Annotated in this window: 101 protein-coding genes and 1 other annotated feature (2 of these 102 only partly in view); of the genes, 76 read left to right on the top strand and 25 right to left on the bottom strand. The window is 42.2% G+C overall.

Translation table 11 applies throughout. The annotated features are described in order from the left end of the window. The 18 genes from tetA(46) to EL081_RS07245 form a co-directional block, all read left to right on the top strand. A protein-coding gene (gene tetA(46), locus EL081_RS07330) for a tetracycline efflux ABC transporter Tet(46) subunit A (RefSeq protein WP_126404643.1) crosses the window boundary here: on the top strand, positions 1 to 1,479 show its 3' portion. The gene continues 246 nt to the left of window position 1, outside the view; the window shows 1,479 of its 1,725 coding nt (coding positions 247-1,725); its start codon lies beyond the left edge, outside the window; the stop codon is at positions 1,477 to 1,479. Position 1,480: 1 nt separating this feature from the next. Further along, positions 1,481 to 3,217, top strand: coding sequence for a tetracycline efflux ABC transporter Tet(46) subunit B (tetB(46), locus tag EL081_RS07325; RefSeq protein WP_126404641.1), 1,737 nt, complete (start codon positions 1,481 to 1,483; stop codon positions 3,215 to 3,217). 91 nt (positions 3,218 to 3,308) lie between these two features. Further along, positions 3,309 to 3,806 (top strand): rRNA maturation RNase YbeY, encoded by a 498-nt coding sequence (gene ybeY, locus EL081_RS07320; protein ID WP_126404639.1) that lies wholly within the window; start codon positions 3,309 to 3,311, stop codon positions 3,804 to 3,806. Next, positions 3,787 to 4,185, top strand: coding sequence for a diacylglycerol kinase family protein (locus EL081_RS07315; protein WP_126404638.1), 399 nt, complete (start codon positions 3,787 to 3,789; stop codon positions 4,183 to 4,185). Before ybeY ends, EL081_RS07315 begins: the two co-directional genes overlap by 20 nt. Before the next feature lie 29 nt (positions 4,186 to 4,214). After that, complete coding sequence (era, locus tag EL081_RS07310) at positions 4,215 to 5,114, top strand: GTPase Era (protein WP_126404636.1); 900 nt, start codon at positions 4,215 to 4,217, stop codon at positions 5,112 to 5,114. Positions 5,115 to 5,159: 45 nt separating this feature from the next. Then, positions 5,160 to 5,984 (top strand): DNA-formamidopyrimidine glycosylase, encoded by an 825-nt coding sequence (mutM, locus tag EL081_RS07305; protein ID WP_126404634.1) that lies wholly within the window; start codon positions 5,160 to 5,162, stop codon positions 5,982 to 5,984. Next, positions 5,985 to 6,581 carry a dephospho-CoA kinase gene (gene coaE, locus EL081_RS07300; RefSeq protein ID WP_126404632.1) on the top strand — a complete coding sequence of 199 codons (597 nt, stop codon included), beginning with the start codon at positions 5,985 to 5,987 and terminating at the stop codon, positions 6,579 to 6,581. 16 nt (positions 6,582 to 6,597) lie between these two features. Further along, positions 6,598 to 7,791: a multidrug efflux MFS transporter gene (locus tag EL081_RS07295; RefSeq protein WP_277870575.1), complete on the top strand. Its 1,194-nt coding sequence runs from the start codon at positions 6,598 to 6,600 to the stop codon at positions 7,789 to 7,791. After that, positions 7,781 to 7,930: a 50S ribosomal protein L33 gene (rpmG, locus tag EL081_RS07290; RefSeq protein ID WP_081453577.1), complete on the top strand. Its 150-nt coding sequence runs from the start codon at positions 7,781 to 7,783 to the stop codon at positions 7,928 to 7,930. The genes EL081_RS07295 and rpmG overlap by 11 nt, the downstream gene beginning before the upstream one ends. Positions 7,931 to 7,973: 43 nt before the next feature. Continuing rightward, positions 7,974 to 8,207: a preprotein translocase subunit SecG gene (secG, locus tag EL081_RS07285; protein ID WP_006595869.1), complete on the top strand. Its 234-nt coding sequence runs from the start codon at positions 7,974 to 7,976 to the stop codon at positions 8,205 to 8,207. A gap of 126 nt (positions 8,208 to 8,333) precedes the next feature. Further along, a complete protein-coding gene (gene rnr, locus EL081_RS07280) occupies positions 8,334 to 10,691 on the top strand; it encodes a ribonuclease R (RefSeq protein WP_126404628.1) in 2,358 nt (785 codons plus the stop codon). Further along, positions 10,654 to 11,121: an SsrA-binding protein SmpB gene (gene smpB / locus EL081_RS07275; protein WP_006595871.1), complete on the top strand. Its 468-nt coding sequence runs from the start codon at positions 10,654 to 10,656 to the stop codon at positions 11,119 to 11,121. The genes rnr and smpB overlap by 38 nt, the downstream gene beginning before the upstream one ends. 184 nt (positions 11,122 to 11,305) lie before the next feature. Continuing rightward, positions 11,306 to 13,051 carry a C69 family dipeptidase gene (locus EL081_RS07270; protein WP_126404626.1) on the top strand — a complete coding sequence of 582 codons (1,746 nt, stop codon included), beginning with the start codon at positions 11,306 to 11,308 and terminating at the stop codon, positions 13,049 to 13,051. A 159-nt stretch (positions 13,052 to 13,210) separates the two neighbouring features. Beyond that, positions 13,211 to 14,071: an SAM-dependent methyltransferase TehB gene (gene tehB / locus EL081_RS07265; protein ID WP_126404624.1), complete on the top strand. Its 861-nt coding sequence runs from the start codon at positions 13,211 to 13,213 to the stop codon at positions 14,069 to 14,071. Positions 14,072 to 14,206: 135 nt separating this feature from the next. Continuing rightward, on the top strand, positions 14,207 to 14,578 hold the full coding sequence (locus EL081_RS07260) for a CidA/LrgA family protein (protein WP_126404622.1): 372 nt from the start codon (positions 14,207 to 14,209) through the stop codon (positions 14,576 to 14,578). After that, complete coding sequence (locus EL081_RS07255) at positions 14,578 to 15,273, top strand: LrgB family protein (RefSeq protein WP_126405062.1); 696 nt, start codon at positions 14,578 to 14,580, stop codon at positions 15,271 to 15,273. The genes EL081_RS07260 and EL081_RS07255 overlap by 1 nt, the downstream gene beginning before the upstream one ends. 214 nt (positions 15,274 to 15,487) lie before the next feature. Next, positions 15,488 to 17,149 carry a C69 family dipeptidase gene (locus EL081_RS07250; RefSeq protein WP_126404620.1) on the top strand — a complete coding sequence of 554 codons (1,662 nt, stop codon included), beginning with the start codon at positions 15,488 to 15,490 and terminating at the stop codon, positions 17,147 to 17,149. Continuing rightward, positions 17,142 to 17,972, top strand: a complete 831-nt coding sequence (locus EL081_RS07245) for a PrsW family glutamic-type intramembrane protease (protein WP_126404618.1) — start codon at positions 17,142 to 17,144, stop codon at positions 17,970 to 17,972. Before EL081_RS07250 ends, EL081_RS07245 begins: the two co-directional genes overlap by 8 nt. Before the next feature lie 360 nt (positions 17,973 to 18,332). On the opposite strand, the gene nt5e is transcribed toward EL081_RS07245, so the two are convergent. Both nt5e and EL081_RS07235 read right to left on the bottom strand, forming a co-directional pair. Beyond that, on the bottom strand, positions 18,333 to 20,531 hold the full coding sequence (gene nt5e, locus EL081_RS07240) for a cell surface ecto-5'-nucleotidase Nt5e (protein ID WP_126404616.1): 2,199 nt from the start codon (positions 20,529 to 20,531) through the stop codon (positions 18,333 to 18,335). 166 nt (positions 20,532 to 20,697) lie between these two features. After that, complete coding sequence (locus EL081_RS07235) at positions 20,698 to 21,258, bottom strand: TetR/AcrR family transcriptional regulator (RefSeq protein ID WP_126404614.1); 561 nt, start codon at positions 21,256 to 21,258, stop codon at positions 20,698 to 20,700. A gap of 545 nt (positions 21,259 to 21,803) precedes the next feature. Here EL081_RS07235 and EL081_RS07230 point away from each other — a divergent pair. From EL081_RS07230 to EL081_RS07215, 4 genes are all read left to right on the top strand, one after another. Beyond that, positions 21,804 to 22,505 (top strand): ABC transporter ATP-binding protein, encoded by a 702-nt coding sequence (locus tag EL081_RS07230; protein ID WP_126404612.1) that lies wholly within the window; start codon positions 21,804 to 21,806, stop codon positions 22,503 to 22,505. A gap of 11 nt (positions 22,506 to 22,516) precedes the next feature. Next, positions 22,517 to 25,234 carry an FtsX-like permease family protein gene (locus EL081_RS07225; protein WP_126404610.1) on the top strand — a complete coding sequence of 906 codons (2,718 nt, stop codon included), beginning with the start codon at positions 22,517 to 22,519 and terminating at the stop codon, positions 25,232 to 25,234. A 68-nt stretch (positions 25,235 to 25,302) separates the two neighbouring features. Beyond that, complete coding sequence (locus EL081_RS07220) at positions 25,303 to 26,145, top strand: metallophosphoesterase family protein (protein ID WP_126404608.1); 843 nt, start codon at positions 25,303 to 25,305, stop codon at positions 26,143 to 26,145. Between the two features lie 143 nt (positions 26,146 to 26,288). Beyond that, positions 26,289 to 26,738, top strand: coding sequence for an Rrf2 family transcriptional regulator (locus EL081_RS07215; RefSeq protein ID WP_126404606.1), 450 nt, complete (start codon positions 26,289 to 26,291; stop codon positions 26,736 to 26,738). Positions 26,739 to 26,834: 96 nt separating this feature from the next. Here EL081_RS07215 and EL081_RS07210 read toward each other — a convergent pair whose 3' ends face one another. Further along, positions 26,835 to 27,173, bottom strand: coding sequence for a hypothetical protein (locus EL081_RS07210; RefSeq protein WP_126404604.1), 339 nt, complete (start codon positions 27,171 to 27,173; stop codon positions 26,835 to 26,837). A gap of 23 nt (positions 27,174 to 27,196) precedes the next feature. Continuing rightward, positions 27,197 to 28,279, bottom strand: coding sequence for a M24 family metallopeptidase (locus EL081_RS07205; protein WP_126404603.1), 1,083 nt, complete (start codon positions 28,277 to 28,279; stop codon positions 27,197 to 27,199). A gap of 160 nt (positions 28,280 to 28,439) precedes the next feature. Between EL081_RS07205 and ccpA the strand changes: the two genes are divergently transcribed. The 4 genes from ccpA (at position 28,440) to thrS (ending at position 34,295) form a co-directional block, all read left to right on the top strand. Continuing rightward, positions 28,440 to 29,444: a catabolite control protein A gene (ccpA, locus tag EL081_RS07200; RefSeq protein ID WP_117744504.1), complete on the top strand. Its 1,005-nt coding sequence runs from the start codon at positions 28,440 to 28,442 to the stop codon at positions 29,442 to 29,444. A gap of 252 nt (positions 29,445 to 29,696) precedes the next feature. Continuing rightward, a complete protein-coding gene (locus EL081_RS07190; protein WP_126404601.1) occupies positions 29,697 to 30,695 on the top strand; it encodes a glycosyltransferase family 4 protein in 999 nt (332 codons plus the stop codon). A gap of 1 nt (position 30,696) precedes the next feature. Beyond that, positions 30,697 to 32,019: a glycosyltransferase family 4 protein gene (locus tag EL081_RS07185; RefSeq protein WP_126404599.1), complete on the top strand. Its 1,323-nt coding sequence runs from the start codon at positions 30,697 to 30,699 to the stop codon at positions 32,017 to 32,019. Between the two features lie 332 nt (positions 32,020 to 32,351). Beyond that, positions 32,352 to 34,295, top strand: coding sequence for a threonine--tRNA ligase (gene thrS, locus EL081_RS07180; protein WP_126404597.1), 1,944 nt, complete (start codon positions 32,352 to 32,354; stop codon positions 34,293 to 34,295). A gap of 360 nt (positions 34,296 to 34,655) precedes the next feature. Here the strand turns inward: thrS and EL081_RS07175 are convergent, their stop codons facing one another. Continuing rightward, positions 34,656 to 35,705: a DUF389 domain-containing protein gene (locus EL081_RS07175; RefSeq protein ID WP_126404595.1), complete on the bottom strand. Its 1,050-nt coding sequence runs from the start codon at positions 35,703 to 35,705 to the stop codon at positions 34,656 to 34,658. Between the two features lie 579 nt (positions 35,706 to 36,284). On the opposite strand from EL081_RS07175, the gene yycF reads away from it, so the two are divergent. The 9 genes from yycF (at position 36,285) to ftsY (ending at position 47,413) form a co-directional block, all read left to right on the top strand. Beyond that, positions 36,285 to 36,986, top strand: a complete 702-nt coding sequence (yycF, locus tag EL081_RS07170; protein ID WP_048717457.1) for a response regulator YycF — start codon at positions 36,285 to 36,287, stop codon at positions 36,984 to 36,986. Continuing rightward, the gene (gene vicK, locus EL081_RS07165) at positions 36,979 to 38,325 is read left to right on the top strand and encodes a cell wall metabolism sensor histidine kinase VicK (RefSeq protein ID WP_126404593.1); all 1,347 of its coding nucleotides are present in this window, start codon (positions 36,979 to 36,981) and stop codon (positions 38,323 to 38,325) included. Before yycF ends, vicK begins: the two co-directional genes overlap by 8 nt. A gap of 8 nt (positions 38,326 to 38,333) precedes the next feature. Further along, positions 38,334 to 39,143, top strand: coding sequence for an MBL fold metallo-hydrolase (locus EL081_RS07160; RefSeq protein ID WP_125374345.1), 810 nt, complete (start codon positions 38,334 to 38,336; stop codon positions 39,141 to 39,143). 212 nt (positions 39,144 to 39,355) lie between these two features. Continuing rightward, positions 39,356 to 39,745 (top strand): YbaN family protein, encoded by a 390-nt coding sequence (locus EL081_RS07155; RefSeq protein WP_414386485.1) that lies wholly within the window; start codon positions 39,356 to 39,358, stop codon positions 39,743 to 39,745. Positions 39,746 to 39,903: 158 nt separating this feature from the next. Further along, positions 39,904 to 40,605: a ribonuclease III gene (gene rnc / locus EL081_RS07150; RefSeq protein ID WP_126405060.1), complete on the top strand. Its 702-nt coding sequence runs from the start codon at positions 39,904 to 39,906 to the stop codon at positions 40,603 to 40,605. After that, complete coding sequence (gene smc, locus EL081_RS07145) at positions 40,596 to 44,141, top strand: chromosome segregation protein SMC (protein ID WP_126404591.1); 3,546 nt, start codon at positions 40,596 to 40,598, stop codon at positions 44,139 to 44,141. The genes rnc and smc overlap by 10 nt, the downstream gene beginning before the upstream one ends. Continuing rightward, positions 44,131 to 44,928: a Cof-type HAD-IIB family hydrolase gene (locus tag EL081_RS07140; protein ID WP_126404589.1), complete on the top strand. Its 798-nt coding sequence runs from the start codon at positions 44,131 to 44,133 to the stop codon at positions 44,926 to 44,928. Before smc ends, EL081_RS07140 begins: the two co-directional genes overlap by 11 nt. After that, positions 44,925 to 45,746: a Cof-type HAD-IIB family hydrolase gene (locus EL081_RS07135; RefSeq protein ID WP_126404587.1), complete on the top strand. Its 822-nt coding sequence runs from the start codon at positions 44,925 to 44,927 to the stop codon at positions 45,744 to 45,746. Before EL081_RS07140 ends, EL081_RS07135 begins: the two co-directional genes overlap by 4 nt. Beyond that, a complete protein-coding gene (gene ftsY / locus EL081_RS07130) occupies positions 45,746 to 47,413 on the top strand; it encodes a signal recognition particle-docking protein FtsY (protein WP_126404585.1) in 1,668 nt (555 codons plus the stop codon). The genes EL081_RS07135 and ftsY overlap by 1 nt, the downstream gene beginning before the upstream one ends. Positions 47,414 to 47,477: 64 nt before the next feature. Here ftsY and zwf read toward each other — a convergent pair whose 3' ends face one another. From zwf to EL081_RS10070, 4 genes are all read right to left on the bottom strand, one after another. Then, positions 47,478 to 48,944, bottom strand: a complete 1,467-nt coding sequence (gene zwf, locus EL081_RS07125; RefSeq protein WP_126404584.1) for a glucose-6-phosphate dehydrogenase — start codon at positions 48,942 to 48,944, stop codon at positions 47,478 to 47,480. 164 nt (positions 48,945 to 49,108) lie between these two features. Continuing rightward, positions 49,109 to 49,924 carry a TIGR03943 family putative permease subunit gene (locus tag EL081_RS07120; RefSeq protein WP_126404582.1) on the bottom strand — a complete coding sequence of 272 codons (816 nt, stop codon included), beginning with the start codon at positions 49,922 to 49,924 and terminating at the stop codon, positions 49,109 to 49,111. Beyond that, the gene (locus EL081_RS07115; protein WP_006595902.1) at positions 49,921 to 50,826 is read right to left on the bottom strand and encodes a permease; all 906 of its coding nucleotides are present in this window, start codon (positions 50,824 to 50,826) and stop codon (positions 49,921 to 49,923) included. Before EL081_RS07115 ends, EL081_RS07120 begins: the two co-directional genes overlap by 4 nt. Beyond that, complete coding sequence (locus tag EL081_RS10070) at positions 50,823 to 50,969, bottom strand: SPJ_0845 family protein (protein ID WP_164555439.1); 147 nt, start codon at positions 50,967 to 50,969, stop codon at positions 50,823 to 50,825. Before EL081_RS10070 ends, EL081_RS07115 begins: the two co-directional genes overlap by 4 nt. A 118-nt stretch (positions 50,970 to 51,087) precedes the next feature. Here EL081_RS10070 and EL081_RS07110 point away from each other — a divergent pair, with 118 nt between their 5' ends. From EL081_RS07110 to EL081_RS07075, 7 genes are all read left to right on the top strand, one after another. Next, positions 51,088 to 53,214, top strand: coding sequence for a Tex family protein (locus EL081_RS07110; RefSeq protein WP_126404580.1), 2,127 nt, complete (start codon positions 51,088 to 51,090; stop codon positions 53,212 to 53,214). Next, entirely contained in the window at positions 53,201 to 53,653 is a 453-nt protein-coding gene (locus EL081_RS07105) for a SprT family protein (RefSeq protein WP_126404579.1), read from the top strand. Before EL081_RS07110 ends, EL081_RS07105 begins: the two co-directional genes overlap by 14 nt. Before the next feature lie 60 nt (positions 53,654 to 53,713). Continuing rightward, positions 53,714 to 53,989: a PspC domain-containing protein gene (locus EL081_RS07100; protein WP_126404577.1), complete on the top strand. Its 276-nt coding sequence runs from the start codon at positions 53,714 to 53,716 to the stop codon at positions 53,987 to 53,989. Positions 53,990 to 54,383: 394 nt separating this feature from the next. Then, a complete protein-coding gene (gene hprK / locus EL081_RS07090) occupies positions 54,384 to 55,316 on the top strand; it encodes an HPr(Ser) kinase/phosphatase (protein WP_126404575.1) in 933 nt (310 codons plus the stop codon). After that, positions 55,313 to 56,095, top strand: coding sequence for a prolipoprotein diacylglyceryl transferase (gene lgt, locus EL081_RS07085; RefSeq protein WP_126404573.1), 783 nt, complete (start codon positions 55,313 to 55,315; stop codon positions 56,093 to 56,095). The genes hprK and lgt overlap by 4 nt, the downstream gene beginning before the upstream one ends. A gap of 11 nt (positions 56,096 to 56,106) precedes the next feature. After that, positions 56,107 to 56,490: a DUF948 domain-containing protein gene (locus EL081_RS07080; RefSeq protein WP_006595909.1), complete on the top strand. Its 384-nt coding sequence runs from the start codon at positions 56,107 to 56,109 to the stop codon at positions 56,488 to 56,490. Positions 56,491 to 56,505: 15 nt separating this feature from the next. After that, positions 56,506 to 56,973 (top strand): YtxH domain-containing protein, encoded by a 468-nt coding sequence (locus EL081_RS07075; RefSeq protein ID WP_126404571.1) that lies wholly within the window; start codon positions 56,506 to 56,508, stop codon positions 56,971 to 56,973. A 97-nt stretch (positions 56,974 to 57,070) separates the two neighbouring features. Here EL081_RS07075 and EL081_RS07070 read toward each other — a convergent pair whose 3' ends face one another. Then, the gene (locus tag EL081_RS07070) at positions 57,071 to 57,367 is read right to left on the bottom strand and encodes a DUF3270 family protein (RefSeq protein ID WP_006595911.1); all 297 of its coding nucleotides are present in this window, start codon (positions 57,365 to 57,367) and stop codon (positions 57,071 to 57,073) included. Between the two features lie 131 nt (positions 57,368 to 57,498). Here EL081_RS07070 and EL081_RS07065 point away from each other — a divergent pair, with 131 nt between their 5' ends. Together EL081_RS07065 and EL081_RS07060 are read left to right on the top strand one after the other, a co-directional pair. Next, on the top strand, positions 57,499 to 58,428 hold the full coding sequence (locus EL081_RS07065; RefSeq protein ID WP_126404570.1) for a peptidase U32 family protein: 930 nt from the start codon (positions 57,499 to 57,501) through the stop codon (positions 58,426 to 58,428). A gap of 162 nt (positions 58,429 to 58,590) precedes the next feature. Further along, positions 58,591 to 59,877 carry a peptidase U32 family protein gene (locus tag EL081_RS07060; protein WP_126404568.1) on the top strand — a complete coding sequence of 429 codons (1,287 nt, stop codon included), beginning with the start codon at positions 58,591 to 58,593 and terminating at the stop codon, positions 59,875 to 59,877. A gap of 39 nt (positions 59,878 to 59,916) precedes the next feature. On the opposite strand, the gene EL081_RS07055 is transcribed toward EL081_RS07060, so the two are convergent. Beyond that, positions 59,917 to 60,246 (bottom strand): hypothetical protein, encoded by a 330-nt coding sequence (locus tag EL081_RS07055; RefSeq protein ID WP_040803002.1) that lies wholly within the window; start codon positions 60,244 to 60,246, stop codon positions 59,917 to 59,919. A gap of 90 nt (positions 60,247 to 60,336) precedes the next feature. Between EL081_RS07055 and EL081_RS07050 the strand changes: the two genes are divergently transcribed. Continuing rightward, positions 60,337 to 60,549 (top strand): YdbC family protein, encoded by a 213-nt coding sequence (locus EL081_RS07050; RefSeq protein WP_126404567.1) that lies wholly within the window; start codon positions 60,337 to 60,339, stop codon positions 60,547 to 60,549. Positions 60,550 to 60,766: 217 nt separating this feature from the next. Continuing rightward, complete coding sequence (locus EL081_RS07045) at positions 60,767 to 61,498, top strand: cyclase family protein (RefSeq protein ID WP_126404565.1); 732 nt, start codon at positions 60,767 to 60,769, stop codon at positions 61,496 to 61,498. A 350-nt stretch (positions 61,499 to 61,848) separates the two neighbouring features. Here EL081_RS07045 and gorA read toward each other — a convergent pair whose 3' ends face one another. Continuing rightward, complete coding sequence (gorA, locus tag EL081_RS07035) at positions 61,849 to 63,198, bottom strand: glutathione-disulfide reductase (RefSeq protein ID WP_126404562.1); 1,350 nt, start codon at positions 63,196 to 63,198, stop codon at positions 61,849 to 61,851. A 200-nt stretch (positions 63,199 to 63,398) separates the two neighbouring features. Here gorA and EL081_RS07030 point away from each other — a divergent pair, with 200 nt between their 5' ends. From EL081_RS07030 to lysS, 4 genes are all read left to right on the top strand, one after another. Continuing rightward, positions 63,399 to 64,556, top strand: coding sequence for an efflux RND transporter periplasmic adaptor subunit (locus EL081_RS07030; protein ID WP_126404561.1), 1,158 nt, complete (start codon positions 63,399 to 63,401; stop codon positions 64,554 to 64,556). After that, positions 64,540 to 65,235 (top strand): ABC transporter ATP-binding protein, encoded by a 696-nt coding sequence (locus EL081_RS07025; RefSeq protein ID WP_126404559.1) that lies wholly within the window; start codon positions 64,540 to 64,542, stop codon positions 65,233 to 65,235. Before EL081_RS07030 ends, EL081_RS07025 begins: the two co-directional genes overlap by 17 nt. After that, positions 65,235 to 66,587 carry an ABC transporter permease gene (locus tag EL081_RS07020; RefSeq protein WP_126404557.1) on the top strand — a complete coding sequence of 451 codons (1,353 nt, stop codon included), beginning with the start codon at positions 65,235 to 65,237 and terminating at the stop codon, positions 66,585 to 66,587. The genes EL081_RS07025 and EL081_RS07020 overlap by 1 nt, the downstream gene beginning before the upstream one ends. Before the next feature lie 183 nt (positions 66,588 to 66,770). Then, entirely contained in the window at positions 66,771 to 68,261 is a 1,491-nt protein-coding gene (lysS, locus tag EL081_RS07015) for a lysine--tRNA ligase (protein WP_126404556.1), read from the top strand. A 311-nt stretch (positions 68,262 to 68,572) separates the two neighbouring features. Here the strand turns inward: lysS and EL081_RS07010 are convergent, their stop codons facing one another. The 3 genes from EL081_RS07010 to EL081_RS07000 form a co-directional block, all read right to left on the bottom strand. Further along, positions 68,573 to 69,196, bottom strand: coding sequence for a histidine phosphatase family protein (locus tag EL081_RS07010; RefSeq protein WP_126404554.1), 624 nt, complete (start codon positions 69,194 to 69,196; stop codon positions 68,573 to 68,575). Positions 69,197 to 69,210: 14 nt separating this feature from the next. After that, positions 69,211 to 69,684: an aminoacyl-tRNA deacylase gene (locus EL081_RS07005; RefSeq protein WP_111674403.1), complete on the bottom strand. Its 474-nt coding sequence runs from the start codon at positions 69,682 to 69,684 to the stop codon at positions 69,211 to 69,213. Between the two features lie 86 nt (positions 69,685 to 69,770). Then, positions 69,771 to 70,634, bottom strand: a complete 864-nt coding sequence (locus EL081_RS07000; RefSeq protein WP_006595924.1) for a GH25 family lysozyme — start codon at positions 70,632 to 70,634, stop codon at positions 69,771 to 69,773. 256 nt (positions 70,635 to 70,890) lie between these two features. On the opposite strand from EL081_RS07000, the gene ftsW reads away from it, so the two are divergent. From ftsW to tpiA, 4 genes are all read left to right on the top strand, one after another. After that, positions 70,891 to 72,129 (top strand): cell division peptidoglycan polymerase FtsW, encoded by a 1,239-nt coding sequence (gene ftsW, locus EL081_RS06995; protein ID WP_126404552.1) that lies wholly within the window; start codon positions 70,891 to 70,893, stop codon positions 72,127 to 72,129. Positions 72,130 to 72,157: 28 nt separating this feature from the next. Further along, a complete protein-coding gene (gene ppc, locus EL081_RS06990; protein ID WP_126404551.1) occupies positions 72,158 to 74,983 on the top strand; it encodes a phosphoenolpyruvate carboxylase in 2,826 nt (941 codons plus the stop codon). Positions 74,984 to 75,238: 255 nt separating this feature from the next. Further along, positions 75,239 to 76,435, top strand: a complete 1,197-nt coding sequence (gene tuf, locus EL081_RS06985; protein WP_061564186.1) for an elongation factor Tu — start codon at positions 75,239 to 75,241, stop codon at positions 76,433 to 76,435. Between the two features lie 164 nt (positions 76,436 to 76,599). Next, entirely contained in the window at positions 76,600 to 77,358 is a 759-nt protein-coding gene (tpiA, locus tag EL081_RS06980; RefSeq protein ID WP_023027078.1) for a triose-phosphate isomerase, read from the top strand. A 231-nt stretch (positions 77,359 to 77,589) separates the two neighbouring features. Here the strand turns inward: tpiA and EL081_RS06975 are convergent, their stop codons facing one another. From EL081_RS06975 to EL081_RS06960, 4 genes are read right to left on the bottom strand one after another with little or no spacing between them, the layout of a single operon-like run. Continuing rightward, on the bottom strand, positions 77,590 to 78,765 hold the full coding sequence (locus tag EL081_RS06975) for an aminoacyltransferase (protein ID WP_126404549.1): 1,176 nt from the start codon (positions 78,763 to 78,765) through the stop codon (positions 77,590 to 77,592). Positions 78,766 to 78,773: 8 nt separating this feature from the next. Then, positions 78,774 to 79,988, bottom strand: coding sequence for an aminoacyltransferase (locus EL081_RS06970; protein WP_126404548.1), 1,215 nt, complete (start codon positions 79,986 to 79,988; stop codon positions 78,774 to 78,776). After that, the gene (gene yidA, locus EL081_RS06965; protein ID WP_126404546.1) at positions 79,988 to 80,797 is read right to left on the bottom strand and encodes a sugar-phosphatase; all 810 of its coding nucleotides are present in this window, start codon (positions 80,795 to 80,797) and stop codon (positions 79,988 to 79,990) included. The genes EL081_RS06970 and yidA overlap by 1 nt, the downstream gene beginning before the upstream one ends. Continuing rightward, positions 80,787 to 82,097, bottom strand: a complete 1,311-nt coding sequence (locus tag EL081_RS06960) for an HD domain-containing protein (protein ID WP_126404545.1) — start codon at positions 82,095 to 82,097, stop codon at positions 80,787 to 80,789. The genes yidA and EL081_RS06960 overlap by 11 nt, the downstream gene beginning before the upstream one ends. 110 nt (positions 82,098 to 82,207) lie before the next feature. Here EL081_RS06960 and EL081_RS06955 point away from each other — a divergent pair, with 110 nt between their 5' ends. The 3 genes from EL081_RS06955 to EL081_RS06945 all read left to right on the top strand — a co-directional run bounded on the left by EL081_RS06955 (position 82,208) and on the right by EL081_RS06945 (position 86,259). Next, the gene (locus EL081_RS06955) at positions 82,208 to 82,591 is read left to right on the top strand and encodes a DUF1934 domain-containing protein (RefSeq protein WP_126404543.1); all 384 of its coding nucleotides are present in this window, start codon (positions 82,208 to 82,210) and stop codon (positions 82,589 to 82,591) included. 193 nt (positions 82,592 to 82,784) lie between these two features. Next, positions 82,785 to 85,469 (top strand): cation-translocating P-type ATPase, encoded by a 2,685-nt coding sequence (locus EL081_RS06950; protein WP_126404542.1) that lies wholly within the window; start codon positions 82,785 to 82,787, stop codon positions 85,467 to 85,469. 121 nt (positions 85,470 to 85,590) lie between these two features. Further along, positions 85,591 to 86,259: an MIP/aquaporin family protein gene (locus EL081_RS06945; protein ID WP_126404540.1), complete on the top strand. Its 669-nt coding sequence runs from the start codon at positions 85,591 to 85,593 to the stop codon at positions 86,257 to 86,259. A gap of 55 nt (positions 86,260 to 86,314) precedes the next feature. Here EL081_RS06945 and EL081_RS06940 read toward each other — a convergent pair whose 3' ends face one another. Continuing rightward, complete coding sequence (locus EL081_RS06940; protein WP_126404539.1) at positions 86,315 to 87,172, bottom strand: metallophosphoesterase; 858 nt, start codon at positions 87,170 to 87,172, stop codon at positions 86,315 to 86,317. 197 nt (positions 87,173 to 87,369) lie between these two features. Between EL081_RS06940 and prfB the strand changes: the two genes are divergently transcribed. The 3 genes from prfB to ftsX all read left to right on the top strand — a co-directional run bounded on the left by prfB (position 87,370) and on the right by ftsX (position 90,119). Next, positions 87,370 to 88,465, top strand: a protein-coding gene (gene prfB / locus EL081_RS06935) for a peptide chain release factor 2 (RefSeq protein ID WP_111674402.1) whose coding sequence is annotated in 2 segments (ribosomal slippage) — positions 87,370 to 87,441 and positions 87,443 to 88,465 — 1,095 coding nt in all. Because the reading frame shifts where the segments join, the coding sequence is not laid out codon by codon here. Between the two features lie 42 nt (positions 88,466 to 88,507). Further along, positions 88,508 to 89,200, top strand: a complete 693-nt coding sequence (gene ftsE, locus EL081_RS06930; protein ID WP_126404538.1) for a cell division ATP-binding protein FtsE — start codon at positions 88,508 to 88,510, stop codon at positions 89,198 to 89,200. After that, the gene (gene ftsX, locus EL081_RS06925; RefSeq protein WP_126404536.1) at positions 89,193 to 90,119 is read left to right on the top strand and encodes a permease-like cell division protein FtsX; all 927 of its coding nucleotides are present in this window, start codon (positions 89,193 to 89,195) and stop codon (positions 90,117 to 90,119) included. The genes ftsE and ftsX overlap by 8 nt, the downstream gene beginning before the upstream one ends. A gap of 193 nt (positions 90,120 to 90,312) precedes the next feature. Here the strand turns inward: ftsX and EL081_RS06915 are convergent, their stop codons facing one another. Next, positions 90,313 to 90,954: an MBL fold metallo-hydrolase gene (locus EL081_RS06915; RefSeq protein WP_126404535.1), complete on the bottom strand. Its 642-nt coding sequence runs from the start codon at positions 90,952 to 90,954 to the stop codon at positions 90,313 to 90,315. Between the two features lie 159 nt (positions 90,955 to 91,113). On the opposite strand from EL081_RS06915, the gene EL081_RS06910 reads away from it, so the two are divergent. From EL081_RS06910 to EL081_RS06875, 8 genes are all read left to right on the top strand, one after another. Continuing rightward, on the top strand, positions 91,114 to 93,573 hold the full coding sequence (locus tag EL081_RS06910; protein ID WP_126404533.1) for a bifunctional DnaQ family exonuclease/ATP-dependent helicase: 2,460 nt from the start codon (positions 91,114 to 91,116) through the stop codon (positions 93,571 to 93,573). A 1-nt stretch (position 93,574) separates the two neighbouring features. Further along, on the top strand, positions 93,575 to 94,582 hold the full coding sequence (locus EL081_RS06905; RefSeq protein ID WP_126404531.1) for a YeiH family protein: 1,008 nt from the start codon (positions 93,575 to 93,577) through the stop codon (positions 94,580 to 94,582). Positions 94,583 to 94,598: 16 nt separating this feature from the next. After that, the gene (locus tag EL081_RS06900) at positions 94,599 to 95,843 is read left to right on the top strand and encodes an FtsW/RodA/SpoVE family cell cycle protein (RefSeq protein ID WP_126404530.1); all 1,245 of its coding nucleotides are present in this window, start codon (positions 94,599 to 94,601) and stop codon (positions 95,841 to 95,843) included. 1 nt (position 95,844) lies between these two features. Continuing rightward, positions 95,845 to 96,402, top strand: coding sequence for a DJ-1 family glyoxalase III (locus EL081_RS06895; protein ID WP_126404529.1), 558 nt, complete (start codon positions 95,845 to 95,847; stop codon positions 96,400 to 96,402). A gap of 178 nt (positions 96,403 to 96,580) precedes the next feature. Beyond that, positions 96,581 to 97,144, top strand: a complete 564-nt coding sequence (locus EL081_RS06890; protein ID WP_126404528.1) for an HAD-IA family hydrolase — start codon at positions 96,581 to 96,583, stop codon at positions 97,142 to 97,144. 12 nt (positions 97,145 to 97,156) lie between these two features. Continuing rightward, positions 97,157 to 99,106, top strand: a complete 1,950-nt coding sequence (gene gyrB, locus EL081_RS06885) for a DNA topoisomerase (ATP-hydrolyzing) subunit B (protein WP_048789359.1) — start codon at positions 97,157 to 97,159, stop codon at positions 99,104 to 99,106. Positions 99,107 to 99,192: 86 nt separating this feature from the next. Beyond that, positions 99,193 to 100,917: a septation ring formation regulator EzrA gene (gene ezrA, locus EL081_RS06880; protein ID WP_126404527.1), complete on the top strand. Its 1,725-nt coding sequence runs from the start codon at positions 99,193 to 99,195 to the stop codon at positions 100,915 to 100,917. 90 nt (positions 100,918 to 101,007) lie between these two features. After that, the gene (locus EL081_RS06875) at positions 101,008 to 102,126 is read left to right on the top strand and encodes a glycerate kinase (RefSeq protein ID WP_126404526.1); all 1,119 of its coding nucleotides are present in this window, start codon (positions 101,008 to 101,010) and stop codon (positions 102,124 to 102,126) included. Between the two features lie 57 nt (positions 102,127 to 102,183). Here EL081_RS06875 and EL081_RS06870 read toward each other — a convergent pair whose 3' ends face one another. Further along, the gene (locus EL081_RS06870) at positions 102,184 to 102,627 is read right to left on the bottom strand and encodes a DUF1694 domain-containing protein (RefSeq protein ID WP_126404525.1); all 444 of its coding nucleotides are present in this window, start codon (positions 102,625 to 102,627) and stop codon (positions 102,184 to 102,186) included. A gap of 186 nt (positions 102,628 to 102,813) precedes the next feature. On the opposite strand from EL081_RS06870, the gene eno reads away from it, so the two are divergent. Next, complete coding sequence (gene eno, locus EL081_RS06865) at positions 102,814 to 104,118, top strand: surface-displayed alpha-enolase (RefSeq protein WP_006597394.1); 1,305 nt, start codon at positions 102,814 to 102,816, stop codon at positions 104,116 to 104,118. A 100-nt stretch (positions 104,119 to 104,218) separates the two neighbouring features. Here the strand turns inward: eno and EL081_RS06860 are convergent, their stop codons facing one another. Beyond that, positions 104,219 to 104,404, bottom strand: coding sequence for a hypothetical protein (locus EL081_RS06860; protein WP_023023803.1), 186 nt, complete (start codon positions 104,402 to 104,404; stop codon positions 104,219 to 104,221). Between the two features lie 75 nt (positions 104,405 to 104,479). Further along, positions 104,480 to 105,490, bottom strand: coding sequence for a lactonase family protein (locus EL081_RS06855; RefSeq protein ID WP_185946451.1), 1,011 nt, complete (start codon positions 105,488 to 105,490; stop codon positions 104,480 to 104,482). 174 nt (positions 105,491 to 105,664) lie between these two features. Between EL081_RS06855 and EL081_RS06850 the strand changes: the two genes are divergently transcribed. The 3 genes from EL081_RS06850 to budA all read left to right on the top strand — a co-directional run bounded on the left by EL081_RS06850 (position 105,665) and on the right by budA (position 108,928). After that, a complete protein-coding gene (locus tag EL081_RS06850; RefSeq protein ID WP_126404523.1) occupies positions 105,665 to 106,834 on the top strand; it encodes an AI-2E family transporter in 1,170 nt (389 codons plus the stop codon). Next, positions 106,824 to 108,062, top strand: coding sequence for a tetratricopeptide repeat protein (locus tag EL081_RS06845; protein ID WP_126404522.1), 1,239 nt, complete (start codon positions 106,824 to 106,826; stop codon positions 108,060 to 108,062). Before EL081_RS06850 ends, EL081_RS06845 begins: the two co-directional genes overlap by 11 nt. 149 nt (positions 108,063 to 108,211) lie before the next feature. Further along, positions 108,212 to 108,928 (top strand): acetolactate decarboxylase, encoded by a 717-nt coding sequence (gene budA, locus EL081_RS06840; protein ID WP_126404521.1) that lies wholly within the window; start codon positions 108,212 to 108,214, stop codon positions 108,926 to 108,928. A gap of 479 nt (positions 108,929 to 109,407) precedes the next feature. On the opposite strand, the gene EL081_RS06835 is transcribed toward budA, so the two are convergent. Then, the gene (locus EL081_RS06835) at positions 109,408 to 111,069 is read right to left on the bottom strand and encodes an Rqc2 family fibronectin-binding protein (protein WP_126404520.1); all 1,662 of its coding nucleotides are present in this window, start codon (positions 111,067 to 111,069) and stop codon (positions 109,408 to 109,410) included. A gap of 179 nt (positions 111,070 to 111,248) precedes the next feature. Then, positions 111,249 to 111,484 (top strand) — a binding site (T-box leader). Positions 111,485 to 111,614: 130 nt separating this feature from the next. Here EL081_RS06835 and trpX point away from each other — a divergent pair. The 4 genes from trpX to pheT form a co-directional block, all read left to right on the top strand. Continuing rightward, positions 111,615 to 112,619: a tryptophan ABC transporter substrate-binding protein gene (gene trpX / locus EL081_RS06830; RefSeq protein WP_042361425.1), complete on the top strand. Its 1,005-nt coding sequence runs from the start codon at positions 111,615 to 111,617 to the stop codon at positions 112,617 to 112,619. A 313-nt stretch (positions 112,620 to 112,932) separates the two neighbouring features. Further along, positions 112,933 to 113,979 carry a phenylalanine--tRNA ligase subunit alpha gene (gene pheS, locus EL081_RS06825; RefSeq protein WP_126404519.1) on the top strand — a complete coding sequence of 349 codons (1,047 nt, stop codon included), beginning with the start codon at positions 112,933 to 112,935 and terminating at the stop codon, positions 113,977 to 113,979. 2 nt (positions 113,980 to 113,981) lie between these two features. Then, on the top strand, positions 113,982 to 114,497 hold the full coding sequence (locus tag EL081_RS06820) for a GNAT family N-acetyltransferase (RefSeq protein ID WP_126404518.1): 516 nt from the start codon (positions 113,982 to 113,984) through the stop codon (positions 114,495 to 114,497). Between the two features lie 157 nt (positions 114,498 to 114,654). Beyond that, a protein-coding gene (pheT, locus tag EL081_RS06815; RefSeq protein WP_126404517.1) for a phenylalanine--tRNA ligase subunit beta crosses the window boundary here: on the top strand, positions 114,655 to 115,343 show its beginning. Its footprint extends 1,717 nt past the window's final position; the window shows 689 of its 2,406 coding nt (coding positions 1-689); the start codon lies at positions 114,655 to 114,657; its stop codon lies beyond the right edge, outside the window.

The raw sequence follows: 115,343 nt of genomic DNA, 5'->3' as shown, positions 1-115,343 counted from the left end.
TCCATTCATTTTAAGTCGACCCTTCAGGAGCAAGCATTTCGTAAGCTAGTAGCCATGCGGCGTCCCTTTTTTGAGAAATTCCGCTCAGGAGATCTCTTGACGCGCTTTACGACAGATGTCGATGGCATGGCCGATATGGCTGGTTACGGAATGATGATCATCCTTTATGGTGGCGGTTTATTTACCTTTATTATATTGGCCATGTTTTTCCTTTCTTGGCAATTGACTTTGATTTGTTTTATCCCCATGATATTTCTTGTCGTATCCACCTATTTTTTGAGTAAAAAGCAGGAGGACTACATTGAGCAAAACAGGGAAGCAGTCGCGCAGTTAAACGATGAGGTCTTGGAGTCTATCGAAGGGATTCGGGTCATGCGTGCCTATAGTAGACGGGACCAGCAGGTCAAACAGTTCCAAACAAAAACAGCTAGTCTTGCTAAAACAGGAGATAAGATCGCCTCTATTCAATATTCTTTTGGTCCTTTAGCCCTTTTGTTTATTGGAGTTTCGACTGTCTTACTCTTGGTATTTGGAGGTCAATCCTTAGCTACTGGGCAATTGAGCTTAGGAAAACTCTTGGCCTTGCAACTGTATTTGGTCTTTTTGGTTGAGCCTATGTGGATGCTATCAGATTTTATCTTGGTCTATCAGACAGGGCAAATGTCCTTTAAGAAGTTAAAAGAAGTGATTGATGAAACAGATGATTTAGAGCCAGATGGTCCGCATTTCTTGGAACAAATTGATTCGGTGGAGTTTAAGGATTATTCCTTCCGCTATCCTGGTGCTGAACGAGAGAGCCTGTCAGGTATTGATTGGATCGTTCAGAAAGGCCAAACAGTAGGGATTGTTGGTCGTACCGGATCAGGAAAGACGACCCTGGTACGACAATTTTTGCGGCAGTACCCAGTTGGTGAGGGAGGATTCTTGGTCAACCAGCAACCGATCGTTGCCTACAACCGGCGCTCCATTGAAGATAAAATTGGCTATGTTTCCCAAGAACATATTTTATTCTCGAAATCCATTCGTGACAATATTGCTTTGGGTAAAAATGGTGCTAGTGAAGAGGATTTAGTGGAAGCGGTAGCCCAAGCTGCTTTTGCGGATGATCTCGAGCGGATGTCTCAGGGAATGGACACCATGATCGGTGAAAAAGGGGTCTCTGTATCAGGAGGTCAAAAACAACGGATCTCTCTGGCGCGTGCCTTTTTAAGGGATGCAGATCTCTTGTTGTTAGATGATTCCCTTTCTGCAGTGGATGCCAAGACCGAGCAGGCCATTATTGACAGCATTCAAACAGAGCGGAAAGGCAAGACGACCATCATTGTTTCTCATCGCTTGTCTGCTGTCCATCAGGCGGATTGGATCATTGTCTTGGATCAAGGACAGATTGTCGAAGAAGGCAGAGCTAGTGATTTGCTGGCTCAAGAGGGTTGGTACTACGAACAATACCAACGGCAACAAAAACAGGAAGGAGAATAAGATGAAAGTATTGAAACGATTATTATCTAGGATCACGCTTTATCCTACAGTCTTTCTTGTTGGCTTTATTTGTCTCTTATTAGCGACCATCTTTTCTGAGTTGTCTCCATTCATTCTTCAAAAGATGATTGATGGGCCTTTGACCGCACTGACCCATGGTGGAGAGCAAGGTCAGCTACTCCAGATGGGAGGTTTTTATCTCTTGGTCTTAAGCATTGGGCAGCTGATTAGCTACCTAGGGAATCGGATCTTGCTACACGGAAGCAATCAAGTGACGGCTAACCTAAGAGACCAAGCCTTTCAAGTCATGCAAGGTCTACCGATCTCTTATTTTGATGATAAGCCGGCTGGAAAGATCGCGACAAGAATTGTCAATGATACGGAAACCTTGCGGACTCAGTTTTATAACTCCTGTATGGTGTTGATTATCTTTTTAGTACGTTTTCTCTTTGTTCTAGGGATTCTCTTTTACCTGAGCCCTATGATGGGCCTTCTCTTGTGTTTGGTCTTTCCGATTTTCTACGGGATCCAGTATCTCTACAAGGTCATGACGGACCAGCCAATGAAGGATTTCTTTGATGCGAGAAGCGAGGTCAATACCCAGGTCAATGAACTCTTGCATGGTGCCAGCATGATCCAACTCTACGGGCAAGAGCCCCATGTTATCGAGGAGTTTGAAGCCACTATCCAGAAGATGCTATGGGCTAATGACCGGATCCTTTTAGCTGATTCAATCGCTTCTTGGACCTTGACGGAATTGCTCAAGTATTTGGTCATTGCAGGTATTTTGACCATCGCTGGCATGTCTTACTTAAAAGGGAATATTGGTGTGACGGCTGGTTTCTTGTTTATCAATATCAACTATGTCATGAACCTCTTTGAACTAATGGCTGCCCTTAGTCGTCAATTTCCGAATATTCGGCGATCACTAGAGACGGGGAGTCGTGTCCTTGCCTTCTTGGATCAACCCTTAGAGGCCGATGGTGTATTGGAGCTGAAGATAGAAAAGGCTCAAGTCGTGTTTGATGATGTTCAATTTGCTTATGAAGAAGGCAAGCCAGTTTTACAGGATATTGCCTTTCAGGCGAGCCCTGGGGAAACCATCGCCCTTGTGGGCCATACTGGATCAGGTAAGTCTTCCATTATGAACCTGCTCTATCGTTTCTATGATCCTCAAGAAGGAGTGATTTTGATCGATGGGCAAGATATTCGCCAAGTCTCTCGTGAGAGCCTACGAAGCCACATGGGAATTGTCTTGCAAGATCCTTATCTATTTACAGGAACCATTGCGAGTAATGTGGCTATGAGTCAGGATCACATTGATCGGGATGCGGTCCAAGAGGCGCTGAAAAAAGTCGGAGCTTGGCCCTTTGTAGAGCGTCTTGAAAAAGGAATCGATCATCCGGTGGTTGAAAAGGGCTCCGCCTTCTCAAGTGGGGAGCGTCAATTGATTTCTTTTGCTCGTACCCTCTACATGAATCCAAAAATTCTGATTCTGGACGAAGCGACCTCCCACATTGATACGGAAACAGAGGAGATCATTCAGAAAGCTATGGCAGTTCTACAGAAAGGCCGGACCACCTTTATCATTGCCCACCGCTTATCGACCATTCAAGATGCAGATCAGATCCTGGTTCTATCAGAAGGACGTATTGTCGAACAGGGCCAACATGCAGTCTTGATAGCCCATGGTGGTATCTATGCCCAGATGCAAGCCATCCAACAGACAGTTGAATAAAAGGACATTCTTCAAATAGTAAAAGTAGCGTGTATTCTAGTATATACGCTATTTTTATGCTATAATTGAAATGATAGTGAGGTGATCCAAAATGTATATTGAAATGGTTGATGAGACCGGTCAAGTCTCTGAGGAAATGATCAAACAAACCCAGGAAATTTTAGAATTTGCTGCAAAAAAATTGGGCAAAGAGGACAAGGAAATGGCAGTGACCTTTGTAACTAACGAACGCAGCCATGAATTGAACTTGGAATACCGGGACACGGATCGCCCAACGGATGTGATCAGTCTGGAATACAAACCAGAGATGGACATTGCTTTTTCGGAAGAAGATTTAGAAGACCATCCAGAATTGGCAGAAATGATGGCAGAGTTTGATACCTATATTGGAGAGCTCTTTATTTCTGTAGACAAGGCGCGTGAGCAAGCAGCAGAGTATGGTCATAGCTTTGAGCGCGAGATGGGCTTTTTAGCAGTACATGGCTTCCTTCATATCAACGGTTATGATCACTATAGTCCGGAAGAAGAGAAGGAAATGTTTGGCTTACAGGAAGAGATTTTGACGGCCTATGGACTCACAAGACAATAAACGAAAATGGAAAAATCGAGAACTGATTGCCAGTCTTGAATTTGCTTTAACAGGGATTTTCACAGCCTTTAAAGAAGAACGAAATATGCGTAAGCATGCACTTTCAGCTATCTTAGCGATTGTTGCAGGCTTCCTTTTTGGCATTTCAGTCACAGAGTGGCTCTTTCTACTCTTAAGTGTTTCTTTGGTTATTGCCTTTGAAATCATGAATTCTGCTCTTGAAAATGTAGTAGATTTGGCGAGTGATTACCACTTCTCCATGCTGGCCAAAAACGCCAAGGATATGGCGGCAGGAGCGGTTCTCGTTATTTCGGGCTTTGCTTTGGTGACAGGATTGATCATTTTTGTGCCCAAGTTGTGGGCTCTAGTATTTGGATAAGAGGGAGACTCCCCTCATGAAAGGAAACTATGACATTTAAATCAGGCTTTGTAGCCATATTAGGACGTCCCAATGTTGGGAAGTCAACATTTTTGAACCACGTCATGGGGCAAAAAATTGCCATCATGAGTGACAAGGCGCAGACAACGCGCAACAAGATTATGGGAATCTACACGACCGATAAAGAACAGATTGTCTTTATCGATACGCCAGGGATTCATAAACCTAAGACAGCTCTTGGTGACTTCATGGTAGAGTCGGCCTATAGTACCCTTCGAGAAGTCGATACGGTTCTCTTTATGGTGCCAGCAGATGAACCACGGGGCAAGGGTGATGATATGATCATCGGACGCCTCAAGGCAGCCAAGGTGCCCGTCATCCTTGTGGTCAATAAGATCGACAAGGTCCATCCAGACCAACTTTTGGCGCAAATCGATGATTTCCGTAGTCAGATGGACTTCAAGGAAATTGTGCCGATTTCAGCCCTTCAAGGAAACAATGTTTCGCGTTTGATTGATATTTTGAGCGAAAACTTGGAAGAAGGTTTCCAATATTTCCCTGCTGATCAGATTACTGACCATCCAGAGCGTTTCTTGGTCTCTGAAATGATCCGTGAAAAGGTCTTGCACTTGACACGAGAAGAAATTCCCCACTCTGTTGCCGTAGTGGTGGATTCTATGAAGCGGGATGAAGAAACAGATAAGGTTCATATCCGTGCGACCATCATGGTGGAACGTGATAGCCAAAAAGGGATTGTCATCGGAAAAGGTGGCGCCATGCTCAAGAAGATTGGAACCCTTGCGCGTAAGGATATCGAGCTGATGCTAGGGGATAAGGTCTTCCTAGAAACCTGGGTCAAGGTCAAGAAAAATTGGCGGGATAAGAAATTGGACCTTGCCGATTTCGGTTATAACGAAAAAGAATACTAAGAAGAGGTGGGCAGAAGCCTGCTTCTTGTTTTTGAAAGGAGTTCTATGCCTGAATTACCAGAAGTTGAGACTGTCCGACGTGGTCTTGAGAAATTAATTCTTGGGAAGACCATCCAGTCCGTGGAAGTAAAGTATCCCAAGATGATTCAGACGGATCTGGATGCTTTTCGTCAAGATCTCCCAGGTCAAGAAATTCGGGCCATGGGACGCCGTGGGAAATACCTCTTGTTTTATTTGACGGATTTGGTTTTGATCTCGCATTTACGTATGGAAGGCAAGTATTTCTTTTATCCAGACGAAGTCCCTTTTCGCAAGCACGCCCATGTCTTCTTTTATTTTACTGATGGCAGCACCCTTGTCTATGAAGATGTCCGCAAGTTTGGAACCATGGAAGTCTTAGTACCTGAGCTTGTAGACAGCTACTTTTTGGCGAAAAAGATTGGTCCAGAGCCGACAGAAGCGGATTTTAAAGGGCCAGCCTTCCAAGCAGCTCTTAAAAAATCAAAGAAACCCATTAAATCAGCTCTTTTGGACCAAAAATTGGTGGCAGGTCTGGGAAATATCTATGTAGATGAGGTCCTCTATCGAGCCAAGGTTCATCCAGCTCGTTTGGGTCAAAACTTGACTGCTAGAGAAGCCAAAGCTATTCGAAAGGAAACAATCGCCGTATTAGCTCAGGCTGTCGAAAAAGGTGGCTCCACTATTCGCTCTTACAGCAATGCTTTTGGAGAGGATGGCACCATGCAAGATCAACACCAAGTCTATGGAAAGACAGGTCAGCCTTGTTTGCGCTGCGGGACACCGATTGAGAAAATCCAGCTGGGAGGACGCGGAACCCATTTTTGCCCGCACTGTCAAAAGGAGAACTAGATGGCAAGAATCATTGGATTAACAGGAGGGATTGCTTCAGGAAAGTCCACTGTCACCTCCTATTTGAAAGAAAAAGGTTATCCTGTCATTGATGCTGATCGAGTGGTCCATGACTTGCAGGCACCAGGTGGAGAACTCTATCGAGCTTTAGTAGAGCATTTTGGAAGGGACATTCTCCTAGATACTGGAGACTTGAATCGTCCTGCTCTGGCTCAACGCATCTTTTCAAGCCAGAAAGAGATTGCCTGGTCCAACCAAGTACAAGGCGAAATGATTCGCAAAGCTCTGGTGCGAGAACGGGATCGCTTAGCTAAAATAGAAGACCTCTTTTTCATGGATATCCCCTTGTTAATCGAGCAGGGATATCTGGATTGGTTTGACCAAGTTTGGCTGGTCTATGTGACGGAAGATACCCAGTTGCAACGTCTAATGGAAAGAAATGTCCTAACGGGGGTCCAGGCGCGCGATCGTTTGGCAGCCCAGATGCCTCTAGATGAGAAAAAAGCTTTTGTCGATCTCGTGATTGATAACAATAGTACGCGTGATTACCTCTATCAGCAAATTGATCGAGCTTTAGAACAAATAGAAAGAAGATGATCCTATTTCACTGGAAATCAATTGGCGTAAAAATCTTTTTATTGCCTGGATTGGCTGTTTTTTCGTAGGTGCCAGTCTTTCTTTGGTAGTCCCTTTTATGGCTCTATTTGTGGAGGAGTTGGGGATAAAAGGTCCGGCAGTTCCTTTTTATGCTGGGATTGCAGTCGCCTCCTCCTCTTTGACTTCCGCTCTAATGGCCCCAATCTGGGGGAGTTTAGCGGACCGTTATGGTCGGAAACCCATGATGTTGAGAGCCTCGATTGCCATGACCATGGGAGGAATTGCTTTTGTCCCTTCCGTCTTTTGGTTGTTGCTTCTACGCTTATTAAATGGTGTCTTTTCGGGCTTTGTTCCTAACAGTACGGCTCTCATTGCCAGTCAGGTGCCAAAGAATCAATCTGGATATGCTCTTGGAACCTTATCGACGGGAACCGTTGCCGGTACCTTAATGGGGCCTTTATTGGGTGGATTGATTGCGGAGCAATTTGGCATGCGGAACGTCTTTCTCCTCGTTGGTTTTTTCCTCTTTCTCGTCTCTGTCTTGACTTGGTGGGGCATTGAGGAAGACTACCAACAAATATCGAAGGAGGAGCATCTTTCAAGCTGGGCTTTACTGGCTTCTATCCAGCATAAGGACATTTTACTGGGTCTTTTTTTGACCAGTATGACCATCCAGATGATCGGTCAATCTATTTCTCCCATTCTTCCCCTCTATGTAAGAGAGCTTGGTCAGAGCGACAATGTTATTTTTGTATCTGGGCTGATCGTATCAGCGATGGGGATTTCCAGTATCCTGACATCGGGATGGATGGGAAAGCTCGGAGATAAAATCGGCAACCATCGCCTCCTACTTTTAGCCCTTCTCTATAGTGGGATCCTCTATATCTTCTGTGCCCTTGCTCAGACTCCTTTTCAATTAGGCCTTCTTCGTTTCCTATTTGGAATTGGGACAGGAGTCTTAATGCCAGGAGTGACGGCTCTCTTAAACCGCATGACTCCCAAAGAAGGAATTTCACGGATATTTAGTTACAATCAACTCTTCTTTTATATTGGGGGAGTTCTTGGTCCCATGATGGGTTCTAGTATTGCCATGCATGTCAATTACCATTGGGTATTCTATGGGACCGCTATTCTTGCCTTTATAGATTTGGCCTTCCTTTTATTCATCTTTAGAAAGTATTTGAAAGTGAGAGAAATCAGTGCGCATTAAAGTACAACTAACCTGCACGAGCTGTGGTAGTCAGAATTATTTGACAAGTAAAAATATGAAGACCCACCCTGAAAAAATTGAAGTTTTGAAGTATTGTCCCAAAGAGAGAAAAGTGACATTACATCTTGAAACGAAATGATTTTTATGGTAAAATAGATAGGATTTTAAGGAGTTTTTTAATTATGACTAAACCGTTGATTACAATTTTATTGGTACTATCTGTATTAATTATTATCGCTATCTTCATGCAACCAACAAAAAATCAATCTAGCAACGTATTCGATGCAAGTTCAAATGATTTGTTCGAACGTTCAAAAGCTCGTGGATTCGAAGCAGTGATGCAACGACTAACAGGAGTAATGATTTTCCTTTGGTTACTCATTGCGATGATTCTAATGGTATTATCCAGTAAATAAGATAGGCTTAGACATTGTCTTTGCCTATTTTTTCATCTATGAGTTGTTTGATAGGGAGATTGTCACTTGTAAAGAAATCTCTCTGAAAGAAAGAAAATAAAGGAGGCTGGATGTCCAGCGCAAGATATGAAAAGTAAAATTATTGATTATTTAAAACAGGAGGGAAAAGCTCAGGTTGATCAATTAGCTCAAGCCATTGGAAGTACAGACGCCAAAGGTTTTCGTGAACTGATTAAGACCATTTCGCTGATGGAGCGACGTCGTCAATTGACCTTTGAAGAAAATGGCTTTTTAAGACTCCTTGATGCTAAGCCAAAAGGGACCATTACCGTGAAAGGCATTTTTCATGCTCATAAAAGTGGCTTTGGTTTTGTCAGCTTAGAGGGGGAAGAAGAGGATCTCTTTATTGGACGAAATGATGTCAACCATGCCATTGATGGAGATACAGTTGAGGTTGTGATCACCAAGGTAGCTGATCGTCAAAAGGGGACAGCAGCAGAGGGGAAAATCATGGATGTCTTGGAGCATAGTCTCCAAACAGTTGTTGGCCAAATCGTTCTGGATGAAGAAAAGCCCAAGTATGCTGGATACATCGTTTCAAAGAATCAAAAGATTAGCCAAAAGATCTACGTGAAAAAGCCAGCCCTGCAATTGGAGGGGACAGAAGTTCTCAAGGTTGCTATTGATCAGTATCCGAGTCGGAAGCACAACTACTTTGTGGCCACTGTTCAAGATGTAGTTGGGCATGTGACAGATCCTGGGATTGATGTTTTGGAAGTCCTCGAGTCCATGGATATTGTCTCAGAATTTCCAGAAGCAGTCCTCAAAGAAGCAGAAAGCATTCCAGACAAGCCTAGTGAGAAAGATATGGAGGGACGATTGGACCTTCGAGATGAAATTATCTTTACCATTGATGGTGCCGATGCTAAGGACTTGGATGATGCGGTTCACATTAAGCGCTTGGAAGGTGGGAATTTCGAACTAGGGGTTCACATAGCCGATGTCTCTTATTATGTAACCGAAGGTTCCGCCTTGGACAAGGAAGCCCTCAACCGAGCTACCTCTGTCTATGTAACCGATCGAGTTGTTCCCATGTTACCAGAGCGGTTATCCAATGGGATTTGTTCCCTAAACCCTCAAGTGGATCGCTTGACCCAGTCAGCTATTATGGAGATTGACGAGCGTGGTCGGGTTCTTCGATACCAGATTACCCAAACGGTTATTAACACGACCTTCCGGATGACCTATAGTGATGTCAATGAAATCATTGCAGGAGACCAAGAGAAGCGTGAGGAATATCAAGCTATTGTTCCAAGTATCGAAGCCATGGTTGGTCTTCATCAGATTTTAGAAGGAATGCGGGAAAAACGAGGAGCCCTGAACTTTGATACCAGTGAAGCTAAAATCCTAGTCAATCCTCAAGGAAAACCAGTCGACATCGTCTTGCGTCAACGGGGAATTGCAGAACGGATGATTGAATCTTTCATGCTGATTGCCAATGAGACAGTGGCTGAGCACTTTGCCAAACGAAAACTTCCCTTTATTTACCGGATTCACGAAGAACCCAAAGCAGAGAAGGTGCAAAAGTTTATCGATTATGCCTCTAGCTTTGGCATACCTATTTATGGGACAGCTAGTTCCATGAGTCAGGAAACCTTGCAAGATATCATGAAGAGAGTAGAAGGGGAACCTTATGCGGATGTCTTGTCTATGATGTTGCTTCGTTCCATGCAGCAGGCGCGTTATTCCGAGCACAACCATGGGCACTATGGGCTAGCAGCTGAGTTCTATACTCACTTTACCAGTCCGATTCGCCGGTATCCAGACTTATTAGTCCACCGTATGGTGCGAGAGTATGGGAAGGATTCTGAAGTAGCTAGTCATTTTGAACAGGTCATTCCAGATATTGCCAGCCAATCCTCTAGTCGGGAACGCCGCGCCATTGATGCCGAACGAGAAGTAGAAGCTATGAAGAAGGCAGAGTATATGGAAGAGTATGTTGGCGAAGAGTACGATGCTCTGGTGTCCAGTGTCGTCAAGTTTGGTCTCTTTGTTGAATTGCCAAATACCGTAGAAGGTTTGATCCACATCACCACCTTACCGGGTTTTTATCATTTTAATGAGCGCGATTTGACCTTGCGAGGGGAAAAATCAGGTGTCACTTTCCGTGTCGGTCAAGAGATCCGAATCAGGGTTGAAAGAGCGGATAAGATGACTGGCGAGATTGATTTCTCTTATATTCCTAGTGAGCTGGATCTGATTGAAAAAGGCAATAAAGCTTCTGGACGCAAAAATCGGAATGGGACCTTTAAGCGCCCTTCTTCTAAGAAAGAAGAAGGAAAGCAAGGAGGCTTTAGAGAAAACAAGCGCAAGCATTCTCCAAAAGACAAGAAGAAAAAGAGTAAGAAACCTTTTTACAAGGAAGTAGCTAAGAAAGGAGCTAAGCATGGCAAAGGGCGAGGGAAAGGTCGTCGCACAAAATAAAAAAGCAAGCCACGATTATACGATTGTTGATACCATAGAAGCAGGAATGGTCCTCACTGGTACAGAAATAAAGAGTGTTCGAGCAGCTCGCATCAACCTCAAGGATGGATTTGCCCAAGTCAAAAATGGGGAAGTCTGGCTCAGCAATGTTCATATTGCTCCCTATGAGGAAGGCAATATTTGGAACCAAGATCCAGAACGCCGTCGTAAACTCTTGCTGCATAAGAAACAGATTCAAAAACTGGAACAGGAAACTAAAGGGACAGGGATGACTCTAGTTCCCCTCAAGGTGTACCTTAAGGATGGCTACGCCAAGCTCTTGCTGGGCTTAGCCAAAGGAAAGCACGATTATGACAAACGTGAATCCATCAAACGGCGGGAACAAAATCGTGATATTGCTCGTGTGATGAAACAATACAATACACGTTAAAGCAAGAAATAGGAACAGCTGAAGCAAGTGCTGAAAACTGTTCCTATTTTTAATGATCTTTTTTTGAAACCGCTTGCATTTTTATCTGGATAAGGGTATACTGAAGGTAGCGTTGGTATAGTTGTTTTTCGTCGGCTTGAAAATTATTTTCTAGCCTCTTTTGTAGTCATAAAGGAGATCGACTATGAGAAAACTACTGGTCAAACTAATGATTGCTTTCATGGCCTTTGCCTTGATTCCAGTTCAAGTAGCGCAGGCTTGCTCAGCTATCATTGTTGGGAAGGAGCTCACGACGGATGGTTCCATGCTCTTTGGGCGGACTGAAGACTATCCTTATGCTCCAGATGGTGGTCGCCACAATAAAACTTACGAAGTGGTGCCTGCCAAAGACTATAAGGATGGGGATATGTTGGAAGATGAATCCAACGGCTTTGCTTATCCGCACCTAAGTCATGAAATGAAGTATACGGCTACCTATGATGCAGCCCATGGAGATGGTTCCAACGGAAACTTTGGAGCACACGGCTTTAACGAAGCGGGCGTTTCCATGACTTCTACCGTATCTGCAACCCCACACGATAAGATTTTGGAAGCAGACCCATTGGTGAAAAATGGCTTGGCTGAGGCTGCTATGGTGGACTTAGTTCTTCCACGTGTGAAAACAGCTCGTGAAGGAATTGAGTTGGTTGCCAAGGTACTTGATGAAAAAGGATCTGCCGAAGGAAACATCATTGTCGTAGCAGATAAGAATGAACTCTGGTACATGGAAATCCTCTCTGGTCACCAATATGTAGCCATTAAATTCCCTCAAGACCGCTATGCCATCTTTGCCAATACCTACTATCTAGGACATGTGGATTTCAAGGACAAGGAAAATGTCATTGCTTCGAAAGATGTGGAAGCAGTTGCTAAAAAGGCAGACCATTATAAGACAGATAAGGATGGAAAATTCCATATTGCAGATTCTTATGGTCCAGATGAATACACAGAACGCAACCGTTCACGGACCTATGCAGGAATTACCTTGATGGATCCTAAAGCAGACGTCAAATATGATGACAAACACTTTGACCTCTTACGCAAACCAACAGATCCTTCTAAGAAATATAGCCTAGAAGATGTTTTCGCTGAACAACGGAACCGGTTCGAACACCTCAAACAATACACACCAGATGACTTGGTGGAACCAGGTAAAGAAGTCGATACCAATAAATATAAATATGCTTTGGGAAATGAAAACGTCATTAACGCCCACGTATACCAAATTAAGAAGGACTTGCCAGCTCCATTTGGAGGTGTCGTTTGGTTGGGACTCGCTCAAAGCCGGAACACGCCTTATGTGCCATTCTATGGTATTGTCAATGATACCTATGGTCCGTTTAAGGTACGTTCTGCCAAGTACGATCCAACTTCTTGGTATTGGGCTGTTTGGCATATTGACCAAATGGTCATGAAATACCCAGACCTCTTTGGCAACAGCATCCAAGAGAAGTGGAAAGAAATGGAAGAAGGCTGGATCAAGGAACAAGCTGCTTTGGATCAAAAATATAGTGGACTCACTGATGACCAAGCAAAAGCTACTGCGGACGAAGTAACAAGTGACTCTCTTAAACGTGCGGAAACTATCTTCAAACAAATCAAACAAGTTGAAAGTGAAATGGAAGATAAGATTCGTACAGAAAAAGGTTTGGAAGCAGACTTTGTATATGATGGCTACAACAAGGCCAATCTGGTAGCAGCAGCCCAAGCTGAAAAAGATGCATCGAAAGAAACAGATAAGAAGGAAGAAACAGCTTCTAGTCAATCATCTAGCAAGGCAAGTGATTCAAATAGCAGTTTATCTGCCGTCTTAGGAGTTTTAGCTCTTGCAGGATTTGGCTTGGCAGGTTTCTACTTTAAAAAATCAAAAAAGAATGAAAATGAAGAATAAGTAGACAGAGACTGCTAAATCAGCATCCTGCCTCAACTGGATTCTAAGAGAGTGGAATAGAAGTCTTCACAAAAGGAGCTTGCAATTCCACTCTTTTTATTGTTATTTGCATGCAATTTTTGTATGATAGGGATAGATAGAAAGAAGGAGAAGAAACGGATGCCTGAAAAATTGATTGCCTATAAGCGGATGCCTTTGTGGACCAAGGATACCATGCCTGAAGCAGTCCAAAGAAAACACAATACCAAAGTAGGTACTTGGGGAAAGATTACCGTCCTCAAAGGAAAACTCAAGTTTGTTGAGCTGACAGAAGATGGGGAAGAAGTAGCCAGCCATGTTTTTGAAGCAGGTGCGGATAATCCTATGGCACAACCTCAAGCTTGGCACCGTGTAGAGGCCCTTACAGATGATGTGGAATGGTTCTTGGAATTTTACTGTGAGCCAAAAGATTATTTCCCCAAAAAATATAATGGTAACCCCGTCCATTCGGAAGTGCTAGAAGCCATGGAGTCCCTTTCTCCAGGGAAAGCCTTGGATTTAGGGTGTGGACAAGGACGAAATGCTCTCTTTTTGGCCCAGCATGGCTTTGAAGTGACAGCAGTCGATCAAAATGAATTAGCACTAGAAATCCTACAAAGTATTGTAGAACAAGAAGATTTGGAAATGACTGTGGGGCTCTATGATATTAACTCGGCAGCCCTAACGCAAACCTATGACTTGATTGTCTCAACAGTTGTCCTCATGTTCTTGCAAGCGGATCGCATTCCAGCGATTATTCGAAATATGCAAGACCAGACCAATCCAGGTGGCTATAACTTAATCGTTTGTGCCATGGATACAGAGGACTATCCTTGTCAGGTTCCTTTCTCCTTTACATTTAAGGAAGGCGAGCTAGCTGACTATTACAAGGATTGGGAACTCATTAAATACAATGAGAATCCAGGTCATCTGCACCGACGTGATGAAAATGGTAATCGGATTGCCTTACGCTTTGCGACCATGCTAGCCAAGAAAAAATAATAGCCTCTCTAGACAAGGACACCCTTGCAGTCGTCCTTGTCTTTTTATATCTGAAAACTTTCTGAAAGTACTTGATTTTTTACAGAAAAGGAGTAGACTGTTAGTGTATCTTTCAAGAATTTTGAGGAGAAGCGCGTGAAACTCTATGTTCAACTGATGATTATCTTTACCATCTCTTTGATTGGGGAAGGGATATCGACCCTCTTTCATTTGCCAATTCCAGGAAGTATTATTGGCTTACTGATTCTATTTATTTGCTTACAGTTGAAATGGCTTCGTATCCGCCATGTAAATCTGGTCGGATCTTTTCTCTTAGCCAATATGACTATTCTATTTTTACCTCCAGCGGTTGGGATTATGGATAAGTTTGATGTCATCCAGCCCTATTTATTTCCTATCGTTTTGATTATTATAGGGGCTATCATCATCAATGTAACCCTCATTGCCTTAGTCGTTGGGTTTATCAAGACTCGGTATGAGGGAGATTATGAAGGAGGTAAGAAATGATGGAAAGTTTGTGGTCTAATCCTCTCTTTGGGATTTCTTTATCGGTCTTCGCCTATCTGATTGGGATGATGATTTTTCGTCGCTTCCCCCATCCCATCACGACCCCTCTCTTAGTTGCTACAGTGTTGGTCATCGCCTTCTTGAAGCTGACAGGGATTTCCTATAAGGCCTATAATGTTGGGGGAACTTACCTTAGCAATTTGATTGTGCCTTCAACGGTTGTCTTAGGTATTCCCTTGTATAAGAGTTTCCATTTGATGAAGCACCATGCCAAGAGTATTCTTTTAAGTAGTTTTCTAGCAGTAGTGGTCAATACAGTTTTCACAGCTGTCTTGGCTAAACTTTTTGGGATGAAGTACTTTCTAGCTATTTCCCTCTTTCCTAAATCTGTGACAACGGCCATGGCAGTGGGGATTGCTGAAAAAATGCAGGGAATTACTACCATTACCCTGGTTGTCGTTGTGGCAACAGGGATTCTAACCAGTGTCCTAGGGCCAACCATTCTTAAATTCCTAAAAGTAGAGGATCCTGTTGCCATTGGTTTGGCCCTTGGGGGGACAGGTCATGCGGTGGGGACTGGTACAGCCTTTAAGTATGGTCAGGTAGCCGGAGCTATGGGAGGCTTAGCAATTGGGATAACTGGTGTTTTCTACGTCTTTGTAAGTCCCCTTGTCGCGAGCCTTATTCTTTCCTAAAAAGGTAGATAGTATTCAGAAAAAGCTTGGAATAAGTGTTCCGAGCTTTTTAGTGTACAGTTAGATAGAGATGGTTGCTTGATAATTTGAAGGTCAAATAATTTTCAGATAGATTACTAATTGATTACAGTCCTTGTAAGCGCTTGCCAAACCTTGGATCAAAAGGTATACTAAAAGAGGTTATACGGTTAATATCTAGTTAAAGGAGTTCAATATGAAGAAACGTTATGCTCGATCAGCCTTGGGCTTGATCACTGCTCTCTTCCTCTTTGCCCAACCGGTAGAGGCCTGTACAGGTTTTATCATCGGTAAGAAGTTAACAGCAGATGGGAATGCTTTGTACGGACGTACGGAGGACTTAGAACCGAACCACAACAAGAACTTTGTGGTTCGAGAACGAACTTATAACAAAAAGGGAGATGTTTTTGAAGATGCTACCAATGGCTTTAAATATGAGCTTCCGGAAGTAAGTTATAAATATACAGCTGTCCCAGATGTTACCCCAGAACAGGGTGTATTTGATGAAGCTGGTTTTAATGAGCATGGTGTGTCCATCTCAGCGACAGTCTCAGCTTCTGCGAATGAGAACATTCAAAAGGTTGATCCTTATGTAGAAGATGGCTTGGCTGAGTCTGCTCTCACCACTGTCGTTCTTCCGAGTGTCAAAACGGCTCGTGAAGGAGTCGAGCTCATTGCCAAAATTGTGGAAGAAAAAGGGGCGGCAGAAGGAAATATTGTGACGATTGCGGATAAGGAAGGAATCTGGTACATGGAGATTCTTTCTGGTCACCAATATGTAGCGATTCTCTTCCCAGAAGATCGCTATGCAGTCTTTCCAAATACCTTCTTCTTAGGACATGTCGATTTTTCAGATAAGGAACGGACTATTGCTTCCAAGGATGTTGAAAAAGTGGCCCGTGATGCAGGAACCTATAAAGAAATCGATGGCCAGTTCCATGTATCTCAATCCTACAACCCTCCTTTGCATGAGGCAGATCGTTCTCGTGTTTGGTCTGGTATTAAGTCACTGGATCCAGAAGCAGATGTGAACTACGATGACGAGTATTTTGACTTGATGCATACAACGGATCGGAAATTGACGCTTCGAGATGCGATGAATCTCCAACGCAATCGGTTAGAAGGAACAGACTTCAAACCTCAAGATCAAATGGAGTTAGATGGAAAAGGGATCCCAGAAAAAGGGAAATTTGATGAAGTCTATAAATACCCGATTTCGAACCCGAATGTCATGGAAGCCCATATTTTCCAATTAAAGGACAATGTTCCGGATAGTGCTGGAGGGGGAACCATGTGGTTAGCGATGGGAAGCCCACGAAATGCTCCTTACTTACCTTACTATGGCAATATCACCAATACCTACCAAGCCTATCAAGAATTAGGGACAGCCTATAATCCCCAATCTTGGTATTGGACTATGTCACGCATTAATGATTTAGTTGCCAAATATCCTGATTTGTTCGGAGATGGAGCCATTCGTACTGAAATGGAACGCCTAGAATCTCAATGGATGGCTGAGCAAGAAATCAGTGATCAAGAACAAATTGCCCTCGCTTCACAGCCAGAGCAGGCGAGCCTAAAAGCGACAGAAAAGAGCATGACTCGGGCTCAAAAGACCTTCGATCGTCTGCAAGAAATTCGTCAAGAAGCAGAAGAAAAGGTGATTGCTCAATATGGACAAGGTGCTATTGACGATTTAACAGATGAAGAAGATGCAAACCAAGAAGAAGAGATCAATTTGGTACCATTTGATTATGACTTCGTCATCACGATTGGCTTAGCCCTTGTGACAGTGTTAGGACTAGGTGTCTACTTTATTCAATCAAAGAAAGCAAAGGGAGGTAAGAAGGATGAATAAGTTTCAACGAATATTGCTCTTCCTATTTCTGGTCTTAGCAGGGATTGGGATGGAGTTTGAGCTAGGATTTCTCTCTCAACAAGAGTTTAGCCAAGTAGCAGGAAGAGATTTGGTTTTAAACCTGCTCGTTTTAGCGGTGATTGTCGTTCCTCTTTATCTCTTTATTAAACGACTTGCAAAAAGATTTGAGGTTCCCCTGCTTGTTTTGTGGGCTACCATGTTTGGCGGTGCTTTTGTTGCTGGCTGGCTCAGCTTTTCAGGGAACAGCCTCATTGACCATCTCAATAGTCATCTCATTCAGGATGTTAGTACCTTTAATAAATGGACAGATGCTTTGACAGCCCCATTTGCTGAAGAATTTTTTAAAGCTCTAGTGGCCTTTTGGATCCTCTTGATTTTGGGTCGTAAAGATTTGAAATCAGTTTTAATCGCTGGTTTTGGATCTGGTCTTGGTTTCCAAATCATTGAAGACCTTGGTTATGTGGCGCGTCAAACGCGATCTGGAGACCTCTCGGCAGTAACGGAGGCGGTGAACCGCATTTCTGGTGGCTTAGCATCTCATGCAGTCTACACAGCTGTTGTATCTGTTGGTGCTTTTCTCATCTTATCTCAATGCACCAAGCAAAAAGAAAAGCTCTTTGGTCTTTGGTGCGTGGTTTCCACGGTGGCCAATCACTTCTTATGGAATTCCCCATTCTATGAAACAGATCATCGGGTTAATATTTTGGTAGGCTTGCTCTTTGCCTTTCAAGTAGGAACCTTTATTGAGGTCGTTCTCTTTGCTCATAAAAATCCGAATCTAAACCTTTTAAAGAAAAACTAAGGAAAAGATTCAGTAGGTATCATACATTAAAAAGCTTAGAAACTTTTGTTTCTAAGCTTCAGATTGAAGACAAAGTCATATTAAAAACTTTCCTTAGGTGAGTACGGACGTCAGCGAACTTCTTCGAAGTTCCAAGACTAACTATTGAGCCTAAGGTCTCAATAATTCCGAGTGCCTGAAACGTTATTGTTTCAGGCACTTTTCTCACAGCGGAAAGTTTTGGTGTTTATTTGAATCTATTTAAAAATTGGAACTCATTTTAATTTCTTTGCAGAATCGCTTAACTTATTTTACTTTAAAATAGTTTGTCTACATTCTAAAAGCTTAGAAACTTTTGTTTCTAAGCTTTTTTTCTAGATTTTATTTGCTTTCTTCTTTTTTCTTTAGACCAAAGAAGGCTAAGATGGATGTCAACAGAGCGAGCATGTAGATAGCAGGAGAGTCGGAAGTTCCTGTTTCTGGTAGGGTAGCAGAGCCCGCTGTGAATGTTTTAGCGACTGTCACTGACAAGTGATGGTTGTTGGCCTTGATCTGTGTATCGTCTTTAGCAGATGTTAAAGTATTCTTTGTTTGGCTAGCTAGTTGATTAGGAGAATTCGTACTAACTAGAGCTGGAATGTATGTTTGATCCATTTTACCGGTAGATGGATTAGTTGGTTGAGCATTTTTACCGGTAGATGGGATAACTGGTTGGTCATTGCTTCCTGGGTAGGACTTTGGATTAGCAGGATCTGTTCCTTGTTTGATTTCCTCAATATCTGCCACACCATCTCCATCTGTATCTTTGCTAGCAGAAATAGAAATGGTACGAGAATTTGGATTGATGGTTGCATAGGCTGTGAGATCTGCCTTAGCAAGGTAATCTGCAAAGGCAACGTCCATGGAAGGACCTTCCTCACGAGCTCCACCTAACATGGTGTAGCCATCCCCTCCTGCTGCTAAGAAGTCATTGGTAGTCAAGTAGTAATCTTTAGCTAAGTTAAGAGGTTCGTATTGACCGGTTTCTGGATTTTTAATTTCGACATAGAGGATGCGTTTTTCAGCTGGTAGGGTTGTATCATAATAAACTTTTGCTCCAGAAACTTGGAGGAAGCCTCCGCTTGGTTCAAGAAGGGGTTGTCCGTTTTCGTCAAGAACAGTTTTGCCATCTTTTTCTTGTAAAATAGATCCAAGAGATTTAGCAAACATATCAGCAATATTCTGACCGGTTACTTTAATTTGAGAGATGGTATTCCCAAATGGAAGAACAGCAATGACGCTTCCTTTGGTAATTGGCTTGTCTTTGGCAATGGTCTCACGCAAGCCGCCACCGTTGGTTACAGCGAGGTCAGTCTTATGACTAAATCCGGTTTGTCCGTATTCATAGAGGGCATCCGCTACGACATTTCCAAGGTTGGTCTCGCGGACACGGACATTTTCCCGTTGACCATTTAGTTCTACAGGACTATTGTCACGAACGACTTTAGCATTCTCAGCATCGTATTGTTCTTTGATCTTTTGGACCATGGCAGCTACTTTGGCATTTGGCACTACATTTTTAGTTGAAGCTGCTGAAATTTGTTGAGGATTTCCAAGCAATTGGTTGGCCTGGTAGGTGATTTTACCGATATTGTTCAGGTAGCTACCGGTTTGGTTATAGGTTACGTTGTCTCCGTAAGTGGTTGATTGAACAGTATGGGAATGCCCGTCAATAACGGTGACGCGTTTACCTTTCAGTTTTGCATTTTTAGAAAGTTCCTCAGCTAAAGTAGAGCCCCGCCATTCGACTGGAGTGGTTGTATCTACACCTAAGTGAGCAAGGACAACGTAGTTTTTGTAAGTCTTGCCCTCAGCAGTAGCGCGTGCTTCAATCTCATCAATGACCTTATTTACTTCTGAAATAGGATCTGTGAAAGTAACACCTTGGACATTCTTAGGGTGGGTTTTAGTGGCTGTTTCAGGCGTTGTCACTCCGATGACCACAAACTCATCCCCAACAACATTCTTATCTTTATCGACAATGGTGGAAGCTTCAAATAAGCGAGCACCGTTGATGTAGGTGTTGGAACTGAGAAGTGGGAAGTTCAAGATTTCTTTGTATTTCTTAGCCTCATCCAAACCAAAATCGAACTCATGGTTTCCGACTGCCATGGCATCGTAGCCAATTTCGTTCAAAATTTTAGCTCGTTCTTCCCCTTTGGAACTATTTGAAATCGGTAGTCCTTGGAAGGCATCCCCAGCATCTACTACCAATGTAGATGGATTTTTCGCCCGTTCTTCATCGATGACTGCTGCTAATTTAGCATCTCCAATCACACCCTTTTCTTCGACGATCCGACCATGAACGTCGTTGGTATGTATGATATTTGCTTCAGGTAAGTCAGCTGAACTCTCTGTAGCACCTTCTGAAGTAGCTGTACTGCCTTCTGTTGAAGCAGGAGTAGCATCTGTAGCATTTGTTGAAGTAGCAGCTACTTCAAGGTTAGTTTCAGGAGCTGTTTGCTCATCTGCAGCTACCTGGGAAGCTAGGAAGGCAGGAGCAAGCAATAAGATTGGTAAAAGAAGTTTCTTCTTTTTCATAAACGGTCCTCTTTTCTATTTTATTCCATACTAAATATTATAGCTAAAAAGGAAAGAAAAGGAAAACGTTTTCTGACACTTGGGCAAATAATCTTGTGTGAGAGTTGATATTTCAGCTAGTTGGCCTTATCCATAAAAAAAAGAAAACTTTCGTTTTCTCATTTTCTTATTCAGTTATAGGTTGGTTCCAAGTGGTAAAGTCAGTCACACTTAATACGACCGTTGCGATTTCGATTGGTTCTTCTTTTGCACCAGTTGACAACCATTTCGTGATCACGGCTTCAATCGTAGCTACAAAGATCTCAACAGCATACTTATAAGGAATTTGGAATTTATTAACCAAATGTTCTTTGGCATGTGGAGTATCGTCAAGAAGTTGCAGGGTGAAATTTTTCATTATAATATGAAACTCTTGATAATCCATCTGCATTAAGGCATAGATAAAGTCATAATTATCTTGAATATATTGAAGTGAGGCGAGAAAATTTGCTCGATTGACGGTGCTTGTAGCGAATAGTTCTCCCAACTCGCCTAAGAGTTCAGATTTTAGCTGGTTGAACATATCTTGTTTGTCTACATAATGGAGGTAGAAAGTACCTCGATTAATGCCTGCTTCCTTTGTTAATTGGCTAATTGTAAGACTTTCAAGTGATTGTTCAAGAAGCAGACGTGATAGGGCGCTTCGGATAGCATTTTTAGAATTCGTTTTTCTCTTTTTTCGGGTCATGGTTCCTCCTTTATCATGTAGTTTGGCATAAATTATTGTTCACTAATCATCATATTATACAGAAATCAAATTTATCCATCAACAGAATAAAATTTTAGTATCATTCTATAAGTCTAAATGGCTTAAAATCAGGTCTTATTCTTATACTGTAAAAGCCATTTTGGAAGGATTATAAAAATTTTTCCCAGATCTACTTTCAAAGGGGCTATTATATAAAAATGAAAGAAAAACTTGAAATATCAGTTGTTTAAAAGCAAATAATAATTCATACTTATTTGTTATTATATCACAAACTAAGGAGAGGAGGGCAGATGATGCTTGGAAATTTCTATATCAGAAACTAGATAAGATCAAGCTTTTTCCTTGTCTATTTTTGCATAGAAAAGTATTAGTTTTTACTCCAAATTTCTCCATAAGTTCGTGCTTGTCATGAGCTGGTTCATTTCAGCTATTTTAGTCGTTTTAAGAGATTGATTATCCTTGGTCTTCCGGTAAAAAAGGACTATAATAAAGATAGAAACTTGTGTTTAAGTGGGAGAAAAGATATGGCTTATATTGAGATGAAACATAGTTACAAGCGCTATCCGTCAGGAGAAACTCACATCATTGCCAATAAAGATGTTACTTTTGAAATTGAGAAAGGGGAATTGGTCATCATTTTAGGGGCATCTGGTGCAGGAAAATCAACGGTTCTCAATATTTTGGGAGGTATGGATACCAATGATGAAGGGGAGGTTTTAGTGGATGGGAAAGCCATCTCAAGCTTCTCCTCGCACCAACGAACGGATTATCGCAGAAATGATGTTGGCTTTGTCTTCCAGTTTTATAATCTCATCCCTAATTTGACAGCCAAGGAAAATGTTGAGTTGGCTTCTGAAATTGTTTCTGATGCCCTAGACCCTGAACAAGTTTTGAGAGAGGTTGGATTGGGAGAGCGATTGAACAATTTCCCAGCCCAGCTATCTGGTGGGGAACAACAACGGGTAGCTATTGCGCGCGCAGTGGCGAAGAATCCTAAGATTCTCCTTTGTGATGAACCAACAGGGGCTTTAGACTACCAAACTGGCAAACAGGTTTTAAAGATTCTTCAGGACATGTCTCGTAAGAAAGGGGCAACAGTGATTATCGTCACCCATAATGCTTCCTTGGCACCAATAGCCGATCGTGTCATTCAGATGCATGATGCCCAAGTAAAATCGGTGACCGTCAATAACACTCCACTAGATATCGATAGCTTAGAGTATTAGGGAGGTTGTTCATGAAGCAAAAAGTATATTGGAAAGATTTATTCCATTCCTTTACTAGTTCCAAAGGGCGCTTTTTGTCCATTTTAACGCTGATGATGCTGGGTACCTTAGCCCTGGTCGGTTTAAAAGTAACGACCCCAAATATGCATCGAACTGCCCAAATCTTTATAGACCAACAAGAAATGTTGGACCTAGCTGTCATGGGAGATCTTGGTTTGGACAAGACTGACCAAGAAGAGCTAAAAGGATTGACGGGGGCCAGCTTGGAGTTTTCCTACCTGACAGATGTGACGGTTGACGGAAAGGACGAAGCTGTTCGACTCTTTTCTAGTCCAGAAACCATTTCGCGCTTTCAGCTGGTTTCAGGACGGCTTCCGCAGAAGCAAGATGAGGTCGCTCTAGCAGCATTTTGGAAAGATCGTTACCAGATTGGGGATCAGATAAGGATACATGAAAAAGCAGGAAGTCCATCTGTTTTAAAGACAAAAAACTATCGAATTGTTGGATTTGTAAAGTCTGCTGAGATGTGGTCCGAAAAAGACTTGGGACAAGCTACGAGTGGGAGTGGTTCCTTGGATGCTTATGGCGTCCTCTCAAAAAAAGCCTTTACTAGTCCTGTTTATAGCCTTGCTCGGATTCAGTTTGATGATTTGAGGGGGCTCAATCCATTCTCAACTAGCTACCAAGATCGTCTGGCCTCCCATCAAAAGGACCTGGAAAAACTCCTAGCTGGAAATGGTCAGGAGCGCTATCGAAAACTGCAGGATGATGGGAAACAAAAGATCCAAAAAGGACAAGAAGAACTTGATGCTGCAAACAAACAGTTAGCAGACGCACGTGAAAAGGCAGGACAAGCACAAACACAATTGACGGAGCAATCCAATAAACTGAATCAACTGTCTACACTCTTGCCCCAGGAAGAATTAGAAGCAAGACGACTCGAGCTGGCAGAAGCCCAAAAGCAACTAGATCAGCAATTGGTCAACATACAGACAGGTGAATCAGAACTAGCAACTAAACAGAAGGACCTAGAAAAGGCCAAGGAAGAATTGGAGAATCTAGCTCTACCAAACTATCATGTTTATGATCGAAAAACTATTCCAGGCGGACAGGGTTACCTCATGTATAGTAATGCCAGTGCCAGTATCTCCGCGGTAGGCAATCTATTTCCTGTGGTGCTCTACGCAGTCGCTGCCATGGTCACGTTTACGACCATGACTCGTTTTGTCGATGAAGAACGGAGCCATGCGGGCTTGTTCAAAGCCTTGGGCTATCGAACGAAAGATATCTTAGCAAAGTTCCTCTTGTATGGCTTGGTTGCTGGAACAGTTGGGACAGGCATCGGAACTCTTCTCGGTCATTATGTTTTATCAGGAACCATTTCGCAGATTATCACTCAGGGGATGGTCGTAGGAACTAGTCAACAGTATTTTTATGGGTCCTATAGCATTTTAGCCTTGGGGCTCTCCCTTCTTTCTAGCGTCTTTCCAGCTTATCTAGTTGCTAGGAAAGAGTTGAAGGAAGAAGCCAGTCACCTCCTTCTTCCAAAACCACCAGTTTCTGGATCCAGTATTTTGCTCGAACGGCTTCCGTTTTTGTGGAAACGTTTGAGTTTCACCCAAAAGGTGACCGCTAGAAATATTTTTCGCTACAAACAGCGGATGTTGATGACGGTATTTGGTGTTGCTGGTTCGGTTGCTCTTCTCTTTGCGGGTCTAGGGATTCAATCCTCAGTTGGTGGAGTACCCCAACGCCAGTTTGGAGAAATCCTTAAATACGATATGATTCTCTCGACCAAATCCAGTCTGACAGACGAAGAGGAACAATCCTTGAAGAAGCGCTTGAAGCAAGCAGATATTAAAGAGACAGAAGCTATTTTTACAAAACAAGTGGAGGCTTCCTATCCTTCAGGACGTGGAAAACAAAGCCTGACCTTAATGGTGTCCCCTAAAGACAGCTTGGAACCCTTTATCAGTCTCCGCTCAGAAGAGGGAAGAATCGACCTATCCAATGGGGCGGTGATTACCAGTAAATTAGCGCAGCTGGCCAAGGTGGGCGTTGGGGATGACTTGCGGATAGATGGGCATACGATTAAGGTGGCTGCGATTACCGAAAATTATGTAGGCCATTTTATCTATATGAATCAAGCGACCTATCAGAAAACCTATGGAAGAAGCGCTAAGCACAATGCCTATTTTGTCCGATTACAGTCTTCTTCTCAGCAGTTCGTTCAGAAGGTTAGTCGGGACATGATGGACGAAGGGGCGGTGCTTGCTGTTACGCAAAATACTTCCTTGATTTCTCTCTTCAATTCTGTAGCCCAATCATTGAATAAGACCATGATGATTTTAGTTCTAGTATCCATTTTGCTAGCCATTGTTATTTTATATAATTTAACCAATATCAATGTGGCAGAACGAATCCGTGAGTTATCAACTATTAAGGTACTCGGCTTCCATCATCAGGAAGTCACCCTTTATATTTATCGAGAAACCATCCTCTTGTCTCTTGTAGGGATAGGATTGGGTTTGCTAGGAGGCTTTTATCTCCATCGCTTCTTGATTGCTATGATTGCCCCAGATGCCATTCTCTTCTATCCGCGGGTAGCCCTTGGTGTCTATCTTTCTCCTATCGCTGGCGTCATTCTGATCCTAGCTATCTTAGGAATCTTGGTCAATCATCATCTTCGCAAGGTAGACATGCTGGAGGCTTTGAAATCTGTTGAATAAAAAAGAAACTTCTACCCTAGGGTGGAAGTTTTTTAGAGCTTTGGTATAATGAGAGAAGGAGAAGAGACATGACAAAAATTGCTTTGCTTTCGGATATACATGGGAATACAACCGCTTTAGAAGCTGTGCTTGAAGATGCCAAGCGGGCAGGTGTAGAAGAATACTGGTTATTAGGGGATGTCCTTATGCCGGGGACTGGTAGACGACATCTTTTGAACCTACTTGAAGAATTGCCCATCACCGTACAGATTTTAGGAAATTGGGAAGATAGTTTATGGCGAGCGATGAAGGGGATGCTGGATCCATCAAGGGCTAGCCACCGTTATTTGATGCGCCATTGTCAGTATATCTTAGAAGAAATTCGTCCAGAAGAGATAGAGGCCATGCAAAGTCTGCCCATGCAAGTGCATCGGGAAGTTTCCGGCTTAAAAGTGGGCATTACCCATCATCTGCCAGACAAAAATTGGGGTCGAGAATTGATCCATATAGGAGATCAGAAAGATTATGATCGCCTCGTAACCAATCCCCCTTGTGATATAGCAGTCTATGGTCATATCCACCAACAATTTTTCCGATATGGAAGCGGTGGAGAGCTTATCCTTAATCCGGGTTCCATCGGACAACCCTTCTTTTTGCAGGCCAATCTTCGAAAGGATCTACGGGCCATGTATGCCATCCTGGAGTTTGATGATATGGGCTTGAAAGATGTTGACTTTCGACGGGTAGACTATGACATTGAGAAAGAACTCCAACTCGCTAAGGATCTGAAACTCCCTTACTTTCAAGTTTACTATGAAAGTTTAGTCTATGGGATCCACCATACCCATAATCATGAGCTTCTACATGAAATAGCCCAGCGAGAGGGACATGATGTAGAAGTAGATGCATGGTTGAGGGACTTTTTTAACTAGTGTAACAGTTGACATTACAACAAATAAGGGTATAATAGACTAAAAGAAAGAACTTTACCGTCGGAAGAGTAAATGTCCCTAGTTACTGATGGCTTTAGACCCAGTTTAAGACATCCCTATCTAGATGGAAGAGAGGAGTATCCATGCAAATTTCAAGTCGTTTTACTATTGGAACCCATGTATTAGTCATGATTGCCTTAAAAGGGGACTGTACCAAGGTGACCAGTGATATGATTGCTGAAAGTGTTGGGGTGAACCCTGTCATTATTCGGAAAACCTTGTCCCAATTAAAAAAGGCAGGCTTGATCCATGTAGCGCGTGGAACAGGTGGGGCCGAGATGGCCAAAGATTTGGAAGCCATTAGTTTGTTAGATATCTACCAGGCTGTTGAATGCCTTGGGAAGACCGGACAATTATTTGGCTTCCACGAACATCCAAATCCAGCTTGTCCGATTGGAAATAGCATCCATGGCGTTCTAGACGGGAAGCTTGAAGAGATTCAATTGGCCATGGAAAAGGAAATGGCTCGGACCAGCCTTAAAGAAGTGGTGGAGCAAACCAAGCAACAAATGGAGCTAGCAACCGTTTCTTGATTTGAGTCTGTGAGAAACTCGATGTAAAAAGCCTTTCAGTGTAGACTGAAAGGCTTTTTGTGTTCATGGAGTAAAATATCAACAATCTTTCTAGCTTTACTTCACTAAGGCTACAAAGCTGACTAGAATACAGGTTACTGCAAAAATCCATGTCCAGTAACGATTAGGGATGAACATGAAGGAAGATCGATCGCGGAAAGCTATGCGTTGCCCGGTTTCCTCATCAATCATATACCGAACTTGATCGGAAACAAATTTCTTTGTCAATAAATAATTGATACCAGCTGAAAAGATTCCCATCATACATCCAAGTATGATACTATCTGTTCTATTGCTCACATTAAGATGAAGAGCCATAAAAATAATATTGGTTAGTGCCCCGCCAAGCATAAAAGCAAGGGGAACGAGCAAGCCTTTACCACGCCAAACAATCATAAAACAATCTCCTGATTTCTATCTTAATCAAAATACAGCAAGTCTTTGCTAGTTTCGGTAAAGAGGCCAAAACCTTCTTTTGTCACATAACCACAGTCTTCAATTCGAACCCCGACTTTTCCAGGAATATAGATACCTGGTTCGACAGAGAAGCACATTCCTTCTTCGATGACCATGTCATTTCCTTCCATGATAGAAGGGAATTCATGCACATCCATTCCAATGCCGTGTCCGAGGCGGTGGTTGAAGTATTCGCCGTAACCAGCTTTTTCGATGACGCTGCGGGCAGCACGGTCTACTTCATGCGCCGTTACACCTGGCTTAATCATATCTAAAGCAGCCTGTTGAGCTTCTAAGGTTAAGTGGTAGATTTCTTTTTTGAAGTCATCTGGTTTTCCAACCGCAACGGTACGCGTCATATCTGAAGCATAGCCGTTCACCATACATCCCAAGTCGAAGAGAAGAAGTGCATCTTTTTCAATTTTGTTGCTACCAGGGATGCCATGAGGATTGGCTGCATTGTTTCCAGTCAAGACCATAGTTTCAAAGCTCATTTCATAGCCCAAGCGTTTAATTCCAAAGTCGATTTCTGCAACGATATCGGTTTCTGTTTTATCCAAAGAGATGGCTTCAAATCCCATATTGACAGCTTTATCCGCATATTGACCGGCAATCAACATTTTTTGAATCTCATCTGCAGATTTGATCAAGCGCATACGGTTGATCCGAGGGCTGAGATTGGTAAATGTTGCTTGTTCAAAGACTGAACGAAGCCCATGGTACTTGGTCAAAATCAAATTATCAAATTCCAAAGCGACCTTTTTGGCTTCTGGGTTTGCGCTAGCCCCTTTGATTTTTTCCCAAGGGTTTTCAGAATCCACATAGCCAACCACTTGGAAATCCACAACTGCTGTCGCCCGTTCTACCTCAAGAGCAGGGACAAAAAGAAGCGGTTCATGGTCTGGATAGACAAACAGGAAGAGTTGACGCTCGTGAGGATCGCTATAGAATCCAGTTAAATAGTTGATAGTGACAGGGTCAGAAACAACTGCAATATCCGTTTTTTCGGTTTCAAGAAATGCTACAATTTGATCTAATTTAGACATAAGCTACCTTCTTTCTATTGATAATATTTTGTCAAATTTTTCCTAAAAAATCAAGAGTTTGCAAAAAGATGTTAAAATGCTTGAAAGTGTTTACAATAAGTGATAAAATAGTTGTTACAGAAGACTGAAAACGAAATTTTCAATAAAGAAAGGAAGTATTATGAATACAGACGATACTGTAACCATTTACGACGTTGCCCGAGAGGCGGGTGTCTCAATGGCGACTGTTAGCCGTGTCGTGAACGGAAATAAGAACGTTAAGGAAAATACTCGTAAAAAAGTATTGGAAGTCATTGAACGTTTGGACTATCGTCCGAATGCAGTAGCTCGTGGACTTGCGAGTAAGAAAACCACAACGGTAGGTGTTGTAATTCCGAATATTACCAATAGTTACTTTTCTACTTTAGCTAAAGGAATTGATGATATCGCAGAAATGTATAAATACAACATCGTCCTTGCTAATAGTGATGAAGATGATGATAAAGAAGTTTCTGTTGTCAATACTCTTTTCTCAAAACAGGTCGATGGGATTATATTCATGGGCTACCACTTGACAGAAAAGATTCGTTCAGAATTCTCTCGTTCTCGGACGCCAGTGGTCCTTGCTGGGACAGTTGATGTCGAACATCAATTGCCAAGTGTCAATATCGATTATAAGCAAGCGACAGTAGACGCGGTTACACTATTGGCTAAACGAAATAAAAAGATTGCTTTTGTAAGTGGACCATTAGTGGATGATATCAATGGAAAGATTCGCTTGGCTGGCTACAAAGATGCTTTAAAAGCAAAAAAATTGTCTTATAGTGAAGGATTGGTCTTTGAGTCTAAATACCGCTATGAAGAAGGCTATAACTTAGCTGAACGCATCATTGCATCCAAAGCGACAGCAGCCTTTGTGACTGGGGATGAATTGGCAGCAGGTTTGCTTAATGGTCTAGCTGATCAAGGTGTGAAAGTACCGGAAGATTTTGAGTTGATTACCAGTGATGATTCACAAATTACACGCTACACTCGTCCAAACCTTTCAACTGTTGGGCAACCACTATATGACTTGGGAGCTATCAGTATGCGGATGTTGACAAAAATTATGCATAAAGAAGAATTGGAAGAAAGAGAAGTTCTTCTTGCCCATACCATCAATCATCGTGGGACTACTAAGAAGTAAAAACCAAGAGGCTGGGACAAAATTCCTAGCCTCTTAATTGTCTTTGGATTGTCGAGCAAGACGCAGTGGTTGAGTGGACTCTACTACGCTGATTTCATCAGCTTTTACAGCCCTACTCAACTGTGCGGAGGTGGGACGACGAAATCGAATTCTAACGAATTACCGATTTCTGTCCCACTCTCTTTTTCTTGTCTCTGTATGAATCTCCGGTAAAACTTGAAGGGGTCTACTAAATCAGGTATAATAGAGGGTATGAAAGTATTACTGTATCTAGAAGGAAAATCCGTTTTGCAAAAATCGGGAATCGGTCGTGCCCTCCAACACCAAATGCATGCCTTGGATTTGGCAGGGATTCCCTATACGACAGATATTTTAGGGAATTATGATGTAGTCCACATTAATACCTATGGTCCTCGGAGCTTGTTGCTATTACATGCTGCCAAACGTCGGGGGAAAAAGGTCATTATGCATGGGCATTCCACACGGGAAGATTTCCAAAATTCATTTATTGGGTCCAATTTGTTTGCTCCCTTATTTGGCAAATACTTGGCTCACATGTATAAAAAAGCCGATTTTATTATTACCCCTTCAGAGTATTCTAAGCAACTGATTCAGTCCTATGGGGTCAAGACTCCTATTGTTGCTGTTTCCAATGGGATTGATTTGTCTAAATATAAAAAAGATCCCAAAAAAGAAGAGGTTTTTCGGAAGCACTTTAATATTCAAGAAGGAGAGAAAGTCGTTCTATGTGCGGGTCTCTACTTTAGACGAAAAGGGATTGAAGACTTTGTAGAGGTGGCTCGTCGGATGCCGGATGTCCGCTTTATTTGGTTGGGATCGATTAATAAATGGTTGATTCCTCGGGCTATTCGTCGTCTGGTAGAGAAAGACCATCCGAGCAATGTTGAATTCCCTGGCTATTTTAAGGGAGCTGTGTTCCAAGGGGCCATGACGGGTGCGGATGCCTTCTTCTTCCCGTCTTACGAAGAAACGGAAGGAATCGTCGTCTTAGAAGCATTAGCGGGTCACCAGCATGTCGTCCTCCGGGATATTCCAGTTTATCATGGTTGGGTAGACCAAGAGTCAGCAGAATTGTGCCATTCAGTGGATGAGTTTGTGGACTCTCTTGAAAAAGTCTTGTCTGGTCAGGTAGACAAGCGCGATGCAGGAGACCGGGTCGCCCAAAGCCGCTCAATTGATTTGGTAGCCGATCAACTAGTCAAAGCCTATCAGCAAGTATTGGAGATGTAATATGCGTATTGGATTATTTACAGATACTTATTTTCCGCAAGTGTCGGGGGTTGCGACCAGTATTCGAACCCTTAAAACGGAATTGGAGAAGTTGGGACATACTGTTTTTATCTTTACGACGACAGATAAGGATGTCAACCGCTATGAGGACTGGCAAATTATCCGTATTCCAAGTATTCCCTTCTTTGCCTTTAAGGATCGGCGAATTGCCTATCGCGGGTTTACCAAGGCTTTGGCCATTGCCAAACAATACAAGTTGGATATGATCCATACGCAGACGGAGTTTTCTTTAGGACTACTCGGGGTTTGGATTGCTAAAGAACTTCGAATTCCTGTGATTCATACCTATCATACCCAGTATGAAGATTATGTGCGTTATATTGCTAAGGGGATGGTTATCCGACCAAGTATGGTTAAGTACATTGTTCGTGGTTATATGAATGACTTGGATGGGGTAATCTGCCCGAGTGAAATCGTGTATGACCTCTTGCTGAAATATAAGGTTAAGGCTGAAAAGCGGATTATTCCAACAGGAATTGAGCTGGCAAAATTTGAACGCCCTGAAATCACACAAGTGGAGACGCAAGCCCTTCGTGAAAAATTAGGGATTCAAGAGGGTGAAATCATGCTTTTGAGCTTGTCACGGGTTTCTTATGAAAAAAATATCCAAGCGGTTATCGCGGCCTTGCCTAAAGTGCTAGAAGAAAATGCGCATGTAAAATTGATTGTGGCCGGAGATGGGCCTTATTTAGGAGATTTGAAGACCCAGGTACGAAAACTGGGCATCGAGCAGGCTGTGGTCTTCACTGGGATGATTCCACCAAATGAAACAGCTCTTTACTATAAAGCAGCGGATTTCTTTATTTCGGCTTCGACTAGTGAGACGCAAGGCTTGACCTATTTGGAGAGTATCGCTAGTGGGACGCCCCTAATTGCTCAGAGTAATCCTTACTTAGATAATGTGATTAATGATCGGATGTTCGGAATCTTGTATGACCAAGAAGAAGATTTGGCAGCAGCCATTTTAGAAGCGACCTTAGCTACACCAGAAAAGGATGAGACCAAGTGGGAGGAGAAGCTTTATGAAATTTCTTCTACAAACTTTGGGCGCAGGGTCTATGAATTCTATCTGGATGCCATTATTTCGAAAGATTTTTATAATGAACGTCATCCAGAGGAAAGCCGTACCAAACGGGTAACCAAGTCTATTGTGAAAATTCCACAAAAGGTCATCGCTATGCCAGTAAATGGGTCTGTGAGAATCATGAAGGGTTCCTTTAAACAGGTGAAAAAGATACGCAACATTACCAAGTTATTGGATTAGATGGGAGTTTTTTTCTCTTGCAAAAATTTTCAATCGTGCTATAATACTAGTCAGAGACATATCAAATCTAGGAAATCTGATAGAGAGCGCGTGGAGCTGGAAATCGCGTAGAGGATAGATTTGGGACTACTCGATTAACTTTTTATGCAAACATAAAACGGTGGCCACGTTAGAGCCAATCAGAGGTGTCCCTCTTTTTTGAGGAACATAAATGAAGGTGGAACCACGTTGCGACGTCCTTTCGAGGAGGTCGCTTTTTTGTTTGTTTGATGAAGAAATCAAAAAGAGTTTCACCATAACTAAGATATTTAAAAATTTATAAGGAGAAGATTATGATTAAGATTACTTTCCCAGATGGCGCTGTTCGTGAATTCGAATCTGGCGTTACTACTTTTGAAATTGCCCAATCCATCAGCAATTCTCTAGCTAAAAAAGCTCTTGCTGGTAAATTTAACGGTAAATTGATTGACACAACTCGTGCGATTACCGAAGACGGAAGCATTGAAATCGTGACACCAGATCACGAAGATGCTCTTCCAATCTTGCGTCACTCCGCAGCACACTTGTTTGCTCAAGCAGCTCGTCGCCTTTTCCCAGACATTCACTTGGGTGTTGGTCCAGCTATCGAAGATGGTTTCTACTACGATACTGATAACCAAGCTGGTCAAATCTCAAACGAAGATCTTCCTCGTATCGAAGAAGAAATGAAGAAAATCGTGAAAGAAAACTTCCCATCTATTCGTGAAGAAGTGACTAAAGATGAAGCGCGTGAAATCTTCAAAAACGACCCTTACAAGCTTGAATTAATTGAAGAACACTCTGAAGACGAAGGTGGCTTGACCATCTACCGTCAAGGTGAGTATGTAGACCTTTGCCGTGGTCCTCATGTCCCATCAACTGGTCGCATCCAAATCTTCCACCTTCTCCATGTAGCTGGTGCTTACTGGCGTGGAAATAGCGACAATGCTATGATGCAACGTATTTACGGTACAGCTTGGTTCGACAAGAAAGACTTGAAAAACTACCTTCAAATGCGTGAAGAAGCCAAAGAACGTGACCACCGCAAACTTGGTAAAGAGCTTGACCTCTTCATGATTTCTCAAGAGGTTGGTCAAGGGCTTCCATTCTGGTTGCCAAATGGTGCGACGATCCGTCGTGAATTGGAACGCTACATCGTCGATAAAGAGTTAGCTTCTGGCTACCAACACGTTTACACTCCACCACTTGCTTCTGTAGAGCTTTACAAGACTTCTGGTCACTGGGATCACTACCAAGAAGACATGTTCCCAACTATGGATATGGGAGATGGGGAAGAATTCGTCCTTCGCCCAATGAACTGCCCACACCACATCCAAGTCTTTAAACACCATGTTCACTCATACCGTGAATTGCCAATCCGTATCGCTGAAATCGGGATGATGCACCGCTATGAAAAATCTGGTGCCCTTACTGGTCTTCAACGTGTACGCGAAATGTCTCTCAACGACGGTCACCTCTTTGTAACTCCTGAACAAATCCAAGAAGAATTCCAACGTGCCCTTCAGTTGATTATCGATGTTTACGGAGACTTCAACCTAAACGAGTACCGTTTCCGCCTCTCTCTTCGTGACCCTCAAGATACTCACAAGTACTTTGATAACGATGAAATGTGGGAAAATGCCCAAACCATGCTTCGTGCTGCTCTTGATGAGATGGGCGTTGACTACTTTGAAGCTGAAGGGGAAGCAGCCTTCTACGGACCAAAATTGGATATCCAGGTGAAGACTGCCCTTGGAAAAGAAGAAACCCTTTCTACGATCCAGCTTGACTTCTTGCTCCCAGAACGCTTCGACCTTAAATATATTGGAGCTGATGGTGAAGAACATCGCCCAGTTATGATCCACCGTGGGGTTATCTCAACTATGGAACGCTTCACAGCGATCTTGATTGAGAACTACAAGGGTGCCTTCCCAACATGGCTTGCACCACACCAAGTAACCCTCATCCCAGTATCTAACGAGAAACACGTTGACTACGCTTGGGAGGTAGCGAAGAAGCTCCGTGACCGTGGTGTCCGTGCTGATGTGGATGAACGCAATGAAAAAATGCAGTTCAAGATCCGTGCTTCACAAACAAGCAAGATTCCTTACCAATTGATCGTTGGTGACAAGGAAATGGAAGACGGAACTGTCAATGTTCGTCGCTATGGACAAAAAGAAACAAACACTGTGTCAGTAGATGAGTTTGTAGCAGCTATCCTAGCTGATATCGCCAACAAATCTCGTGTTGAGAAATAAAACGATAAAACCTGGGATAAAAATTCCAGCTACCTAAAAAGGAGGTTGGGACAAAAGATCCCGACCTCACTTTTTATTAGCAATCAAACTTTGACGCGGTAGCTGATTGAACTTTTTGTTCGTCTTTTAGACTCCAAAAAGCTCCTAATCATCCTCGCGGGCCTGGGACTACGAAATCGAGACTTTGTCTATCGATTTCTGTCCCACCGCCTTTTTATATTTTGTTTAACCTGAGCTAGTAGTGATTGGTCAAACCACCACAAATAGTATCCTCATCAACAATCCTTTCTATCCATTAACTTTTGGATATAGGATATCCCCCCAAGATTTGCTTCCATGAGTTAGATAAGTTGACTATCCTCAATCCTTGTCTGCCTCATTTTCTTTTACGAGATCGTTTTGTGAATCTTTTTCAGAGAGTTTTTGATCGATATACTTGTCAATGTTTTCGTAAAATTCCTTGGTCGTCTCACTATCTAATTTTGTCGAATTATGGACTTGATTGACTTTCAATTGAACAGATTGAATACCGTAAGAGGCTTGTTTTTGGCGAATGGTTTCTAATTCTTCTTCTGAAATCGGATCTCCAACAACCGTCAAGACCAATTCATTATTCCTCGACTTGTAGACTTGATTAATGACCGTATGATTAGTGAACTCTTTTCCTACAAACTGTTTGATCCCTTCTTTTCGCGCTTGATCCATCGTCAGAGTGACTGCTGAATAGCTGGCTGGAAGGACCAATAATACAATCAAGGATATCAACCCAATTTTCATTTTAATGTTTAGCTCATTAAATGAACTTAAGGGAGATTTTCTCATCAAAATTCTTGTTCCAACAATGTTGATTAGCATGATAAAGACACAGTTAATCAAGAAAAGATAGAGAGCTCCAAATAAGAATCGTACATTTCCATTAGCTAAACCATAGCCTGCAGTGCAGATAGGTGGCATCAGAGCTGTTGCGATGGCTACTCCTGGCACGATATTGTTTGCTTCTTTTTTCCTTGAACCAATAAAACCTGCTATCCCACCAGCAATAGCAATGAGAACATCCCAAATGGTTGGAGAGGTTCGTGCAATCAACTCGCTACTTGCATAAGATAAGGGAGAAATCCAGAAATACAGAGTCGAGACAAGCAAACTGACCAATACTTGAGTAAATAAAACCTCTAGAGATTGCTTGATTAAACGCGTATCAAAAATAGCTAAACCAAACCCCAGTCCAATAATCGGTGTCATAAGAGGGGAAATCAGCATGGCTCCAATAATGACAGCTGTTGAATTCATATTTAGACCTATAGAGGCAATAAAAATCGAACACATCAAAATCACTGTATCTCTTAATCGAACATGAAGGTCATCATATAGTTTCTCGCGGAATTCACGTGTTGAATAGTTTCTGGTCATTGGTTACTCCTTTTATTTCATATAATCTTGTTTCTGAATGGATGATGGTAGAGAGACTTATGTTCAATCTTACATACTTTAAATTCTCACCTATTATTCTTTTGAAAATTTTCCTTTAAGTAGCCATCAGTCCATCCTTAACATTATATCAAAAATTTTACAGCCTTTTTCTGAAGAATTCTATCAATTGAACAGATAGAGAAAGTCAGAAATTTTAGATTCCTTATTCAAGGAAGGAAGAACGGTATCTCCTCTGAAAGAAGATACCGTTTTAATGTTTAAACATGATGAGTATGTTTGTAGAAGCAATTTTTGCTGATATCGCCAACAAATCTCGTGTAGCAAAATAACAGATAGAAAAGCTAGGCTTCACACCTAGCTTTTCTGTGGATTGAAAATAATTATTCAAGCGCTATTTTAGTGACCTCTATGTTGTGATTATCATTTTTTCTATTGCACAACCTTTTTCTTTCTCTTTCTTTACAAATCAAAGTATAACTCCCATTTTTCAAAGAAATTTGCTATAATGAAAGGACAGAGATTTGAAGAAGCAAAGAAAAAATAGAAGTAGGTACATGTATGAAGAAAATTCTTGTTGTAGATGATGAAAAGCCGATTTCGGATATTATAAAATTCAATATGGCCAAAGAAGGCTATGAAGTCTTGACTGCCTTCGATGGAAAAGAAGCACTGGCTGTTTTTGAAGCTGAGAGCCCAGATATTTTGATCTTGGACCTCATGCTTCCTGAAATTGATGGTTTGGAAGTAGCACGTACCATTCGAAAGACCAGTAATGTGCCGATTATTGTCTTATCTGCAAAAGATACAGAATTTGATAAGGTCATCGGTCTTGAAATTGGTGCGGATGACTATGTGACTAAGCCATTCTCAAATCGTGAGCTTCAAGCTCGCGTAAAAGCTTTATTGCGTCGGACAGAACTAACGGTAGAATCACAGACAGAGTCTACATCAGATTCAGATATTGTGATTGGTGATTTGAAAATCATTCCGGATGCCTTCCTTGCTCAGAAAAAAGGCAAAGAGCTCGAGTTGACCCATCGCGAATTTGAGCTGCTCTATCACTTGGCAACCCATGTAGGCCAAGTCATGACCCGTGAGCATTTGCTGGAAACAGTCTGGGGCTACGATTATTTTGGAGATGTTCGGACAGTGGACGTAACGATTCGACGTTTGCGTGAAAAAATCGAAGATATTCCAGGCCGTCCGGAGTATATTTTAACGCGCCGCGGTGTCGGTTACTATATGAGAAACAATGATTAATCACATCAAAGAAGTCATGACCTCTTATAATTTTGTTTTTATATTACTCACTCTTGGATTTATTATCGTGGTGGCCTTGCTGATTCTAGAAAATCGTCGGGATAACATGAAGCTACGCCTGTTGAATGATAAAATTAAGAGTTTGATTGCTGGAGAATATTCAGATATTATTGATTTACAAGGAGGTCCTGAATTGACAGAGATTTCCAACAGTATCAATGATTTATCAGAAGTTATCCGTTTGACGCATGAAAATTTGGAGCAAGAAACCAAGCGCTTGACCAGTATTCTTTCCTATATGACAGATGGGGTTTTAGCGACCAATCGTCGTGGGCAGATTATCCTAGTCAATGAAATGGCTGCCAAACAACTTAATGTCGTGGTCGAAGAGGTCGTGAACATCAGTATTCTGGATTTGCTTGGTATTAGTGAAGAGTATGAACTGCGAGACTTGATTACCAATGTTCCGGAACTGACTATCGATTCGCAGGATGAAAATGGGGAGTACATCTCTTTACGGGTTCGCTTCGCCTTGATTCGGAGAGAATCTGGTTTTATTTCTGGTCTAGTTGCCGTTTTGCATGACACAACCGAACAGGACAAGGAAGAGCGGGAACGTCGTTTATTCGTATCCAACGTTAGTCATGAACTCCGAACCCCACTGACCAGTGTCAAATCCTACTTGGAGGCCTTGGATGACGGAGCGATTTCCGAGCCAGTTGCACCGGAATTTGTTAAAGTATCTTTGACAGAGACCAACCGGATGATGCGGATGGTGACGGATTTATTGAGTCTTTCACGGATCGATAATGAAACCAGTCAATTAGATGTTGAATTGACTAACTTTACAGCCTTTATCACCTTCATTTTGAACCGCTTCGATAAGATGAAGAGTCAGGTTGGAGAGAAGAAATATGATATTGTTCGTGATTATCCAATTTCTCCTGTCTGGGTTGAAATTGACACAGATAAGATGACGCAGGTTTTAGACAATATCTTAAATAACGCTATTAAATATTCCCCAGATGGTGGGGAAATTCGTGTGGGAATGAAAACAACGGATGCCCAGTTGATTATTTCGATTTCGGATGAGGGATTAGGGATTCCTAAAAAAGACCTTCCTCGTATTTTTGACCGCTTTTATCGCGTGGATAAGGCACGTAGTCGCGCCCAGGGTGGGACTGGTTTAGGACTTGCCATTGCGAAGGAAATTATCAAGCAGCACAAAGGATTTATTTGGGCCAAGAGTGAATATGGAAAAGGTTCTACTTTCACGATTGTTCTACCATATGATAAAGATGCTATCCTGGATGATGGATGGGATAATGAAGGTGAATAAGAAGACAAATGGATGAAAAAGGGTTTAAGTATAGTATTTTAGCTTCGGGTTCGAGTGGTAATTCATTTTACCTAGAGACACCTAAGAAAAAAATTCTAGTAGATGCAGGCTTGTCCGGGAAGAAGATTACAGGTTTGCTTGCAGAAATTGATCGCAAACCCGAAGATCTTGACGCTATTTTGATCACACATGAACATTCGGATCACATTCATGGCGTTGGTGTGCTAGCTCGTAAATACGGGATGGACCTATACGCCAATGAAGCTACATGGAAGGCCATGGAGGGAAGCAAGTACCTTGGGAAGGTCGATGACTCCCAGAAACATCTTTTTGAAATGGGCAAGACCTTAACCTTCGGGGATTTGGATGTGGAAAGTTTTGGTGTCAGTCATGATGCTGCGGCTCCCCAGTTCTATCGTTTCATGAAGGATGGGAAGAGTTTTGTCATGCTGACGGATACAGGTTATGTCAGTGATCGGATGGCAGGGATTGTTGAAAATGCAGATGGCTATTTGATCGAGTCCAACCACGATGTGGAAATCCTACGAGCTGGCTCTTATGCTTGGCGATTAAAGCAACGGATCTTATCCGATTTGGGTCACCTCTCTAATGAAGATGGTGCGGATGCCATGATTCGGACACTAGGCAATAAGACCAAAAAGATTTATCTGGGCCACTTATCGAAGGAAAACAATATCAAGGAATTGGCCCATATGACCATGGTCAATCAATTGGCTCGAGCAGATTTGGCAGTGGGTCATGATTTTGAAGTGTTGGATACATCTCCAGATACAGCGACTCCATTAGTAGATATCTAAATGATTAAAAAGAGAGTGGGACAGAAATCGGTAATTCGTTAGAGTTCGATTTCGTCGTCCCACCTCCGCACAGTTGAGTAGGGCTGTAAAAGCTGATGAAATCAGCGTAGTAGAGCCCACTCAACCACTGCGTCTTGCTCGACAATCCAAGGACAATTGAGAGGCTAGGATTTTTGTCCCAGCCTCTTTTAGGTCAGTGTTGTAGGCTTGAAATGAGTGGAAGAATAGGAGCAGTTAGTTTGAAATATGTGTATATAACAGTAGGGTTTATTTCCTTAGGATTAGGGATTATTGGGATTCCTTTACCTATTTTACCTACGACCCCGTTTCTTTTATTAGCCATGGCTTGTTTTGCCAAGAGTTCTCAACGGTTTGAAGACTGGTTACATGGGACCAAGTTGTACCAAACTTATGTAGCAGATTATCGGGAAACAAAGTCGATCTCTAAGAAACGGAAAAAACGAATTATTTTACAAATTTATCTTTTGATGGGGATTTCCATTTACCTGGCTCCACTCTGGTTTGTGAAATTAGGTCTAGTGGGATTAACTATTTTTATAAGCTATTATTTGTTCAAAGTGATTCCGGATAAAGAAGAATGATAGATGGAAAGAATAGGTCCTAAATCCTATCTTGAAAACAAGGGAAAGGAGTGCGATACGCACTCTTTTTTGGTATAATAGAGGGGTGTATCTTTTGGACAGAATAGGTTACAGGATTCGATCCAGATGCATAAATGAAGAAAGAAAGTAGTAACGTGATGCAAGCCTTATATAACCTCCTTGCTGAGAAATTTCGTCTGACTTTTGACGATACAGAATTGTTGGAAACAGCTTTTACACATACCTCATATGCGAATGAGCATCGCCTCTTAAAAATTTCACATAATGAACGTTTGGAATTTTTAGGAGACGCTGTTCTCCAGTTAGTGATTTCCGAATATTTATTTGCCCTCTATCCAAGTAAGCCAGAGGGTGATTTGTCAAAAATGCGTTCCATGATTGTTCGTGAGGAAAGCCTGGCAGGTTTTTCCCGTGATTGTGGTTTCGATCAATTTATCAAACTTGGCAAGGGAGAGGAAAAATCTGGTGGACGGAACCGCGACACCATCTTAGGAGATTTGTTTGAAGCTTTTTTAGGAGCCTTGCTCTTGGATAAGGGCGTGGAGACTGTTCGGGATTTCATTCAGCAAGTCATGATTCCTAAAGTCGAGGCAGGTCAATTTGAGCAAGTGATTGACTATAAGACGCGCTTGCAAGAAATTCTTCAAATCCATGGGGATGTCTTGATTACCTATGAGGTGACGAGTGAGTCAGGACCAGCTCATGCCAAAGAATTTGAAGTGCAAGTGTCTGTCAATGGGAAAATAATCGGTCAAGGACGCGGCCGGTCTAAAAAGGCTGCAGAGCAAGAAGCAGCAAAAAAAGCAGTGGAAAATAAGGTGGATCCCTCATGTATTTAAAGGAAATTGAGATTCAAGGATTTAAGTCTTTTGCAGATAAGACCCGAGTTATCTTTGACCAAGGGGTCACCGCAGTGGTTGGCCCTAATGGATCTGGAAAATCAAACATTACAGAAAGTCTGCGCTGGGCCTTAGGGGAATCGAGTGTCAAGAGCCTACGTGGTGGCAAGATGCCGGACGTGATTTTTGCAGGGACTGAAACTAGGAAACCCTTGAACTACGCCTGCGTAACGGTAGTACTGGATAACCGGGACGCTTTTATCAAACATGCTGCTAAGGAAATCCGAGTGGAGCGTCATATTTATCGCTCGGGTGATAGTGAGTACAAGATTGATGGTAAGAAAGTTCGTTTGAGAGATGTCCATGATCTCTTTATGGATACTGGACTTGGTAGAGATTCTTTCTCTATTATTTCCCAAGGGAAGGTTGAAGAAATCTTTAACTCCAAACCAGAAGAGAGACGGGCTATTTTTGAGGAAGCCGCTGGGGTTCTTAAATTTAAGACTCGTCGCAAGGAAACGGAAGCTAAGCTGGTTCAGACCCAGGATAATTTGGACCGTCTGGAAGACATTATTTTTGAATTAGAAGGGCAAATCAAACCTCTTGAAAAGCAAGCGCTTGTGGCCAAACGTTTCTTAGAATTGGATCAAGAACGCCAAGTTCTTTATTTGGATGTTTTGATCGCACAAATTGAAGTCAATAAAAAAGACTATGATCAAGCTGTCCAAGAAGAAGCTTCCATTCAGGAACAATTAAAGGCTTATTACCAGAAAAGAGAAGAGTATGAGGCGGAAAGTCTCCGATTGAAACAGAGTCGTCAGGCCCTTCAACACCAATTATCGGATGATCAAGCTAGCCTCTTGGAATTGACTCGCCTCTTAAGTGATTTGGAGAAACAAATCGAATTGGCACGCTTGGAGTCGCAACAGGTCGCCCGAAGCCGTCAGGAGAATCAAGAGCGGGTCAATAGTCTGGAAGAACGCCTACAAGTTCTTCGGAATCAGTTGGAAGAAAAACAAGCCAATACAAAGAGTCTTCAAGAAGAATTGCAAAAGAGTCAAGAAGCTCTTGAAGGTCTGGAGAAAGAGTTGGCCAGCTTCTCAGAAGATCCAGACCAGGTGATTGATTATTTACGTGAAAAATACGTGGCCTTAATGCAGGATGAAGCGGAGCGATCAAACGAATTAACAACCATTGAAAATCAATTGGAAGCCTCAGCTCAATTGTCACAAAGTAAAAAGGAAGATTACCAAAATCAAATCCAAATGGTGACAGAGTTGCAGGAAAAAGAGCAGGTTGCTCAAGAAGCTTATCAAGGAGCTCAAGAGCATCTGAAACACTTGCTTGAGACCTATAAATCAGAGGCAAAACGGTTTGAGGAAGCTCGCCAGGCTTATCAAGAAGCGCAAGCCAAGTTGTTTGATTTACTTGATCAAAGTAAGGAAAAACAGGCTCGCATTAACAGTTTAGAGGCGATTCAAAAAAATCATAGTAATTTTTATGCGGGCGTGAAGAGTGTCTTGCAAGAAGCGACTCGCTTAGGTGGAATCGTGGGAGCTGTCAGTGAAAAACTTTCCTTCTCACCAGAGTATCAGACTGCCTTAGAGATTGCTCTGGGAGCCAGCAGTCAGCATATTATCGTAGAAGACGAAGGAGCAGCAACACGGGCAATCGAACATCTGAAGAAGAATCGCTCGGGTCGGGCAACCTTCCTTCCTTTGACAACTATTAAACCACGATACCTTGCAGGAAAGAATCAAGAACTGATTGAATCCTGTCCAGGATTCCTAGGGATGGCTAGCAGTTTGGTGGACTATGATCCTTCCCTCGAGTCGATTTTTCAAAACCTTTTGGGTGTCACAGCTATTTTTGATACGATTGAGCACGCCAAGGCGGCTGCCCGCAAGGTTGCCTACCAAGTTCGTATCGTGACGCTCGATGGAACCGAACTGCGCACGGGTGGTTCCTATGCAGGGGGAGCGAATCGAAGTAATAATTCGATTTTTATCAAGCCAGAACTGGATCGTTTGCACCAAGAATTGGTCTCTCTTCAGAAGAACTTGCGAGAAGTAGAAGGGCAAGTGCAAGAGCAAGAGGACCAAGTGACTCAATCGCAAGAAAAACTAGAATCTTTGAAAGGCCAAGGAGAAGGGGCACGACTAGAAGAGCAACGCCTTCAATTGGCTTTTGAGCAAGCTCACCAGCAACTCTTGGATGCCCAAGAACTGTTAGAACTTATCCGTACAGAGCTGGATGAAGGTAGCGACCAGGAGCTCCTCCAAAAACGGGATCACTTACAAGCGCGACTGAAAGAAATTGAGGCGGAAAAAGAGCAAGTCACTGATGAGATTGAAGAAGTCAAGCTCAATAAAGATGTCGTTGTCGAGAAAATTGAAAATTTACGAGCAGCCATTGCCAAGCTCCAATTACAGCAAACAGAGTTGAAGAGTCGATTGACCTATGACCAGACAGATGCCGAACGCTTGCGGCAAGAGTTGGCTACTACTGAACGGGAAATCCAAGCTCTCCAATATGCGATTGAGCAGGGAGAAGATCGACATGAGCAAATCGATGTTTCTGTCCTTGAAAAACAACTGCAAGCAACCCTTCAAGAGAAAACCGCTCTGGAGCAAGCTGTGATTCGTAAGCAATTTGAATTAGAGGATTTGGAAGGCCAGTCTGAAGATGTAGCGGGTCATATGGAACAAGCCCGTCGTCAAAATGAGGAGTGGATTCGCCAACAGGCTAAAGCAGAATCTAATCGTGATCGCCTGGCAGATAAGCTAAATAAACTGATGTTAGCTCTGACCGATGAATTTAAGATGAGTTTTGAGGAAGCGTCTAAACAGGCCAATGAGCTAGAAAATCTAGCCCAGTCTGAGCAAGCCTTAAAAGACTTGGAGAAAGCGATTAAAGCCTTAGGACCTGTCAATATTGATGCTATCGAACAATACGATGAGGTCAAGACGCGATTTGATTTCCTTTCCGGACAACGAGAAGATGTCTTGGCAGCCAAGAATCTTCTTCTCGAAACCATTAATGACATGAATGATGAGGTGAAGGAACGCTTTAAATCTACATTCGAAGCGATTCGTGAATCCTTCCGAGTCACCTTTAAACAAATGTTTGGGGGAGGATCAGCTGATCTTATCTTGACGGATGGAGATCTCTTGTCAGCTGGGGTCGAGATTTCTGTCCAACCGCCTGGTAAGAAAATTCAATCCTTGAATTTGATGAGTGGTGGGGAGAAAGCTTTGTCAGCATTGGCGTTACTCTTCTCAATCATTCGTGTCAAGACTATTCCATTTGTCATCTTGGATGAGGTAGAAGCGGCTCTAGACGAAGCCAATGTAAAACGGTTTGGAGATTATCTTAATCGTTTTGATAAGGAAAGTCAGTTTATCGTGGTTACCCACCGTAAGGGAACCATGGCTGCAGCAGATTCCATCTATGGAGTGACCATGCAAGAATCCGGAGTCTCTAAGATTGTATCTGTGAAGCTGAAAGATATAGAAGGAATGGATAATGGAAATTAAATTAGTCGCAACAGACATGGATGGGACCTTTTTGGATGAAAATCATGAATTTGATCAAGCTTTATTCCTAAAGGTACTAAAGAAGTTTCAAGAAAAAGGGATCTACTTTGCGGCAGCAAGTGGTCGGCCTCTCCTCTCTTTGAAGACAATCTTTAAAGAGGTCCAGGATCAGATTATTTTCATAGCTGAAAACGGCAGTGTTGTTGAATTTCATGGTGAAGATGTCTATGAAGCGACCATGAGTCCAGATTTTTATCAAGCCATGTTTGCTAGGTTGCAGGAAAGTCCCTATTTTGATAAAAATAAGTGCTTGTTAACGGGAAAACGCGGGAGCTATGTTTTAAAGACTGTTGATCCAGACTATCTAACTGCTTCGCAAAATTACAATGAAAACATTCAAACGGTGTCAGATTTTTCAGAAATTGATGATCTTGTCTTTAAGATGACCACCAATTTTGACCAAGAAGTATTAGCAGAAGGTGAAGCCTGGGTTACCCAAAATGTTGAGGGTGTTAAGGCCATGACGACGGGTTATGAGTGTATTGATATTGTCTTGGATTATGTGGACAAGGGAGTCGCCATTCAAGCCCTAATGGATCAGTTGGGCATTAGTCGAGACCAAGTCCTAGCTTTTGGAGATAATCTCAATGATCTTCATATGATGCAGGTTGTTGGCCATCCAATTGCACCAGAAAATGCCCGTCCAGAGATTTTGGAACTGGCTGAAACCATATTGCCCCATCATTCGACAGGATCTGTCCTGCGCTATATGGAGGAAGAATTATGAGTCAGATTAAGGTTATCGCACTAGACTTGGACGGTACTCTCTTAAACTCAGAAAAGAAAATCTCCCCTCGGAACCTGGCTGCTATTCGTGCAGCACAAGAAAAAGGGGTCAAGGTGGTTTTGACGACGGGACGTCCTCTCAAGGCCATGGATTTTCTGCTCCAAGAGATTGGAACAGCCGGCTTGTCGGATGAATACACCATTACCTTTAATGGAGGCTTGGTACAAAAGAATACAGGAGAGATCATTGCGAAAACAGTTTTCTCTCGAGATGATGTCGTCCGCATTTATGAAGAGACAGAGGCCCTTGGTTTGCCCCTAGACGCCATTAATGAGGGGGATGTTTATACACTGGCATCTGATCAAGAATCTCTTTACCCTCTCTATAATCCTTACTTGAACTTTATTCCTGTTTCTATTGAGGATTTGTCCAGTCAGATAGCTTATAATAAGTGTGTGACAGCCTTTCAACAGGACTATTTGGATGGAGCTATTCCAAAGATTTCTCCTGACTTAGGGGAGCGTTTTGAGATTTTTAAATCCAGAGACATGCTCTTGGAATGGTGCCCCAAAGGTGTTCAAAAAGATCGAGGCTTGGAGGCTTTGGTTGCGTATTTAGGAATCGATGCTAGTCAAGTCATGGCTTGTGGTGATGAGGCCAACGATGCCAGCATGTTAAAATGGGCAGGACTAGGAATCGCCATGGCCAATGCGGTGGATGAGGTGAAGAAAATCGCTACCCTTGTTTCGGAATACACCAATGATGAAGATGCAGTCGGAAGAGCGATTGAAGAATATGTATTGAAGGAGGGTCAATAATGGGATTATTTGACCGACTATTTGGAAGAAAAGAAGAAGCAAAACCACAAGCCCAAGATCATACAGAAGAGCTTGTGGAAAGTCCTGAGGAAGCAAGTTCCTTAGTTGAGCCAGAAACAAGTAAGGCTTCACAAAGTGATGAAGCTAAGATTTCGGCAATGGAAGCCTACTATGCGGAATTGAAAGAGCGAATGGCTGCCGAATCAGCGCGATCAGCTCAAGAGTCGAAAGCATATAGTGAAGAAGCACCTACAGAAGAGCCTGTCAAACAGGATACAGCTGTCGAGGAAGAGGCCCCTTCTCAAGTAGAGCAGGATACCTCTCCTGAGGAAGTAGCTGAGCCAGCTCCTGTGACTGAAGACCAGACTTTAGAACTAGAAGCTTCACAAGAAGTGAGTGTGAATGAGGAACAGCTAGATTCTTCATCAGATCTTGCCCAAGAAGCCCTTGAAGAAGAAGTTCTTGAAAGGCCAGATACAGAAGCTGAGACTTCAAGCTCTTCTCAAAAGTCTGACAAACTAGTTGAAGAAGAGCCTGAAGTTGTGCCAGAATTGGAAGTGGTAAAGGAAGCACCAATTCTTGAAGAAGAAACAGTTGAAAGTTCAGAGGCAGTATCCGAAGAGCTTGAAGCAGACGCTCCAGTAGAAGAAGCAGCTAACGAATACGATTTTTCAGAAGGGGTTGAGAAAGAGTTTTTAGTAGAAGAAACGACAAGTGAGCCAGAGATTGCTGAACCAACAGAAACGGTTCAAGAAAAATACAATCGGAGCTTGAAGAAAACTCGGACCGGCTTTGGAGCAGCTCTTAATGCCTTCTTTGCCAACTTCCGTTCTGTCGATGAAGATTTCTTTGAAGAGTTAGAAGAACTCTTGATTATGAGTGACGTAGGGGTCCAGGTCGCATCGAATCTGACAGAAGAGCTCCGCTATGAAGCTCGTTTGGAAAATGCCAAGAAACCTGATGTCTTGCGTCGCGTGATCATTGAAAAATTGGTGGATCTCTACGAAAAGGATGGCCAATACAATGAGCAAATCAACTTTAAAGACGGCTTGACCGTCATGCTCTTTGTGGGAGTGAACGGCGTTGGAAAAACCACTTCTATCGGAAAACTAGCTCATAAATACAAGAAGGAAGGGAAAAAAGTGATGTTGGTCGCAGCAGATACCTTCCGGGCAGGAGCTGTTGCTCAGTTGGCTGAATGGGGACGCCGTGTGGATGTGCCTGTTGTCACCGGTCCAGAAAAGTCAGATCCTGCAAGTGTAGTCTTTGATGGAATGGAACGGGCCGTGGCAGAGCAAGTCGATGTTTTGATGATTGATACAGCTGGTCGCCTTCAGAATAAAGATAATCTGATGGCCGAATTAGAAAAAATCGGTCGCATTATCAAGCGAGTGGATCCTACAGCCCCTCATGAAACCTTCTTGGCCCTAGATGCTTCCACAGGACAAAATGCCCTAGTTCAAGCCAAGGAATTCTCAAAGATTACTCCGATTACCGGTATCGTTCTCACGAAGATTGATGGAACAGCTCGAGGAGGAGTGGTTCTTGCGATTCGAGAAGAATTGGATATTCCAGTGAAATTAATCGGTTTTGGTGAAAAAATCGATGATATCGGTGAATTTAATTCTGAAAACTTTATGCGTGGCTTGTTAGAAGGCTTGATATAAACAAAAAAACTCATCTCTAGAAAGAGATGAGTTTTTTTGTTGCACCTTTAGTCAGTTGAACGATTTATTCTTCAATTGCTGGTTGCCAGACCCATTCCGCATTGTAATCCTTCAAGAGGTCAAAGGAAGCTTGAGGTCCCATGGTTCCAGATTTATATTCATGAAGAGGTACTTGATTTTCAGACCACATGTGTTCGATTCGGTCAATCAAGCTCCAAGATGCTTTTACTTCGTTCCAATGGCTAAAGTTGGTAGAATCATTATTTAAGACATCATAGATCAACTTTTCGTAAGGCTCTGGAGAAGCACCGGTCGCTGTCGCATCCGTTTCATAGTCAAAAGATATCGGAGCAATCTGGAATTGTTCACCGACTTCTTTCCCGTTGACACTGAGAGAGAAACCTTCATTCGGTTGAATGTAGATGGTCAGCACATTTGGTGCAATTTCTTGACCAAAAATAGAGTCCATCTGTTTAAAGACCACATTCACATGGGTTCCCTTTTTGGTCAGACGTTTTCCTGTACGGAAGAAGAAAGGTACTCCACGGAAGCGATCGCTGTCCACAAAGAAGGCACCAGAGGCAAAGGTCTCGGTCATGGACTCAGGATTGACATTTGGTTCACTGCGATAAGAGATGTCTTTTTTTCCTTGGATTTTTCCTGAACGGTACTGGCCTCGGATAAATTGTTTCTTTAATTCTTCATCAGAAGGGTTAACCAATTGTTCAAAAACTTTCACCTTCTCTTTACGGATGTCTTCCTTGGTGAAGGAGGCTGGTTTGTCCATAGCTAAGAGAGAAAGCAATTGGAGGGTATGGTTTTGGACCATGTCGCGGAGGGCACCGGATTCATCATAGTAGCCACCACGTTCTTCGACTCCTAGTCGTTCTGCGAAAGTGATTTGAACATTATCGATATAGTCACGGTTCCAGACGTTTTCAAAGATTAGGTTGGCAAAACGGAGGGCAAAAATGGACTGGATCATTTCTTTACCGAGGTAATGGTCAATCCGGAAAATTTGCTCTTCTTCAAAGGTTTCTTCCAGTTCTTTGTTGAGCTGACTAGCTGTTTCTAAATCCGTTCCAAATGGTTTTTCAACGATCAAACGTTCAAAGCCTTTTCCATCCACAATGCCTTCAGATTTCAAATGTTTGGCAATTGTACCAAAGAATTGAGGTGCCATGGATAGAAAGAAGAGTTTATTATGCTCAGCTTGGTAGGTGTCATTGAGCTGATTTTGAAGTTCACGAAGCTTGATGTAGTGTTCCGTGTCATTAACATCGTGACTTTGATAGTAAAAATGACTGGCAAATTCCTGCGCCTGTTCAGGACTGTCTGCTAAATCCGAAATGGATTCAACGACAACGGATTCAAAGTATTCTTTGCTCCAAGGACGACGAGCAGTTCCAATCACTGCGAAATGCTCTGAAAGATTTCCAGTTTTATAGAGTCTAAAAAGGGAAGGGTAGAGCTTGCGGTGGGCTAAATCTCCACTGGCCCCGAAAATGGTTACAATTACTTTTGAGGACATGTTCATACCTATTTTCTAACTTGATAAACCATATTCTACCATAAAATTCAGAAAATTTCTCTTTGAAAGTAAAAGGATTCTGAGTTTCATAGAGAAGGATGAGGGAAGAAACCACGAAAAAAGGTTGGACCGAAAGGTCACAACCGAGTAATGTTTAGTAGCCTTTAGAAGACTCGATAGACATAGGGATTAGTAGGTTTTTCTACTGAGTGAGCTTCCTCTATGTCTAAGACAGGAAGGCTTTGGCCAAGTTGTTTATGGTATTGGATCTTGAGAGTTCCAGTCGCTTGGACCCAGGTGTTGTCTTCATAGGTTTGAGAGGCCCCTTTGGTTAACAAACCATAGACACCTGAGTCGGCGATACAGTGGATAATCCCAAAACGAAAAAGGAACTGGCTACCCGGATCCTGGGGATCCTTATAAATGAAGCCGGTTAAGGTAAAGGTTTTCCCTGCAAATTCATCTGGATAGTCGTAGATGACTTCCATGACTTCCATATAGTTTTCTGTCGTGATCTGGATATGATCCTGCTTGAGGTACTTCTTAGCTGCAGCCCTCATCTCAGATTCATAAGCGGATTTGGTGAAATAACTGCTAGTATCAGGTTTGAGATATTGGTTGGTTGTTCCCTCGTCATTTTGAATATCCTTAGAAGAGCCAGCCGCAATGGGGAAATGATAGCCCTTGGCTGATACCGTTTGGGAATCTAAGGTCACAGTCGGGAAGCCAATCCCTACAATTAAGGGAATCAGGAGTAGAAGAATACTCATGACTTTAGCTTTTTTACTGGTTAGGTGACTATGAACGGGTAGATTCTTCATCCAGATATAGAGCTGGACGACAGCCAGAATGAAGGAAAGAATCATAGAGATATAGGCTAAATAGGAATAATGCATATTGATGTATTGGTTGAGCTTACCAGAAAGCTGCAAATACATAGTAATTTCGAAATAGCCTGCTAAAATGAGAAATCGAATCATAGGACCACCCCCACAAACCAAGCATAAACCAAGACAACTAGGCTAACGATGCTAATGAATTGGACAATAAAGCGATTGGTCAGATAATTCTTCATCATCAAGAGGTTCTTGACATCTAGCATAGGTCCGATAACCAAGAAGGCTAGGACAGGAGCCAAGCCAAAACTTGAGAGGAGGGAAGAGCCAATAAAGGCGTCAGCCTCACTACACAAAGAGAGGAGGAAGGAGAGAAGCATAAGGAGAAGAATGGCTAGGAGTGGCGTCGCGGAGATAGAAGTCAGCACGCGAGTTGGCACATAAACCTGAACCACGCTGGCAAATAAACAACCGAAGACCAGATAGCGTCCAGTATCGAAAAACTCATCAATGGCCTGCACAAATACTTGAAAGAAGCGTTGACCGGCGGATAGTTTTGAAAAGTCATGAACATGGACTTCCTTACGGTTGGCCCGTTGGATAGAAGCTGTTTGGAAAAATCCTAGGAAAATCCCCAGAACAGTTGCCACCAGAATTGATCCGATGGCCCGTAGGAGAGCCATTTGAATGGAATTGCCAAAGGCAGAATAAGTAGCAAAGAGAACAATGGGGTTAATAACAGGAGCTGTCACTAGGAAGGGGACAGCTGTATAGCTAGGGACCTTCTTCTCTAGAAAGCGATTGATAATGGGGACGATACCACACTCACAGGAAGGAAAAATAAAGCCAATTAAGGTCCCAAACAGAATTCTCCCCCATTTATTTTTAGGAAGAGCTCGGTAGACTTTTTCGGGGGTGATATAGACATCGATTGCCCCTGAAATGAGACTTCCAATCAAAACAAAAGGAAGGGCTTCAATCATAATTGAAAGAAAAATTGCTCCAGCTTGAAGGACACTGGTTGGCAGCTGTTGGAAGAAACTCATTTGTCAGAATCCTTCTGCTCTTTTTCCCCTGCTGTTACTTTCTTCTTAGTTTCTGGTAAAGGAACTTGAGGGGGATCTGGTAATACAGCAAATTCCTCAAAGAGTTTGTCTAAATCGTCTGTTTTTGAAAATTTAATAGCCATGATAGGTCTCCTTTTCTTTTTTCTCATTATATCAAATTCTCAAAAAAGAGGGGAAAATCAAGTCCAAAAATAGGATGAAAATGCAGTATAGAAGGCCTTCTATGGTATAATAGAAGCTATGGAAAAATATGAAAAAATAGCCCAAGAATTGGGCGTCAGTCTCAAACAAATTGATACTGTTTTGACCTTAACAGCAGAGGGATCCACCATTCCCTTTATTGCCCGGTATCGAAAAGATGCTACAGGGAATCTAGATGAAGTAGCGATCAAAGCCATTATCGATATGGACAAGTCTTTAACAGCCTTGGCTGATCGGAAAGAAACTGTCTTGGCTAAGATTGAGGAGCTTGGGAAACTCACCCCAGCCTTAAAAGAAGCGATTGAGCAGGCTGAAAAACTGGCAGATGTAGAAGAATTGTATCTTCCCTACAAGGAAAAACGCCGAACCAAGGCTACCATTGCGCGTGAGGCAGGGCTCTTCCCGCTTGCTCGGATGATTCTACAAGATCAAAAGGAGTTGGAAAGAGCCGCAGAGGAATTTTTATCTGAGGCTTTCCCAACTGTAAAAGATGCCATTTCTGGAGCAATCGATATTTTGGTCGAAGCGATTGCAGAAGATCCGCAATTGCGCAACCTTACCTACCAGGAGATTCGCAAACACTCCTTGATCACTTCTAGCTTGAAGGATGAGAGCAAAGACGAGAAGCAAGTCTTCCAAATCTATTATGATTTTTCTGAGAAGATTGCAAACATGCAGGGCTACCGAACACTTGCCTTAAACCGTGGAGAGAAATTGGGTGTATTAAAGGTTGGATTTGAGCATTCTGTAGACCGTTTGATTCGTCACTTTGAAGCTCGATTTAAATCGAAGAATAGCTACATCGAAGAAGTCATTAACCAAGCTCTGAAAAAGAAAATGCTACCAGCTATGGAGCGTCGAATTCGGACAGAATTGACAGAAGTGGCAGAAGATGGGGCCATTCAGCTTTTCTCTGAAAATCTTCGTCACCTCTTGCTGATTGCTCCCCTCAAGGGGCGCGTGGTCTTAGGCTTTGACCCAGCTTTCCGGACAGGAGCCAAATTGGCTGTTGTCGATCAAACAGGAAAGATGTTAACCACTCAGGTGATTTATCCTGTTGCACCGGCTAAAGCAGCACAAATTGAAGCTGCCAAAGAAGAACTGAAACGGTTGATTCGTCAATACAGCGTGGAAATCATTGCGATTGGGAATGGAACGGCAAGTCGAGAAAGCGAAGCCTTTGTTGCGGAAGTCCTCAAGGAAGTTCCAAATGTGAGTTATGTCATTGTGAATGAAAGTGGTGCATCTGTTTATTCAGCTAGTGAATTGGCTCGCCATGAGTTTCCGGAACTGACGGTTGAAAAGCGTTCAGCCATCTCCATTGCCCGTCGTTTGCAGGATCCATTGGCTGAGTTGGTAAAGATTGATCCAAAATCAATCGGAGTCGGCCAGTACCAGCACGATGTCAGCCAGAAGAAATTATCTGAAAGCCTTGATTTTGTTGTCGATACTGTGGTGAACCAAGTCGGTGTTAATATAAACACTGCTAGTCCAGCCCTCTTGTCTCACGTGGCTGGTCTCAATAAAACCATTTCTGAGAACATCGTGAAATACCGGGAAGAAGAAGGGTTAATCACCTCTCGGGCGCAAATTAAAAAAGTACCTCGTCTGGGAGCCAAGGCCTTTGAACAAGCAGCTGGTTTTTTACGAATTCCAGAAAGTGAGAATTTCCTTGATCGGACAGGGGTCCATCCAGAAAGCTACCCTGCAGTGAAGAAGCTCTTTACCTTACTAGGGATTAGAGAGATGGATGAAGAAGCCCAAGCCAAATTAAAACAAATTGACACAGTTTCTATGGCCCAGGAGCTTGAAATCGGCCCTGAGACCTTAAAAGATATTGTCGCAGATCTTCTCAAACCTGGTCGTGATTTACGTGATTCTTTTGATGCTCCCGTCCTTCGCCAGGATGTTCTTGATTTGAAGGACTTGAAGATTGGTCAAAAACTAGAAGGGGTTGTCCGCAATGTTGTTGACTTTGGGGCCTTTGTCGATATTGGGATTCATGAAGATGGTTTGATCCACATTTCACAAATGAGCCAGCAATTTATCAAGCATCCAAGTCAAGTTGTTTCAGTTGGCGACCTAGTGACCGTTTGGGTTTACAAGATTGATTTAGAACGGGAAAAAGTAAATCTTTCCCTCTTACCACCACATGAATCTAACTAAATACGTTCAAGAAGTATCGTTGGAAGATTTTGGCCGCCCCTTTCTTCATCAAGCCATCTGGAATAATCGCCTGCGTTCGACCGGTGGTCGCTTCTTTCCTAAAGATGGTCATCTGGATTTCAATCCCAGAATACTAGAAGGATTTGGCTGGGAGATTTTTCGAAAGATTGTCCGCCATGAGTTGTGTCACTATCATCTCTACTATATGAAAAAGGGGTATCGTCATCAGGATCAAGATTTCAAGGATTTGCTCAAAGAGGTAGGTGGCTTGCGTTATGCCCCTTCAGTTGATAAGGAAAACTATAAGATTTATGTTTGTACGAGCTGTGGGCAAGAATTCAGAAGAAAGCGGCAGATTAATCTTCAAAAGTACCGCTGTGGCCGGTGCGGAGGACTACTCAGGTATCAAGGTACAACTAAACTAGGAAATCGGCCTTGAGTCTGATGACAGTGACTTGATTTCGGGATATACTGTTCTAAAATAATAGGAGGTAGGCCCTTGAATCCAACATTTTATAAAGTACGTCGAGGCAGAATCGTTTTTGGAGTATTTGCTGGACTAGCGGATCGATTTGGGCTCGATGCAAACCTATTGCGTTTTCTCTTTGTGCTTTTTAGTATCTTTCATTTTTATGGGCTTGTAGGCTTAGCTATTTATTGCCTGTGTGCCTTCTCCTTGCCTTATAAAGAAGATCTTGAAAGAGAAAAGTACGGCCTCGGACCTCGCAAACGTAAGGATGCTCAAGTGATCAAAGATGACGATCCATTCTTTTAAAGAATTTTCATGAATCGAATAAGAAAGTGAGGCTGGGACAAAAGTCCTAGCCTCTCAATTTTCTTTTGATTATCGAGCAAGACGCAGTGGTTGAGTGAGCTCTACTATGCTGATTTCATCAAGTTTTACAGCCCTACTCAACTGTGCGGAGGTGGGACGTCGAAATCGAATTCGAATTCTAACGGATTACCGATTTCTGTCCCACTCTCATCTTTTTTTCAAAAGAAGAGACGATTGAAAAATGGGAAAAAAGGATAAATAGGGAAATCAAAGGGTACTGGAATGCGTGTGAGAATAATAGCCTCAGTTTCGATACTAAAAAATGATGCTTGAGCAAGTCTTACCAGGGAATAATTTGCTATAATAGAAAGAGAAAAGAAAAAGGGAGAAGCCTATGGCAATAACAGTCCGAGATTTAATTAAAAAGCTTCGTTTGAAGGTTATTTATGGCAATGAAAGTCTCTTTGATAAGGAGATTACAACGGCAGATATTTCACGTCCTGGACTTGAAATGACAGGATATTTTGATTACTATACTCCAGAGCGGATTCAATTGGTTGGGATGAAAGAGTGGTCTTACCTCATCAAGATGACCTCCCACAATCGACACCAAGTATTGAGAAAGATGTTTCAGCCGGAAACGCCCGTACTCATTATCGCGCGGGATCTAGAGGTTCCTGAAGAAATGCTCCTAGCTGCAGAGGAAAAGCAAATCGCCATTCTAAGCAGTCGCGTTCCAACTAGTCGCTTGTCGGGTGAACTATCAAGCTACCTAGATTCTCTCCTTGCTGAACGAACCAGTGTCCATGGTGTCTTGATGGATATCTATGGAATGGGAGTTTTGATCCAAGGAGATAGCGGAATCGGGAAGAGTGAGACTGGGTTAGAACTCGTCAAACGAGGCCATCGATTGGTGGCGGATGACCGAGTAGATGTCTTTGCTCGTGATGAGATGACCTTGTGGGGTGAGCCTGCTGAAATTCTACGCCATATGTTGGAGATTCGGGGAGTAGGGATCATTGATGTCATGAGTCTCTATGGTGCCAGTGCAGTGAAAGATTCTTCACAGGTTCAAATCGCTGTCTACTTGGAAAACTACACCAAGGAACAAACCTATGATCGTCTAGGTAATAATGCGGAAGAGATTGAGTTCTGTGGAGTAACCATTCCAAGAATTCGCATCCCTGTTAAGACAGGTCGCAATATTTCCGTTGTCATTGAAGCAGCAGCTATGAATTACCGCGCCAAAGAAATGGGATATGATGCTACTAAAACCTTTGAAGATCGATTGACCCGGTTGATTGATCAGAATGAGGTGAAAGTATGAATCCAGTAGCCATTCAACTCGGCCCCTTTAGTATCCGTTGGTATGCGATTTGTATTATCCTCGGTCTCCTTTTGGCAGTCATCCTGTCTATGAAAGAAGCCCCTCGTAAAGGGATAGAGTCAGACGATATCATTGATTTCATTCTAATTGCTTTTCCAGTAGCGATTATAGGTGCCCGTCTCTACTATGTTATTTTTCGATGGTCATATTACAGGGAAAATCCAGGAGAGATTTTTGCCGTATGGAACGGTGGGATTGCTATCTATGGTGGACTCCTTGCAGGGGCTCTAGTCCTCTACCTATTTTCACGCAGTCGTTTGATTGACCCGGTTGATTTTTTAGATATAGCTGCACCGAGTGTCATGATTGCTCAAAGTATTGGTCGTTGGGGCAATTTTGTTAACCAAGAAGCCTACGGAGCCATTGTTAAGAATTTAGATTATTTACCTTCTTTCATTCGGAATCAGATGTTTATTGATGGACATTACCGTCAACCGACATTCTTATATGAATCTTGTTGGAACTTGCTTGGTTTTGTTCTGATTCTTTACTTACGTCGTCGTCCGAAACTTATGAGAAAGGGTGAAATTACAGCTTTCTATCTAATCTGGTATGGCTTTGGTCGAATGATCATTGAAGGAATGCGGACGGATAGCTTGATGTTTTTGGGAATTCGAGTATCACAATGGCTTTCCCTACTCCTCATCCTACTTGGAATCAGCATCATGATCTATCAACGAAAAAGGAATGCACCGTTTTATAGAACGGAAATAGATTAAGGAGAAAAGAAATGTTTATTGAAATTGCATATGGGCTTTTAGGCTTAGCTTTAGTAGTTTTGGTCATCTACTTGATTATCTTGTTTTCAAAGATTGGAAAGGTTGTAGACGAAACTCAGGTAACGATTAAGACCCTAACATCAGATGTAAATGTAACCCTACACCAAACCAATGAGTTGTTAGCGAAAGTGAATGTCTTGACAGAAGATTTGAATCAAAAAGTTGCAACCATCGATCCACTCTTTACTGCAGTGGCAGATTTGTCTGTATCTGTTTCGGATCTGAATGATCAAGCACGTCAGATTAGCAAAAAAGCTGTCGTAGTTGGTGGAAAAACCGTCAAAACATCTGTCGGATTAAAAGCAGCTCGCATGGCTATGAAATTATTTAAATAAGAAAAGAGGTACCCTATGGGACGTTTATCATCATTATTAATTGGAACGATCACAGGCGCATCTGCCGCCTATTTCCTGACAACAAAAAGAGGGAAAGAATGGACTGGTAAAGTTAAAGGTTTTGTGAAAGAATATCAAGAGAATCCACAAGAAGTTCATGATTCGGTGAAACAATCCGCAATAGAACTATCTAAGCAAGCGTCAGACGCTATTCAGCAGACTAAGGAAAAAGTTGAAAGTGGAGAAATTAACAAAGATACTGTCATCGAAACGGTTAAAGATAAGACACAGGATGTAGTAGAATTTTCACAAGATGCCATCCAAACGATTAAGGAAAAAATTCAGCAAAAGAGTGGCAATCAAGCAACTCCTTTCCAGCCTAAACAGGAGAAGGAAAGTGAAGAGATTGTCCTGGAATTAGAAGAAGAAACAGCTCTTCCAGAAGTCGAAGAAGAAATCAAAGAAACAGCTGTAGAAGAATAAAAAATCCCTCACCAATGGTGAGGGATTTTTTTTATGAAATGACAAACTAGGATGGGAAATGCCAAAAAGCCTCCCGAAGGAGGCTAAAAATTTAATCTTAGTCCTTTTTCCGTTTTAGCTGGAAAATACGGAAAGCTTGGATACTTCCCAAACTACAAGCAATTGCTGAGGCAAAAGCAAAGAAGGTATTCATCTTCATTGATAAAAAGACGAAACTAAATAAAACAGTTAAGACACAAAACACAGCAATATTAAGGAAAAATAGTAGCTCACTTAATTGAGGAGCTGGTTCAGTATCGAGGTTAAAATCATAATTAGTTGTTGTATTCTCTTGTTGAAGAGGGACTTCGACATAGTCGTATTCTTCAACAACTCTAAGTTTTCTTGCGGGCATATTTCTCTCTCCTAACAGTACTCTATTATTTTAACACGTTTTCAAGCATAGAAATGTTACAAAAGTGTTACAATTTTTACAAAATTAAGAATTTTAGAGAGTAAAATGACTTTTTTGGTATAATAGTTTTCATGAAAAAGATAATTATTACAGCTACAGCTGAAAGTATTGAACAGGTTCAAGCACTTCTAGAAGCAGGTGTGGACCGTATTTATGTCGGAGAAAAGGAATTTGGATTACGACTTCCTCACACTTTCTCGTATGACGAATTAAGTCGAATTTCTGACCTAGTCCATGCGGCAGGAAAGGAAATGACAGTGGCTGTCAATGCCTTGATGCATCAGGATATGATGGATCGTATCAAACCATTTTTAGATTTTCTTGCTTCGATTAACGTCGATTATATCACGGTAGGAGATGCAGGCGTCTTTTATGTATTGAAGCGGGATGGTTACAACTTTAAAACCATTTATGATGCTTCAACCATGGTGACAAGTAGCCGACAGATCAATTTCTGGGGACAAAAGGCTGGTGCTTCAGAAGCTGTTCTTGCTCGAGAAATCCCATCTGCGGAGCTTTTCAAGATGCCAGAAATCTTAGAGATTCCTGCTGAAGTATTAGTTTATGGGGCAAGTGTGATTCACCATTCAAAACGTCCCCTTCTGCAAAATTATTATAATTTTACTCACATAGATGACGAAAAGACGAGAGAACGCGATCTCTTTTTGGCAGAACCAGGCGATCCAGAAAGCCATTATTCTATCTTTGAGGACAAGCATGGAACTCATATTTTTGCCAATAATGACCTGGATTTGATGACCAAACTCTCTGAGTTAGTCGAGCATGGTTTCACCCACTGGAAGTTAGAGGGGATTTATACTCCTGGTCAAAACTTTGTGGAAATTGCCAAGTGTTTTGTGAAAGCACGTGAGCTTCTAGAAGCTGGGACTTTCACATCTGATCAAGCCTTCCTATTGGATGAACAGATTCACCAATTGCATCCCAAGAATCGTTTCCTTGACACTGGATTTTATGACTACGATCCAGACATGGTTAAATAAAGGAGAAAAGCCTGCCAGGACTGCAGGCCTTCCTTTTTGGTGATGGTAAAGAATGAGAATTGTCAAAACAATTCCCAAACCATTGCCTTTCGACTGGATTTGCTATAAAATAGACAAGATTGATAATCTAACTAATATACTTGTAATATACTAGGAGATATGATGACAAAACAATTGAAACGTCCTGAGGTTCTATCACCTGCAGGAACACTTGAAAAACTAAAGGTCGCTGTTCGCTATGGTGCGGATGCCGTCTTTATTGGTGGACAGGCTTATGGGCTTCGTAGCCGTGCAGGAAACTTCACCTTTGAGCAAATGGAAGAAGGAGTCCAATTTGCAGCCAAGTATGGTGCCAAGGTCTATGTTGCGGCCAATATGGTCATGCATGAAGGAAATGAAGTTGGAGCCGGTGAATGGTTCCGTCGCTTGCGAGATATCGGGATCGCTGCCGTTATCGTTTCAGACCCTGCTTTGATTACTATCGCAGCGACAGAAGCTCCTGGTTTGGAAATTCACCTTTCTACACAAGCCAGTGCCACCAACTATGAAACCCTGGAATTTTGGAAAGACTTGGGCTTGACACGGGTTGTTTTGGCTCGGGAAGTTTCAATGGAAGAACTAGCGGAGATTCGTAAGCGGACGGATGTTGAAATTGAAGCCTTTGTTCACGGAGCCATGTGTATTTCCTACTCTGGTCGTTGTACCTTGTCCAATCATATGAGTATGCGGGATGCCAATCGTGGTGGTTGTTCTCAGTCTTGTCGTTGGAAGTATGATCTTTACGATATGCCATTTGGACAAGAACGTAAGAGCCTCAAGGGAGAAATCCCTGAAGAATTCTCAATGTCAGCAGTTGATATGTCTATGATTGACCATATTCCGGATATGATTGAAAATGGAGTAGACAGTCTCAAGATTGAAGGTCGCATGAAGTCCATCCACTATGTCTCTACCGTAACGAACTGCTACAAGGCAGCTGTTGATGCTTATTTGGAAAGTCCTGAGAAGTTCGAAGCCATTAAGCAAGACTTGATTGATGAAATGTGGAAAGTGGCCCAACGTGAGTTGGCTACAGGTTTCTACTACGGAACACCATCTGAAAACGAGCAACTGTTCGGAGCTCGTCGGAAGATTCCAGAATACAAGTTTGTTGGAGAAGTGGTTTCCTATGATGCAGAGCAACAAATTGCGACCATTCGTCAACGGAATGTCATCAACGAAGGGGACCAAGTAGAATTTTACGGACCTGGATTCCGTCATTTTGAAACAGTCATTGAAGATTTGCATGATGCTAAGGGCAATAAGATTGATCGGGCACCAAATCCGATGGAGTTATTGACCATTCATATGCCTACACCAGTTGAACCAGGTGATATGATCCGTGCTCTCAAAGAAGGCTTGATCAATCTCTATAAAGAAGATGGAACCAGCCAAACAGTTCGTGCCTAAAACGTAAAAAAACACCGCATGCTTCCCAAGCGAGGAAGTTTACGGTGTTTTTTGTTGTGCGATTCGAATAGTATGTGGAACGAGACTAATCTTTTGAATGTCAGAAATTCGAATGATGGTTGACATACTCTTTTTAAAATTCTTGACAATGAGTTGTTTTCGTTCCTGATCATATTTCACGATATCGCCTGTAAAACTTTTATTTTGGAAGATAACATGGACTCCTTGCTTTTTTCGAAGAGCCAGTTCAATAATCTGAATCGTTTTACCATCCTCTAAAGGAGCGGGTTGAGAGGTTTTATCGTTGAAAAATTCATTGGCTCGGTCCTTGAGAAGCTCAAGAAATCTTTTCATAGCATAATTCTCCATAAGTTGATACAATATATTATAGAAAATTTCATTCATTTTGTAAAATTTTTTACGAATTATTAAGGTGAAAGAGATTGAAAGGAGTATTAAATGGCAGATTTTAGTTTTGAAATTGAAGAACAACTCTTGGTCTTATCTGAAAATGAAAAAGGATGGACTAAAGAGTTAAACCGGGTTAGCTTTAATGGAGCGCCTGCCAAGTATGATATCCGAACTTGGAGCCCAGACCATACGAAGATGGGCAAGGGAATCACTTTGAGCAACGAAGAATTCCAAGTTCTGCTAGATGCGTTTAAACAGTAGTAGACTGAGTAAGAAAGAGAGTGGGACAGAAATCGAATTCTAACGAATTACCGATTTCTGTCCCACTCTCTTTTTTGATGCTTTCAATAACTATAGCTTGAAACTATATCCCATTCAAGAAAACAAGATTAACGCAAATCATTGTGGATGATGAGATGGACTGTTATAATAACCTTATTCGTTTATTTCATATAGCCCTTATAGGAAAGGAATCCATATGTCAGATTTACTAAGTATTTATAAAGAATTGCAAGCTAAAAAATGGGTGGACTTGAGTCACCAGATCAATGCAGAAAGTCCTCACTTTCCAGCTCTTCCTGCTTTGCAACAAGAAGACCTTTTCACACTAAAAGATGGCTTCCATGTCCAAAAATTTACAGTGGTTGGTCAATATGGAACGCATATTGATGCTCCGATTCATTTTGTAGAAGGTGGCCGTTGGTTGGATGAGATTGACCTCAAAGATCTTCTCTTGCCACTCTATGTTATCGACAAGTCTAAAGAAGTAGCAGCCAACCCAAACTTTATCTTGAGCAAACAAGATATTTTAGATTTTGAAGCTGAATATGGACAAATTGCAGAAGGGGCTTTTGTCGCCTTCCGTAGTGATTGGTCAAAACGTTGGCCGGATCAAGATGCTATGCGTAATCTAGATGAAAATGGGGTTCAACAAAGTCCAGGATGGAGCCGAGAAGCTTTGGAATTCTTGATTCATGAACGCCATGTCAAGGCTGTGGGTCATGAAACCTTCGATACTGATGCAGGTATTCCAGCAGCAGAGCATGGCTTGGTCAATGAATACTACCTTTTGGAACAAAATATCTACCAAGTTGAAGTCTTGAACCACTTGGATCAAGTACCAGCAGTAGGTGCCTTGATTTCAATTGCCTTCCCTCACTGGGATAAGGCAACTGGTTCACCTGTTCGTGTCATTGCTATCTTGCCATAAACAACAGAGAGTGGGACAGAAATCGGTAATTCGTTAGAATTCGATTTCGTCGTCTCACCTTCGCACAGTTGAGTAGGGCTGTAAAAGCTGATAAAATCAGCGTAGTAGAGCCCACTCAACCACTGCATCTTACTCGACAATCCAAAGACACTTGAGAGGCCGGACTTTTGTCCCGGTCTCTTTTTTTAATATCTTAAGAGGAGCTAGATTTTATTCTTTCGAAGGTTCTTATCTTACAAAAATGTAAGGTAAGAAAGGTAAAATGAAAGATTAGACTATGGAAGCTTCAACGATGATACATTAAAATTTAAACATAAGAAAAAGGCTTGTCGAACAAACCTTTTCTGATATTAGCGCATGGTAACGAATTCTTCGGATCCAGTTGGATGAATAGCGACTGTCGCATCAAAATCAGCTTTTGTGGCTCCCATCTTGATAGCAACGGCAAATCCTTGGATCATTTCATCCACCCCGTATCCAAGACCATGGAGACCGACAACGGTTTCTTCCGGTCCTGCAGTGATGAGTTTAAATTTAGCCAACTGACGATGTTGGGTCACAGCTGAATACATAGAGGCAAAACTAGAAGTATAGACCTTGATGGCTTCTTTTCCGTATTGTTCTTCGGCTTCTTCTTGAGTGAGACCGACTGTACCAATCGCTGGATGGGAAAAGACAACGGTCGGAATGGTTGCGTAGTCCATTTTAGCATCGGTTTTTCCATTAAAGAGACGTTCGGATAGGGTGCGCCCTGCCTTGATAGCGACAGGAGTTAATTCTTTTTCTCCTGTGACATCCCCAAGAGCATAGATGCCAGGAACAACCGTATTCTGGTATTCATCTACTGCAATGAATCCTTTCTCATTTAAGGTGACACCTGCAGCTTCTAGATGGAGGTCTTGGACGTTTGGTTTTCGCCCTGTTGCCCAGATGACATGATCAGCGACAAAAGATGTTTGGTCTTCAAAATAAACTCGGATTTGACCATTTTCTTCCTTCGTGAGTCGAACAGGAACCTTTTGAGGATGGAGAGGCAATCCTTGTTTATCCATCTCCTCCATTAAGCCATCGACAATGTAGGAATCAAACTTTCTTAAGGGACGATCACCGCGAACGAAGAGATTCGTCTTAACACCTAGGGCATGGAGGACACCAGCCAGTTCTACCGCAATGTAACCAGCGCCAATAATAGCCACTGATTTTGGTAGTTCTTCCCAAGCAAAGACATCGTCAGAGGTTTCTCCTAGGTCTGCTCCAGGTAGATCTGGGATGTAAGCATGAGCCCCTGTAGCGATCACAATATGTTTAGCTTTGATGGTTTCCCCGTTGACTTCAACCGTATGGGCATCGACAAAGCGAGCGCGACCTTGGATATATTCCACACCATTTCGTTTAAAACTGCCATCATAAGAAGAACGAGCTCGATCAATATAGGCTTCGCGATTCTTTCTTAATGTCGCAAAATCAAAATTGCTCTGTTCAGAAGTAAACCCATAATCTGGACCGTAATCACGAATGGCTTCTGCAATTTGAGCGCCATACCACATAATTTTTTTAGGGACACATCCTTTGTTGACACAGGTCCCCCCTAATTGTTTTTCTTCAATAACAGCAGCGCGGGCTCCATGTTCTCCAGCACGGTTCATGGTGGCAATCCCTCCGCTACCTCCACCAATGGAGATAATATCAAATTCTTTCATGGTTAGTACTCCTTTGTTGATTTACACTTTCATTGTAACAACATAGGTTACAAAAATCAAGGAATTGCCATCGTTGAATAGGAGAAGGAAACAAAATAGCAAAAAAAACGTGCAAAACAGATGATTCTGAATTGAAAAATGAGGAAATATGATATACTAAACTTATAATTTGAAACGCTTTCGAATACTGGAGGAAAGAAATGAAGAAATTTAAAAAATGGCAAATCGTTACAGCTACAGGTGCTGCACTAGCAGTTGTAGGAATAGGTAGCTGGCTTGCTTTTGGAACATCAAGCCCTGGCCCTGAAGAAATGGTCGATATGACGCCTATGGTGCAAACGGTGAAAGAAGGGTCGATTGCTTCCTCTGTCTTATTGACAGGTAAAGTCACGGCCAATCAAGAACAATATATTTACTTTGATGGAACCAAGGGAGATTTGCAATCTATCTTAGTGAACGTCGGGGATCAAGTGACTGCTGGGCAAGCTATTGTCCAATATAGTAGTACAGAGGCACAATCCGCCTATGATGCCGCAGTTCGTGCAGTAAATAAGGCAGATCGTCAATTAAACGATCTCTTGACCAATGGAGTGACCATTGATACAACAGGAGATGAGGAAGCAGATAGCAGTTCGGCCTCTCAAGCCCAACGCTCCTTGGACACACAAGTGGGTGATTTACGCGATGCCCGTGCGGATGCTGTGGCTAATATGGAAAAAGCCAAGGCCTTGTTGGATGCTACAACCGTAAAAAGTAGTACAGATGGAACGGTTGTAGAAGTTAATAAAGATGTTTCAAAATCAACAACCGGAACCAATCAAACCCTTGTTCATATCGTCAGCAATGGTAACCTTCAAGTAAAAGGTGAGTTGTCTGAATACAATCTAGCCAACATTTCAGTTGGTCAAGAAGTGACTTTAACCTCTAAAGTCTATCCTGGGAAAAAATGGACTGGAAAAATTAGCTACGTTGCCAACTATCCGACAGATGCAGGTCAGACAGGTGCAAGTGCTGCAGGTTCTGGCCAAGGAACAGGGGGAGCTAAATATCCATTTACGGTAGATATTACCAGTGAGATTGGTGATTTAAAGCAAGGTTTCTCTGTTAATATTGAAGTGAAAAGTTCAACCATCCATCCTTTAGTTCCTGTGACAAGTGTCTTATCAGATGGCGATCAAAGCTATGTTTGGACCATTGAAGCTGGTAAGGCTAAAAAAGTCATGGTTACCTTAGGAAATGCAGATGCTGAAAATCAAGAAGTCTTATCAGGTTTGAAGAAAGATGCTCAAGTCATCACCAACCCTTCTGGAGATTTGGAAGATGGGAAAGAGGTCGGAAAATATGACAAAATTGATTGAGCTGAAAAATATCAATAAAAGTTATAAAAATGGCGATCAAACCTTGCAGGTATTAAAGGATATCCATTTAGAAGTAGAAGAGGGAGAATTTCTAGCCATTATGGGACCTTCTGGTTCTGGGAAATCGACCCTAATGAATATCATTGGACTTCTCGATCGTCCGACCAGTGGTGAGTACAGACTAGAAGGGGAAGAGGTTGGGAACCTCAGTGAAAAGAAGTTAGCCCAAGTTCGCAATGAGCAAATTGGCTTTGTCTTCCAACAATTCTTTCTCCTATCAAAACTCAATGCCTTTCAAAACGTCGAGCTTCCCTTGATTTATGCAGGAGTGAATACTTCTAAACGAAAGGAATTAGCTGAACAATTTTTAAAGAAAGTTGAACTAGATACGCGGATGCACCACCTTCCTTCGGAATTGTCTGGAGGGCAAAAACAACGGGTGGCCATTGCGCGTGCTTTGGTCAATCATCCTTCTATTATCTTAGCGGATGAACCAACTGGAGCTCTCGACTCCAAAACTGGCGATCAAATTATGGAGCTCTTGACAGCACTCAATCAAGAAGGGAAAACCATCATCATGGTAACCCACGAAACGGAGATTGCCGCTTATGCCAAACGGCAGATTGTCATTCGAGATGGGGTTATATCCTCGGATAGCCGCAATGAAAGGAGGGCCTGATGCAGAACTGGAAATTCGCCATTAGTTCCATTTTGGGACATAAAATGAGATCGTTCTTAACCATGGTAGGGATTATCATCGGGGTTGCCTCGGTCGTTGTCATCATGGCTCTCGGAGATGGGATGAAAGCTGGAGTGACTAAGACCTTTACCAAGGATCAGCAATATGTTCAGATTTCGTATTCCGCCCGTAAGAGTGGCTACATGACTGGTTTTAATCTTGGCCCAGAACCTGTCTCTGAAGAAGGTGGCGCTGAAGGTGGTGGGGAAGGCGGTGTTGCAAGTGAAGAAGACCAAGGAATGTCACCGCCAGCTGGCTATGGAGAGGAAAGTAGCGAAGATGTTGACAATCCAATCCTTGAAACACCACCCGTCGTTCAAGAAGAATGGGTCAAGGAACTGACCAAGATTCCTGGCATTGATGGCTACTATGTTGGTCATACAGCCAATGCCACTATCTCCTTTCAGAAGAAAAAATCTGAAGGGGTGAATATCATGGGGGTCAATGATACCTATTTCTCTGTCAGAAAATTTGAATTGGTTTCAGGAAGAAAACTAAATGCTTCAGACTATCAGAGTTTCTCACGGGTCATCATGTTGGATGAAGGTTTAGCTTCGACCTTGTTTGGGACAGAAAGTGCCCTCAACCAAGTGGTTGCTGTCGGAGACAATAACTATCGGGTGGTAGGAATCTTCAAGGATCCAAATGCTGGATCTGCTTTGTATGGAGTTTCTTCTGGAGGGAGTGCCTTGATGGCAAATACCCAAGTCGCTTCAGAATTTGGAACAGAAGAAATTTCTACTATTGTGGTGCATATCCCGGATGTCAAACAGATTAAACCAACTGGAATCGAAGCAGCGAAAAAATTAACCGAGTTATCGGGAGTTCGCCAAGGAGAGTTCCAAATCTTTAACATGGATAGTATCTTGGAGCAGACCAATCAAATGCTCGGAATTATGACAACAGTCATCGGTGCGATTGCAGGAATCTCCCTTCTCGTTGGTGGGATTGGGGTCATGAATATCATGTTGGTTTCTGTGACTGAGCGGACACGTGAAATCGGTCTGAGAAAAGCCCTCGGAGCTACTCGTGGAAAAATTTTGATTCAATTCCTCATTGAATCCATGGTCTTGACCATGATGGGAGGAATTCTCGGTTTGGGATTGGCCTATGGTGTCAATGCCCTCATCGCCACAGCAGCTGCAGGTGCTCTAGAAGGACCTCCAGTCGTCTCCATGTCGGTGGCTATTGGAAGTATCATCTTTTCAGCTTGTGTCGGAATCGTCTTTGGTATCTTACCAGCAAGCAAGGCATCAAAACTCGATCCGATTGAAGCTCTTCGCTATGAATAAGGATGAATGACCTACATAGTTGATTCGGATGAAGTAAAATTTGATCATGAATGAATGGAATGTGATGGAAAAGGGAGAAGGAACCCTTTCCTTCCATTCCTTTTTTCATTTTTCCTGCTCAAGAATAGTGTATTTCCCCGTCAAATATGATAAAATAGGGGAGAATAACTTAGGAGGTTCCAAATGACTACTGAACATATGGAAGAATTAAATGACCAGCAGATTGTCCGTCGTGAGAAAATGGCGGCCCTTCGTGAACAAGGAATCGACCCATTTGGAAAGCGATTCGAACGTACTGCAGATTCTGGTCAATTGAAAGAAAAATATTCAGAATTAGATAAAGAACAACTTCATGACTTGAACGAAACAGCCATTATTGCGGGTCGTCTTGTGACCAAACGTGGAAAAGGAAAGGTTGGTTTTGCCCACCTTCAAGACCGTGAAGGTCAAATCCAAATTTACGTTCGTAAAGACGCAGTTGGTGAAGAAAATTATGAAATTTTCAAAAAGGCAGACCTTGGAGATTTCCTTGGGGTAGAAGGAGAAGTGATGAGGACAGACATGGGTGAGCTTTCAATCAAAGCTACTCACATCACACACTTGTCTAAAGCTCTTCGTCCCTTGCCTGAAAAATTCCACGGACTTTCAGATGTGGAAACCATCTACCGCAAACGTTACTTGGATTTGATTTCTAACCGTGAAAGTTTCGAGCGCTTTGTAACTCGTTCAAAAATCATCTCAGAAATCCGTCGTTACTTGGATGGTCAAGGCTTCCTTGAAGTAGAAACTCCTGTCCTTCACAACCAGGCTGGTGGAGCATCTGCGCGTCCGTTTATCACTCACCACAATGCCCAAAACATTGACATGGTCCTTCGTATTGCGACCGAACTTCACTTGAAACGCCTGATCGTTGGTGGAATGGAGCGCGTTTATGAAATTGGACGTATCTTCCGTAATGAAGGAATGGATGCTACTCACAACCCCGAATTCACATCCATCGAAGTCTACCAAGCCTATGCTGACTACCAAGATATTATGGACTTGACGGAAGGCATTATCCAACACGCTGCGAAAGCCATCCATGGGGATGGTCCAGTTAATTACCAAGGAACTGAAATCAAGATCAATGAACCATTCAAGCGTGTTCATATGGTGGATGCAATCAAGGAAATTGCTGGTGTTGACTTCTGGCAAGACATGAGCTTTGAAGAAGCAGTAGCCCTTGCCAAAGAAAAACATGTGCCAGTTGAAAAACACTACACTGAAGTGGGTCATATCATCAATGCCTTCTTCGAAGAATATGTGGAAGAAACCTTGACACAACCAACCTTTGTCTATGGTCACCCAGTAGCAGTATCACCACTCGCTAAGAAAAATCCTGAAGATCCACGCTTCACTGACCGTTTCGAGCTCTTTATTATGACCAAGGAATATGCCAATGCCTTTACAGAATTGAACGACCCAATCGACCAATTGGAACGCTTCGAAGCACAAGCGCGTGCTAAAGAATTGGGAGACGACGAAGCAACTGGTATTGACTACGATTATGTAGAAGCTCTTGAGTATGGTATGCCACCAACAGGAGGACTGGGAATCGGTATCGACCGTCTCTGCATGCTCCTTACTGATACGACTACTATCCGTGATGTTCTTCTCTTCCCAACTATGAAATAAGCTATAAGAAAACACTGATCTTGTGATCAGTGTTTTTGAATGTATACAGACTATTGTTTTACATAAGACAACTAGATGATTTTCAAAAAATAACTTTTATTTTTTGTTATCTAAGAAGATTAAAAACTTTCCGCAGTGAGAAAAGTTCCTGAAATTAAATTGTTTCAGGAACTCGGGAGTTTTGGAACCTTAGGTCCAAAACTAAGTCATGGAACTTCTTCGAAGTTCGCTGACGTCCGCATTCACCTAAGGAAAGTTTCTAAGTGAACTTTGCCTCTATTCTGAAACAATTATCTTGCAATCAGTGTTTTTTAGTCTTCCAAATAAGAGGTATCATTCCAAGTCGCTAAGTGATAGTGCTCAAAATCATCTGTTGTCAAAATGGTCACACTGGCATTATCTAAGCCCCCATTTTTACGGAGTTCCTCTGGTTTATTGCCAAGTAGGGTCCGAATAGAAGCTGTTAAATTAGCCCCATGTCCAACGATAAGAACGGTATCGAGTTCTTTTCCTTTCAAGCTTTTTACAAAATCACAGGTCCGCTTGGTCGTATCAGAAAGAGATTCCGCATCGAATAGATTGTTATGGAATTGTGATAAATTGTGTCGGAAAGCCCTCATTTCCTCCGGGTAGAGAGCTTTCAACTCCATAATTTTTCTACCTTCTAGCCTACCAAGGCGCCATTCCCGGAGAGCAGGAGTCTCTTGGAGGGTGATGGGATGCTGGTTTTGTTTGAGGAGGATTTGAGCAGTATGGACGGCTCTTGGCAAGTCGCTTGAATAAGCTGCGTCAAAGTATGTTTGAGATAGATGCTGGCCCAAGGCTTCCAACTGCTGGATGGAAGATTCTAAAAGCGGAGAGTCGCCATTTGCCCCTTGGATACGGCCCTCCTCATTCCACTCAGTACGTCCGTGACGGAAAAAATATAGTTTCATATGTGTTTGATCCTTTACTCGACTAAGTCTTCGAAGCTAGCCTTGACAAAATCAGCTAAATCTTGCGCCTTGATTTGAATACTGTGACCAACTTCACCTGCAGAGACAATCATCTGATCTAGGTCCAGGGCGGATTGATCAATGAAAATAGGGTAGTTGTGTTTTTGTCGAATCCCAACAGGATTATTAGCCCCGTGGACATAGCCCGTCGTCTTTTCTAAATCTTTTTGCGGAATCATACTAACTTTTTTATTACCAGATAGTTTGGCCAATTTTTTCTCTGACAAATGGGCAGAGATGGGAACAATTCCGATGACAGGACCAGTTTTATCGCCTGTTAGGGCTAGTGTCTTATAGATTTGCTCAGTCGTAATCCCTTCAGGAATGATTCCCTCAAGGGCATTGATTTGTAATCCTGTATGGTCGATTTTTGCTTTTTGCAAAATTTGTTCAACCAATGTTTTTTTTACTTTTTGCTTTTTTGCCATCTTATCATTCTCTTTCTCTTAATTTTCTAACATTATATCATACTCTTTGAGTTTCAGTTCAAGAGAAAAAGAGGCAGTCGCCTCTTTTAATTCTTTTCTACAGTAAATAGTTTTCGGTAGATTTTTTCTTGATCTTGTGTGGGTGCAATCTGGTTCAAGTCCAAGTAGTGGGTGAAGCCATTCAATTGTCCCTGAGAGGTGTACTGATGAAGGTCATACTCATCATCAGTAGAAGGAGCAGCATTGTAGTAGCCATCATCATAACCATAAGTTGGAATCCAGAGGGCGGTAAATTTATCAGTGGAGATACTATGTTCTTCCATGAAATAGGTCCCGATATAGATTCCGATATTTTTGGCTCCCAATGATTCTAGCTTGGCACGGAAGGCCTCCACTCCAGCGTTCATATCACCCATCGTTTTTTCTTCTACATCCAGCCAATAATAGGTTGGTTTGTATTTTTTGGATGCCTGATAGAACTCTTCTGCTTCTTTTTCCATTTCTTTTTTGTCCTTGGCAGCTACGTAAGCATATACCGCAACTGGAATATCTCGTTTTTGAAACTCTTTAATATGAGTTTCGTATGATTTGTCTATTCCATTTAAATAAGTCGCAGCATTTTCTTTTTTAGCTTGAGCACCACTATGAACTCGAACAATGACTCCAGAAACATTCTGTGCTAAGAGATCATAATCAATCTCGCTTGGCAATTGCCAACCAGAGATATCGATAATGGGTCGATTCAAAAATTCTTGATCTAATTCTTCAACTGAGTCAGAAGAAGAGGAAGACGGGATTTTTGTTTGATTGGTTTTCTTTGCCTCTTGTAGGGTCTTGTTTCTAGCAAGTTGATTCCTTTGAATATCTGCTACTGTTTTAGAAATTAGCAGAAAGGAAAAGATACTTGCGAAAAAGACAAAGAGGACAATTGGTTTAATCCTTTTTCTCATACAGAATCATTTTACCGTAAAAGATGGAAAAAGGCAAAACAAAGGGTTCGAAAACAAGAAAAACAAGATGATATTATAGTGAATAGGAGGTTCGAGTTTTCGTACCTTCTTTCAATAGTAGAAGTGGAAAAGTGAGTTGAACTGGTCTGTTTTATCATCTTTTGAAAGTGAAAACCGAATCTTATTTGGTCTTTCCTTTTTTTTACTATTGAAAGGTGATATAATGAAAACTGAAAATTAGAAGTATGGGTGTTACATGAAATTAGATAAACGTCATTTTTTAAACTATTCAATCCTGATCCCTTACCTCCTTTTGTCAATATTGGGATTGATTATTGTCTACTCGACAACGAGTGCTTTAGCCATCCAAAAAGGGCTTAGTCCTTTCGGGATGATTAGAAGCCAAGGGATCTTTTTTGTCCTAAGTTTAATCACTATTCTGATTACCTATAAGGTGAAATTAAATGTCCTAAAGAAAAAGGGCTTTATTGGAATTTTCATTATAGCTGAGACGATCCTTCTCTTGTTATCGCGTTTCATTACAGATACGGTCAATGGTGCGCATGGATGGTTAAGTTTTGGAGGTTTCTCGATTCAGCCAGCTGAGTATTTGAAAATTATCATCGTCTGGTACTTGGCCTTGGTCTTCTCTAAAAAGCAAGAAGAAATTCAGCGATATGATTACCAAGCATTAACCCACAATCAATGGCTTCCTCGAGATTTGTCGGATTGGCGTTGGATGGTGCTCTTCCTGATTGCTATTGTAGTCATCATGCCAGACTTAGGAAATGCGACCATTCTCGCACTGACAACTTTAATCATGATTAGTGCAAGTGGGATAGCTTACCGCTGGTTCTCAAGCCTATTAGCTATCCTAGTAGGAGGTTCAACTGTTCTTCTTTATTCTATTCAGCTAATCGGTGTAGAGCGCTTCTCAAAAATCCCCGTGTTTGGATATGTAGCAAAACGATTCAGTGCTTTTTACAACCCCTTCAATGATTTATCAGATTCGGGACACCAACTAGCCAATTCCTATTACGCCATGAGTAATGGGGGATGGTTTGGCTTGGGACTTGGAAATTCGATTGAAAAGCAAGGGTATTTGCCAGAAGCACATACAGACTTTGTCTTTTCGATCGTCATTGAAGAACTTGGTTTTGTGGGAGCTAGTCTCATCTTAGCCTTGTTGTTCTTCCTAATTTTGCGCATTATTCTTGTCGGGATTCGGGCAAGAGATCCATTTAATTCAATGATGGCCATCGGTATAGGAGGGATGCTCTTGACTCAAACCTTTATCAATATTGGTGGGATTTCTGGGCTGATTCCTTCGACCGGGGTGACCTTTCCCTTCCTTTCACAAGGAGGAAATAGTTTGTGGGTCTTATCCATTGCGATTGCCCTTGTTTTAAATATTGATGCGAGTGAAAAGCGCGCCCTAGCTACCCAAGAGGATCCTTCTTACGAGAAGCCTCAGAAAATTCAGAGCTATTACTAAACCGGAGTGAGTAAAGAAAGGAGTTATCATGACTTTACAAAAACTAGAGAGCTATACCAACAAAGAAATTATCAAAGAAGAAGCAGAGATTTTAACCACTATTTTAGAAGATATTGCTAAAAATTTGGTGAGTCCAGAAACCTTTGATAAGATTCTTGAATTGAAAAAACTATCAGTTTCAAAAGACTATTTAAAATTAGATCAAATTGTTAAAGAGTTATCAAATGAAGAGATGATTGTGATTTCTCGCTACTTTGCCATTCTCCCTTTGTTGATTAATATCTCTGAAGACGTCGATTTAGCTTTTGAAATCAATCATCAAAATAATGTGGGACAAGACTATCTAGGAAAACTGTCGTCCACCATTCGCCAGGTGGCTGAGACTGAGAATGCTCAGGAAATCTTGGAACACCTCAATGTTGTGCCAGTATTAACCGCTCATCCGACCCAAGTGCAACGAAAAACCATGTTGGACTTAACCACTCACATTCACAGTCTTTTGCGTCAACATCGAGATGTAAAAGCTGGCTTGATGAACGAGACCAAATGGTACAATAATTTGCGTCGCAATATTGAAATTATGATGCAAACCGATATGATCCGTGAAAAGAAACTCAAGGTAACCAATGAGATTACCAACGTTATGGAATACTATAATAGCTCCTTCCTTCAGGCTGTTCCTAACTTAATGTTGGAATACAAACGTCTTGCCAAGGAGCAAGGGATTGAGTTACAACAACCTAAACCGATTACGATGGGAATGTGGATTGGTGGAGACCGGGATGGGAATCCTTTTGTAACCGCAGAGACTTTGAAGCGATCAGCAACCATTCAAAGTGAAGTCATTCTAAACTATTATATTCAGAAAATATCTAGCCTTTATCGGAACTTCTCCCTCTCTACCAATCTTTCAAAAACTAGTCAAGCGGTTGAAGAGATGGCAGCCCGTTCCAGTGATACATCTGTCTTTAGAGAGAAGGAGCCTTACCGTCGGGCCTTCCATTATATTCAGTCCAAATTGGTGCAAACCTTATTGAATATTAAGGAGTGGTCTGTAGTTGGCTCAACAGTAGATGACCGCCATCCAGTTGAGCGTCTTCTTGGTGCTCACACCCATCAACAAGGGGTAATTTCTGATTATATTGGCAACCGCATCAGTGGAGCTATCCAAGAGTTGGCAGAAGACCGTCCTTCTTATTACGAAACAATTGAAGAATTTAAACAGGATTTGACCCTAATTCAAGAGTCATTGATTGAAAATAAGGCAGAGGCTTTAATCTCAGGAGAGTTTGCTGAGTTATTAGAAGCAGTAGAAGTCTTTGGATTCTTCTTGGCTTCGATTGACATGCGTCAAGATTCGAGTGTCCATGAAGCCTGTGTTGCAGAACTTCTCAAAGAAGCTGGAATCAATGACCATTACAGTGATTTGTCAGAAGACGAAAAGTGTGACTTGCTTTTACAAGAGTTGTTAGAAGATCCTCGGATTTTATCTGCTACCCATGCAGAAAAATCAGAATTGCTTGAAAAAGAATTAGCTATTTTCCAAACAGCGCGTGAATTAAAGGATCGACTTGGTGAAGACGTTATTCGTCAAACCATTATTTCTCATGCAACCAGTGTATCTGATATGCTTGAGTTGGCCATCATGTTGAAAGAAGTAGGACTGATCGATAAAGATGGTGCACGAGTGCAAATTGTTCCCCTCTTTGAGACGATTGAAGACTTGGACCAATCTGAAGATACAATGAGAAAATATCTTTCGCTTCCAATTGCCAAACGCTGGATTGCTTCTAAGAATAACTACCAAGAAATTATGCTTGGCTATTCAGATAGTAATAAAGACGGTGGTTATCTATCTTCTTGTTGGACTCTCTATAAGGCCCAGCAACAATTAACAGCGATTGGAGACGAGTTCGGTGTCAAGATCACCTTCTTCCATGGCCGTGGTGGAACGGTTGGTCGTGGGGGTGGTCCAACCTATGAAGCCATTACCTCACAACCATTGAGATCCATTAATGACCGCATTCGTTTGACGGAGCAAGGTGAGGTCATTGGCAACAAATATGGGAACAAGGATGCAGCTTATTACAACTTGGAAATGTTGGTCTCTGCAACAATTAACCGGATGATTGCTAAGCAGAAGAGTGAAAAGAGCATGTCCGATCAGTACAATGAGATAATGGACCAAATTGTCAATCGTAGCTACGATATTTATCGTGAACTGGTGTTTGGCAACGAACATTTCTATGATTACTTCTTCGAATCCAGTCCGATTAAGGCTATTTCTAGTTTCAATATTGGTTCCCGTCCAGCAGCCCGTAAGACCATCAAAGAAATCGGTGGCTTGCGTGCCATTCCTTGGGTCTTCTCATGGTCACAGAGCCGGGTCATGTTCCCTGGTTGGTACGGTGTAGGCTCTAGTTTTAAAGAATTTATTGATGCAGACCCTGAAAACATTGAAACCTTGCGTTATATGTACCAAAAATGGCCATTCTTCAAGTCTCTTCTTTCAAACGTAGACATGGTGCTCTCAAAAGCCAATATGAACATTGCTTTTGAATACGCCAAGCTATGTGAAGAAGAGGAGGTTCGTGACATCTTCAATATTATCCTGGATGAATGGCAATTGACTAAAGATGTTATTTTACAAATTGAGGGTCATGATGAACTCTTGGCTGAGAACCCTTATCTAAAAGATAGTTTAGATTATCGTATGCCATACTTTAATGTTTTGAACTATATCCAATTAGAATTAATTAAACGCCAAAGACGTGGTGAATTGCCTGCAGATCAGGACAAGTTGATTCATATCACGATCAATGGTGTCGCGACAGGATTGCGTAATTCAGGCTAAAAAATCGGAACGAGAGTTCCGATTTTTTTCTACTTAGAAGCAGAAGAAATAGGGGATTTAATGGGAGATTTTTCAAAGCTTTATTAAGATCTTTCTGTCAGATGGAAAAATAAAAGATTAGAAAAGGAATAATTAAGAAAATATAGGTAAAAGGCTTGCAATTTCATCTAAAATTAGATAGAATAGTAAGGAAAGTTAGACTGTATTGCCTACTGTCTATCTATAAAATATATTTTATTGGAGGCTTTTACTCAAATGGCAAAAGAAAAATACGATCGTAGTAAACCACACGTTAACATTGGTACTATCGGACACGTTGACCACGGTAAAACTACCCTAACTGCAGCTATCACAACTGTTTTGGCACGTCGCTTGCCTTCATCAGTTAACCAACCTAAAGACTATGCGTCTATCGATGCTGCTCCAGAAGAACGCGAACGCGGTATCACCATCAACACTGCACACGTTGAGTATGAAACTGAAAAACGTCACTACGCTCACATCGATGCGCCAGGACACGCGGACTACGTTAAAAACATGATCACTGGTGCTGCCCAAATGGACGGAGCTATCCTTGTAGTAGCTTCTACAGATGGACCAATGCCACAAACTCGTGAGCACATCCTTCTTTCACGTCAGGTTGGTGTTAAACACTTGATCGTCTTCATGAACAAAGTTGACTTGGTTGACGATGAAGAATTGCTTGAATTGGTTGAAATGGAAATCCGTGACCTTCTTTCAGAATACGATTTCCCAGGTGATGACCTTCCAGTTATCCAAGGTTCAGCTCTTAAAGCTCTTGAAGGTGATTCTAAATATGAAGACATCATCATGGACTTGATGAACACTGTTGATGAGTACATCCCAGAACCAGAACGCGATACTGACAAACCATTGCTTCTTCCAGTCGAAGACGTATTCTCAATCACTGGACGTGGTACTGTAGCATCAGGACGTATCGACCGTGGTATCGTTAAAGTCAACGACGAAATCGAAATCGTTGGTATTAAAGAAGAAATCCAAAAAGCGGTTGTTACTGGTGTTGAAATGTTCCGTAAACAACTTGACGAAGGTCTTGCAGGGGACAACGTTGGTGTGCTTCTTCGTGGTATCCAACGTGATGAAATCGAACGTGGACAAGTTATTGCTAAACCAGGTTCAATTAACCCACACACTAAATTTAAAGGTGAAGTTTACATCCTTTCTAAAGAAGAAGGTGGACGTCATACTCCATTCTTCAACAACTACCGTCCACAGTTCTACTTCCGTACAACTGACGTAACTGGATCTATCGAACTTCCAGCAGGAACTGAAATGGTAATGCCTGGTGATAACGTGACTATCGACGTTGAGTTGATCCACCCAATCGCCGTAGAACAAGGTACTACATTCTCAATCCGTGAAGGTGGACGTACTGTTGGTTCAGGTATGGTTACTGAAATCGAAGCTTAATTCGATCTAGTTCCCAGATTAACAATTATATAGACAGACAGAAAACCCCGTGAAGACGGGGTTTTTATTATGCTAAAAAGCAAAATGAGCTTGTGCAACCTTTCATTATGACGAAAATTATGGTAAAATAGTTAGTATAAAATTAGAAAAACGAGGTATGTGAAATGTCACGTAAACCATTTATTGCTGGTAACTGGAAAATGAACAAAAACCCAGAAGAAGCAAAAGCATTCGTTGAAGCAGTAGCATCAAAACTTCCTTCATCTGATCTTGTTGAAGCTGGAATTGCAGCTCCTGCACTTGACTTGACAACTGTTCTTGCTGCAGCGAAAGGTTCAAACCTTAAAGTTGCTGCTCAAAACTGCTACTTTGAAAACGCTGGTGCTTTCACTGGTGAAACTAGCCCACAAGTTTTGAAAGAAATCGGTACAGACTACGTAGTCATCGGTCACTCAGAACGTCGTGACTACTTCCACGAAACAGACGAAGATATCAACAAAAAAGCAAAAGCAATCTTTGCAAATGGTTTGCTTCCAATCATCTGTTGTGGTGAGTCACTTGAAACTTACGAAGCTGGTAAAGCTGCTGAATTCGTAGGTGCTCAAGTATCAGCTGCTTTGGCTGGCTTGACAGCTGAGCAAGTCGCTGCATCTGTTATCGCTTATGAGCCTATTTGGGCTATCGGTACAGGTAAATCAGCTTCACAAGACGACGCACAAAAAATGTGTAAAGTGGTTCGTGACGTTGTAGCTGCTGACTTCGGTCAAGAAGTTGCTGACAAAGTACGTGTTCAATACGGTGGTTCAGTGAAACCTGAAAACGTTGCAGAATACATGGCTTGTCCAGACGTTGATGGAGCTCTTGTAGGTGGTGCATCCCTTGATCCAGAAAGCTTCTTGGCATTGTTGAACTTCGTAAACTAATGCAGAATAAAAAAGGCGAGAGACTTCTCGTCTTTTTATTGTCTTAAAAGAGAGTGAGACAGAAATCGGTAATTCGTTAGAATTCGATTTCGTTGTCCCACCTCCGCACAGTTGAGTAGGGCTGTAAAAGCTGATGAAATCAGCATATATAGCCTACTCAACCACTGCGTCTTGCTCGACAATCCAAAGACAATTGAGAGGCTAGGACTTTTGTCCCAGCCTCTTTGTTTGTTATGAGCGTCCTAAGAGTCGTTTAATCAAGGACAAGGCCTTAAATTTCAGAGGATTTGGGTAATAACGGAAGGTACCCATCTTACGGACGATATAGCCGTTGAAGTTCTGTTTGAAACGAAGAACACCGTCTGATCCGTCAAAGATCCCTTGAATGCCTAGGAAATTGTATAAGGTGATTCCTTTTTCTAACGCTCGCTTCATTGCATGGTATTGAATCAAGAAGGCAGCAGAAAATTTCTGATATTTGGTATACGAACCACCAAATAAATAGGTCACTTCTGATGGATTATAGATGATGAGGGCGCAGGCCAAAGGAACAGTTTCAGTTGTTTCATCAGCCAAGGTCTCACGGACAAGTGTCTTTTGTTTCTCTAACTTTTGCAACTGTTGCTCATATTGTTTAGATGAAGTATTCAGCAAGGAAATCTTCTGGTCTAAGTAAGCGAGTGCATCAGCTGTATTGATTTCAGCAATGAGAAATTCTGCATTTTTCCCAAAGGTATCATAGAGATCGTAGTAGTAGTCTAGACTCTTATCTTCAAAACCTTGACGTTTTCCAGTTTCCTCAATAATTTGTTTAAACTGAGGGATTTCCTCTCTCCTAATATTTCGAATGGAAATATCATAGTTGAGAGCAGTCGTAATATTCCGGCTACAGTTCTTGTTGAAGGATTTTAGGAGAGATTTGGCATCAAAATCGGTGAGGTCCTTCAGATAATGCCAAACTGGCTCTCCTCCAGGATAGCCCACTTGTAAACCATCAAATTGATAGCCTAGATCCAGTAGGGGATGGAGAAGTTGTTTTTGCTCTTCTTCAGTTGGATTTCCATTGCTATCGAAAGTTTGATAGTGGTCATAGGGTTTTAAAATGAATTCGATACCACCATTTTCTTTAACATAAGCCTGTAATGCTTTGTAAAAATCTGGTAGGTAGCGAGGATCCGTAACGATTGGCCCACTATTGATTTCGTAATGTAGGCCTCCGGTCATAGGTAGGCTGTATAAAATGGCAGAGATAGCTAATGTTCCTTGCTCTTCCCATCCAATATAGTGAATGGTTGCGCCTCTTTTATGAAGCAAATCAGCCATTTCAATACTCTGTAAAAAAGAGTGGTTGGAAGTAGTAAGAGAGTGTTGGTAAAAATCTTCCCTACTAATAATCTTGAATGTCATAGGTCACCTTACTGTTTATTTCTTAGTTTTTTTCGTAATTGATAGGCCTTGTTAACAAGGGGATAAAGCATGCTAGTTGGGAGGTTGAATTCGCCAACAAATTCTTCAATCATTGGATTAAATTTTGACTTGAAGTGGTAGAGGCCTCCATCTAACTGGTTCTCAACTCCTCCCATATTTTGCCAAGTAGCTCCACGGTCAAAGGCATGCTGGGCTGTTTCATACCAAGTCAAAATAGCTGGTTGATAGCGGCGGAAGTTCTCATCCATGCCCGCATAGACATTCTCTGAAGTGCCCCCAAATTCAAGAGTTAAGGTTCCAGAAAGAGAAACAATCTCTTGGCCAGCTTTTAGCTCTTGATTGAGAAATTGGATTTCTTCCTCCAAACGTTCTTTTTCTTGACGGTTGTTGTCGATTTTGCCTGGTTTTGTTTTTTCGTTAAAACGACTAGCCTCTGCTTGATTTTTTTTAAGCTGTTCTTTGAGTGAAGCAAGACGCTCAGCCAAGTTGATTCTTGATAGAGTGATGTACGATTGTCCTGCATAGGTTGTTAGCAGTTTCTCATAATAGTCTCTTCCACGAAGATGGATGCCTTTTCGAGCTTCTGTCTTTTTCATCAGAGCTGCAAATTCGTCTAAGAGTTCAGTGCCTCCAAAGATGACTTCAACTCCTTTATTTCGAGCGGTCCGAATGGCTTGCTTGGTGGATTTGGACAGTTGGTCCTCTGTGAAGTATTCCTTGTAGATATTGGCCTGGAAGCGTGGTTGAATGGTTTCTCCCATGTCTTCTGTTCGTCCAACCCATTCGACTCCACAATCTTTTAAGGATTGGATAATCGCTAAAGTAGCCTCTTGATCTTTTACTTCTTGACCGATTAATCCTTTTCTCAGGAAAAGAGAAGGATCAAATTTGGCAAAGACAGCACGCTTGCTTCTAGCATATGTTTTGATGGATTGGAGCATAAAGGCTACTAATTCGCTGTTTTGGTAATCCATAATAGGTCCACGCGGGATATAGAGCATGGTAAAACCAAGTGGGAGGGGTTGGATTAAAATACTTGCGACAGCGACTAGTTTGTGATCTTGGTAAACGCCAAGGCGTTCATTGCCCCAGTTGTCTTTGATCTTTGCCCAATCGGAGCTCTGAAGCAAATTGGTTTGGGGGCTAGTTTTAACGAATTCATCATGTTCTTCGGCAGTAATGCCGATTTTGTAACTATACATTAATGGAGTACCCACTTTCTAAGGGCGTAAGCAACACCCGACTCATCGTTGGATCGCGTAACAACTTTAGCAATCTCTTTTAATTCAGGACTAGCGTTGTCCATCGCGACTGGGAAGCCAGCAACTTCTAGCATAGCATGGTCGTTTTCTTGATCGCCGACCGCCATCACTTGGTCTGGACTTAAGTGTAACTTAGACGCTAAGTGTAAGAGCGCCCGGCCTTTATCAACTGTTTTAGGCAAAATTTCAAGGTAAAAAGGTGCGGAACGCACAATCGTAAAACGGTCGTAAAAACTATCTGGAATAGAGGAGATGATTCTTTCTAAGACTTCCGGTTCGTCGACATACATACACTTGAGAACCGTATGCTGCTTCATTTCTTCTGGAGTCCGGTAGAAAAGATCAGAGTGGACCAATTTGGCTTCATGGACGGTATAGGTACCAATGTTACGATTAGCTGTATAAATGCCAGACTTGGCACTAGCGTGCATAGGAACAGCTAATTTACGAGCTAGTGCTTCAATATCTAAATAGTCATTGTAGGAGAGGTGTTCTTCATAGAGAGTATCACCAGTGTGGGCGTCTTGAATGAGCCCTCCATTGAAGGTAATGACGAGATCACCCGGCTGATCCAAATGAAGTTCTTCTAACAATCGAAGGACACCAGAACGAGGACGACCAGTTGCTAAGACAACATGGACCCCTTGATCTTTGGCATCTTGGATGGCTTGAAAAACTTCGGGGGTTACTTGGCCGTCAGATGTTAAAAGGGTCCCATCGATATCAAGGGCAACAAGTTTAATGTTCATCTTTTTCTCCTGTGAAGGTATCGTTAACAATATAGGACTGGAATAGTTGTAGTTGAGGTGTAAACAAACTATTTTCAAGCAACATTTCTTTTGGGAAATAGAAGCGGTTATCCCCTTGTCTGCTACCTGCTAAGGAAGCAACGATAGGAGAGAGGAGGGATAGCTCAGCTAAATTTCCATCCTTCTGGATGATTTCAATTTGAGTACGAGGTTTTTCTGAATCTGGTCGGTAAACGTCGTAAGGAAGGTCAAAATTTCGATGAATAGCCGTATAATAGGTTGGATCGAAACCGACCTCTTGAATCAGTTGTTTGAGAGTAGCTAATTGTTTTTCGACCTTATCTTGAAAGAGGATGGATTTGAAAACCTTGCGATTGATAAAACGCTGGGCCAAATCAGAGAGAACAGAGTCAGGGCTTTCCATCCAAGATTGAAAATAGGTATTCATAACGCCATCGTCCAAAGCAAGGTAATCGGCAAGGTTTACCTGGTGTTCAAAGAATGGAATCAAGCGGGGTGAAGTCGCGTGAAAGAATTCCTTATGCGCAAGATAGAGATGACGTGCCCGCTTGAGCAGATTCTGCAATAGGACTTCCATCGCTCTAGTAGCCGGGTGGAAGTAGACCTGCATATACATTTGGTAGCGAGAAACAACATAATCTTCAACCGCATGCATCCCATTGACCTGAAAAGCGATTCCGTTTTCTACTGGACGAATGACACGCAATATACGAGTTAAATCAAAATTGCCGTAAGAAGCACCAGTGAAGTAGGCGTCTCGTAGAAGGTAATCCATGCGATCGACATCAATCTGACTAGAGATTAACTGCACCACTTGTTTATTAGGGTAGGTGTGGTCGATAACACTGGCAACCTTTTGAGGAAAGTCTGGTGCTACTTTAATTAATATCTGGTAAATTTCCGTTTCAGGACAGGTAATGATTTCCTGAGTCATTTTTTCATGGTCTGTATCAAATAGGCCTTCAAAGGTATGCGAATAAGCGCCGTGTCCGATATCATGGAGCAAGGCGGCAACCATGGTAAGAAGGGATTCGCTCGAGTCCCATTGATCAGTGTATTTCTCATCAAAGATCGATAGGATGCGACGAGCGATTTCATAGGCTCCTAGACAGTGCGAAAAACGACTATGCTCGCCCCCATGAAAGGTAAACCCAGAGGTTCCCAACTGTTTGATGCGACGTAGTCGTTGAAATTCTTTTGTATTAATGAGCTTGTAAATGACTGGGTGATCCACGTGGATATAGTTGTGCACAGGATCCCGAAATACTTTTTCATTCATGCCTCTATTATAGCAGAAAACGGCCTAAATTGGTATTGAGAGATGGTTGCAATAGGAAAAAGAAAGAAGTTTTTGGTAAAATAATGGAAAGAGGGAAAGGATGGGAACTTTTGAAAATTAGAATACAAAATCAGATTCAATTTGATGAACAACTCGAAGTGATGGATCAATATTACGAAGGGGAGTGGAAGGAAAAGGGGGGCTATCACTATCTGCTTTACGTCAACGAAGAAGGAGAAAAAGTAGCCTTGAAATTTCATGATCAAGAATTGACCATGACTCGCTTCTCAACTCCAAAATCCATCATGAAATTTATAGCTTCTGAGAAAGGTCATGCGCTCATTCCAACTCCCCTGGGCATGCAGCAGTTTGTGATTGATACTCAGGAATATAGATTGGAGCAAAATAAGCTTGGCTTGTCCTATCAGTTGTTGACGACGGATGAAAGTCAGCAATTCGCTACCTATCGCTTAGAATTGACATGGGGAGACTAGTTTTTTAGTAGTTTTTCTTGATTTTTTTATGAGTTGTGGTATAATGAAACCACTCAAGGGAGTAGCTGGCGGGAAACCGCGATAGTGTCGTCATTCCGAATTATTTCCGGCGCTATATTAAACAGCGAGACTTGTTTTTTTAAAAAACAGGTCTCTTTTTTTGTAAAAAGAGGCCAAAAAGGAGGAGACTGTTTTGTCAAAAGAACAAAATAAAGACTTGTTTTACACACAGACCTCAGAAGAAGTCCTAAAGAACTTGGACTCATCTATCGAGGGTTTGTCAACTGCTCAAGCTCAAGAACGCCTAGCGACTTATGGTCGCAATGAGTTGGAAGAGGGAGAGAAACGGAGCCTGCTAGCTAAATTCCTTGATCAATTTAAGGATTTGATGATTATCATCTTGCTTGCAGCAGCGGCACTTTCTGTGATTACAGAAGGGATGGATGGTTTAACGGATGCCATGATCATCTTGGCCGTTGTTGTCTTGAATGCTGCCTTTGGGGTTTACCAAGAAGGGCAAGCAGAAGCAGCCATTGAAGCTCTGAAAAATATGTCTAGCCCGATGGCTCGTGTTCGTCGTGATGGTCATGTCATTGAGATTGACTCAAAAGAATTGGTACCTGGAGATATCGTCTTGCTTGAAGCAGGAGATGTCGTGCCCGCAGATATGCGTTTGTTTGAAGCAGCTTCCCTTAAAATTGAAGAAGCAGCTCTTACAGGGGAGTCTGTCCCAGTTGAAAAAGATGTGACAGGACTTGTTGAAGCGGATGCCGGTATCGGGGACCGTGTTAACATGGGTTACCAAAACTCAAACGTAACTTACGGTCGTGGGATTGGTGTCGTGACCAACACTGGTATGTACACAGAAGTTGGTAAGATTGCGGACATGTTGGCTAATGCTGACGAGACAGAGACACCATTGAAGCAAAGCTTGGAACAATTATCTAAGGCCTTGACTTACTTGATCGTTGTGATTGCAGTGATCACTTTCTTGGTTGGTGTCTTTGTTCGTGGAGAACATCCATTAGAAGGCTTGATGGTGGCGGTTGCTCTTGCGGTTGCTGCGATTCCAGAAGGTCTCCCTGCCATTGTAACCATCGTTCTATCTTTGGGGACAACAACCCTTGCCAAACGTAATTCGATTGTTCGTAAATTACCAGCAGTTGAAACTCTTGGTTCAACAGAAATCATCGCATCTGATAAAACAGGTACTTTGACCATGAACCAAATGACGGTTGAAAAAGTTTATACCAACGGTCAATTGCAAAGCTCGGCATCCGAGATTGCTGCTAGCAACAATACCCTCCGTATCATGAACTTTGCCAATGATACCAAGGTGGATCCATCTGGTAAGTTGATTGGGGATCCAACGGAGACAGCTCTTGTACAGTTTGGTTTGGACCACAACTTTGATGTTCGTGAGGTCTTGAAGGATGAACCACGTGTAGCTGAATTGCCATTTGACTCAGACCGTAAGCTCATGTCTACCATTCATAAGGAAGCAGACGGTTCTTACTTTATCGCTGTCAAGGGTGCACCTGATCAGCTGCTCAAGCGCGTGACTCGTATTGAAGTCAATGGGGAAGTTCGCCCCATCACAGAAGAAGATAAACAAGCTATCCTTGCTACCAACAAAGACTTGGCTAAGCAAGCCCTTCGTGTCTTGATGATGGCTTATAAGACAAGTAAGGAAATTCCAACCTTGGAATCTGAAATTGTTGAATCTGACCTCATCTTCTCTGGTTTGGTCGGCATGATCGACCCTGAACGTCCAGAAGCTGCAGAAGCTGTCCGAGTCGCTAAGGAAGCGGGTATCCGTCCGATTATGATCACTGGTGACCACCAAGATACGGCTGAAGCTATCGCCAAACGTCTCGGTATCATCGATCCAAATGATACAGAAGACCATGTCTTCACTGGAGCTGAGTTGAACGAACTCTCTGATGAAGAATTCCAAAAAGTCTTCAAACAATACTCTGTATACGCTCGTGTATCACCTGAACACAAGGTTCGGATCGTGAAAGCCTGGCAAAAAGAAGGCAAGGTTGTTGCCATGACAGGTGATGGGGTCAATGACGCGCCATCACTTAAGACAGCAGATATTGGTATCGGTATGGGGATTACAGGTACAGAGGTTTCTAAGGGGGCTTCTGATATGGTCCTTGCCGATGACAACTTCGCAACTATTATTGTAGCAGTAGAAGAAGGACGTAAGGTCTTCTCCAATATCCAAAAATCCATCCAATACCTCTTGTCTGCCAATATGGCTGAGGTCTTCACGATTTTCTTTGCAACCCTCTTTGGTTGGGATGTGTTGCAACCAGTGCATCTTCTCTGGATCAACTTGGTAACTGATACTTTACCAGCTATCGCTCTTGGGGTAGAGCCTGCTGAGCCAGGCGTTATGACCCACAAACCTCGTGGTCGTAAGTCTAACTTCTTTGATGGTGGTGTCTTTGGGGCTATCCTTTATCAAGGAATCTTCCAAACGATGCTAGTTCTTGGTGTCTATGGTTGGGCTTTGATTTCTCCTGAACACTCTACTCGTGCAGAAATCCATGCTGACGCATTGACTATGGCCTTTGCAACTCTTGGATTGATCCAATTGCTCCATGCCTTTAACGTTAAATCCGTTTACCAATCCATCTTTAAAGTAGGACTCTTTAAAAACAAGACCTTTAACTGGTCTATCCCAGTTGCCTTCATTCTTTTAATGGCGACCATTATGGTACCTGGATTCAATAAACTCTTCCATGTGTCTCATTTGAGCTTGACACAATGGTTGGTTGTTGCTGTAGGTGCCCTTATGATTGTTGTTTTGGTTGAAATCGTTAAAGCTGTTCAACGAGCACTCGGAAAAGATAAAAATGCCATTTAAGTATTAAAAAAGTCATCTTCGGATGGCTTTTTTTGTGTGCAGAGGTGTCTAGGCATATTTCTTGAGCCCAGACTTGATTTTTGATAAACTAGACAACAGTTTGAAGAAAGGAAACTATATTATGAAAAAGTTTTTTGCTGAAGTAATCGGCACATTTATGCTTGTCTTTATCGGGACTGGCGCTGTTGTTTTTGGAAATGGAACTGAAGGACTTGGGCATTTAGGAATTGCCTTGGCATTCGGTTTGTCAATTGTTGCGGCTGCATACTCCATTGGGACTGTTTCTGGTGCTCACTTGAACCCAGCTGTTTCCATTGCTATGTTTGTAAACAAACGCTTATCTTCAAAAGACTTGGTCAATTACATTGTAGCGCAAGTAGTGGGAGCTTTCATTGCGACTGCTTCTGTCTTCTTCCTTTTGTCCAATTCAGGTATGTCAACAGCTAGTCTTGGTGAAAATGCCTTGGCTAAAGGAGTGACTCCATTTGGCGGTTTCTTGTTTGAAGTGATTGCTTCCTTTATCTTTATCTTGGTCATCATGACAGTGACATCAGCTTCTAAAGGAAACGGGAAGATCGCTGGTCTTGTGATTGGTTTGAGCTTGACCTTGATCATTCTTGTTGGCTTGAACATTACAGGTCTTTCTGTTAACCCAGCTCGTAGCTTGGCTCCTGCTCTCTTTGTAGGTGGTGCAGCCCTTCAACAAATTTGGATCTTTATCCTTGCTCCAATCGTTGGTGGTGTTTTGGCAGCCCTTCTTGCAAAGAATCTCATTGAAACAGAAGCATAAGCAATTTTAACGAAAAAAGATTTCGATTCCCTATGAGAGTCGAAATCTTTTCTTTTTAGCAATCAAGGATGGTTAAAGCCTGACGAAATTCACTTGCTAAATGTTGTCTTTTGTATTGATGAAATTCAGCTAAGTCTTTCACAGCATTGTAGCGTTTATGAAGACGATACATTTGAGGAATCTTGTATTGAGGAAAGTCCTTGAAAAAGTCTTCCGTCAGTTGCCATTCTCGAATATAGCCAAGAGGCCGCATGTGATAGTGGATGCCATCGATGACTCTAGAAGGATGGCGATGGTGCAAGTGGCCAAAAACCACGTCCGATACCTTATGCTTCAAAAAGAGATCGTGAAAAACTTGACTGCCTAAGAAGGCATTGAATTTCTGAAAGTAGGGGTGGCTAACGAGAAAGTCCTTGTGGGGAACAAAGTGAAGAGCGACGATGATTCTACCATCTAAAGAAGCGAGGACCTGATCCAATTGGGAGAGGACTTCTTGCGTGATGGTTGGATCATCGAAAGGACGTTCCAATCTTCGATCAAACCAGAAAGTATTTTTGGTACGCAGGTGGGCCTCCTTGCTCTTTTCAGGGACAAAGCTATAATCGTACCAACCAGCAAGACTGACTAAATGGCTATCCCCAAAGGTTTGGACTTGAAAATCGTACTGTTTGATTTCTGCTTCTGAAAGAGATAGCATATCGTGATTACCCAGGTTAAAGGAGACAGGAATCTGTCTTTGGAGTTCCTGAATAAAGGGGAGACTTATCTGCTTAAAGTCATTGGAAATGTCGCCAGCTAGATGAAGGTGATCAATTTGTTCTTCTTTTAGGACCTGATGGAGTTGCATGCGTTCGGTCTCGCCAAACTGATTGGAATCCAGGTGCAGGTCACTCATAAAACCAATACGTGTCATATCACTAGTGTATCATAAGTTGATAAGAAAAAGAAAGTTAACTAACATGTAACAAATCTAACAATTATGTAACAAAGGAGGTGACAACAGCTTGGTTTTATGCGATTTTTTGTGGTCAAATGATTCCTACTATCTCTTACTATGTGCAAATGATGGGGTTTGTGGTATAATAGACTGATACTTAGAAAGAGGTACTTATGGATATTTCAGAAATCCGTCAGAAAATTGACGCGAATCGTGAAAAATTAGCTTCTTTCAGGGGGTCTCTTTGACTTAGAGGGTCTGGAAGAAGAAATTGCCATTTTGGAAAACAAAATGACAGAACCTGATTTTTGGGATGATAATATTGCAGCGCAAAAAACGTCCCAGGAATTAAATGAGTTGAAACAAACCTATGAGAATTTCCATCAAATGACAGACTTGTTTGATGAATCCGAAATCCTTCTTGAGTTTCTCTCAGAAGATGAATCCGTTCACGAAGAGCTAGAAGAGAAGTTGATAGAGTTGGATAAGATGATGACCAGTTATGAAATGACGCTTCTCTTGTCAGAACCCTATGATAATAATAATGCAATCTTGGAAATCCATCCGGGATCTGGAGGTACTGAGGCTCAGGACTGGGGAGATATGCTTCTTCGGATGTATACCCGCTTCGGAAATGCTCATGGTTTCAAGGTGGAAGTCTTGGACTACCAGGCGGGAGACGAGGCTGGGATTAAATCTGTTACGCTGTCTTTCGAAGGACCGCATGCCTATGGGTTGTTGAAATCAGAAATGGGCGTTCACCGTTTGGTACGAATCTCGCCATTCGACTCAGCTAAACGTCGCCATACTTCATTCACGTCAGTTGAAGTCATGCCAGAATTGGATGATACAATTGAAGTAGAAGTCCGAGATGACGATATCAAGATGGATACCTTCCGTTCGGGTGGAGCTGGTGGACAGAATGTCAACAAGGTTTCAACAGGTGTTCGTTTGACTCATATCCCGACAGGGATTGTGGTTGCTTCGACAGTTGACCGGACTCAGTACGGAAACCGTGACCGTGCAATGAAAATGTTGCAGGCAAAACTTTATCAATTGGAGCAAGAAAAGAAGGCAGCTGAAGTGGATTCCTTAAAGGGTGATAAAAAAGAAATCACCTGGGGAAGTCAGATTCGCTCCTATGTCTTTACTCCATACACCATGGTGAAAGACCACCGTACAAGCTATGAAGTAGCCCAAGTTGATAAAGTAATGGACGGAGATATTGATGGCTTTATTGATGCCTATTTGAAATGGCGTCTCAATTAAAGTCCTCCTTCTATATAAAATGTGGAAAGGAATTTTCAATACATGTCAATGATTGAAATGAAAGATGTTGTCAAAAAGTATGACAACGGAACGACAGCTCTTCGAGGAGTGACCGTTCATATTGAACCAGGAGAATTTGCCTATATTGTAGGACCTTCTGGTGCAGGTAAATCAACCTTTATTCGCTTACTTTACCGTGAGGTGAAGCATGATAAAGGAACCTTGAAAGTTGCTGGTTTTGATTTAGATAAAATCAAAAAACGCGATATTCCGAAGTTGCGTCGGAACGTTGGGGTAGTCTTCCAAGACTACAAATTGCTTCCTAAAAAGACTGTTTATGAAAATATTGCCTACGCAATGGAAGTAATTGGAGAGCGTCGTAGAAACATTAAAAAACGCGTTATGGAAGTTTTGGATCTTGTTGGTTTGAAACACAAGGTTCGTTCATTCCCAAATGAGCTTTCAGGTGGTGAGCAACAACGGATCGCTATCGCGCGTGCCATCGTCAACAATCCTAAAGTATTGATTGCGGACGAACCAACAGGGAACTTGGACCCAGATAACTCTTGGGAAATTATGAACCTCTTAGAGCGAATTAATTTGCAAGGAACCACTGTTTTGATGGCGACTCATAATAGCCAAATTGTAAATACACTTCGTCACCGTGTTATCGCCATTGAAAATGGCCGTGTTGTACGGGATGAAGCGGAAGGAGAGTACGGATACGATGATTAGAAGATTTTTCCGCCATCTCATTGAATCATTTAAAAGTTTAAAACGGAATGGCTGGATGACCATTGCTGCGGTTAGTTCGGTGACGATTACACTTGGACTTGTAGCGATTTTTGCCTCAGTCATTGCGAATACGATCAAGCTATCAGATGATATTCAAAATAGTGTACGGATTGTTGTCTATATGCGTAAGGATATCCAAGATCAAAGCCAGCAGATCGAAAAAGAAGGCCAGATGGTTGATAATGAGGATTATAAGAAAGTCTATAATGCATTGACAGCCATGAAGAATGTTGATAAAGTTGAGTTCTCCAGCAAGGAAGAACAGTATGAAAACTTGATCAAGACTGCCGGTAACAACTGGAAAATTTTTGACGGGGATGCTAATCCTCTCTATGATGCTTATTTTGTAGAGACGACGGCTCCTAAGTATGTAAAAGAAGTTTCCAAGGCCGCTAAGAAAATCGAAGGGGTGTCTGAAGTAAAAGATGGGGGAGTTGATACTCAACGTCTCTTTGCTCTCGGGAACTTCATCCGTATTTGGGGCTTGATTGGTGCCGCTTTACTAATCTTTATCGCGGTCTTCTTGATTTCTAATACGATTCGGATTACCATTATTTCACGAAGTCGAGAAATCAAGATTATGCGTCTGGTAGGTGCTAAGAGTGGCTATATTCGTGCGCCATTCCTTCTGGAAGGTGCCTGGATTGGCTTGATTGGTGCAATCCCGCCAGCCCTCTTGCTTTATTATGTCTATAATATTGTCTACAAGTCTATGTACAATACCCTACAAGATCAGAAATTGTTCTTATACAGTCCAAACCTTCTTGTTCCAATTATGGTCGGTGGTTTGTTTGGTCTCGGTATTTTAATTGGAGCGATTGGCTCATCTATTTCAATGAGACGTTTCTTGAAGATTTAAGAATATAAAAAAAAGAGGCTGGGACAAAAATCCTAGCCTCTTAATTGTCTTTGGATTGTCGAGTAAGACGCAGTGGTTGAGTGGGCTCTACTACGCTGCTTTCATAAGCTTTTACAGTCCTACTCAACTGTGCGGAGGTGGGACGACGAAATCGAATTCTAACGAATTACCGATTTCTGTCCCACTCTCTTTTTTAACGATTCCGAAAAAAGGGATTAAACATTTTTTCATGACCGATGGTGGTGTCATTCCCATGTCCTGGGTAAACTGTATAGGAGGATGGAAGAGTGAGCAATTGTGTCTCAATACTTTCAAGAAGTTGAGGGCCACTTCCTGTAGGCAAATCAGTCCTTCCAATGGTTTCTCGGAAAAGGGCATCACCTGTCAAGACGAGGTGGTCATCAGGAAAGACAAAGGAGACCCCTCCAATGGAATGTCCTGGTGTATGAAGGACATAAAAATGGAAGTTTTTCAAATGATAATCTGTTTGGTAGTTAAAATGCTCTTCGGCTGGCTGGCAGACCACATCCATTAAATCAGAATGGCGGTCTAGTCCGGAAAGATTGTCCACAGGACTTTGGAGCCAGGTCGCTTCATGAGCATCTACATAAACAGGTGGATGGCCATAAGTTTCCCGCACCTTCTCTAAACTCATGATATGGTCGTAGTGGGTATGGGTGAGGAGAATAGCAACAATTGGTTTTGCGAGCTGATCAATGCGGTTTCGAATACTTTCCCAGGCACTACCAGGATCAACAACGAGAAGATCATTTTCATTTTCAAGTAGGTAGGTGTTTTCATAAGCGATGGGGTTGACAATGCGGTGGATTTTCATAAGAGCTCCTTTCTCTATTAGTCTATCAAAAATATGGTAAAATAGCTGACTAAAACGCCTCTGGAGACCGAAGAATAATCGCTTGGTTGAATTTAGCTCCTTCAATCTCATTAAAATACCAAGCAAAGCGAGTCGGAAAATGATATAATTTTAAGTGCTATGACGACGAATGTTAAAAGAAAATATGCTGTCGTGGACCTGGAAGCGACCAGTGCAAGCAGCAATGCAAAAATTATTCAAATCGGGATTGTCATCATTCAAGATGGGCAGATTGTAGAGAGCTATGAGACAGACGTCAACCCGCATGAGGAACTAGATGAACATATTCGCCAACTGACTGGAATTACCAATCGGCAACTAAAGAAGGCACCGGATTTTTCTCAGGTAGCCAGGGAAGTATACGAACTGATAGAAGATGCTGTCTTTGTGGCTCATAATGTCAAATTTGATGCTAATCTCTTGGCAGAATCTTTGTTTTGGGAAGGATTTGAGCTCATAACACCCCGGATCGACACGGTTGAATTGGCCCAAGTCTTTTTCCCAACCCTAGAAAGATACAATTTAAGTAGCCTGTGTGAAGAATTGGCGATTCCTCTAGACCATGCCCACTCAGCTATCTCAGATGCGCAAGCAACCGCCCAGCTATTTCTTAAGCTTCGTGAAACGATTGCTTCCTTACCAAGAGAATTGGTTGAAACCTTGCTGTCATTTTCTGATAATCTGATTTACGAGTCGAGACTCTTGATAGAAGATGCGTTCGAGGATGCGGGAGCTTTTCATAAAGAGGACTTAACATCTCACCATGGGATTTTTCTTCGTAAGCCTCTGATCAAAAGAGATGCCAAGAATTTTTCTGATCAGTTTGCTATTAATATCCAGTTAATGGGCATGGACCCCCGTCCCTTGCAGCAAGAGTTTGCCCAGTCAATTGAAGAAAGTCTTCAGTCTTCGAGAGAAGTAGCAACCTTTGTCGAGGGACCTACTGGGATTGGAAAAACCTATGGCTACCTCCTTCCCTTACTAGCGCATACAAAGGACCAGATTGTTGTCAGTGTTCCAACCAAGGTCTTACAAGACCAAATCATGCAACAGGAAGCTAAGACGATTGAGGACGTTTTTCAGACTTCTTTTCATAGCCTAAAGAGTCCTCAAAATTATCTAAAACTGGATGAGTTCTTTCGAATCTTGCATGAACCAGAGGAAAATCGTCTATGGAATCGGTTCAAAATGCAATTGCTAGTCTGGTTGACCCAAACAAGGACGGGTGATCTAAACGAAGTGGGACAGCTCCATCGTTACGGGAATTTTGTTCAACGAATCCGTCATGATGGGAAGCTATCAAAAAAATCTTTATTTTACACAGAAGATTTTTGGCGTCTCGGTCAAGAAAAAGCCAAAATGAGTCGAGTCTTGCTCACCAATCATGCCTATTTATTGACTCGATTAGAGGATGATCCTTCTCTAGTAGAATATCGGACTCTAGTGGTGGATGAAGCACAAAAACTTTATTTTTCATTGGAGCAGTTTTCAAGGGCTTCCTTATCATTATCAGATTTCATGCTAGATCTGCAACGGGAGATAGAAATAGAAAAATCCTTGCTGAAACGACGGATCCTTGAGAGTCTCCAATTTGAATTGAATGCTCTACTCAAACATCTTGAATCGGGTAGCAGAAAGGTCGAACTAACACCGGAACAGGTGAAAAAAATTCGCCAGGATTTATCTGAACTAGATAGTCCAGTCTTGGCTGCATTAAAAACGGTCTTTGATCCTCGTTTTCAAATTTTTTGGATTGATCGTACACAAGAGAATCAGCATCCGATAATTCGCTTGCAGTCTGGAAGAGAGGGCTTGGTTTCCCTTCAAGACTTTATTCCAACAACTACCAGACTTCTCTTGGTCTCAGCTACCTTATCCATTAGTAAAAAGGTCAATCTAGCCTCGATTTTAGGAATTGAGAATTACCAATTCATTGGGAAAGAACTGTCCTATCATCAAGGGCAAACCATCTTCATCGATCGAGAATTTCCTGATTTGACCAATTTGACGCAAGAGGAATTAGCTAGCTCTTTAGCAAGTTATTTGGATGATCTAGCAGCTACTGGCTTGCCTCTCTTTGCCTTGTTCACTTCCAAGGACTTGCTTTTAGCAACTTCTCAGCTGATGACAGTGGGTCATCTGGCTCAGTATAAGAATGGTGAAGCAGCAACTATTAAACGCCGATTTGATAGAGGGGAAGCTTCCGTCCTTTTAGGATCCGGTAGTTTTTGGGAAGGGGTCGATTTTGCCCAGCAAGCAAAAATCATTCAAGTCATCCCTCGCATTCCTTTTGATAATCCAAGTGATTTCTTCGTGCAAAAACTGCACGAAACCTTGCGTCTAGAAGGGAAAAATCCTTTCTATGATTATAGTTTGCCACTAGCTATCTTACGCTTGAAGCAGGCTCTTGGACGCTCGAGTCGTTCGAGCGAGCAAGAATCTCTGGTCATTTTATTAGATCAACGCTTATTAAATCGTCAATATGGTTCGCAGATTCAAGCTAGTTTAGAGAAAATAGCTCCTCTTGTCATTGCTAAGACAGGAGAAGTAAAAGAAGTTGTTGAACAATTTAGGAGTTAACATGAATCAAAAACCCAATGGAACTCAGTATGTTCCCGGTGTCTTGCTAGCCGCTCTCACAGCAGGACTATCTATGGTGTTAGGAAAAGCAGTACCTATCCTTGGCTCTAGTCTCTTTGCTATCCTATGTGGGATCCTCTTGAATGCTAGTCAACTCTTGCCTCAAAATAGCAGGCCGGGACTAGCCTATTCAGGGAAAAAACTCTTGCAATATTCCATTATCTTGATGGGCTTTACCTTGTCCTTTCAAAAGGTGACCCAATTGGGCCTTTCTTCTTTGGTCATTAGTTTACCGACCATCAGTATTGCCTTTCTCTCTGCTTTTGCAATGGGCTACCTCTTAAAAGCTCCAAAGATCTTAACAGCCTTGGTTGGAATGGGGACAGCTATTTGTGGAGGTTCTGCAATCGCGGCAGCCTCTCCTGTTCTAGAAGCTGATGAAAATGACATTGCTCTGTCCATGTCGACCATCTTTTTCTTTAATATCCTAGCGGTTTTCCTCTTTCCTTTCTTTGGTCACCTCCTTGCTATGACGGATCGGCAATTTGGTTTTTGGGCAGGAACGGCCATTAATGATACCTCATCTGTTGTAGCGGCCGCATTTTCCTATAGTAAAGCAGCGGGTGAAGTGGCTACGGTTGTAAAGTTGACCCGAGCTCTGATGATTATTCCAATCTGTTTTGGGATGTTGGGACTAAAACTTCTAGGACGGTCGAAACAGGATCGAGAAGGCAAGCAAGTGAAATTGAGTAAAATTGTTCCTTGGTTTATTTTTTACTTCCTTTTGGCCTCTTTAGTGACGTCCTTTGGCTGGTTTCCAAGTTCTTGGATCCCCTTCTGTAAATGGTTGTCACAATATTTGATGGCCATGGCCTTGGTTGGCATTGGAAGTCAAGTGTCTATTCAGGCCTTCCGTAAGCAGGGGGTGGCCCCTTTGCTCATCGGCCTTGTGGCCTGGCTAGCTGTATCCATTTCTAGTTTGCTACTTCAACACGTTTTAAGAATCTAAATGAAAGGGAGATAAAATGAAGAGACGTCAGTCTTTCAAACTTAGAGGAGATTTCTCCTTGATCACCACTGTTTTGTTATTGTTGGCATTTGGAGTGGTGGCAGTCTACATTGCAGTTTCAAATGATTATCCTGACCTGGTTTGGCCCATTCTAGGCCAACAGGTTGCCTGGATTGTTTTGGGCTGTATGATTAGTTTTGTCGTCATGCTCTTTAATACAGAATTTTTATGGAAAGTGACGCCTTATTTGTATGTCTTTGGTTTGGTCTTAATGGTCTTGCCCCTTTATTTTTACAACCCAAACTTGGTTGCTTCGACCGGTTCTAAAAACTGGATATCCTATAAGGGGATTAGCCTCTTTCAACCATCAGAATTTATGAAAATTTCTTATATCTTGATGGTCTCTCGTTCGATTGTTCATTTTTTACGAAACAATAGGGAAGAAGAGCGAACGCTAAAAAAAGACTTTTTTCTCATTCTACAAATTGCTGCCTATACCGTACCGGTTATTGGGCTCTTAGCCTTCCAACATGATTTTGGAACCTCCTTGGTATTTATGGCGATTTTCTCAGGGGTAGTCCTCATCTCAGGGGTCTCCTGGAAAATCATTTTACCAATCTTTTTAACCCTCGCAGGGGGAATCGCTCTCTTTTTGGCCATCTTTCTATCAAACGGTGGGCGGGCCTTTCTTCATCAAACTCTGGGGATGCCCACCTATCAGATGAATCGTATTTTAGCCTGGTTAAATCCTTTTGATTATGCACAAACCATGACTTTCCAACAGGCTCAAGGACAGTTGGCAATCGCAAGCGGTGGTTTATTGGGCCAAGGCTTTAATGTATCCAACCTTTTGATCCCTGTCCGGGAGAGTGATATGATTTTTACGGTCATTGCGGAAGATTTTGGATTTGTAGGAGGACTGGGTCTCCTTCTCTTATACATGTTTTTAGTTTATAAAATGTTGCGAATTACCCTGAAATCCAATAATCAATTTTACACCTATATCTCAACTGGTTTCATCATGATGTTAGTCTTCCACATATTTGAAAATATTGGGGCCGTAACAGGTATATTACCACTGACTGGAATTCCCTTGCCTTTTATCTCACAAGGGGGATCGGCTATTGTTAGTAACCTCATTGGGATTGGCTTATTGTTATCCATGAGCCATCAAAATCGAGTGACAGAAGAACGAAAAAAAGAAAGTCGACTATTGAGGCAAAAACAACTCAGTCGGCTACAAGAGAAAGGAATCATTTGATATGTCAAAAGTAGCAGTTATGTTAGCAAGTGGGTTTGAGGAAATAGAGGCCTTGACCGTTGTCGATGTCTTGCGAAGAGCAGCAATCGAGTGCCAAATGGTTGGATTTGATCCAGAAGTGACAGGTTCTCATGGCATCACAGTGAAGGTAGATGAAATCTGGTCCGGTTCATTGGATCATTTTGATGGCATTGTCCTTCCAGGAGGGATGCCTGGTGCGGCGAATCTACGCGACCATGAAGGCTTGATTCAGTCTTTAAAAGAAGCCCATGAACAAGGGAAAAGTCTTGCGGCTATTTGTGCAGCTCCGATTGTGTTGGATCGGGCAGGAGTGTTAGATGAAAAACACTACACCTGCTATGATGGCTTTGAAAAAGAAATTGCAACAGGACACTATGTGAAAGAAGCAGTGGTTCAGGATGGTCACATCTTGACCAGTCGGGGTCCTGCAACTGCACTGGCTTTTTCTTATGCATTGGTCAACCATTTTGGTGGGGATGCAGCAAAATTAAGAGCAGGCATGCTCTATCAAGATGTTTTTGGGACATCGGCCCCATAGATGGTGAGATGAAAAATGAAGGTAGGGAATTTCCTGTCTTCATTTTTTTATCGTCTAGATTTCTAAAATATAAATGCTTTTTGAATGAAAGTAAAATAGGTGGGAGATGACTGTAAAAAAACCGTGAAAACATTGACTTTACAAGCAATTTTTTGAAAAATATGGTATAATTGAAACTATGGATTATCATGATTTTATATGGGATCTTGGTGGGACTTTATTGGACAATTATGAGACCTCTACAAAAGCTTTTGTAGCGACCTTACAGTATTTCCAAAGGGAGGCTGATCATGATTCTGTTTATGCAGCTTTAAAGGTTTCCACGGATTATGCTGTTCAGCAGTTTGCGGCAGACCTTCCAGACTTTCTGGGAGAGTATAAACAACGAGAGAAAGAAGCTCTTGAAATCCCCTGCTTATTCGAGGGGACTGAGGAGTTATTGCATCGTCTGACAGTGGTCGGAGCCCGTCATTTTTTGATTTCTCACCGTGACCATCATGTAGAGACCATCTTAGAAAAAACAGGGATTCGTCATTACTTTACAGAAGTTGTGACAGCTGATGATGGTTTTCCACGTAAACCAGATCCTACGTCCATGTTGTATCTAAAAGACAAGTATGCGATTGAGTCAGGCTTGGTGATTGGAGATCGCCCGATCGATATCGAAGCTGGTCAAAGAGCTGGCATGGAGACTTATTTGTTTGACTCAATGGATCAATTAAGTGCCTATATTTTTAATTAGAAAAGGGAAAGAATGACAGAAGAATTGAAGCAAGAAACGACTGGCCAAGAATATGATGCCAGTCAGATTCAGGTTTTAGAAGGTTTAGAAGCAGTTCGGATGCGTCCGGGGATGTATATCGGATCCACTTCTAAAGAAGGTCTTCACCATTTGGTCTGGGAAATCGTCGATAACTCAATCGATGAGGCCCTTGCTGGTTTTGCTAGCCATATCGAAGTCTTTATCGAAGCTGATAATTCGATTACAGTCGTCGATGATGGACGGGGGATTCCGGTTGACATTCAAGAAAAAACGGGTCGTCCAGCGGTAGAAACTGTCTTTACCGTTCTCCATGCAGGAGGGAAATTTGGCGGTGGTGGTTACAAGGTTTCTGGTGGACTCCATGGAGTTGGATCATCCGTTGTAAATGCCTTGTCGACTCAGTTAGATGTTCATGTCCATAAGAATGGCCAAATTCATTACCAAGAATACAAACGAGGACAAGTCGTTGCAGATCTTGAAGTAATTGGCGAAACAGATCGAACTGGTACAACCGTACACTTTACTCCAGATCCAGAGATTTTCACAGAAACTACTGAATTTGACTTTGATAAGTTGAACAAGCGGATTCAAGAGTTAGCCTTCTTGAACCGTGGCTTACGGATCTCAATCACAGATAAGCGAGAAGGGCAAGAGCAGACAAAAGATTACCACTATGAGGGTGGGATTGCTAGTTATGTAGAGTACATCAACGAAAACAAGGATGTCATCTTCGAAACTCCGATCTATACTGATGGAGAATTGGATGATATCACGGTTGAAGTAGCCATGCAGTATACGACTGGTTATCACGAAACCGTCATGAGTTTTGCCAATAATATCCACACCCACGAAGGGGGGACTCATGAGCAAGGTTTCCGTACAGCTTTAACCCGTGTCATCAACGACTATGCGCGTAAGAATAAACTTCTCAAGGACAATGAAGAAAATCTAACAGGGGAAGATGTCCGGGAAGGGTTGACAGCAGTGATCTCTGTCAAACACCCAAATCCACAGTTTGAAGGACAAACCAAGACAAAACTTGGAAACTCTGAAGTGGTGAAGATTACCAACCGGCTGTTCAGTGATGCCTTCTCTGATTTCTTGTTGGAAAATCCACAGATTGCCAAGAAAATTGTCGAAAAGGGAATTTTGGCTGCCAAAGCGCGTGTTGCTGCTAAGCGCGCTCGTGAAGTCACCCGTAAGAAATCTGGTTTAGAAATCTCAAACCTTCCTGGTAAATTAGCAGACTGTTCATCTAACAATCCAGCTGAGACAGAACTCTTCATCGTCGAAGGAGACTCTGCCGGAGGATCTGCTAAATCAGGTCGGAACAGGGAGTTCCAGGCGATTCTCCCTATTCGTGGGAAAATCCTCAACGTGGAAAAGGCCAGCATGGACAAGATTTTAGCCAACGAGGAAATTCGTAGTCTTTTCACAGCCATGGGAACTGGTTTTGGTGCAGAATTTGACGTATCAAAAGCCCGTTATCAAAAATTAGTCATCATGACAGATGCCGATGTCGATGGAGCTCATATTCGAACCCTCCTCTTAACCTTGATTTATCGCTATATGAAACCAGTTTTGGAGGCAGGCTATGTTTATATCGCTCAACCACCAATCTATGGTGTAAAAGTCGGTAGTGAGATCAAAGAATACATCCAACCAGGAGCCAACCAAGAAGCAGAATTAGCTGAAGCCTTAGAACGCTATTCTGAGGGTCGTTCCAAACCAACGATTCAACGATACAAAGGTTTGGGTGAGATGGATGATCATCAGCTCTGGGAAACAACGATGAACCCAGAACACCGCCTCATGGCGCGTGTAACAGTTGATGATGCAGCAGAAGCAGATAAAATCTTTGATATGCTCATGGGAGATCGAGTAGAACCTCGCCGTGAATTTATCGAAGAAAATGCCGAATATAGTACACTTGATGTATAAAATTCTGCGATATTTGCCAATTATTCGAATATTTATGATATAATAACTACGATTACTTTCAAGTAATTTAATGAAGGAGTTTTTATATGTCTCGTGGACTAATTATTCTCATTATTGTCATTGGTGTCCTTTTGGTTTTAGGATATGTAGTGGCAGTCTTATTGAGAAAGCGTAACGAAGCCTTACTAGCAGCACTGGAAGAACGAAAAGAAGAGTTGTATAACCTTCCGGTAAATGATGAAGTAGAGGCTGTGAAGAATATGCATTTGATTGGTCAAAGTCAAGTTGCATTTCGTGAATGGAATCAAAAATGGGTGGACCTATCCCTCAATTCTTTTGCCGATATTGAGAACAACCTCTTTGAAGCAGAAGGCTACAACAATTCTTTCCGCTTTTTAAAAGCGAAACAAGCAATTGGAAATATTGAGAGTCAGATTCAATTAATTGATGAAGACATCAAGGCTATCCGTCAAGCTTTATCTGAATTAAAAGAAAAAGAAGAAATGAATAGCGGTCGCGTTGTTCATGCCTTGGATATGTTTGAAAACTTGCAAAAACAAGTGGCTTCTGATCCAGATGCATACGGCCCAGCGCTTCCCGAAATTGAGAAGCAAGCTGAAAATATTCAAGTTGAGTTTTCAAAATTTGTAACCTTGAATTCTTCTGGTGACCCTGTTGAAGCTGCTGAAATTCTTGACACAGCAGAAAACCATATTGTAGCCTTGACTCACATTGTTGAAAAAGTTCCTGCAATTGTGAAGGATGTCCAAACAACCCTTCCTGACCAATTGGAAGATTTGGAAGCTGGTCATCGCAAACTTTTGGAGTCTGGTTATCATTTTACAGAGACCGACTTGGAAGCACGTTTCCAACAATTACATGCATCTCTGAAAGCCAATCTACAAAATGTTGCTGCTCTAGAATTAGATAATGCGCTCTATGAAAATGAGCAGATTCAAGAAGAAATCAACGCCTTGTATGATATTTTCACTCGTGAAATTGAATCACACAAAGTCGTTGAAAAATTGGTCAAAGCCTTACCAGGTTACCTTGCCCATGCGAAGGAAAATAACAAGCGTTTAGCAGAAGAAGTTGAACGTCTCAGTAAAACATTCGAGAGCAAAGAACTCAAGGAAAATCATTTGAAAGAGTTAGAAGCTGAATTAACAGCTCAAGAGCTCGTTGTAGAGGATGCCTTGAAGGATACATCTGAAACTCAAAAAGCCTACTCTATTCTTCAAGAAGAGTTAGAAGCGATTGAAGAACGTCTGAAAGAAATTGAAGATGATCAAATTGCACTGAGCGAAACCTTATCTAAGATTGAGAAAGACGATACGAATGCTCGTCAAAAGGTAAATATCTACGCCAACCGTTTACATGCCATTAAGCGCTACATGGATAAGCGTAACTTACCTGGAATTCCTCAATCCTTCCTTACTATCTTCTTCACTGCAAGTGATAACACTGAAGCTCTCTTGGCTGAGTTAGAAGGTCGTCGTGTCAATATTGAAAACGCCAACCGTCTCCTGGATATTTTGACCAACGATATGACAGAGTTAGAGGAAGAAACGTACAAATTAGTACAGTATGCTACCCTAACAGAGCAGTTGCTTCAATACTCAAATCGCTATCGTTCATTCGATGATCATGTCCAAGCAGCGTTTGATGAAGCCTTGTACATTTTTGAAAAAGAGTATGACTATCCTGCTTCATTCAAAGTTATTTCAGAAGCATTGGAAACAGTAGAACCAGGAGTAACAGAGAGATTTGTTACCTCATATGAAAAAACAAGAGAATCCATCCGATTCTAATCCAAAACATCCAGGAGAAAATTCCTGGATGTTTTTTTATGGAGATGAAGGTGTGAAAGGAAAGGGAAGAATAGAAAAGAGGAGGAATCCATGAAAATATTAATTGCTCCAGATTCATTCAAAGAATCCTTACCTGCGAAAGAAGTAGCAGAAGTTATTGCAGAAGGCTTTCGTCAGTCTCTCCTCGATGTAGAACCGATCACCTGTCCTGTTGGAGATGGTGGCGAAGGGACAGTGGAAGTCATCAGTTTATCATTGGGCTTGAAGGAAACTTTTACCCTTGTCACAGGACCATTTGGAGAACCGGTAGAAATGCGGTATGTGGAGAAGGATTCTCTGGCTCTCTTTGAAGTAGCCGACTTGATTGGGTTAGGAAAGATTCCAGTTGATCAACGCCGTCCACTTGACTTAGAGACCCGAGGAATCGGTGAACTGATTTGTTATTTAATCAAACAGGGGAAAAAGGAGATTTATATCGGGGTTGGAGGAACAGCGACAAACGATGGGGGCCTGGGACTTGCAGTAGGTCTGGGCTACAAATTCTATGATCGAGAAGGAAAGGAGTTGAAGGCCTGTGGGCAAAGTATTTTAGAATGGGATTCTATCCGTAAAGAGGAAGCGTTCAAGATCCCAGATGATGTTCAGATACAGATTTTAGCAGATGTTACTAATCCCTTATGTGGACTAGATGGTGCGACCTATATGTTTGGAAAACAAAAGGGGCTGAGACCTGCTTTGTTTGAGCAAGTAGATCAAGCTATTTACAGCTTTTATGAAAAGAACTGTGCGAATGTATTGACCCAAGCAGGGATGGGAGCTGGTGGTGGTCTTGCTGCTGGACTTTGTGCATTTGCGCAAGCGAGACTGGTATCAGGGATTGATAGCTGTTTAGATTTGATTGACTTTGACACTAAAGTAGCAACAGCAGACTTGGTCATTGTCGGTGAGGGGCGACTGGATCATCAGAGTCTATCCGGAAAAGCTCCGATAGGGGTTGCGAGAAGAACCCCAAAGGGAATTCCAGTAATAGCCATTTGTGGAAGTCTTGCAGATGATTTACCAAATCTTCCATTTGAAAATATAATCGCAGCCTTTTCCATTACGAAACACCCCGATAGTTTAGACCAACTTCTGAAGAATGCGAGGGAAAATCTTATCTTTACAGCTAGAAATATCGGAAATCTATTAAGCATAGAAAAAAGCGGTTAAACCGCTTTTTTCCATCTAATATTTAATACTAATAAAATGTCTAAGCGACAGCTCTGATCAACCAAACCATTTTTTCCAAAGAGAAGGTTTGGTCGGCTTCTTTTCTTCCTCCCAGAGATCTGCAAAAGCAGTTCGGAGGTCCTTGTCAGTAGTGTTCACTGGTGCATCTGTATGAATCACGAGCCCAAAAGGAGAGGAGTTATGCTCTTCCGAAACAATAGTAGCCTGGCAACCGAACTCTTTTGCTTGTTTTAGATAGCTCAACTGGACACTAGAATCAACATTTGGGGAAATCTTTACAAAGAGAGGGTTAGCTTGTTCACTCAAACTCTTCAGCACCTTCAAAAAGCCCTTCTGAAGCTGAGGACTATTGCTTGTTCTTATATCGGCATATCCTAGAACGCGCTCTTCAAACGTACCTAGAAAGCGACGTTGTTCATCAGGATTTAATTTTAGGCCACCATTAGCCTTTTCCATAATTTCTTTAGATAGATCAGTCATAAGAATAGTATATCATACTTTAGGTTAAAAATGCCAAACGTATAAACGCTGATCAAAACAAAAAGAAAGCGATTTCTTGATAAAGTTAAGGAAAATCTGCACAAAGATAACGTTTTTTCTTGAAAAACGCGTATTTTTAAGGTATCATAGAGGTGTAAAAAATTTAAACTCAAAGGAGAGTAAGAAATGTCAATTATTACTGATGTTTACGCTCGCGAAGTCCTAGACTCACGCGGTAACCCAACACTTGAAGTAGAAGTTTATACTGAATCAGGTGCTTTCGGACGTGGTATGGTTCCATCAGGAGCTTCTACTGGTGAACACGAAGCAGTTGAACTTCGCGACGGTGACAAATCTCGTTACGGTGGTCTTGGAACTCAAAAAGCTGTTGACAATGTAAACAACATCATTGCTGAAGCAATCATCGGTTACGATGTTCGTGATCAACAAGCTATTGACCGTGCAATGATCGCTCTTGACGGTACTCCTAACAAAGGTAAATTGGGTGCGAACGCAATCCTTGGTGTGTCTATCGCTGTAGCTCGTGCTGCTGCTGACTACCTTGAAATCCCACTTTACAGCTACCTTGGTGGATTCAACACTAAAGTTCTTCCAACTCCAATGATGAACATCATCAACGGTGGTTCTCACTCAGATGCTCCAATCGCTTTCCAAGAGTTTATGATCTTGCCAGTTGGTGCACCTACATTTAAAGAAGCTCTTCGTTACGGTGCTGAAATCTTCCACGCTCTTAAGAAAATCCTTAAATCACGTGGTTTGGAAACTGCCGTAGGTGACGAAGGTGGATTCGCTCCTCGTTTCGAAGGAACTGAAGATGGTGTTGAAACTATCCTTGCTGCGATCGAAGCTGCTGGATATGTACCAGGTAAAGACGTATTCATCGGATTTGACTGTGCATCATCAGAATTCTACGATAAAGAACGTAAAGTCTACGACTACACTAAATTCGAAGGTGAAGGCGCTGCTGTTCGTACATCTGCAGAACAAATCGACTACCTTGAAGAATTGGTTAACAAATACCCAATCATCACTATCGAAGATGGTATGGATGAAAACGACTGGGAAGGTTGGAAAGCTCTTACTGAACGTCTTGGTAAGAAAGTTCAATTGGTTGGTGACGACTTCTTCGTAACAAACACTGACTACCTTGCACGTGGTATCCAAGAAGGTGCTGCTAACTCAATCCTTATCAAAGTTAACCAAATCGGTACTCTTACTGAAACTTTCGAAGCTATCGAAATGGCTAAAGAAGCTGGTTACACTGCCGTTGTATCACACCGTTCAGGTGAAACTGAAGATTCAACAATCGCTGACATCGCAGTTGCAACTAACGCAGGACAAATCAAGACTGGTTCACTTTCACGTACAGACCGTATCGCTAAATACAACCAATTGCTTCGTATCGAAGACCAACTTGGTGAAGTAGCTGAATACCGTGGATTGAAATCATTCTACAACTTGAAAAAATAAGCTAGTTTACTAGACAAAAAAATCCTTGAGCTTTCTCAAGGATTTTTTTGCTATTGAGCCAAGAAAAAATCCTCAACTAGATAGTTGAGGAATCGTTTTATTAGAACAAGCCTTTGATTTTATCAACAGCGCCGCTTACTAGATCGTTTCCAGCAACAAGAGCTTTCGCTTGTTCTAAGTAGTCACCAAGGTTATCCTTGTTGTCATCGATAAATTTTTTAGCAGCATCGAAATCTTTCTTTTCGATCATTTCTTTGACTTGGTTAAACAAATCCATTGGGTTCATGAGGTTTCTCCTATAAACTATTTATTTTATCACTATTTAATCATTTTTCAACCAGACTAGCAAGTGTTTTGATTGTTAGTTGAAGAGGACACAAACCGCCTCTGGTACGAAGAAATCATGACTCAATTCAGTCAATCTACCACTTGCTTTATCGCGTTTAAAAACAGTGGCATTGTCTGAATCTTGATGGACTGCAATAAGATATTCTTGGTCTGGACTAAGAATGAAATCGCGTGGATTGAGTCCATTAGTTGGAACGATTTCTAGAAGCACTAGGCTACCGTCTGCCAAGATTTCATAGACTGCAATGGAGTTATGAGCTCGATTTGAGGCATAGAGGAATTTCCCATCCTCGGAGAGGCGAATAGCAGCAGCCCATTTTTGACCTTCATAATCTTCTGGTAGAGTTGAGATGGTTTGGAAATGTTCAAAGTAGCCAAGTCCATCATAGAAAAGGACATCGATGGTGGCGTTTAGTTCGTTAATGAGGTAGGCAGTCTTGTAATGAGAATGGAAAATGATGTGACGCGGACCTGCACCTGGAGCAGTTTGGTAGGTTTGTGCTTCCGTTAGTTTCCCAAAATCATCAACTTGGTAGACCACTACTTGATCAGTACCTAAATCACAAGTGATGAGCAACTTATCGGGAGTAAGATCTGCGTAATGTACATGGGGACTAGCTTGGTTTTTGTGAGGTCCAGAACCCTGATGAGTCGCTTGGTCGACAAAGGTCAAATGACCATCCTCATGGATACGATAAGAGAGGACTTGTCCCTTGTGATAGTTGGCACCATAAACCAAGCCCCGTTCCTCGTCAACAGAGACATAACAGAGGGGGGCTCCTTCATCGACCACATGATTGATTAATTGGTGGTCAGGGCTAAAGCTCGCAATGCCACCAAGATCTTGGTCTGCACCTACACTGTATAAGAAACCAGCTTTTGAAAAAGCGAGATAGGTTGGGTTTGGCTCTTGAGCGACTAGTTGCAAATCACTTAGCTGTCCAGTTCTCTCATCAAAGGAAGCCTTATAAATTCCTTTAGAGTCTCGTTTGGTATAGGTTCCGAAATAAATATCTTGCATCACATGCACCTCGACTTTGTTGATAGCTCCATTATATCAGAAAAGAAGGGGATGGAAAACGATTAGGTGAAGGATTGAGGAGGTTAGGAACAAAAACCAGCTTATGTTCAGCTCTATCGTGAAATTATAGAGTAAAAATGCTAAAATAAAAACAGATTGAAAACGAAGGAGATTCCCGTGGAACATAAAGAAAAAGATTTTAGTTTATCCTGGTTTTTTAAATGGTTTGTAGATAATAAGGCCATTACTGTTTTCCTTGTAACCTTGCTGATGGGATTGAATATTTTAGTCCTCAGCAAGATTAGTTTTATTTTTACACCCCTGTTAGAGTTTGGAGCAGCGGTCATGCTGCCAGTCATTATCTCAGGGCTCCTCTATTATTTGTTAAATCCAATCGTAGACTTTTTGGAAAGGCACCGGGTCAAACGGATTATTGCGATTTCCATCGTCTTTATCTTGATCGCTCTTCTCATTTTATGGGGCTTGGCTGTCGCTATTCCAGCTATCCAGCGTCAGGTTCTTAGCTTCATGCATAATCTACCAGACTACTTGGAAAAGGCCAATATGACCATCGATGATGTCTTAGACAACAAGGTGTCTCCAGAAATCAAGCCGCAATTAGATGAATGGACCAGCCAATTGTCGCAGAATATTACCAGTTGGGCAAGTTCTTTTTCTGCCCGTGCAGTCAACTGGGTCAGCAATCTGATTACTGTCGCCTCCCAGGTCATTATCGCTTTGATTATTATGCCTTTTATCGTCTTCTATCTATTGAGAGATGGAAAGAACCTGAAAGGGCAAATCATCCGCTTCTTACCAACCAAGATTCGTAAATCAGCAGGTAAAGTACTGTCTGATGTCAATACACAATTGGCCAATTATGTCAGAGGTCAGATCACAGTTGCCATCATCGTAGCTTTAATGTTTATTCTTTTGTTTAAGATTATTGGGCTTCGTTACGCTGTGACACTCGGTGTAACCGCTGGTTTTTTGAACTTGATACCATACTTGGGTAGCTTCTTAGCCATGCTCCCTGCCTTAGTCTTGGGTTTGGTAGCAGGACCAGAAATGTTTGTCAAAGTTGTCATTGTCTTTATTGTTGAGCAAACCATCGAGGGACGTTTCGTTTCACCACTTGTCTTGGGTAGTCAGCTTAATATCCATCCGATCACGATTTTGTTTGTATTGATTACCTCTGGCTCTATGTTTGGAATCTGGGGAGTCTTCTTAGGAATCCCAGTTTACGCTTCAGCCAAGGTCGTCATCAGTGCTCTATTTGAATGGTACAAAGAAGTCAGTGGTTTATACGAAAAGGACGAAGTTGAGGAAATTCAAAGTGAAGAATAGTCAAAAAATTCTAGAAGCAATTGAGAAACAAGAGCTAGATCGTCTACCAGGCTATTTAGAAGCGGCCTTGCACGAAGATGATCCAGAAACCTTGTTAGAATTAGGCCAGTATTTTGAAAGTATCGGATTTTACCCTGAAGCAAAACAAACTTACTTGCATTTGAGAGATGATTTTCCAGAGGTCTATCTGAGTCTAGCGACCATTGCAGCCGAGGATGGTCAAATGGAAGAAGCCTTTGCTTATTTGGAAGAAATTCCTGAAAGTTCGGAATGGTATCTAGCCAGTCTCTTGGTCAAGGCAGACCTCTATCAAAGTGAGGGCTTGGCAGATGTGGCTCGGGAAAAGCTGATGGAAGCTGCAAGCCTTTCAGATGATCCTATTATTCAACTAGGCTTGGCAGAGATTGATCTAGAACTCGAAAATTACCAAGAAGCTATTGAAGAGTATGTTCAGTTAGACAACCGTCTCATTTTAGAAGAAACGGGGATCTCCACCTACCAGCGGATCGGCTATGCTTATGCGAATCTGGGTCGGTTTGAGCCTGCCATTGAGTTTTTAGAAAAGGCCTTAGAAATTGAGTTTGATGACCAGATTGCCTATGAATTGGCAACCCTTCTTTATGACCGAGAAGAGTATCAACGAGCTCTGATCTACTTCAAGCAGATCGATACGCTGTCGCCAGACTTTGAAGGGTATGAATACGGTTATGCCTTGGCCCTACAAGCTGAGAATGATCGAGAAACAGCGTTAGCAATAGCAGAGCAAGGGATCCAGAAGAATCCTTTTGATGCCTATCTTCTCCTTTTAGCTTCCCAGTTGGCTTATGAATTGCACCAGCCAGAAAAGGCAGAGAAGTATTTGTTAGAAGCTAAAGAAGTGGCAGAAGATTTAGAAGACATCGCTCTTCGTCTAACGACCCTCTATTTGGAGCAGGAACGCTATGAAGATGTCCTTGAATGGCAAGAAGTGGAAGTGGAAAATGTCGTCACCCGCTGGAATATCGCTCGTGCCTTGGTAGCACTCGAAGAGATTGAAAAAGCAGGTCCGATCTATGAAGAGCTCTATCCAGATTTGAAAAACAATCCAGAGTTCTTAGAAAGCTATAGCTATCTCTTGAGAGAGTTGGGGAATATCGCAAGAGCTCGGGAAGTGACAGAAGGCTATTTGCAGCTAGTACCAGATGATGGGCAAATGCAAGCTTTCTATGAGAGTTTGCTAGAAGATTAATTAAATGACCCAGCTGGGGCGGGAATCCGAACAAGTTTGTATCATGGTTCGGTCCCGCTCTTTTTTAATCAGTCTTTCTGTTATTGTCCTTGAGAATATGGTATACTGGAAGGGCTAAAAAGAAGACAAGATGAATGAGGGAGAAGATAATGGAACCGGTGAAATTGTTTCAATACAATACCTTGGGGGCTTTGATGGCTGGTCTCTATGGAGGATCCTTTACGGTTAAAGAATTACTAGAGCATGGAGATTTAGGAATTGGGACCCTGGACTCCATCGATGGCGAATTGATTGTCTTAGATGGTAAGGCTTATCAAGCTAAGGGTTCAGGAGAGGAACCAGAGATTGTGGAAGTATCTCCAGATGCGACTGTCCCTTATGCGGCCATTGTTCCCCACCAGGCCGAAGTGATTTTTCGGCAACGCTTTGAAATGACGGATGAGGAATTAGAGGCTCGCATTGAATCTTATTACGATGGCGAAAATCTGTTTCGTTCGATTAAGATTCACGGTGATTTCTCCAAGATGCATGTGCGTATGATTCCTAAATCGACCTCGGAAACCAAGTTTGCAGATGTGGCGACCCATCAGCCAGAATTTACACGAGAAAATGTTACAGGAACTATTGTTGGTTTTTGGACGCCAGAGATGTTTCATGGGGTCAGTGTAGCAGGCTATCACCTTCACTTTATCTCAGATGACCATACCTTCGGGGGCCATGTCATGGATTTTGTCATCAAAGAGGGCATCGTCGAAGTTGGAGCCATTGACCAATTGGACCAACGCTTTCCTGTCCAGGACCGCCAGTATCTCTTTGCCAAGTTCAATGTTGACCAGGTCAAAGAGGATATCCACAAATCAGAATAAAACAAAAGGGCTGAGATGATTCTCAGCCCTAGGATGAATATTATTTCTTATGAACTTTCCTTAGGTGAGTACGGACGTCAGCGAACTTCTAAGAAGTTCCATGACTTAGTTTTGAGCCTAAGGTCTCAAAACTCCCGAGTGCTAGAAACGTTGGTGTTTCTAGCACTTTTCTCACGGCGGAAAGTTCCTGGATAAATGCTAGAATGCCTTATAGAAGAGATTATTTCTTGTATTACCATTCGAGTTCCTTTATGTAAATAGTTGTCTACATTTAAAAGGGATGGGCAAAAACTGTCCAGCCTTTGATATTTGATTGGAATAACTACAAGAAGCAGTGGTTGATTAGCATCTTTGTTCGCTTTTTAAACTTCAAAGATGACTTAATCAACTGTGTGGGGTGGGAAGATTGAAAAGGTTTAAAGAACCTTTTCAATCTTTTTTAATTTTTCGGAGTTCTTTCCCACTCACTTTTACGTTGTCTACTCATTGATGCGCATGGATTTGATTTTTTCTTCTTCAGGGGTGACCCGTAGGGTTTTCTGACCGGTATAGGTTACAAAGCCAGGTTTTCCTCCGGTCGGTTTGTTGAGTTTCTTCGTTTCAATCATGTCGACTTGGACCAGATTGGACAGGCGTCCCTTAGAGAAATAGGCTGCAAGCTCAGCTGCATCGGTTTTGACCTCATCTGAAGGGTTGAGGTTACCTGTAATGACCACGTGACTACCTGGAATATCCTTAGCGTGGAACCAGAGTTCGCCCTTTTTAGCCATTTTGAAGGTCAATTCTTCGTTTTGAAGATTATTCCGGCCGACCAGAATAATGGTCTTGCCGTCTGATGCTAAGTACTTCTCTGGTTTTTTCCGTTTATGGATTTTTTCTCGGTTACGTCGTTTGATAAAGCCTGTTTGGACTAGCTCTTCGCGAATCTCGGCTACTTCAGAAAGGCTGGCTTGGGCCAGAGCAGTTTCGACTGTTTCCAGGTAGGAGATGGTTTCCTTGGTTTCTTGGATGAGAGAGGTCAAATGTTTAACAGCTTCTTTTAGCTTCTGATAGCGCTTAAAGTAACGTTGCGCATTTTGACTGGGGGTCAAGGCTTTATCCAAGGCAATGGTAATAGGCTGGTTGGTATAGTAGTTGTCCAAGGTGACTTGGTCTTGATCATTTGGGACTTGATGGAGGAAAGTAGTAAGCAGTTCGCCTTTTTGACGGAACTCTTCGGCATTTTCTGTCGCTGCTAGTTCGGCTTCCTGTTTGGCCAATTTTTTCCGGTTCTTTTCTAGCTCATTATCCACCTTGCGGATTAGTTCCCCAGCTTGTTGTTGGACCCGGTCGCGCTCAGCCTTGTCCAAGTAGTAGTGGTCGAGTAGATCTGATAAGGTTTCAAAGGTCTCCTCCTGGCTATCTGCATAAGCGAGAGTAGCAAAAGATTTTTTCGTTAGACGGGGATCTGTTGGAGCTTCAAAGAAAGCTCGGAAGGTTTTTAATTTTTCTCCTGTTTCTAATCGACTGGCCAATTCTTGAGCAGTATCTCGACCAAGACCCTGGAAATGGATTTGAAGGTTTTTTGGTGTCAACTCTTCTCGGTGAAGAAAGGCGAATAAGGCTTCGTCCTTAATGGTAAAGGGGTTGACCGCTTCGGTTTTTGGAGGAGCTACATAGGTTGATCCAGGGAGAATGGTCCGGTAGCTGTTTTGAGAGAAGCCCACATGCTTGATCGCTTCGATAATTTTTCCAGTCGCCTTGTCCAGAAGAATGATATTGCTGTGCTTGCCCATGATTTCGATGATTAGGGTCACAGATATATCATCTCCAATCTCATTTTTATTAGAGACGGCAATTTCTAAAATACGGTCATTCTCCAGTTGCTGAATCTGCTCAATGACTGCCCCTTGGAGATACTTGCGCATGACCATGATAAAAGTATTAGGGAAGGCAGGATTCTCAAAATTGGTCTGGGTTCGTTGGATCCGACCAAAAACAGAGTGGGAAGACAGCAAGAGTTTTTGATTCTTGCGGTTGCTACGAATTTGTAAAACCAACTCTTGTTCAAAGGGTTGGTTAATTTTTTGGATGCGACCATTTAGGAGTTCGCTTTGTAATTCATTCACCATATGGTGTAAAAAAAATCCATCAAAAGACATGGGGTTCCTCAACATTCTAGACTAATTCTAGTAAATTATATCAAAAAAGTGCCTGAAAACCTAGAAAGAAGCCGGTATTCACTCCTTGTAAAAGTATCCGTTAGAAAATGAATTTCAGGAAATAACGAACGTTTTTCAAAAAAAACATAAAAAAGTATTGACAAGGCTTACAGAAACATTTACAATGGTTACAATTAGAAAAGTAATAAATGAAAATTTATTAGAGAGCTCACGGCTGGTGAAAGTGAGTAGTGGACATTTATGAAATTGGACTAATGATGAGATGAATTTGAAACAATAAAAATTCGGTCTGCACACCTTATCGTGCAACTTGTTGCTAGACAAGACAGAGATATGGGAGGAGTTTATCCATTTTCCCATAAGTGAGGTGGCACCGCGATGACACGTCCTCACATAGCTATAGCTATGTGTGGGCGTTTTTTTTGTTTCAAAAAGAAGGGAGAAAAGAAGATGAAGAAACGATGGCGACTCAGTCTTTAACAAAGAAGCGAAAAACGAAAAAATAAATAATTGAGGTAAAAAATATGAAAAACAAACGTGTATTGGGAATGATCGGTGCTTTGCTCGCTGTTATTTTGGTAGCTGTTGTTTATCCAATGCTAACCAATAAAAATGATGCGAATAAAACAGATGGAACCAAAAAGGTAAAAGTTGGTGTCTTACAGTTAGTCAGCCACCCATCGCTAGACGAAATCTACAAGGGGATTCAAGATGGCTTGGCTGAAGAAGGCTACGACAAGGACAAGATTGAGATCGAATTCCTCAATGCAGAAGGAGACCAAAATAAGGTTGCTACCATGAGCAAACAATTGGTCCAAAACAACAACGACGTCTTGATCGGAATCGCAACCCCATCTGCTCAAGGTTTGGCTAGTGCGACTAAGGACAAACCAATCGTCATGGGTGCTATCACAGACCCAGTCGGCGCTAACTTGGTCAAAGATTTGAAAAAACCAGGTGGTAATATCACAGGAGTATCTGACCACAATCCAACGGAACAACAGTTGAAGTTGATCAAAGAGTTGACTCCAAACGTGAAAACAATCGGGGTTCTTTACTCAACCAGTGAAGATAATTCTAAAACCCAAGTAGAAGAATTTACAAAATTGGCTGAAAAAGCAGGCTACAAAGTAGTTCCTTATTCAGTCCCTTCTACAAATGAAATTGCTTCAACGGTTTCTGTCATGACTGGTAAAGTGGATGCTATCTGGGTTCCAATCGATAACACCATTGCATCAGCCTTCTCAACGGTAGTCGAAGCAAACAAAACAGCTAAAAAACCAATCTTCCCAAGTGCGACAGCCATGGTCGAAGCTGGTGGTTTAGGTTCAGTCGTTGTCGACCAACACGATCTTGGAGTGGCAACTGGTAAAATGGCTGCGAAAATCTTGAAAGGTCAAAAACCAGCGGATACACCAGTAGAAATCTTTACAGATGGTAAGTCTGTCATTAACAAAAAAGTGGCAGAAGAATTAGGCATTACCATTCCAGAATCTGTCTTGAAAGAAGCTGGACAAGTCATCGAATAAAAACAAAACGAATAACAAGAATGGCAAGTGAAGCAAAATAGGATTCACTTGTCATTTTTTGTAAAATCTGATAAACTAGATAGTAATTGAATAGAAATCTGCAAGACTAGTACCTCAAGGGAAGTGCAACAGGGAGAAGAGCCGTGACTGAAAGCTCTTTGCATGAAAGCTGGGTGAATTCACTTGCGCAAAGATTTAGAAATTAAGGTCTGAATTTCAGATAAAAACGGATGGTACCGCGTGTCAACGCTCCGAATGAGGGTGTGGCGCGTGGTTTTTTCTATGTCTGAGTGAAGACCATGATGGAGGAAATATGTCAACGATTGAAGAACAACTAAAAGCGCTTCGGGAAGAAACGCTGGCAGCATTGAAGCAGATCTCTGCTGAAAACGAAAAAGAGATGCAAGAGCTACGCGTTTCTGTCCTTGGGAAAAAAGGCTCCCTTACTGAAATCCTTAAAGGGATGAAAGATGTCTCTGCTGAAATGCGTCCGGTTATCGGGAAACACGTCAATGAAGCGCGTGATGTTTTGACGGCTGCCTTTGAAGAAACAGCTAAGCTCTTGGAAGAAAAGAAAGTCCAAGCCAAATTGGCTAGTGAGAGTATCGATGTGACCCTTCCGGGACGTCCAGTCGCAGTTGGTCATCGCCATGTCTTGACCCAAACCAGTGAAGAAATCGAAGATATCTTTATCGGGATGGGCTACCAAGTTGTAGATGGCTTTGAAGTCGAAAAAGACTACTACAACTTTGAACGCATGAACTTGCCAAAGGATCACCCAGCTCGTGATATGCAGGATACCTTCTATATCACAGAAGAAATCTTGCTTCGGACCCACACATCACCAGTACAGGCGCGGGCGATGGATGCGCATGACTTTAGCAAGGGGCCTTTGAAGATGATCTCGCCAGGGCGTGTTTTCCGTAGGGATACAGATGATGCGACCCACAGCCACCAGTTCCATCAGATCGAAGGTTTGGTCGTTGGGAAGAACATTTCTATGGCGGACCTTCAAGGAACGCTTCAGTTGATCGTGCAAAAGATGTTTGGTGCAGAACGCCAAATCCGTCTGCGTCCTTCTTACTTCCCATTTACAGAGCCATCTGTTGAGGTCGATGTCTCTTGCTTCAAATGTGGTGGAGCGGGATGTAATGTATGTAAGAAGACAGGTTGGATTGAAATCATGGGGGCCGGTATGGTTCACCCACGCGTGCTTGAAATGAGTGGCATTGATGCAACCGTCTATTCAGGATTTGCCTTTGGTCTTGGGCAGGAGCGTGTAGCCATGCTTCGTTATGGAATCAATGATATCCGTGGCTTCTATCAAGGAGATGTTCGCTTCTCAGAACAGTTTAAATAATCATGTTAGTTAGAGTAAAAATCGATCAAGTACAGACCTTACGTGACCTAGAGGTGGAAACCTATCGGGATACCTTCGGTCCCTATATTGTTGAGGAAGATTTGGAAGACTACTTTTCAACGGTTCTCTCATTGGAGCAAATCGAGAAGGATCTGTTAAATCCAGAATCCGAAACCTATTTTGTCCTCAATGAAGGTCAAGAAATCTGTGGTTTTCTTAAGATAAACTGGGGTCAAGCGCAGACCGAGCCAGTAGAGATGGACAAGTCCTTTGAGATTCAACGGATCTATGTCAAAAAGGAATTTCATGGGGCTGGTTTCGGTAAGGAAATGTTTACCTTTGCGCTGGATCAAGCCAAGAGCCGTGGCTTTGAATGGGCCTGGCTAGGTGTATGGGAACGTAATTTTAAGGCGCAAGATTTTTACTACCGCTTTGGTTTTGAACGATTTAGTGAACACCAGTATATAACCGGAGATACCGTGGATACAGACTGGTTGTTGAGAAAGAAATTGATCTAGAAGGAACAAGAAACTTCTATTCTAGAGAAGGGGAGGTTACTAGACCTACCTAAGCCAGCCTCGAGCTGGAAAACACAAAATGAAAGGATCTAAACTAGGGCTTAAGGAAATCTAGGAAAGTCATTTAGATTTCAGTTTGGCCCTTGGTATCTTACATATGTTAGTTAGTTATAAATGGTTAAAAGAATTGGTGGACATTGATGTACCATCACAAGAGTTGGCTGAAAAAATGTCAACCACAGGGATCGAAGTAGAAGGTGTGGAATCACCTGCTGCTGGTCTCTCAAAAATTGTCGTCGGAGAAGTCTTGTCTTGTGAAGATGTACCCGAAACACATCTTCATGTCTGCCAAGTCAATGTGGGTGAAGAAGAAGCCCGTCAGATCGTCTGTGGAGCGCCAAATGTGCGTGCAGGCATCAAGGTCATGGTGGCTCTTCCGGGTGCCCGTATCGCGGATAACTACAAGATTAAAAAAGGGAAAATCCGTGGCTTAGAGTCACTCGGAATGATCTGTTCACTTGGTGAATTAGGGATTTCTGACTCCGTTGTACCAAAAGAATTTGCAGATGGCATCCAAATCTTGCCAGAAAATGCAGTTCCAGGTGAGGAAGTCTTCTCTTACCTCGACTTGGATGATGAAATCATCGAGCTTTCTATCACACCTAACCGTGCAGACGCTCTTTCTATGCGTGGGGTAGCTTACGAAGTAGCAGCTATCTATGACAAGGCAGTCAACTTTAAAGAATTTACTTTAACAGAAACAGACCAAGCCGCATCGGATGCTCTTTCTGTCAGCATTGATACAGACAAGGCTCCTTATTATACAGCCCGCATCTTGGACAACGT

The organism is Streptococcus viridans, from assembly GCF_900636365.1.
Lineage (GTDB): Bacteria > Bacillota > Bacilli > Lactobacillales > Streptococcaceae > Streptococcus > Streptococcus viridans_A.
Note: the sequence above shows the minus strand (reverse complement) of the source record. Positions and strands in the feature narration are given on the sequence as shown.

Bases quoted from the DNA above. Each gene is read 5' to 3' on its own strand.
- ybeY (WP_126404639.1), top strand. From the start codon at position 3,309: ATGTATATTGAAATGGTTGATGAGACCGGTCAAGTCTCTGAGGAAATG.
- EL081_RS07315 (WP_126404638.1), top strand. From the start codon at position 3,787: ATGGACTCACAAGACAATAAACGAAAATGGAAAAATCGAGAACTGATT.
- era (WP_126404636.1), top strand. From the start codon at position 4,215: ATGACATTTAAATCAGGCTTTGTAGCCATATTAGGACGTCCCAATGTT.
- mutM (WP_126404634.1), top strand. From the start codon at position 5,160: ATGCCTGAATTACCAGAAGTTGAGACTGTCCGACGTGGTCTTGAGAAA.
- coaE (WP_126404632.1), top strand. From the start codon at position 5,985: ATGGCAAGAATCATTGGATTAACAGGAGGGATTGCTTCAGGAAAGTCC.
- secG (WP_006595869.1), top strand. From the start codon at position 7,974: ATGACTAAACCGTTGATTACAATTTTATTGGTACTATCTGTATTAATT.
- rnr (WP_126404628.1), top strand. From the start codon at position 8,334: ATGAAAAGTAAAATTATTGATTATTTAAAACAGGAGGGAAAAGCTCAG.
- smpB (WP_006595871.1), top strand. From the start codon at position 10,654: ATGGCAAAGGGCGAGGGAAAGGTCGTCGCACAAAATAAAAAAGCAAGC.
- EL081_RS07270 (WP_126404626.1), top strand. From the start codon at position 11,306: ATGAGAAAACTACTGGTCAAACTAATGATTGCTTTCATGGCCTTTGCC.
- tehB (WP_126404624.1), top strand. From the start codon at position 13,211: ATGCCTGAAAAATTGATTGCCTATAAGCGGATGCCTTTGTGGACCAAG.
- EL081_RS07255 (WP_126405062.1), top strand. From the start codon at position 14,578: ATGGAAAGTTTGTGGTCTAATCCTCTCTTTGGGATTTCTTTATCGGTC.
- EL081_RS07250 (WP_126404620.1), top strand. From the start codon at position 15,488: ATGAAGAAACGTTATGCTCGATCAGCCTTGGGCTTGATCACTGCTCTC.
- EL081_RS07245 (WP_126404618.1), top strand. From the start codon at position 17,142: ATGAATAAGTTTCAACGAATATTGCTCTTCCTATTTCTGGTCTTAGCA.
- nt5e (WP_126404616.1), bottom strand. From the start codon at position 20,531: ATGAAAAAGAAGAAACTTCTTTTACCAATCTTATTGCTTGCTCCTGCC.
- EL081_RS07235 (WP_126404614.1), bottom strand. From the start codon at position 21,258: ATGACCCGAAAAAAGAGAAAAACGAATTCTAAAAATGCTATCCGAAGC.
- EL081_RS07230 (WP_126404612.1), top strand. From the start codon at position 21,804: ATGGCTTATATTGAGATGAAACATAGTTACAAGCGCTATCCGTCAGGA.
- EL081_RS07225 (WP_126404610.1), top strand. From the start codon at position 22,517: ATGAAGCAAAAAGTATATTGGAAAGATTTATTCCATTCCTTTACTAGT.
- EL081_RS07220 (WP_126404608.1), top strand. From the start codon at position 25,303: ATGACAAAAATTGCTTTGCTTTCGGATATACATGGGAATACAACCGCT.
- EL081_RS07215 (WP_126404606.1), top strand. From the start codon at position 26,289: ATGCAAATTTCAAGTCGTTTTACTATTGGAACCCATGTATTAGTCATG.
- EL081_RS07210 (WP_126404604.1), bottom strand. From the start codon at position 27,173: ATGATTGTTTGGCGTGGTAAAGGCTTGCTCGTTCCCCTTGCTTTTATG.
- EL081_RS07205 (WP_126404603.1), bottom strand. From the start codon at position 28,279: ATGTCTAAATTAGATCAAATTGTAGCATTTCTTGAAACCGAAAAAACG.
- ccpA (WP_117744504.1), top strand. From the start codon at position 28,440: ATGAATACAGACGATACTGTAACCATTTACGACGTTGCCCGAGAGGCG.
- EL081_RS07190 (WP_126404601.1), top strand. From the start codon at position 29,697: ATGAAAGTATTACTGTATCTAGAAGGAAAATCCGTTTTGCAAAAATCG.
- EL081_RS07185 (WP_126404599.1), top strand. From the start codon at position 30,697: ATGCGTATTGGATTATTTACAGATACTTATTTTCCGCAAGTGTCGGGG.
- thrS (WP_126404597.1), top strand. From the start codon at position 32,352: ATGATTAAGATTACTTTCCCAGATGGCGCTGTTCGTGAATTCGAATCT.
- EL081_RS07175 (WP_126404595.1), bottom strand. From the start codon at position 35,705: ATGACCAGAAACTATTCAACACGTGAATTCCGCGAGAAACTATATGAT.
- yycF (WP_048717457.1), top strand. From the start codon at position 36,285: ATGAAGAAAATTCTTGTTGTAGATGATGAAAAGCCGATTTCGGATATT.
- vicK (WP_126404593.1), top strand. From the start codon at position 36,979: ATGATTAATCACATCAAAGAAGTCATGACCTCTTATAATTTTGTTTTT.
- EL081_RS07160 (WP_125374345.1), top strand. From the start codon at position 38,334: ATGGATGAAAAAGGGTTTAAGTATAGTATTTTAGCTTCGGGTTCGAGT.
- EL081_RS07155 (WP_414386485.1), top strand. From the start codon at position 39,356: ATGAGTGGAAGAATAGGAGCAGTTAGTTTGAAATATGTGTATATAACA.
- rnc (WP_126405060.1), top strand. From the start codon at position 39,904: ATGCAAGCCTTATATAACCTCCTTGCTGAGAAATTTCGTCTGACTTTT.
- smc (WP_126404591.1), top strand. From the start codon at position 40,596: ATGTATTTAAAGGAAATTGAGATTCAAGGATTTAAGTCTTTTGCAGAT.
- EL081_RS07140 (WP_126404589.1), top strand. From the start codon at position 44,131: ATGGAAATTAAATTAGTCGCAACAGACATGGATGGGACCTTTTTGGAT.
- EL081_RS07135 (WP_126404587.1), top strand. From the start codon at position 44,925: ATGAGTCAGATTAAGGTTATCGCACTAGACTTGGACGGTACTCTCTTA.
- ftsY (WP_126404585.1), top strand. From the start codon at position 45,746: ATGGGATTATTTGACCGACTATTTGGAAGAAAAGAAGAAGCAAAACCA.
- zwf (WP_126404584.1), bottom strand. From the start codon at position 48,944: ATGTCCTCAAAAGTAATTGTAACCATTTTCGGGGCCAGTGGAGATTTA.
- EL081_RS07120 (WP_126404582.1), bottom strand. From the start codon at position 49,924: ATGATTCGATTTCTCATTTTAGCAGGCTATTTCGAAATTACTATGTAT.
- EL081_RS07115 (WP_006595902.1), bottom strand. From the start codon at position 50,826: ATGAGTTTCTTCCAACAGCTGCCAACCAGTGTCCTTCAAGCTGGAGCA.
- EL081_RS10070 (WP_164555439.1), bottom strand. From the start codon at position 50,969: ATGGCTATTAAATTTTCAAAAACAGACGATTTAGACAAACTCTTTGAG.
- EL081_RS07110 (WP_126404580.1), top strand. From the start codon at position 51,088: ATGGAAAAATATGAAAAAATAGCCCAAGAATTGGGCGTCAGTCTCAAA.
- EL081_RS07105 (WP_126404579.1), top strand. From the start codon at position 53,201: ATGAATCTAACTAAATACGTTCAAGAAGTATCGTTGGAAGATTTTGGC.
- hprK (WP_126404575.1), top strand. From the start codon at position 54,384: ATGGCAATAACAGTCCGAGATTTAATTAAAAAGCTTCGTTTGAAGGTT.
- lgt (WP_126404573.1), top strand. From the start codon at position 55,313: ATGAATCCAGTAGCCATTCAACTCGGCCCCTTTAGTATCCGTTGGTAT.
- EL081_RS07080 (WP_006595909.1), top strand. From the start codon at position 56,107: ATGTTTATTGAAATTGCATATGGGCTTTTAGGCTTAGCTTTAGTAGTT.
- EL081_RS07075 (WP_126404571.1), top strand. From the start codon at position 56,506: ATGGGACGTTTATCATCATTATTAATTGGAACGATCACAGGCGCATCT.
- EL081_RS07070 (WP_006595911.1), bottom strand. From the start codon at position 57,367: ATGCCCGCAAGAAAACTTAGAGTTGTTGAAGAATACGACTATGTCGAA.
- EL081_RS07065 (WP_126404570.1), top strand. From the start codon at position 57,499: ATGAAAAAGATAATTATTACAGCTACAGCTGAAAGTATTGAACAGGTT.
- EL081_RS07060 (WP_126404568.1), top strand. From the start codon at position 58,591: ATGACAAAACAATTGAAACGTCCTGAGGTTCTATCACCTGCAGGAACA.
- EL081_RS07055 (WP_040803002.1), bottom strand. From the start codon at position 60,246: ATGGAGAATTATGCTATGAAAAGATTTCTTGAGCTTCTCAAGGACCGA.
- EL081_RS07050 (WP_126404567.1), top strand. From the start codon at position 60,337: ATGGCAGATTTTAGTTTTGAAATTGAAGAACAACTCTTGGTCTTATCT.
- EL081_RS07045 (WP_126404565.1), top strand. From the start codon at position 60,767: ATGTCAGATTTACTAAGTATTTATAAAGAATTGCAAGCTAAAAAATGG.
- gorA (WP_126404562.1), bottom strand. From the start codon at position 63,198: ATGAAAGAATTTGATATTATCTCCATTGGTGGAGGTAGCGGAGGGATT.
- EL081_RS07030 (WP_126404561.1), top strand. From the start codon at position 63,399: ATGAAGAAATTTAAAAAATGGCAAATCGTTACAGCTACAGGTGCTGCA.
- EL081_RS07025 (WP_126404559.1), top strand. From the start codon at position 64,540: ATGACAAAATTGATTGAGCTGAAAAATATCAATAAAAGTTATAAAAAT.
- EL081_RS07020 (WP_126404557.1), top strand. From the start codon at position 65,235: ATGCAGAACTGGAAATTCGCCATTAGTTCCATTTTGGGACATAAAATG.
- lysS (WP_126404556.1), top strand. From the start codon at position 66,771: ATGACTACTGAACATATGGAAGAATTAAATGACCAGCAGATTGTCCGT.
- EL081_RS07010 (WP_126404554.1), bottom strand. From the start codon at position 69,196: ATGAAACTATATTTTTTCCGTCACGGACGTACTGAGTGGAATGAGGAG.
- EL081_RS07005 (WP_111674403.1), bottom strand. From the start codon at position 69,684: ATGGCAAAAAAGCAAAAAGTAAAAAAAACATTGGTTGAACAAATTTTG.
- EL081_RS07000 (WP_006595924.1), bottom strand. From the start codon at position 70,634: ATGAGAAAAAGGATTAAACCAATTGTCCTCTTTGTCTTTTTCGCAAGT.
- ftsW (WP_126404552.1), top strand. From the start codon at position 70,891: ATGAAATTAGATAAACGTCATTTTTTAAACTATTCAATCCTGATCCCT.
- ppc (WP_126404551.1), top strand. From the start codon at position 72,158: ATGACTTTACAAAAACTAGAGAGCTATACCAACAAAGAAATTATCAAA.
- tuf (WP_061564186.1), top strand. From the start codon at position 75,239: ATGGCAAAAGAAAAATACGATCGTAGTAAACCACACGTTAACATTGGT.
- tpiA (WP_023027078.1), top strand. From the start codon at position 76,600: ATGTCACGTAAACCATTTATTGCTGGTAACTGGAAAATGAACAAAAAC.
- EL081_RS06975 (WP_126404549.1), bottom strand. From the start codon at position 78,765: ATGACATTCAAGATTATTAGTAGGGAAGATTTTTACCAACACTCTCTT.
- EL081_RS06970 (WP_126404548.1), bottom strand. From the start codon at position 79,988: ATGTATAGTTACAAAATCGGCATTACTGCCGAAGAACATGATGAATTC.
- yidA (WP_126404546.1), bottom strand. From the start codon at position 80,797: ATGAACATTAAACTTGTTGCCCTTGATATCGATGGGACCCTTTTAACA.
- EL081_RS06960 (WP_126404545.1), bottom strand. From the start codon at position 82,097: ATGAATGAAAAAGTATTTCGGGATCCTGTGCACAACTATATCCACGTG.
- EL081_RS06945 (WP_126404540.1), top strand. From the start codon at position 85,591: ATGAAAAAGTTTTTTGCTGAAGTAATCGGCACATTTATGCTTGTCTTT.
- EL081_RS06940 (WP_126404539.1), bottom strand. From the start codon at position 87,172: ATGACACGTATTGGTTTTATGAGTGACCTGCACCTGGATTCCAATCAG.
- ftsE (WP_126404538.1), top strand. From the start codon at position 88,508: ATGTCAATGATTGAAATGAAAGATGTTGTCAAAAAGTATGACAACGGA.
- ftsX (WP_126404536.1), top strand. From the start codon at position 89,193: ATGATTAGAAGATTTTTCCGCCATCTCATTGAATCATTTAAAAGTTTA.
- EL081_RS06915 (WP_126404535.1), bottom strand. From the start codon at position 90,954: ATGAAAATCCACCGCATTGTCAACCCCATCGCTTATGAAAACACCTAC.
- EL081_RS06910 (WP_126404533.1), top strand. From the start codon at position 91,114: ATGACGACGAATGTTAAAAGAAAATATGCTGTCGTGGACCTGGAAGCG.
- EL081_RS06905 (WP_126404531.1), top strand. From the start codon at position 93,575: ATGAATCAAAAACCCAATGGAACTCAGTATGTTCCCGGTGTCTTGCTA.
- EL081_RS06900 (WP_126404530.1), top strand. From the start codon at position 94,599: ATGAAGAGACGTCAGTCTTTCAAACTTAGAGGAGATTTCTCCTTGATC.
- EL081_RS06895 (WP_126404529.1), top strand. From the start codon at position 95,845: ATGTCAAAAGTAGCAGTTATGTTAGCAAGTGGGTTTGAGGAAATAGAG.
- EL081_RS06890 (WP_126404528.1), top strand. From the start codon at position 96,581: ATGGATTATCATGATTTTATATGGGATCTTGGTGGGACTTTATTGGAC.
- gyrB (WP_048789359.1), top strand. From the start codon at position 97,157: ATGACAGAAGAATTGAAGCAAGAAACGACTGGCCAAGAATATGATGCC.
- ezrA (WP_126404527.1), top strand. From the start codon at position 99,193: ATGTCTCGTGGACTAATTATTCTCATTATTGTCATTGGTGTCCTTTTG.
- EL081_RS06875 (WP_126404526.1), top strand. From the start codon at position 101,008: ATGAAAATATTAATTGCTCCAGATTCATTCAAAGAATCCTTACCTGCG.
- EL081_RS06870 (WP_126404525.1), bottom strand. From the start codon at position 102,627: ATGACTGATCTATCTAAAGAAATTATGGAAAAGGCTAATGGTGGCCTA.
- eno (WP_006597394.1), top strand. From the start codon at position 102,814: ATGTCAATTATTACTGATGTTTACGCTCGCGAAGTCCTAGACTCACGC.
- EL081_RS06860 (WP_023023803.1), bottom strand. From the start codon at position 104,404: ATGAACCCAATGGATTTGTTTAACCAAGTCAAAGAAATGATCGAAAAG.
- budA (WP_126404521.1), top strand. From the start codon at position 108,212: ATGGAACCGGTGAAATTGTTTCAATACAATACCTTGGGGGCTTTGATG.
- EL081_RS06835 (WP_126404520.1), bottom strand. From the start codon at position 111,069: ATGTCTTTTGATGGATTTTTTTTACACCATATGGTGAATGAATTACAA.
- trpX (WP_042361425.1), top strand. From the start codon at position 111,615: ATGAAAAACAAACGTGTATTGGGAATGATCGGTGCTTTGCTCGCTGTT.
- pheS (WP_126404519.1), top strand. From the start codon at position 112,933: ATGTCAACGATTGAAGAACAACTAAAAGCGCTTCGGGAAGAAACGCTG.
- EL081_RS06820 (WP_126404518.1), top strand. From the start codon at position 113,982: ATGTTAGTTAGAGTAAAAATCGATCAAGTACAGACCTTACGTGACCTA.